We start from the raw sequence: 115,343 nt of genomic DNA on the forward strand, positions 1-115,343 counted from the left end.
TGAAAGAGATTGCACGATAGATTGTCCTGTATGAGCTGCAAGTTGAGCCGCCAACTGTACAAGCCGTTTGGTCCTTCGTACATCCCCTAATTTTGCGCGCTGAAAAATGCTCTGTGCCCAGAGTGATGGTTCACTTAAAAACATGGCATGTGGTATCTGAAACAAAAGGTCAGGATCAGATCAGGTTAATTAAAAATGGTTCAAAAAAATCCCCCGGGGCAAACCGAGGGATTTGTGTAGAAGAGACAGACGCTATGGCGGGGATTTTTATTACGCTGAAGAAAAGCTAAATAATGGGCTTAGGCATTACCCTTCACTTTCATATTCAGTGTCTTGGCAAAATCCAGCATACGCGTCAGTGGGATAAGCGCTTTAACTCTTAAGTCTTCATCCACAAAAATCTCATGGGTGGTTTTATCGCTGTCGGCGAGTGACGCTTCAATGGCCTGCAAACCGTTCATCGCCATCCAAGGACAGTGGGCACAGCTCTTACAGGTTGCGCCATTTCCGCCGGTTGGCGCTTCAATTAAAATTTTACCTGGCGCCGCCTGCTGCATTTTATAAAAAATGCCGCGATCGGTTGCCACGATAAAACGCTCATTTGGCATGGTCTGCGCTGCTTTAATCAGTTGACTGGTCGAGCCAACTGCATCGGCCATCGCCACCACACTGGCTGGCGACTCAGGATGCACAAGGATAGCTGCATCGGGGTAAACGCTTTTCATATCGCGCAGCGCGTTCGATTTAAACTCGTCGTGAACGATACAATCGCCCTGCCACATCAACATGTCGGCGCCCGTCTGCTTGGCAATATAGCTGCCTAAATGACGGTCTGGTCCCCAAATGATCTTTTTGCCTTCGCTGTCTAAGTGCTCAACGATTTCAAGGGCAATACTGGAGGTCACCACCCAATCGGCGCGCGCTTTAACCGCAGCCGAGGTATTGGCGTAAACCACCACAGTATGATCTGGGTGCGCGTCGCAGAAAGCGCTGAACTTATCAATCGGACAACCTAAATCCAATGAACAGGTCGCTTCAAGGGTCGGCATTAAAATGGTTTTTTCTGGGCTTAAAATCTTGGCGGTTTCGCCCATAAACTTGACCCCAGCAACGATTAAGGTTTTTGCTGGGTGATCGCGGCCAAAACGCGCCATTTCTAAGGAGTCTGAAACGCAGCCGCCAGTCTCTTCGGCAAGGGCTTGGATTTCAGGATCGGTATAATAGTGGGCAACCAGAACGGCATCTTTTTCAATGAGCAGTTGTTTGATACGCGCCTTGTAATCGGCTTTTTGCGCATCGGACAAAGGCACTGGTTTAGGCGGAAACGGGTAATCAATGGTTTCTATTGTTGGAGCAAATGGGCTGGGGGCTAACTGACTCATAACACATCCATCAGGATAACTACGTTCGGGAATTATACGTAATCGGGATCAAAAGATTAACCCATTTGTGCAAAGCAAATAAAAAAGGACGCTTTTAGCGTCCTTTTAGTGTCAGTTATTCGTGCCAGCGGCTTAGCGCATCGCTAATAACATCTCTTGAGGCTGTTCAAGATACTGTTTCCACAGATTACAGAAGCGAGCAATCGTACCGCCATCGATCACTCTATGGTCACCTGACCAGCTCACTTGCATGATTTGGCGAGCTTCGACTTCCCCTTTCGCGTTAAAGCGCGGTAGGGTTTGCAACTTACCTAAGGCCACAATCGCCACCTCAGGTTTGTTGATAATAGGCGTCGCCACTGTGCCACCTAAGGCGCCAATGTTAGAGATGGAAATCGTGCCGTCTTTCAGATCCGCTGGCGCCACGCGGCCGCTGCGGGCTGCTTGGGTCAGGCGGGTGATTTCTGCGGCCACTTCTAAAATGCTCTTATCCTGCACATCTTTGATGTTGGGCACCAAGAGACCGACTTTAGAATCCACCGCCATGCCGATATTGTGACGTGCCTTGTAAGTTAGTTCAGTGCAATCCGCATTCACTTGACTGTTCATCACAGGGAACTGACTTAACGCGAGCGACATTGACTTCATGAAGAAAGGCATCATGGTCAGCTTCACTTCATCTGACGAATACTTCACTTTCATGCTTTCACGCAGTGCAACTAAGTCTGTTAAATCAAACTCTTCACAATAGGTAAAGTGCGGAATGCTCGACACAGATTCCACCATCATGCGTGCCATCACAGCTTTTACGCCGCGAATAGGCTCAACCGTGTCAGCGCGTTGAGTCACTGTAGATGTTGGAACTTGGGTTTGAGATGCTTGAGTCGCTTGAACTGGCGCCTCTTTTACCTGAGCCACACTTGGAGCAGAAACATTGCTCGCGCCTTGTTGGAAGCGAGTGATGTCTTCCTTATACACACGGCCGTGCTTTCCTGTGCCAGGTACTTGGCTCAAATCGATATCTAACGACCGCGCCATGCGACGAACTGCGGGGCTGGCTAAGGCTTTACCTTGGCGAGCAGGCTCTGCATTCACAATCTGCGCTGCAGGTGCGGCATTGGCCACAGTATCTGTATTTATTGTCGCCGCAGGTGCAGAAGCCGTCTGTTCAACTTCAATGGCAAATAAAGGCGCATGTACTTTAGCTAGCTGACCTTTGCGATAATGCAGTTTGGCAATTTTACCCGCTTTAATGGCAGGAATTTGCACCAGCGCTTTATCTGTCATCACGTCGGCAATCGGTTGATCTTCCTCAACCCAATCACCTTCGCTCACTAACCATTCAACTAGCTCACATTCAACAATGCCTTCGCCGATATCCGGTAGTAAGAATTCTTCAATGCTGACAGATGAACTGGATGACGTGGTCGCGTTTGTTACTGCCACTGGCTCAGTCACTTTTGCAGTCGTCGCAGCAGGTTCAGCCGTAACAGATTCGCCTGCAATTTCAACGGCATAGAGCGGCGCATGCACTTTCGCAATATCGCCCTTGGCGTAATACAGCTTAGTGACTACGCCCGCAAAAGGCGCTGGGATTTGAACAAGTGCTTTGTCTGTCATCACATCGGCAATAGGTTGGTCTTCAACGACTGTGTCGCCTTCTTTGACCAGCCATTCAACCAACTCACACTCCACAACACCTTCGCCAATATCCGGCAAAATAAAATCTTTAATCATACCGGACTCCTAGAAGGTCACTGATGCTTTGATGGCTTCAAACGTTTTGAATGCATCTGGCATGTATTCTTTTTCATGAATGAGTGGGTACGGGGTATCTAAACCACAAACGCGGCTGATGGGCGACTCTAGATACAAGAAGCATTCTTGCTGAATCGTCGCCGCTATCTCACCAGCAAAGCCACCGGTTAATGGCGCTTCATGGTTGACCAGTAAACGTCCGGTCTTTTTGACTGAATCGGCAACAGTATCGATATCCCAGGGTGACAAGGTGCGTAAATCGATAACTTCACAGGAGATCCCTTCTTTAGCGGCCATATCGGCGGCTTTTTCAAGGATTTCCATTTGCGCGCCCCACGCCACTAAGGTGATGTCTTTACCTTCGCGAACCACTTCAGCCTTACCCAGTTCAATTTCATAATCGCCCGCTGGCACTTCGCCAACCGATGCACGATATAAACGCTTAGGCTCAAAGAAGATCACCGGATTTTTGTCACGGATTGACGCCAACAGCAGGCCTTTGGCTTGCTCAGGGTTGCGTGGCACAACGACTTTTAACCCCGGCGTCTGGGTAAAATAGGCTTCAGGTGATTGTGAGTGATAATGTCCGCCCGCAATACCGCCGCCATAGGGCGTACGGAACACTAATCCACCGACATCGAACTCATTACCGCTACGGTAACGGAACTTAGCCGACTCGTTGACGATTTGATCAAACGCCGGAAAGATATAATCGGCGAATTGAATTTCAGCCACAGCGGTCATGCCATTGGAGGCTAAACCATTGGCAAAACCGGCAATACCTTGCTCTGTCAGCGGCGTATTAAAGCAGCGATCGCGCCCGAATTTTTCTTGAAGACCGGAGGTGGCGCGAAATACCCCGCCAAAGTGGCCCACATCTTCACCAAAAACCACCATGCGTTCATCGGCTTGCATGGCAATCGACAAGGCCTCATTGACGGCCTGTAACATATTCATTTCAGCCACGGCTTATAGTCTCCCTGCACTTTTTGGATAGGCTTGCGGATATTTCTTGATATGTTCTTTAAGCTCGGCGAGTTGCTTTTTCAGCACTGGCGTCGGCTTGTCGTACACATCTTCAATAATTTCATCCAGCATAGGCACAGGAATTTTTTCAGCCACTTTTACCGCAGCCAATACTTCTTCACGATATTTCTCATGCAGTTTCACATCATCCGCTTCAGCCAACCAACCTTTGTTGATAAGCCATAATTTGAAGCGTTTAACCGGATCGTGTTGCTGCCACTTGGCTTCTTCATCTTTCGAGCGATAACCTGAGGGATCGTCTGAAGAAGAGTGCGCGCCGAGACGGTAAGTCATGGCTTCAATCAGCACAGGCGCATTATGCTCAATCGCATAGGCACGGGCTTGCTGGGTTGCCGCTAACACGGCCAACATGTCATTGCCGTCTACACGAATGGTGTGCATGCCATAACCCACACCGCGGCTGGCAATACCGTTTCCAGCAAACTGCTCTTCAGTGGGGGTAGAAATCGCGTAGCCATTGTTACGACAGAAGAAAATCACTGGGCATTTCAGTACCGCGGCCATGTTGAGGCCAGCATGAAAATCCCCTTCCGATGCAGCGCCTTCGCCAAAATAGCAAACCGCGACTTTGCGCTTACCTTGCATTTTTAAGCTGTAGCCCACACCAGTCGCCTGCGGGATTTGCGTGGCTAACGGTGACGAAATCGTTTGATAATGCAATGCCGCACTGCCGTAATGGATTGGCATTTGGCGACCTTTACCAAGATCTTTCTCGTTACTGAACATCTGATTCATAAACTGTTCAGTGGTAAAGCCGCGATAACGCAGCGCCGCATGCTCACGATATTGTGCGAGGATCACATCTTCTTGATCGAGTGCGGCCACACTGCCGACAATCGCCGCTTCTTCACCCGTACAGGTCATGTAGAAGCTGATGCGTCCTTGGCGCTGGGCACCAAGCATACGTTCATCAAGTACCCGAGTGAATACACAGGTATCGTAAATTTTAGTGGCTAAGGTTTCATCTATCACAGGCAAAACCGCGGTTTCATAAGTGGTGCCGTCGGCTTGTAGAATTCGAAGGATAGGAATGTGTAGCGATGCCTTATCCAAGAAGCCGACACGGTGCACTGTATCAGTGTTGAGTGTTGCTTTGCTCATATTGTGCTCTTGTTATCTCATTACGCATCAAAGCGTTTTGATGCGTCTGTTTATACGAATATGCCCGACGAACATTACGTTAACGTAAACTACCTATCAACCATTGGCATAGCTCAAACCACAAGTTATCCCTGCCACGCATGTATATATTGCTTTACAAGCCTAACGCACGTCCGCATTCACGGCAGGAATCAGGCAAATCACAGTGCGATTACCAATAGGCACTTTGGCATTAGGGAACACGACAGACTCAAACTCGTGCTCCACTTTAATTTCTTGCCCACCTTCCCGCGCTAAAACAAAGCCCTTCGGGAAAGATCTGAAGTTTTCGACATCCGTTGCGAAGGTAAATTCAAAATCATCGAAATGTTTATTGATAACGCGGCACACTTGGTACAAGTTGACCTTATCGGCATCAAATGCATCTAGCTCCAACGGCTTAGCGGTGATCAAGCGCATGAACATTTCATGGGTGGCGATAAAACGCGTCATGTCGTTCTGCCCCATGGGATACACTTTACCAAGCTCAATGGTAAAGGCATCAGCGCCGTAACGTTCAGAAGAAAAATAGCTGAAGGTCGTGGTCGGTTCGTGGTGGAAAAGTACTGTATCGACGCCGCTTGCGGCTAAAAACATAATTTGCTCGCCGCTAAAGGCGCGCCCTGGACGATAGGGATAGATAGCGAACTTTTCATGCTTCGAGGCGCGCATCGCCGTGTGCAAATCATAATGGATGCGCTGACGTCCATCGGCAACCGCAGTATAAAAACGATCGACATAGGCTTCGAGTTTTTTCGCGCGTACTCGCTCAGGGTTCACTAACCCTGGTGGATTGGAATGCTCACCACTAAATAGACGATTCATGTTTTCGTCAATAATCCGCGTGCCGTTATTAATCGCTAATGGGTTACCAATGAGAAATAAAGTGCGCTGCTTTGCGATGATCTTTTGCTGTAGAAGTTGTTTAATTAAGCTATTGCAGAGTTCAATGGGCGCGGTCTCGTTACCGTGAACACCGCAGGAAAGCACAATATCTTTTCCTTCATTCTGTATTGGTTCGAAAACAATAACACCGGTATCCCACACTTCCACTTGAGTATGATCGCCTAAGTTAAATGAAAATTCGCCATCGAACTGTTCAGGATGGGCTAAGGTGAGCGCTAAAAAATCCTTTGAATCTAACAGAGCTTGTAACACAGAATTCTCCTTATAATGATGTGTAACAGTATTGGCGCAATAGCATAAGTACAGGCAGTAATAACCACTTAAGCATTTATCTCACCGCGGTTAGTCTCACTCGCACCTAAAAAACGGCTTCAATACTAACACATGTTTTTAGTGCTGTTCTCAGACATTTATTGCCGTAGGACCCAGTTTTAAGCGGAATGACATTCAACTAAGCTGATTGTTAAATTCTTAGGACATTCCCTAAGAATTTCCCATGATAAATATTCCAGCTTGAGGCTTGCTTTTGCACTCAAGTTTTATCACAATTCTTAGCCATCTAGACTTCTATTGGATTTAATTATGGCGTTAGCAACCTTTGGTGCCGGCTGTTTCTGGGGCGTAGAGTATTTTTTTAGACAAGTGAACGGCGTATCGAATGCCACCTGCGGCTATATGGGCGGCAATAATGCGGCGACAACCTATGAAGAAGTCAAAAAAGGCAAAACGGGCCATGCCGAAGTGGTGCAAGTGGAATTTGACCCTGCCCTTGTCAGTTATGAAGACTTGCTCGATGTATTTTGGAAAAACCACAATCCAACGAGTCTGAACATGCAAGGCGGAGATATTGGCACTCAATATCGCAGCACCATTTTCTTCCACGACCGAGAGCAAAAAGCGGCCGCAGAAGCCTCAAAATTAGCTTTTGCCCGCTCGGGGCGTTGGGGATTACGCCATATCGTCACTGAAATTGTGCCATTGCAACAGTTCCATGTTGCTGAGGAATATCATCAAAATTACATCGATAAGAATAACTTACCGAGTTGTCATATCGAGTACTAAATACGGTCAAATCAGCATGAGATCAACTACTCACAGCTGAATTAGACACAAACAAAAACGCACTCAAATCTGAGTGCGTTTGTTTTTGATACTTTATAAACCTACTACTGCATTAAGCGTTTAGCGCCTTATCAATTAATGCCTGCGCATCTTTGATGATCTCAGCCAAATGCTGTTCACTGATAAAACTTTCGCCGTAGATTTTAAATAACGCTTCAGTGCCCGATGGACGCGCCGCAAACCACCCATTAGCTGTGGTAACTTTGATGCCGCCAATCGCCGCATTATTGCCTGGCGCATGGGTTAACACGTTTTCGATTGTCTCACCTGCAAGCACAGTGGCATTTAAGGTATCGGCATTGAGCAAAGCAAACTTGGCTTTGTTTTCAAGACTGATTGGGCTATCGATACGCTTATAGAAACTTTGGCCAAATTGTTTTACTAACTCTTGGTGACGCTGACCTGGGGTTTTACCTGTCACCGCAAGAATTTCTGCCGCAAGTAACCCTAGAATAAAACCGTCTTTATCCGTACACCAAGTAGAGCCATCACGGCGTAAAAATGCCGCGCCAGCACTCTCTTCACCGCCAAAGGCGATTGTGGCTTCGGCTAAACCGTCGACAAACCACTTAAAGCCCACTGGCACTTCGAGTAACGTTTTGCCGTGGAAAGCACAGATTTTATCGATAAGCGCACTCGATACTAAGGTTTTACCTATGGCTAAGGTATCGCTCCAATCTGGTCTGTGTGTCAGTAAATAATCAATAGCGACCGCAAGATAATGATTCGGATCCATCAAACCCGTACCAGGGCAAACTATGCCGTGACGGTCATAATCGGGATCATTACCAAGGCATAAATCAAAGGATTCTTTATGGGCGAGTAACCCGGCCATCGCGTAGGGAGATGAGCAATCCATGCGGATTTTGCCGTCTTTATCCAGCGGCATAAAGCTAAAGCTTGGATCAACCTTATCATTGACTAAGGTGATATCGAGCCCATAACGCGCGGCAATCGGTGCCCAATAGAAAATCCCTGAACCACCGAGCGGGTCAACGCCGATACGCAGCTTAGCGTTGGCAATCGCCTGCATGTCGATAACATTTTCTAAATCAGCCACATAGGGCGTGATCAAATCAATGGCGTTAACATAGCCTGATGCCAGCGCTTTGGCATACGCTAATTTTTGCACGCCAGCTAACGCTTGGCGCAAGTAATCATTGGCCCGCGATTCAATCCAAGCCGTGATATTACCTTCGGCCGGTCCACCATGGGGTGGATTGTACTTGATGCCACCGTCCTGAGGAGGATTATGGGAAGGCGTAATGATCAAACCATCGGACAATGCCGCACCCGTAATATTGGCTTCGCGATTGGCGCAAATCACCCCATGGGAAACCACTGGCGTTGGCGTAAATCCATCGTTCTGTTGGATTTTCACTGTGACTTTATTTGCCGCCAGCACTTCAATGGCCGATAAATAAGCGGCGTAGGATAACGCATGAGTGTCAATCCCGAGGATCAACGGCCCATTGATATTCACCGATTGGCGATAATCCACCACAGCTTGGGTAATCGCCCAAATGTGTTGTTGGTTAAAACTGCCATTGAAGGCGCAGCCTCTGTGCCCAGAAGTGCCAAAGGTGACGCGTTGTTGTACGTCATCCATATTTGGCGTGATGCTGTAATAATGGCTCATCAGTTTTGGAATATTGACCAGATCCGTCTGATTAGCGATTTGTCCTGCCCTTTGATGTATTGCCACCTATGGCTCTCCTGCACTCAATTACAATTAGAAAAAGTAGAAAAATGTCGTACTAACTTGGCTCACCCGCGGATTAAACGCGCTCGGCGATGCCCGCTGCGACTGTCGCATCACAACCAAATTGCACTAAAACTTCCGATAAAATAGTGCGTTTCTTGGCGGTATTGTTGTTACTCGTTACCCAGAAACCACTTGCACCAATTTCTTTTGGGTTAGCCGAAGCACTCGCTTCGAGCAGTTGCTCCTTAGAGCGAGCAAAATACAAACGATCGCGCCCTTGGATCTGCAGAATTTGTGAGAATTGCTCTGGGGCTAATTGATACAAACTTTCGAGCAAAAACAGAAAACGCCCTACTGCGCCTTTTTGCTGCGATAACTGATGTTCATCGACTAAGCGACTAAAATCATTCACTGCTGGCACTGTTTGCGCCGCGACGGGCTGAATAGGTTCAGCTTCAAGGCTCGGTTGGCTAATCGCCAAAGGCTGGGGTTGTTCGACCGCATCGACGGACAGGCCGAGTAATCGACGAAGAATGTCAGAGGCGCTCTCACCAATACGTTCTGTTTTGCTGGCAATATGACGATAGAGCTCTTCATCTACTTCGATATATTTCATAACCTTAATTATCCTTTGTTATTCGACAGGCTTAACCGAAAAAAGTGTACCACAGCGATCGGGGCAGATCATTGCGATCTGTTACCAGTGTATCTATCTCTATCAATCTGATAAAGCGCCATTATTCTAAAAGTGCGGGAAATAGCACAGCAAACTAGCAGTTAATCGACAATTGCCGAAAAAGCACACAAGTTACTGGCCGCCCCCACTATAGAAATGGCAACTGACTTGTCAAGCCAACGGCATTAAGGGCACAATTCGCGTCACGCTAAGCTAAAAATCTCCAACAGGAATCACCATGAACTTTGTTTCCACAGGCCAAGGACCCGCAGTGCTCTTGATCCACGGCTTGTTCGGTAATCTAGATAACCTCAAAGGTCTAGGGCAAGTATTAGAAAATCAGTATCAAGTTATTCGTGTCGATGTGCCCAATCATGGTTTAAGTGAGCATTGGGATCAAATGGACTACCCTCGCCTCGCCACTGCAATGATCAGCTTGCTCGACGAACTGGCTATTGAACGCGCCCATATTGTGGGTCACTCCATGGGCGGTAAAATCGCCATGGCGACGGCGTTAGCCTTTCCAGAGCGCATTATCAGCATGGTGGCAGCCGATATCGCCCCCGTCGCCTATGAGCCAAGACACGACACAGTGTTTGCGGCATTAGAAAGCCTGCCCTTAGAAGGCCATACCGACAGACGCTTTGCCCTAAACCACTTAATTGACAATGGTATTGACGAAGCAACGGCACAATTTTTACTCAAAAATCTACAACGCACTGATACTGGCTTTCGTTGGAAAATGAACTTAAGTGGCCTAAAGGCTTGTTATCCTAATATTATTGGCTGGCAAAATCAGACACTAAATCCAGTACAAAGCTATGCTGGACCAAGTCTGTTTATTCGCGGCGGCGACTCAAATTATGTCACTAGCGAGCACAGAAGCGCTATCATGGCGCAATTCCCCGCGGCACAGGCAAAAACACTTGAAGGATGTGGTCATTGGTTGCATGCGCAAAAACCCGTCATTTTTAACCGGATCGTGTCTGAATTTATTGACAAACATTCAATGTAAATCAGCAGCAAACTCGACCGAAAGCATATGGCAGCCGCCATCTTGTTGTGATATATTCGCGCCTCTTTTGGCCTTAGAACACTCTCAAGGACTAAGAAAGTATGTTATCTCAGTACATGGAACAAATTGAAACCATCGGCCTGAACCTGTTTTTTGCCTCGATATTTTTCTTTATCGGCATGGCCATCCACGATGTGCTTAAACAAGGTAACGTGCCAAAATTTGGTCGATTTATTGTTTGGTTAGTGTTATTTCTCGGCTGCGCCGGGTTTATTGTAAAAGGTATTATCCAGATCACTTGGGAAGGCTCAGGGATCGGTTAACAATAAGAACATGGCAAAAGAAGCGACAGACAGAACCACTATTGACCTTTTTGCCAACGAAAAGCGCCGGGGCCGACCACGTAGCAATCCTTTGTCCCGTAGCCAACAGCTTAAGGTCAACAAACGCAATCAAATCCAGCGCGATAAAGCCAACGGATTAAAGCGAATAGAGTTAAAGGTGTCACAAGATTTGTATGACGCCTTGAATGAGCAGGCATTGGCCAGTAACATCAGCCGTAGCCAGTTAATCGAATTAATTCTTCAGCAACAAGTTGAGTGCTGAACGAGTACCAGCAAGATTAACCTAATAAGTGAACTAGACATTAAAGGATAGACAATGGCAACTGTAGGTCTTTTTTTCGGTAGCGACACAGGTAACACCGAAGCTGTAGCCAAGATGATCCAGAAAAAACTGGGTAAAAAAATGGTTGAGGTGAAAGATATCGCCAAAAGTACCAAAGAACAGATTGCAGAGTATGACTTGCTGCTGTTCGGCATCCCGACCTGGTATTACGGTGAAGCGCAATGTGACTGGGATGATTTCTTCCCTGAATTAGAGCAAATTGATTTTACTGACAAACTTGTCGCTATTTTTGGTTGTGGTGATCAAGAAGACTACGCTGAGTACTTCCTTGATGCCATGGGCATGGTTGGCGATATTGTTCAGGCCCGTGGTGGCATCATCATCGGCCATTGGCCAACTGCAAGCTACAATTTTGAAGCCTCTAAAGGTCAAGTCGATGACGACCACTTTATTGGCTTAGGTATCGATGAAGATCGCCAGCCAGAGCTGACTGAAGAACGTGTTGATGCTTGGGTTAAGCAAATTTACGAAGAAATGTGTTTAGCTGAATTAGAAGATTAATTCTGTTAACCATTTGATTAAAGCGGCTTAACGCCGCTTTTTTTATGCATATATTTCTGACTAAGAATAACGACATACCACACTCATGACCAACACAGCCCGCTCTAATCACTGGGATATTTTTTGCACCGTCGTTGATAACTACGGCGATATTGGCGTCACTTGGCGTTTAGCCAAACAAATAGCCAATGAGTATCAGATCCCCGTTAATTTGTGGGTCGATGACCTCGCAAGCTTCTCGCATATCTTACCGACACTCGATCCACTAAAAGCCACTCAAACCTTCAATGGTGTGAATATTATTCATTGGAAAGAGCCTTTGCCTATAAAGTTTGTTGCAGGAGCTGTGCTCATCGAAGCCTTTGCCTGTGAATTACCCGAACAGGTAAAAGCGCAGCTGGTTTATTTACATCAGAACGCCCCAAAATCTGTACCTGTCTGGCTGAATTTAGAGTATTTAAGTGCTGAAGATTGGGTTGAAGGCTGCCATGGTTTGCCATCGTTACAAGCCAATGGTTTGAAGAAGTATTTCTACTTTCCCGGTTTTAGCGCCAAAACGGGTGGACTCATTTGCGAGCAAAAGTTGTTTACCGAGCGTGATGCTTGGCAAGCTGATACTGCCAATAAATTGCAGCTTTTTACTAATCTAGGTCTTAAGGACATTCAGGCACAAGACACTGTTATTAGCGTTTTTAGCTATGAGACCGAGGCGCTACCCGCATTATGTGAGTTATGGCAGCAATCAGTAGAAAAAATCCATGCGCTGATCCCCAAGGGGCGTAGCTTAAACAGTCTGACGCATTTACTGCCATGTGAAATTGCCGCTCTAGTGCCGGGTCAACAGATAAATCATGGCAATTTAACCCTGCATATTTTACCTATGACTGACCAACAGGGGTTTGATCGCCTGCTCTGGAGCTGTGATTTTAATATCGTGCGCGGTGAAGATTCCTTTTTACGTGCCCAATGGGCCGCAAAACCCTTCATTTGGCACATTTATCCCCAAGAAGATGATTATCACCTCGTAAAATTAGAAGCTTTTCTCAAACTTTACTGCGATAATCTGCCACCTAAAATTGCTTGTTATTGGTCTGAATTGAATCTCGCGTTCAACCAAGCACAGCAATCAGCCGTGAGCCTTAACTGGCAAAACCTTAATCCTGTTAATTTGCCCTTGTTACATCACCATGCTAAACAATGGCCAATTAATGCATTAAATGCTGCAGATCTCGCTACTCGACTAGTTCAGTTCGTTAAAAACAGCTAAGATACTGCGCGAAAACAGAAAAATCTAAATATAGGAAATAGTGTAATGAAAACTGCTCATGAAATCCGTCCTGGTAACGTGATCATGTTAGATGGCAGCCCATGGGTTGTGCAGAAAACTGAAACAACTCGTTCTGGCCGTAACGCTGCTATCGTTAAGTTAAAGTTGAAAAACTTACTGCTTAACTCTGGTACTGAAACGACTTTCAAAGGTGAAGATAAGTTAGAAGACATCATCCTAGATCGTCTTGACTGCACATATTCTTACTTTGCAGATCCTATGTTTGTATTCATGGATGCAGAATACAACCAATACGACGTAGAAGCTGAAAACCTAGGTGATGCAGCGGCTTATATCGTTGACGGTATGGAAGAAACTTGCCAAGTGACTTTCTATGATGGCAAAGCTATCTCTGTTGAAATGCCAACCACTATCGTCCGTGAAGTGATCTACACTGAGCCTTCAGCTCGTGGCGATACTTCAGGTAAAGTGATGAAGCCAGCGACTATCACTGGCGGTGGCACAGTAAGTGTTGCAGACTTCGTGAAAGTAGGCGACAAAATTGAAATCGACACTCGTACTGGTGAATTCAAGAAGCGCGTTTAATCGCCCTTCTCGTTTCCAGACGAAGAAAAGCCAGTGCTTGCACTGGCTTTTTTGTTGCTGTTTTTTAGTCACTCATTTTTAAGACTCTTGAGTCATTTAAGGGGTTAAAACTTTTATAAGTAATAATTCCCTTATTCATAAAAGCGTTAGCATTGCGGCCCTAAGAAACGTCGCTCCCAAGCCCCTATCTCACTCAAATAGCTTTGGAATTCAATTTCCTTCACCGATACAAAGCCAGTGACAAAATCGTCCCCGAGTAAGCGTCGTGCCGAATCACTTTGGCGCATTTGCGTTAACGCAGCTAAAAATGTCTGCGCGAGGTCATGGCTGCTCTCATAAGCGCTCCCAGTTTCTGGTGCACTTGGCGATAATTTTTCTTCCATTCCGGCAAGGCCCGCTGCCAAAGATGCGGCAATCATCAGGTACGGATTAGCATCGGCGCCCGCAATGCGATTCTCTACCCGTCTCGCTACTGGAGCACTTAATGGCACACGTAAGCCAGTGGTGCGATTATCAACGCCCCAACTTAAATTAATCGGCGCTTGACTGCCGGAAATGTAACGTCTAAATGAATTGATATTGGGTGCGAATAACAACATTAAATCAGGTAGATACTTTTGTAATCCGCCGATATAGTGGTGAAAACGGTCAGTGTCGCTACCATCAGCATGGCTGAAAATATTATTACCTTTATCATCGACGACACTTTGATGTAAATGCATAGAACTGCCGGGTTGACCCGCTATGGGTTTCGCCATAAAAATTGCATTCAAGCCATGTTTAATGGCGATTTCTTTCGCCGCGTATTTAAACATAAAGGCTTGATCCGCTAAGGCCAGCGGATCGCCATGCACTAAGTTAATTTCATATTGCGATAGCCCCATTTCATGGATCCAAGTATCGCCTTTAATCCCAATCGCATCGATAGCGGCATTAAACTCATCCCAAAATGGTGCGAGTTCATTGAGCATATTCATGCTAAACGCGGATTGACCATTTTCAGCTCGGCCACTTTTTGAAATGGGTGCCTGATACGGCACACTCGGATCGGTATTGGCCTCCGTAAGATAAAACTCAATCTCAGGGGCCACCACGGGCGTTAACCCAAGGGCTTGGTAACGGGCCAACACATTTTTTAACATAGAGCGCGGCGCAAATGGACATAAATTGCCATCCAGTAATACGCAGTCATGGATGGCAAATGCGCGCGGCACTGTGCTCCATGGGATCATCTTGAGGGTGCTGTAATCGGGGACGAGTAAAAGATCAGGATCAGCATCAGGGAAAACAGGATCGTAGGAATACTCACCGGTAATCGCTTGCATCGAAATCGCTTGGGCAATACGTAATTCAGCACCCTGAGCAAAACTTCGGGCTGGCATAAGCTTTCCCCTTGGATAGCCTGAAATATCAGGGAATAAACACTCGACATCACGTATTGTGCCGTGCTCGAAAAACGCAGTAAGAAGAGTTGAGTCCATTTGATTCGTTTGCCACTAATGTTGAAAATAATGCCCTGAAGGATGCAAAGTATAATCAGGCTTTGATTTGAAAAGCTACATGGCGATGATGAAATATGTAAAATATAAATGACAATTTCGTAAAATATAATTTGACATCAGTTGAAAATCTTCATTTTACAGTGTAATCGTGTTTATCCTAGTTCAAGCCTCATCACTCTTTATTCACCTTTTACTCACTCTAGCCGTCTAACCTAATTACGGCAGACATAAAAAAACCAGCCGTAGCTGGTTTCTTATATTAATCGTGACAGAAGTTATGCAATCACAATAAAGCCGATAAATGCTATTACTGCTGCGATAAGTGCATAAGGTAACTGAGTCACAGCATGGCTCACTAAGTTACAACCTGAGCCTTGGGCGGCCAATACGGTTGAATCTGAGTAGAAGCACGCTTGGCTACCAAATGATGATGCAGACAATAAGGCCCCAATGACTAATGGGATGTCCGCCCCAACCGCTTGCGCTAATGGCATCACGATAGGAATCGTCACGGCAAATATACCCCAGCTCGAACCTGTGGCAAACGCGAGTATAGCCATAGATAAAAACACTACCGCAGGCAGCAATTTAGGTGTCATAAATGGGCTTAATGACTCAATGACATACTGCGGCAGTAACAACTGATCGCACACATCCTTAAACACAAACGCCGCAATTACAGTGCTAATGGCCGGTAGCATGCTTTTAAAGCCATCGATCATTTGGTCCATCATCTCTGAAAATGGCATCAAGCGCTGCACTGCATAATAAGGAATCGTGATAACTAAGGTCGCCAGCAAGCCTTTCCACACGTCGATATCAAAGTACACGGTAAAGGCAACTAATAAACCAATGGGCACTAAAAAGTTATGCAGTTTGCCCTGATTATCGGCGTGCTTAAATTCCTCTTCTATGGCTTTAACTGCATATTCATCCGAAGTTTGCACTTGGTCGAAATCCACTTGCGCTTCCGCGGGTTCACCTTGGGCAGCGCGCAGCTGCGCAGTCTTCATTGGACCAATGGCGGGCACAATACCTAATGCGACAAGTAGCACCATAGCCACAGCTAACCAAGCATAAAGCATGTAAGGAATGGCTTGCATATAAACTGCAATGCCTTGACCTTCGGCTGCCACACCGTTATCCACCAGTAATCCACCAAAAAATACCGCCCAAGTCGATAATGGCACTAACACGCACACGGGCGCGGCGGTGGAGTCCACGACATAGGCGAGCATTTCACGGGACACTTTAAATTTATCCGTTACACGCTTCATGGTTTCACCCACGGTCAACGCATTGAGATAGTCATCGATAAAAATCACGATCCCAAGGATAAAAGTCATTAATAGGGAAGATTTAGGTCCTTTCGCCAATTTAAGTGCATTGCGGCCAAACGCTAATGCGCCGCCAGTTCGTACTAAAAGTGCGATGAGCGCGCCAAAACCACCACACACCAGAATCAACCAACCTATGGTTTCATCGGCCATAACCTTCAATGACACACTAGCAAAATTGTTTAAGACTTGACTGGGATCGAGTAACAGGAAACCGGTTACCGCACCTATGATCAAAGATAAAATAGGACGGCGTAACCAAATAGCTAACACCAATACCACCAAAGGTGGAATGAGACTTAACGCTGTCGGTTCAGACATGCACTTAGGTCCTCTAAATAAATCGCCTAAAAGGCAAATGGTTTTAGAATAACGTCTGAAATCAACACGATTTAGAACGTCAACACAGCTGCTTCATGATGACTAACCCTGAAGATAAAACCCGCGAATTGCTTGCTATCTAAGGTGCCTTGCCAAAAACATCGCGCAGAAAATAAAGCGCATCGAATATTGAGTCAACTATAAATTTAACTTGATAGAAAATAAATTTATTTCCCGCGAGACAATTTTAGATAACCGTATAATCTAGAAGACTTTTAACGCCATTGTAACTTAAACATTTATGATCTTCTTAGCTTAATAAGCATTCAATAAATATGCCTAATTATCACAAGATAAAATGCCGCGGCATAAGTTTACCTTATCAAAAACATCTGATTAAAAATCAACCATTAAGTATCAGCTAAAATACATTTTCTTCTGTCACGATTAATATGGCTAATATAGAGAAATCAAATATGAGTCAGCTAATGAAAACGCATTTTCATCTTTCGAAATGAAAAAACATAAACAAGATTCCTCTACCAACCCAATAGATAAACAATCTTAAAATCATGCCAATATCAGAACATAAAACTTGTTCAGATTTCTTTAATCGACTGTTAAAGCATATTTAACTGAGGGATATTTATAAAAAAAGCGCAATTCTGTGCTTATCCCCCCTTTCATCTGCAATGAAATTTCGTTATGGTGCGCTAACTTAAGCCAAAACTTTATGCATGTTCCGAGGTGTAAATGCGCCCTATCATCAAATCCAACAAGCTGGATACCGTTTGCTATGACATCCGCGGCCCAGTGCACAAGGAAGCCAGACGTTTAGAAGACGAGGGGCATCGAATCCTCAAACTCAACATTGGTAATCCGGCCCCCTTCGGTTTCGAAGCGCCTGAAGAAATTGTGCGCGATGTGATCCTCAATTTACCCAGTGCCCAAGGCTACTGTGAGTCAAAAGGATTATTCTCTGCCCGTAAGGCCATAGTGCAGCATTATCAAGCCCAAGGGATTTTTGGTGTCGATATTGAAGATATCTATATAGGTAACGGCGTTTCAGAACTCATTATGATGGCAATGCAAGGCTTGCTAAATACCGATGATGAGATCTTAATCCCCTCACCAGACTATCCCCTGTGGACAGCAGCGGCGAATCTCGCGGGCGGCAAGGCTGTGCATTATCGCTGCGATGAAGAAGCGGACTGGTTCCCCGATCTCAACGACATTAAAAGTAAAATTTCATCACGTACCCGCGGCATAGTGCTGATTAACCCGAACAACCCAACCGGAGCGGTATACAGCAGAGAATTACTGCTGCAAGTGGTTGAACTGTGTCGTCAACATGATCTGATCCTTTTTGCCGATGAAATTTACGATAAAATTTTATACGATGAAGCCAAGCATATTCCTGCTGCGGGTCTATCAGATGATATTTTAACTGTTACTTTTAACGGTTTATCAAAGGCTTATCGTGCAGCAGGATTTCGTGTTGGTTGGATGATGTTATCTGGCAATCTTAAGGCTGCTAAAAGTTACATCGAAGGCTTAGAGATGCTGTCCTCGATGCGCCTCTGTGCAAACGTGCCCAATCAACATGCGATTCAAACTGCGCTCGGCGGTTATCAGAGTATTAACGAGCTTATTTTGCCTAATGGCCGCCTCACAGTCCAAAGGGATGCCTGTTACGAATTACTTAACCAAATTCCAGGTGTGAGCGTTAAAAAACCAAAGGGCGCACTCTATGCCTTTCCGAAACTGGATATGAAGAAATTCAACCTAAGGGATGATGAGCGTTTAGTGCTGGATTTACTCAGAGAAAAGAAAATTCTGTTAGTGCACGGCACGGCCTTTAACTGGCCTGAGCCTGACCATTTACGAGTGGTTTTCTTGCCCTATAAAGAAGATCTGAAGAAAGCATTTACCGAGTTTGGGGCCTTCCTCGAAAACTATCGACAGTAAAATATCCCTTTAACGGTTTGAGACATAAAGCGATCCTAGCGGTCGCTTTATTTTTAGCTATTTCTTTAAATCCTCTACGCTCATACTCACGTGTCATCCAAGGCTGTGATAATCTAAGACTTCACTAGCGTCAATACTGCCTACTCACTCGTTTCATGTCTTCCATTGCAGCTTGTCGCCTTCCGATTTCACTCTTTAGCAGGAAAACTATGAGTCACTTATTTGCCCATTTAGCTCGAATGAAACTTATCCAACGCTGGCCTTTGATGTACAACGTTCGCACTGAAAATGTTCAAGAACACTCGCTACAAGTCGCCATGGTGGCCCATGCACTGGTGATCATCAGCAATAAAAAGTTCGGCACGACGCTTGATCCCCATCAAGCTACAAGTCTGGCGATTTTTCACGATGCCAGTGAAATCCTCACGGGTGACTTACCGACGCCGGTGAAATACTTCAACAAAGAAATCGAAGCCGAGTATAAAAAGATTGAGGCGATTGCCGAGCAGCGCATGCTGGATATGGTGCCTGAGGAATTTAAAGAAGATTATCGCAGTCTGTTCATCAGTGATTACGCCGATCCCATTTACAAGACCATAGTGAAATCCGCCGATACTCTGTGCGCTTACCTTAAATGTCTTGAAGAAAACCGCGCCGGCAACAGTGAATTCAATACCGCCCGTAAGCGTCTCGAAGATATGCTGGCGACAAATCCTGATCCCGCAGTACAGTATTTTATGAGCTGCTTTGTGCCCAGTTTCACCTTGAATTTAGACGAAATTAACAAGATGCTTTGATTTTCCACTCTCGCTAGGAATGCATATGACTTCAAGTGTTTGGCAAGAACGCCGTCATGGTGAAGATAAACAACGGCGTAACGATCACCGCAGCCCTTACCAAAGAGACAGGGCGCGTATTCTCCACTCGGCCGCCTTTCGCCGCCTGCAGGCCAAAACGCAAGTGCTCGGCGTTGGCATGAATGACTTCTATCGCACTCGATTAACCCACTCACTCGAAGTCTCGCAAATTGGCACTGGCATAGCAGCCCAGCTCAGACGCAAATATCCACAGCATAAGCAGCTGCTTTGCTCTATGAGCTTATTAGAGTCCTTATGTTTAGCCCACGATATTGGTCATCCTCCCTTCGGCCACGGCGGCGAAGTGGCATTGAATTACATGATGCGCGACCACGGCGGCTTTGAAGGCAATGGCCAAACTTTTCGAATTCTCTCTAAGCTTGAGCCCTACACATTAGATTTCGGGATGAACTTGTGTCGGCGTACCATGCTCGGGATTTTGAAATACCCCGCGCCGCACTCGAAGCTATTTGTCGCGGGCGAGCATAACGAAATCACCAACCATAGACAGCTCAAGCCGTCACAATGGCCGCCGGTTAAGGGCATTTTCGACGATGATAACGACATCTTCGCTTGGGTGCTTGAGCCGTTATCTGAGGCAGACCGCAGTCGTTTTACATCGACGCAGCAAGGATCACACCCCGCCCTGCACCACTATCCACATCTGCGCACTCAGTTTAAATCCTTCGATTGCTCGATTATGGAACTGGCAGATGATATCGCCTATGCGGTGCACGATCTCGAAGATGCGATCGTGATGGGTATAGTCACGGCATCCCAGTGGCATCAAGATGTTGCGCCGACACTGACCAACAGTGGCGATTCGTGGATACGACAAGAGCTTGCCGATATTGGCAATAAGCTGTTTTCCCATGAGCATCACCTACGTAAAGATGCCATAGGCACACTCGTTAATGGCTTTGTCACCGCTATTGTTATCTCAGAAGATGACGTGTTCGAAGAGCCATTATTGCGCTTTAATGCGACGTTAGAGCCAGAATTTGCCATTGCGCTCAATGTGCTCAAGCAACTGGTTTATAAATACGTGATCCGTAAACCTGAGATCCAAATGCTCGAATATAAGGGCCAGCAGATTGTGATGGGATTATTCGAAGCCTTCGCTTCCGATCCCGAGCGTTTACTGCCACTGAACACCCAAGAGCGCTGGCGTGAAAGTGAGCAACAAGGTTTAAACAGTCACAGAGTGTTGGCGGACTATATTTCGGGGATGACAGATGAGTTTGCAGGCAGACTGTATCAACAGCTATTTAGCCCAAAAGCCGGCTCAAATGTGGAACTGAGCAAGGAAATGTAGGCAAGCGATCATTTCGCAGCCCGGCTTTCTATAAAGCCAGACTGTTTGTAAATGCTCGTGTTACTGTAAAAACCCCGACTTTCTACAGAGTCAGCTATCACAGCCGTTCTTTATCAAAATGTGAAAGATAAAAGACAAAAAACCACCTCGCGGTGGTTTTTTATTTTGTCACTATTTCAAACTCGATTTATAAAGCGCCAATGGCATCTTTACAAAGTTGAGTGATACGATCCCAATCGCCGTGTTCCATTGCATCCGTTGGCGCAATCCAACTACCACCAATACAATCGACGTTTTTCAGCGCTAAATAATCTTTATAGCTGCTTGGCGTAATACCACCTGTTGGGCAGAAGCGAATATCCGCTAGCGGACCCGAGAAGGCTTTAAGAGCATCAACACCACCCGAAGCTTCAGCTGGGAAGAATTTAAAGTGGGTGTAACCGAGCGCCATCCCCGTCATCACTTCTGAAATGCTCGCAACCCCTGGAATTAAAGGGATTGGACCATGCATACCCGCTTTGAGCAGTTCAACCGTTGCACCTGGGGTAATAATAAACTGCGCACCAGCGGCAATCGCAAGATCAAGCTGAGCTTCATTTAAAATAGTACCCGCGCCCACTAAGGCCTCTGGCACTTCTTTGGCGATTTTAGTGATAGCTTCGAGTGCACAAGGCGTACGCAAAGTCACTTCTAACACGCTAATGCCGCCTGCAACCAGTGCTCGCGCTAATGGCACCGCATGTTCAATCTTGTTAATCACCATAACAGGAACAATAGGGCTGCGTTTAAAAATATCTTGTGGCTGTAGTGACCAGTTATTCTCAAGCATTGCGTTATTCTTCCTTTGTATTAATAAAGTTCATCGATGGCATTAGTACAACGCGCACCAGTTTCTGGACTACTTAGATTTGAACGTAGCGCACTAAATAACTCGCGGCCCATGCCATAACGTGAGCGATGTAAATCCACAATTCCCGCGGCTCTGGTGGCAAGTTCAGCTTCAGATACAAGCAAGCTCAGTTCGCCAGTTAACGCATCGACACGGATCAAGTCGCCATCTTGGACTTTGGCAATTAAACCGCCATCTAATGCTTCTGGCGTTAAATGAATGGCCGCAGGGACTTTACCCGACGCGCCAGACATACGACCGTCGGTCAGCAGCGCGACTTTAAAGCCTTTGTCCTGAAGCGTTCCCAATAATGGGGTTAACTTGTGCAGTTCTGGCATACCGTTAGCTTTCGGGCCTTGACCTTTAACCACCACAACACAATCTCTATCCAAAGCACCGGCTTGGAACAAGGCATCGAGTTTGTTTTGATCGTCAATCACCACAGCGGGCGCTTCAACGACACGATGTTGTTCTTGTACTGCTGACACTTTAATCACAGCGCGGCCTAAATTACCTTTGAGTAATTTCAAGCCACCGTTGCCTTGGAAAGGTGATGCGACTGACGTTAACACTTCAGTATCTAAGCTAGTCGTTGGACCATCGACCCAGCGCAGTTCACCGTCGAGCAACCTTGGCTCTTGGGTATAACGGCGTAAACCAAAGCCCGCAACGGTATTCACATCTTCATGCAATAAACCCGCATCGAGCAATTCTTTGATTAAGTACGCCATGCCACCGGCTGCATGGAAATGATTAATATCGGCGTGACCGTTTGGATACACGCGCGCCACTAATGGTACAGCATCGGATAATTCAGAAAAATCATCCCAGTTCACAATAATACCGGCAGCACGAGCCGCGGCGACTATGTGCATCGTCAAGTTAGTTGAACCGCCTGTCGCTAATAGCGCGACTATGCCGTTAACCACAGATTTTTCGCTGACCACTTCACCTATTGGGGTATATTGGGTGCCCATTTCGGTTAAACGACACACTTGCTTAGCTGCCATCTTATTTAACGCTTCGCGCAGTGGATCATCAGGATTCACAAATGACGAGCCAGGTAACTGCAGGCCCATCACTTCAAGCATCAACTGATTCGAGTTTGCCGTGCCGTAGAAAGTACAGGTTCCCGCACTGTGGTAAGACTGGGCTTCAGCTTCTAACAGTTGCGCGCGATCCACTTTACCTTGGGCAAATTGTTGACGGATACGGGCTTTTTCTTTGTTCGGGATACCTGATTTCATCGGCCCTGCCGGCACGAATAACATAGGTAAGTGACCAAAACTTAAGGCGCCGATAAGTAAACCTGGAACAATTTTATCGCAAATGCCGAGCAGTAAAGCGCCATCGAACATGTTGTGAGACAAACCCACAGCCGTTGCCATCGCAATCACTTCACGACTCAGTAAGCTCAATTCCATACCGGGTTGACCTTGAGTCACACCATCACACATGGCCGGAACACCGCCCGCCACTTGTGCAACACTGCCGACTTCCTGACAGGCTTTTTTAAGCAATTCAGGATATTTTTCATAGGGTTGGTGCGCAGATAACATATCGTTAAATGCCGTCACTATGCCGATGTTCGCTTTATTCAATTGACGCAATGCATTTTTGTCGTCTGGATTACAGGCGGCAAAACCATGGGCTAAGTTGCCACAGCTCAATGAGCTACGGTGTACACCATGGTTACGGGCATCATTCAATGCGGCGAGATAACCTTCACGTGACGCTTTGCTACGGGCAATAATTCTGTCGGTAACAGCTTGAACTACTGAGTGTATTTCTACTGAGTGCATAGTGACTCCTTAAGCGCTCCAGAACACATCAACGGGCGTTTTACGCTGCGCTAATACGGCTCTGATAGGCATAGCATGGACATCATCACTTTCTAACGCTTGACGATATACGGATAATTTCTGTTCCCCGACCAAGTGCAGATAAATTTGTCTGCTGTTCAGAATCGCACTCTTAGAGAGCGTAATTCTACCATGGGGCGCTGTGGTGGGGTTCGTCGCCACACACAGGGCTTGGGTTGTGAGCGCATGTTCAAGCTCAGCACTGCAGGGAAACCAAGAGCAGGTATGACCATCGTTACCCATGCCTAACACCACCACATCAAAAGGACGTGGGAAGTTAGACAAGGACTCGGCGGCCATATCGGCGCCCGCTTCTGCGGTCGAAAACATGTTTTTTAAACCGCGGAATTTGGCATTCGCCGCACGGTTTTGTAATAAATGTTCACGCACGAGACGCTCATTAGAAGCATCGGCGTCGGCTTCAACCCAGCGCTCATCGGCAAGCGTGATATAAACATCACTCCAATCGATGGATTTCATGCTCAATAGTTGAAATAACTTAAGCGGCGTCGAACCACCGGAAACCACTAAGCTGGCTTTTCCGCGGGCATCGACGGCTTCCTGCAACTGGCTCGCAATTCTATTCGCAAGCTGTTGTTCTAACGCACTTGGCGTATCGAAAGATTTGAATACGGTTTCTTTAATCATCAAAGTCTCCTACTCGTCCCACGAACGGCCATCTTTGGTGATCAAAGCAACTGACGCAACTGGACCCCAAGTACCCGCAGGATAAGGTTTTGGTTTTTCGTTGCTTTGTTCCCACGATTGGATAATGCCATCCACCCAAGTCCATGCCTGCTCGACTTCGTCGCGGCGCACGAACAGCGCTTGATTACCGAGCATAGCTTCGAGTAATAGACGCTCATAGGCATCGGCGATGCGTTCATTTTTAAAGGTATCGGAGAAGCTCAAATCGAGTTTAGTGGTTTGTAGACGTTGTTTTTGCTCCAAACCTGGCACTTTGTTCATCATCTGGATTTCAACCCCTTCATGGGGCTGCAGACGGATCGTCAGCTTGTTCGGTGGCAGATTACGGTAGCTTGAGCGATATAAGTTATGCGGTGGGTTTTTGAAATACACCACAATTTCAGAGCTCTTAAACGGCATACGTTTACCGCTACGTAAATAGAAAGGCACGCCCGCCCAACGCCAGTTGTCGATATCCACACGAATAGCCACGAAGGTTTCTGTGTGTGATTGAAGGTTGGCGCCTTCTTCTTCTAAATAACCCGGGACTGGGCTGCCCTTTAAGAAGCCTGCGCTGTACTGACCGCGTACGGTATTTTCATACACATTGTCTGAATTAATCGGACGCAGTGATTTAAGCACTTTAACTTTTTCATCACGGATGCTGTCAGCGTCTAAGTTAACAGGTGGGTCCATGGCAACGAGCGTTAACACTTGCAGCAAATGGTTTTGGATCATATCGCGCATCTGACCCGCTTTGTCGAAGTAACCCCAACGGCCTTCGATACCCACTTCTTCTGCGACTGTGATCTGGACGTGGTCAATCGTACGGTTGTCCCACTTAGAGGCAAATAAAGAGTTCGCAAAACGCAGGGCAATCAAGTTCTGTACGGTTTCTTTACCTAAGTAATGGTCGATACGGTAAACCTGACGTTCTTTGAAGTAAGCGGAAACTTGGTCATTGATGACGCGAGAAGAGTCTAAATCTGAGCCGATGGGCTTTTCGAGCACCACTCGTGAATCTGGGTGGATAAGATCTTGTTCATGCAAACAACGGCAAATGTCGCCGAATATTGCAGGTGGCGTAGCAAAGTAACTGACCATCACGCGCTCTTCTGGTTTGAGCAGATCATGGAAGGCACTGTAGCCCGCTGAATCGGTAAAGTTAGTGCCTATATAGTGGCAGCGGGACAGGAAACGTTGGAGAGTCTCTTCGCACAAAGGCTCTTTCACGAAGGTGTTTAATGCAAGCGTGACTAATTCGATAAACTCATCTTGAGTAAACTCGTCTTTCGCGACACCGATCACTTTCGTATCTTTATCGAGAAGTTCAGCTTTATCTAGCTGGTATAAAGAAGGTAACAACTTGCGTCGTGCCAAATCGCCTTTAGTACCAAAGAGTACGAAGTCACAAGCTTTGGCGCCTGATGTTGTTTTGCCCATTGCGTTACGATCTCCTTTGTATGTCGTGTCCCTTCATGTCGATGAAGAAATCCACACTTTTGTTGTAATATAACAACAGAATTTGTTAAATGCATCTATTTTTATAAATATTAACATTCTAGCTAACTAGTCACTTGCTGCATAAATCTGATATGCTTTTTGTGCTTAAATTACTGAAGGTAGTAAAGTCTTATTTCAAAATTGTACTGAAAAGTTACTACATAGAGTCTATTAGTGGGCCGCCAGTCTTGATCTGCTCCCACGAAATAAAAATAAATAAAATTACATTCTCAATTTAGCGGACATACGCGTATGAATACCCTAGAAAAGGTTCAAAAAAGCCTCACCCATTTTAGTAAATCAGAACGCAAAGTTGCAGAGGTGATCTTAGCATCACCACAGACAGCTATACATTCTAGCATCGCCACACTGGCTAAGATGGCAGATGTCAGTGAACCTACTGTGAATCGTTTCTGCCGCCGCTTAGATACTAAAGGTTTCCCTGATTTTAAGTTACATCTAGCGCAAAGTCTTGCGAACGGTACACCTTATGTGAGCCGCCACGTTGAAGAAGATGATTCAACTGAGTCTTACACGACAAAAATATTCGAATCTTCAATGGCTTCGCTCGATACCGCACGTCAAAGCCTAGACATTTCAGCCATTAATAAAGCCGTTGATATTCTCACTCAAGCTAAGACTATTTCCTTTTTTGGCCTAGGCGCATCCGCTTCAGTTGCCCATGACGCGCAAAATAAATTCTTCCGCTTTAATGTCCCTGTCATCTGTTTTGACGATGTTCTAATGCAACGCATGAGCTGTATCAACAGTAATGAGGGCGATGTGGTGGTATTGATTTCCCACACTGGCCGTACTAAGTCATTGATTGAAATCGCGCGTTTAGCGAGAGAAAATGGTGCAGCTGTGATTGGTATTACCGCCCGCAACTCGCCTTTGTCAATGGAATGTACACTGCCCGTGACAATGGAAGTGCCAGAAGATACTGACATGTATTTACCTATGGCCTCGCGTTTAGCCCAATTAGTCACTATAGATGTATTGGCAACGGGTTTTACCTTACGTAGAGGCCCACGTTTCCGCGATAATTTGAAACGAGTGAAAGAAGTGTTAAAAGAGTCTCGCATCAATAAAGATCCGATACTGTAACTCACTTCCTTTTCTAAAAATGGCTAGTGTTGATCCTTAACCTAGCCATTTATCGTGCAAATATCAGCGATACCTCACAATTTTCATACATAACTTTAGATCAATTTGATTGTAACTTTACTACAAAATTTGGAATTGCATGGTAATATAGTCCCAAGATTTTTTTTAACTTTAACGGAGTATCCTTATGTTCCGCAGAACCAAAATCGTCACCACTCTAGGTCCCGCTACCGATCGTGATGATAACCTACGCCGCATCATCGCGGCAGGTGCAAACGTTGTACGTCTTAATTTCTCCCACGGTTCCCCCGAAGATCATCTAAAACGAGCAACTCAAGCGCGCGAAATCGCTAAAGAGTTAGGCGTTCATGTGGCCATTCTTGGTGACTTACAAGGCCCTAAAATCCGCGTTTCTACTTTCAAAGACAATAAGAAAGTACAACTCGTATTAGGTCAAGCCTATGTACTTGATGCCGAGTTAGCCAAAGGTGAAGGCGACGAGACCCAAGTGGGTATCGATTACAAGCAATTGCCAGACGATGTGACTGTTGGTGATATCCTGATGTTAGATGATGGCCGTGTTCAATTACGCGTTGAGCGTGTTGAAGGCCGTAAAGTGCATACCACAGTGACTGTGGCAGGCCCTTTATCTAACAACAAAGGTATTAACAAACAAGGCGGCGGACTTTCTGCTGCTGCGCTGACCGAAAAAGACAAGGCTGACATTCTCACTGCAGCAATGATCCAAGTGGATTATTTAGCCGTGTCTTTCCCGCGCAGTGGTGCAGACTTGGACTATGCACGCGATCTTGCCCGTCAAGCAGGTTGTAATGCGTTGATCGTTGCTAAAGTTGAACGTGCTGAAGCGGTTGCGACCGATGCCGCGATGGATGATGTTATCTTAGCGTCTGACGTTGTTATGGTTGCCCGTGGTGACTTAGGTGTTGAAATTGGTGATGCTGCACTCGTTGCAGTGCAGAAGAAGTTAATCGCCCGTTCACGCCAACTGAATAAAGTCGTCATCACTGCCACCCAGATGATGGAATCGATGATTTCAAGCCCAATGCCAACCCGCGCCGAAGTGATGGACGTGGCGAACGCTGTGCTTGATGGTACCGATGCTGTGATGTTATCTGCTGAAACTGCTGCCGGTGACTTCCCAGAAGAAACCGTTAAGGCAATGGCAAACGTGTGTGTTGGCGCTGAATCTCACCCAAGTGTGATTGTGTCTAAGCATAGATTAGATGTGCGTTTCACTTCAGTTGAAGAAACCATTGCACTATCAACTATGTATGCAGCAAACCACCTAGAAGGCGTTAAGGCGATTATCGCTCTGACTGAATCGGGTGCAACACCACAGTTGATGTCTCGTATCAGTTCTTCACTGCCAATCCTGGGTTTATCACGTCACGCAACAACCTTAGCCAAAATGGCCTTGTACCGCGGCGTGTTGCCAATTTACTTCGATTCAACTATCCACCCAGCCGATGAGCTAGCGCAAAAAGCGTTAGAAGCATTAACTGCGGCTGGTTATTTGAATAGCGGTGATATGGTATTAATGACCAAAGGCGATGCAATGGAAACGATTGGCGGCACTAACACCTGTAAAGTGTTGATCGTAGCTTAGGTTGCTTAAGCTTCTTCTAACAACTCAAGCGCGTTAGAAAAAAGCCAATAAAAAACCACCTCATGAAGGTGGTTTTTTTATATTGACTGTTTTCTGTAAGTGCAGATTTCTGTTGGTGAAGATTTGTTGGTCTCTCATTTCAGAGGGAAATCCAAACGGCCTAAGCGGCTAGCTATCGAACTTAACACCGCTTAGACCAAACTGCACTAACATTAAACGCTAACATTAAACACTAGCAATCACTATAACGCTTCGAAATCATTCACATTAATTGCCGCTAAGCGCAGCTTATCAGCATGCTGTAACTTTTGTTCTTCGTCGGCAGTGATAACGCCAGTCTCGAGTGCTTTTGCAAACAAGACTAGATTCGGCACTTTTGCTGGCAACTCACCGGCACGCTGCGCTTTCTTCAGTTTTTTATAGATATCTTTACAGGCATATTGCGCGATAAATGCTTGCTCAACTTCAGCAATACCACCCTTATCCCCTTCAAATTCAGGACATAAGAAAGTAATACGTTCACGAGCAGGGCCAGGCTTCAACATACCGCTAACTAAATCGGTCGCCATTTTGTCGCTCGGTGCAGTGAAGTGATTACCCAGTGGAAAAATTAAGCCGCGCAGTAACCAGGCCACAGGACGGCTCGGGAAGTTACGAATCGTGTCTTCCAACGCTTTAGCCGCCAAGTGCAAACGATTGGCCATTACATAACGTACCGCAGGCAAATCGTCCTGTTGACGGCCATTATCTTCAAATAACTTCAAGGTCGCTGAGCCTAAATACAACTGGCTGAGCACATCACCCATACGTGCCGACAGCATTTCTTTACGTTTTAAATCGCCGCCCATGATCAGCATTGATAAATCTGTCATTAAGGCTAATGCAGACGAAATACGCGACATATCTTTATAGTACTGCTTAGTTTCACCGCTCACTGGCGCACTGCCAAAACGGCTACCGCTTAACGCGCTAAACAACGCACTGAAAGCATTACGCGTGGCATAACCCATGTGACCCATTAATAGCGCATCAAAACGCTCTAAGGCTTCATGTTGGTTTTCCATCGCTGCGGCTTCCATTTCGGCAAGTACGTAAGGATGGCAGCGAGTCGCACCTTGACCAAAAATCATCAATGAGCGGGTTAGAATATTCGCGCCTTCCACAGTGATCGAAATTGGATTCGACATATAAGGGTGGCCTAAATAGTTTTTAGGTCCTAATTGAATGCCCTTACCCGATTGAATATCCATGGCATCGTTCATCACAGAACGGCCTAATTCAGTCATGTGGTACTTAGCTATCGCGGTCACGACCGAAGGTTTGACTTTAAGATCGATACCCGTGGTTGTTAAACGGCGTGCGGCTTCTAACTGATAAGTGTTGGCAATAATACGCGCCAGCGCTTCTTGCACCCCTTCAAACTGACCAATTGCCATACCAAACTGGTGACGCACATAGCTGTAAGCCGTTGTCGTCTTCGTCGCCATGTGACCAGAAGCCGTTGCCAATGCTGGCAATGAAATACCGCGGCCCGCTGACAAACACTCAACCAGCATACGCCAGCCTTTACCTGCAAACTCAGGGCCACCGATAATCCAATCGAGCGGGATAAACACTTCTTTACCTTGAGTAGTACCGTTCATAAACGCCATACCCAGCGGATTATGACGACGACCAATCACCACACCAGGATGATCCGTTGGGATCAACGCACAGGTAATGCCTAAGTTTTTCTTATCGCCAAGCAGACCTTCAGGATCGCGCATTTGGAACGCTAACCCCAGAACTGTTGCTACAGGCGCCAGCGTGATATAACGCTTATCCCATGTTAGTTTAAGCCCAAGCATTTCTTCGCCGTTGAAAGTATCACGACACACAATACCGACATCGGGGATAGCGCCGGCATCGCTGCCCGCTTCTGGACCAGTTAACGCAAAACAAGGAATTTCATCGCCTTTAGCCAAAGCAGGTAACCAACGTTCTTTCTGCTCGCTCGTACCATAGTGGGTCAGCAACTCACCAGGACCTAAAGAGTTCGGCACCATCACAGTCACAGCGGCGCTTACGCTACGGCTGGCTAATTTGCTGACAATGGTCGAGTTTGCATAGGCAGAGAAAGCTTTACCACCAAATTTCTTCGGAATGATCAGTGCGAAGAAACCTTCTTTCTTAAAGTATTCCCACAGCTCCGGCGGTAAATCCTTGCGGTTATGCACTATGTCGAAATCATCGATCATCGTCAGTGCTGTCATTACTTGATTATCAATAAAGTCTTTTTCTTCAGCTGTCAGCGTCGGCTTACCGTAGCTGTGCAAGGTATTCCAGTTAGGATTTCCGCGAAATAACTCCCCTTCCCACCAGACATCACCGGCTTCCATCGCTTCGCGCTCGGTATCTGAAAGTGGCGGCAAGACCTTCTTGAAAAAACTAAAAACTGGGCGGGTAATAAACTGCATCCGGATATTTTTCACCGCAAACAACACGACAATGGCTATCAGGGCAAGAATTATAATCGTCAACATTATCAAGACCTTTTAATTAAGAAGAAACTGGGACTGATACGCCAGCCGCCATGTAGGGGATCACTTTACGGATCACGGCTTCGATGTCGTTATGCTCACCAAACTCAGCAGCAGCAATGTCATTTAGGGCATCAGCGGACGCCATAGTGAACACGATAGTGCCTAAGGTAAAGTGTAAGCGCCAAAACATTTCAGCGGGTGGAATATGTGGTGCACTGGCCGAAACGGCTTTAACAAAAGCATCCAGATGCTGGCCGTAATGGGTAGTGATAAACCAACGTAAATGCCCTTGGCTTTCGATATAGCCACGGCCTAAAAGCTGCAGGAAGATCGTGGTGCCTTCTGTACGTAGCGCGTTTAAATCCAATAAAGGATCGACCAAAGAAGACAGGATCTCTTCGAGTGTTGCTTGTGCTGGAGCGGCATTTAAACGGTGAATTTGGCTTGAAGCAGCAGGCATAAATACGTCTAAATAGCGGGCTAACACTGCACGGATCAGCTCTTTTTTAGAACCAAAGTGATAATTGACCGATGCTAAATTCACCTCAGCTTTGCTGGTAATGAGTCGCAAGGAAGTCTCAGAAAAGCCCCGTTCGGCGAACAGTTTTTCTGCGGCATCAAGTATTCTAGTTTTTGTATCGGATCGACTTGCCATTCCGTGACCTTGAATTAATTTAAAACACTCGTTTAAATTAAACATTGGCACCACGGATGTCAAACTAAAATTGGACAAATTCACCGCTTTCTAGTCTGTGATATAAGCGGTATGTCGTACATGTCCGAATAAGTGTTAAAAACAAGTCAATTAACCCTTGTGCAATAACCCTGTGGTTTAGGTAAACTGTGTAACACAAAAACAACAAGGACAACTAGACATGGTTATTTCATTGAATCGTCGCAGTAAAATCGCCCTCACAGTGGCACTCGCGCTGGGATTAACGGCCTGTAATGATGCACAAAGTAAAACAGACAAAACAGCTACAGTAGAAGCAGTTGTCATCAATACCGCCCCAGATAAAGCACAAGCCATTGCTTTTATTAACGATGCTGAAGCCAAGATGGCCGAATTATCGATTGAATCTAATCGCGCCGAGTGGATTTACAGCAACTTTATTACTGATGATACCGCGGCCCTGTCTGCCGCAGTCGGCGAAAAGGTCAGTGCCGCGTCGGTAAAATTTGCAACTGAGGCGGCTAAGTATGCCAATGTGCAACTCGATCCCGTAAATGCCCGCAAGCTCAATATACTGCGCAGTGCATTAGTGTTACCCGCGCCGCTCGATCCTGCGAAGAATACCGAGCTGGCGCAAATTAGTTCAGAATTAAATGGCTTGTACGGCAAAGGAAAATACTGTTTTGCCGACGGCAAGTGTATGACTCAGCCTGAGCTATCGAGCTTAATGGCCGAATCACGTGATCCCGTAAAATTACTGGAAGCGTGGAAAGGCTGGCGTGAAATAGCTAAACCCATGCGCCCCTTGTTTCAACGCGAAGTTGAACTGGCCAATGAAGGCGCAAAGGATCTCGGTTATGCCAACCTGTCTGAACTATGGCGCAGTCAATACGATATGAAGCCCGATGACTTTTCACAGGAACTCGACCGTCTTTGGGGCCAAGTTAAGCCACTTTATGAGTCCTTGCACTGCTACGTGCGGGGAGAATTGAATAAAGAGTACGGCGATACCGTCGCACCGACCACTGGCCCCATCCCTGCACACTTACTTGGCAACATGTGGGCCCAGCAATGGGGCAATGTGTATGATCTCGTCGCCCCTGACAATGCCGATCCGGGTTACGATGTCACTGAGTTACTGGCAAAGAAAGGCTATGACGAGCATAAAATGGTGAAACAAGCCGAAGGCTTCTTCACATCATTAGGGTTCGCACCATTGCCAGAAAGTTTTTGGGCGCGTTCTCTATTCGTACAACCAAAGGACCGTGATGTGGTTTGTCACGCTTCGGCGTGGGATCTCGATAATCTCGACGATATCCGCATTAAAATGTGTATCCAAAAAACTGCCGAAGATTTTAGCGTTATCCACCACGAACTTGGGCATAACTTCTATCAACGCGCTTATAAGCAACAACCCTTCCTATTTAAAAACAGCGCCAACGATGGTTTCCATGAAGCCATTGGTGACACGATTGCACTGTCGATTACGCCAAGCTATTTAAAGCAAATCGGCTTATTAGAAGAAGTACCTGATGCATCTAAGGATATCGGCCTCTTACTAAAACAAGCCTTAGACAAAATTGCTTTCTTGCCCTTTGGCCTGATGATAGATCAGTGGCGCTGGAAAGTGTTTAGCGGCGAAATCACGCCCGCCCAATATAACCAAGCTTGGTGGGATCTGAGGGAAAAATACCAAGGCGTCAAAGCACCGACTGAACGTAGTGAAGCAGATTTTGATCCGGGTGCTAAATACCATGTACCAGGCAATGTACCCTACACCCGTTACTTCCTAGCGCATATTTTGCAATTCCAATTCCATCAAGCGCTGTGTGAAACTGCAGGCGATAAAGGTCCGGCACACAGATGCAGTATTTATGGCAATCAAGCCGCGGGAGAGAAACTCAATAAGATGCTCGAGTTAGGCTTAAGTAAACCTTGGCCAGAAGCATTGAAAGAAGTCACCGGCAAAGAAACGATGGATGCAAAAGCGGTGCTCGATTACTTCGCCCCACTTAAAACATGGTTAGATGAGCAAAATACCACCGCAAACCGCCAGTGTGGTTGGTAAGGGTTCGTTAAATCATTACCCAATAACATAAAACAAAATGCCCAATAAAATTGGGCATTTTTATTCAATACTTATCTGTTTAATCTAACGCCATCCCATTCCTTTGCGATTGGCTTCACGGTTTTCAAGCTTAAGCTGTTCTGACTTAGTTAACATCACATAAAGTGCTCCAGCACCGCCCTGCTCGGTTTTCGCCGAATGATAGGCAAGCACCATGTCGAGTTGTGATAACCAATAGCACACAGCGGATTTGAGCAATCCCGCAAAGGGTTGACTCTGATAGCCTTTACCGTGGATCAACATGACACAGCGTTCACCATGTGCCTGCGCTGCCAGTAAATAGTTAAGGACGGCATCACGAGCTTGGTTTAACCGATAAGCATGCACATCAAGCTCCATCTTGATGCTGTATTGCCCCATTCGGAGTCGTTTAAAAACGCCGCCCTGTACCCCCTCACGCTTAAAGCTCACAATGTCATCTGGCGCTTGCTGTGGAAACGCTTTTAAATCCAGTGGCATACACGCTAGGAAGGCTTCCCGTTGTAAAGCATCGCGTCTGTGTATTTGCTCAGCCGTCAACGCTTTCGGTGCTAAATTTACCACTGGCATATCGCCTTTTAGTGGCACGACTCCAGCCATTTCCTCAAAAAACAGTGCTGATTCATCATCCAGCATGGCAAGCTCCTTTACTTCACACTCTTGTACAGAAACACACTTTGTAAACATTCAAGGCTTTAGTTCAGCGGGCGCCTCCATTATAGTGACGCCATGATTGCCAGATTAGAATAAAGTAATGAAATTTTTGCCGCTAGTCCTGATGTGCTTATTGTCACTACCAAGCTTAGCCAATCCAGCTAAAACTCATACAAAACCCACTGATGATCAATTGATCAACGCTAATTACCCTTTGTTTATTAGCGCTTTTAATCAATTGTCCCCTGAGGTGACCCGTGAGATTTACGCTGATGACGCTAGCTACTTATCTGAGAGTCAAAGTAAAGAAATTTACTATGGACGAGACAATATTGTCGCCATTTACAAGAAGTTTTTCGATAAAATCCACGCCAAAAAAGCCACTATTGACGTGGATTTCCGCATTACTAAACGCAAAATTATCGGTAATGGTGCAATAGATACAGGCTATTATTTGGTTCGATTTTACCCGGCACAAGAAACTGGCGAACCTGTGAGTGAATTTGCTGGCAAATTTGCTATTGGTACAGAAAAAGTCTCATCCACCCAATGGAAAGTGAGCTTAGATACCAATAACCGCGCAGAACCTAGCTATTATCTGAATGCGAAACCAGTGCCTAACTTGTATTATGGTCGCCAATTTCCGCCTTTACCTGCGGGTAAAAAATTACCCTAATGTTAATGCCGATTACGTTTAAATGGATTGTCTAACATCTAACGCATTTAGATATAAATAGAATAAATTCAAACAAATATAATTAAACTAAAGATTTAGCTAACATGACTACAACTAAGCAAGCCTGCCCCTGTGGCAGTGGGATAAGCTATCAAGATTGCTGTGGTCCACTGCATACGCATGTAGACTCTGGGCAAATCATTGCCCGTACTCCTGAACAACTTATGCGCTCACGCTACTGCGCATTTGTATTGAAAAATTTTGATTACATTTTAAAAACACATCACCCTGACCATCTAAATGGCCTTACTCTCACGAGCCTCAAGGCTGGTCCTCACCCACATTGGTTAGGATTAGATGTACAGAGCAGCACTGAAACACCAATCCACAATGCTCAAGCGGCAATAGCTGAACAACGACATGGCACAGTTACTTTTAAAGCTTGGTATAAGCTCGATGGTGAAATTGATGCTATCTATGAGCGATCCGAATTTATCTACCAAGAAAGTCGCTGGTATTACAGCCAAGGCCAGCAAATGACGGCTAAATTACCCGGTAGAAATGATCTCTGTATTTGCCATAGTGGCAAAAAATTCAAACAATGCTGCTTAAAATCTTAATAGGTATACAGTGCTGAACTGCACTGGAAAATTACGATGAAGGTTTATAGTGCTGATTGAACAAGTACAGAGATCAACAATAAAGGCAACCTAGATTACAAACCTAGGTTGCCTTTATTTTATCGTGAGCAGCACATTTGAAACAATTGTGACTTAGTGGGTTATATGTAACTTTAGTGGGTTATGGCCAAAGCGCTTTTAGCCGACAAGATAAATTGTGCAAACTCAGGCTCCCGTAATGCAGGACTATAGAGATAACCCTGTGCCTGATGGCAAAAACTTTTCGCTAAAAACGCTTCTTGCTCAAGGGTTTCAACCCCTTCTGCCGTCAAAGATATATTTAATGCATTCGCCATGGCGATAATGGCTGACACAATTTCGCGACTTTCACGGCTGACGGTAAGATCTGAAATAAACGAACGATCAATCTTAAGTTTACTGATCGGAAACTGCTTCAAATAACGCATAGAGCAGTAACCCGTCCCAAAATCGTCAATCGCGAGCCCTACGCCTAATTCCGCTAATTCTTGGCATAACAAGGTCGCGTGACGAATATCACCCATCAATTCAGTCTCAGTGATCTCTAAGATTAAAGTCTTAGGTTTCAAGCGATAACGCGTCAACAACTGCCACACTTGCTCAAATAAATTACCACTGAAGAACTGGCGGGCCGACACATTCACATGCATTGTCATATCTGCATTATGATGCTGCCATAGGTTTAACTGTCGACAAGCGGCCTCTAAAACCCAACTGCCGATAGAATTAATCATCCCCGACTGCTCTGCAATATCAATAAAGGAAGCTGGAAATAACACGCCTCTTTTAGGATGGTGCCAACGGATTAAGGCTTCGGCGCCAATATAGGTATTCTGCTCAAGATCCCTCAGTGGCTGATAATAAAGCTCAAACTGACGGCCACGGATCGCACTGTGTAAATCACGTTCTATCTGCGCATCCTCTTTAAATGCACTCAATAACGTGCTGTTAAATACTTGGATTGCAGTGCCTTTTTTCTTTTTAGCATACTGCACTGCAATATCGGCACAGGTTAATGGGGCAAACAAACTCGCCACAGAGGCAATATCAACCACAGCTAAAGCAGGCTTAGGTTCGACTTGCTCACGGCCGATTAAAATAGGCATAGCAAGATGTTGATACAGGCGAGTACTAAAATAATCGAGATCGTAAACCGCATTATCATCGGTCAACAGCACGGCAAATTCATCGCTGCCGACGCGGGCAATTTCGGTGGCCTTATTAATCTCAGAAAAATGTTTCAAACGGCGGGCAATTTCTATCAACAAGCTATCGCCATTTTCATGGCCATAGGTATCGTTAAAACGCTTAAATCCCACTAAATCAACTAATAACAACAGTCCCTTCGTGGTACGTTCAAGGACTCGATTAAAATGAGTACGGTTATGGAGTCCCGTTAATCCACAACGCCAAGCAAGCCGTTCAAGCTCTGACTTATAGTTATGCTCGTCGGTATTTTCTTCACACGAGACCAAGGCATAATGATTGCCGCGATCGGTAATGAACTGACTCAGCACGTATGTCAGCCAATAACGACTGCCATCGGCACGACTAAACTGCACTTCGCCTTTGGCAATTTCGCCCCTAAAGATTTGCGCTAGGGTTTGCTCGGCTAATTGGGCATGCTGCTTGAAAAAAGCCAACTCACGGATATTCGCGCCGATAATCTGTTCACGGGGCATGCCAGTGATTTCACTGTGCGCCTGATTCACATACTCGACTTTTTCAGTATGCAGATTAATTAACATACTGATTTGTCGCGATTGTTCAGTGGCACAGCGAAATAAACTCAAGCTTTCTTCTTTATCGTAGCTGTGTTTTGTCGCTAAGGTCAGGGCTAATTGGTCGGCCATCTGGCACGCGAGGTGAATTTCACTGTCATGCCAGTGGGGAGTCAATTGTGCCCGCTCGATGCAGAGCACACCTTCGAGATGGCCATTGATACGAATGGCGATGTCAAGACTCGAGTTGATTTGCCGCGGGATAAAATAGCACTCAGCCAATTCACTTAAACGTGGATCGGTCAGGGCATTGCCTGCATCGATATGGCGCAGAGTTTTGAGCTCGTGTACATACCGGGGACAATCTTGTAATAACTTAGGTCTATGAATGTCTTGCAACATCATAGAACCAAATTGTGCGACGAGTGATTGGGTTTGTTGATCAGATGAAAAAGTCCACACTGATACCAAAGAAACCGCTAAATTCTGGCACAACAACTCTGTGGTTAACTCTGCCGTCTTTGTGAAATCGCCCTGCTGTTTTGCAGTTGACTGTACCAAAGACTCCAATAAATGCTGATGCTGACGTCGCTTCACGCTGGTTCCCTACAAAACTTCGTGTTGGGCTAAAGGTCTTTGCTGTTAGCAAACTTACCTCAAAATGTGGAATTAAGCTGATTGAATTATTCTTATTTGGAGGCATATTACACTAACTGTTGTAAGCACAGCAACATGTGGCACAATTTATTACAATTTGGTTAACAATAGCAGCATTTTTAGGCAATTAGCGCGATTTCCGGATATCCATAACCGACTAAAAACTAAAGTGCTGCTTTAAAAATTACAGGCCGTTTTCCAATTGAAAAATCATTTTTTCCGCGCTGACATTGAAGGTCAGCAGTAAGTCGACGCCTTCAGTCTTAGTCACAAATTCAGTTTGCACTTCAGCAAATCGAGTTTGAGCGCGTGTTGCCATGCTTTCGGCATCCGCTTGAGCGCTATCGCCAACAAAATTTAACGTCAATAACGTATCGTGTTCATCAATAACGGCGCCGATATCGACAAAGCTGCCGCAATCGGTGCAAGTGTCATTCACTGTCGGGCTCTGTGCTTCTATTATGCCTTTCATCTGTATTCCTTAATGTATAGAGCGACTGATTAACGGCATAACTAAAATATGCTCGTTAAATTTTTAACGTGGTAAATTTTAACTCGATAGGTTAATACGAATTATAGGTAATTAAGCTTCAAGATAACTGGCTTTAGCTCACGCTTATTTATCGAAATGGATCAGATTGACTTGATGGGTACTGAAGACCACTTGCGGGAAGACGGCCTTAGGCTGAGGCGAGCAAAGGCACAAGATTACGTTGGATTGCCAATTGATCAGCAAAGTGCATAATCTCGACTTTGGGCGCGGTTAGTTGGCCCCTTTGCCTCAGCTGAGTGACATGGTCACAGTTACTTAACGCTTCTGCCATTGCGACTGACTCGCCGCCACGGATGACTAAGGCTTCCGGTCGCAATGCTTGTTGTAATTGAAACGCACGTGGACCTTGAGCCATAAAAATACTGCTGTTATCAACCACTGGTTCAGCAGACGATAAATCCGCCATTAAACTTTGCTGCGGTGGCAATTCGAACTGACGTTGTAATTTTTGCGCCATATCAAGTTCATTTTGCCATTGGAATTGTGCCATATCCCGAGCGTCAACCGACAGTAACGACAGCAACAGGGCGAATTCGCCCCGTCTGTCGTTTTCTATCGCTGCGTTTAAGCGGGTGCCAATTTGGGCTTCGTTGACTAAAGGAACATCAATTTGCATAAAAAAACATCGTCAAAACAATTCGTTGTTAGTTAATCGACCATTTGATACATAACTTTAGGAATATTTTTAAATTGGGTATTTACATGGAAAAGGTTTCTGACTACTATGGCGGCCGCAATTGAGGAGGGGTTCCCGAGTGGCCAAAGGGATCAGACTGTAAATCTGACGGCTCAGCCTTCGAAGGTTCGAATCCTTCTCCCTCCACCATTTGCACTGCAAGTTTTATCGTGTTGTTCGAAAATGATGTAGAGTTTTACAAAAGCGTTAAAGGTATTCGTGGAGGGGTTCCCGAGTGGCCAAAGGGATCAGACTGTAAATCTGACGGCTCAGCCTTCGAAGGTTCGAATCCTTCTCCCTCCACCATCTTTATCTCTAACGCAGATAATCATTTTCAAAGACTAAACATGGCCAATGTTTAGTTTTGTCTTGATAAACAAGTCTGTTATTGATGATGTTTTGAAAGACAATTTTAAAAGTCAGTTGTAAAGCTAAAAAGAAAGTTTGTGGAGGGGTTCCCGAGTGGCCAAAGGGATCAGACTGTAAATCTGACGGCTCAGCCTTCGAAGGTTCGAATCCTTCTCCCTCCACCATTTCTTTCACTCTCGCATATCCTTCTTGTTCCACTTCCGCTTAGTCTGTTCCAACTTAATCTGACTGTTCCAGCTTAATCTAATTAAATTCTTGGCATTTCTATATTAAGTAAACCTCTTGGTGAGCGACATTTGTTTTTGATTTCAATTACGTCGTGCTCTACTTTAAGCGAATGACTTCAAGCTCATCCAATAAAACCGCTTTGCCCGTCCCTGTGATATGCTCTGAAAATGATCTCTTTCGATGTGACTACTATGATTTCTAACACGATTCAACCACCAGTGGATTCTCACAGCGCTCACAGACTCTGCCCAACATGGGAAGCCCACGCGATAGGCAAGATTGAAGCGGATTTTCAGCGCAGCGCCGATACCCACTTGATTAAGCTTGAATTACCTATGCTCGATGGCATAGATATTTATCTTAAAGATGAAAGTACCCACCCGACAGGGAGTTTGAAGCATCGCCTCGCCCGCTCACTCTTCCTCTATGCCCTGTGTAACGGCTGGATTAAGCAAGGCACGCCAATTATCGAATCCTCATCGGGCAGTACGGCGATTTCTGAAGCCTACTTTGCCCGCTTACTCGGTTTACCTTTTATTGCCGTAATGCCCAAAAGCACGGCTAAAAAGAAGATTGAGCAGATCACTTTCTATGGCGGTCAATGTCATTTTGTCGATCATTCCAGTGAGATTTACGCAGAATCGGCGCGCCTTGCCGCAGAGCTTGGCGGCCATTATATGGATCAATTCACCTACGCCGAGCGTGCAACCGACTGGCGCGGTAATAACAACATAGCCAACTCTATCTTCAATCAGATGGAGCGCGAGCCACACACTATCCCGCGGTGGATAGTGATGAGCCCAGGCACTGGCGGCACATCGGCGACCATAGGCCGTTACATTCGCTATCAAAGGTTGGCGACACAACTTTGCGTAGTCGACCCGCAAAACTCCGTTTTTTTTGATTTCTATCAGAGCGGCGATGCCAGCTTAACTTGTTGCAATGGCAGTAAGATTGAAGGCATAGGTCGACCGAGAGTCGAGCCATCGTTTATTCCTGGTGTTGTCGATACTATGCTGCAAATTCCCGACGCCGCATCAGTGGCGACAATTCATTGGTTAGAACAATTGATTGGCCGTAAAACCGGCGCATCCACAGGAACCAACCTGTACGGCGCATTGCAACTTGCCGTACAAATGCAAGCGCGTGGAGAGCAAGGCTCAATAGTGACCCTCATTTGTGACTCGGGTGAGCGTTACCTTGATACTTATTACGATACAGATTGGATTGCAGCTAACATCGGCGATATTGCGCCCTATCAGCGCCAACTTGCAGCATTTAATCATTTCGGCCAGTTAAGTGAGCTTGATTAAGCAACTGTATTAAACACCTTATCTTAAGTCGATAGGTTTAGAATCCACAAAACATCCACCATAAAAAACGCCCCACAATTGTGAGGCGTTTTTTATGCTTTGCAGATTAGCATTAATCAATATTTAAATACTTATGGGTCTGGATCGATAAGCGCCAATTACGGGCGATACACACTTTCATCGCCAGTTCTGTCGCTCTAGGCTTTTGACTAATCGGCTGCAGGCAAATCGTTTTCGCTGAAATATCGATGTCATGCAGTAACTCATCAAGTTCATCGATGTGATTTTCAGTAGCGATAGGATGCTTAATCTCATTGGCGCGGTTCAGCGCCTGTGCTAATACCTGATAGCCCCCTTTCATGTTCACCTTGGGTGATACTGTCACCCAAGTGTCATCGGCACAGTTGATTTCGAAGGTGCCACTGGTTTCGATTTGAGTCGCAAAGCCTTGACTGTGCAAGGTCTCGGTTAATTCGCGTAAATCGTACATACAAGGCTCACCGCCGGTGATCACGATATGCCGCGCAGTAAAGCCTTTAGCGTGAAAAGCAGCAATAAGACTTTGCGCCGTATGATCAGCCCAGCGACCAATGGTGCCGTCCACGGTAATCACTTGCTCTGGCGACACCTTATTGGCTTCAAGCACATCCCATGTCTGTTTCGTATCGCACCAAGCACATCCCACGGGACAACCTTGTAGGCGGACAAATATGGCGGGCACTCCGGTAAAGACACCTTCACCTTGAATGGTTTCAAATACTTCGTTGACAGGGTAATTCATACTGACGTTCCACTTTTCTGGGGCGGCATTTATAGTGGATTTTAGCTTGAGCTGCAAGTTTTTGCGCCGAGAAAGCCTATTTCGACCCTATAGTCAGAGTTTGCAAGCCATAAGGCCTGAGTTACACTAACGCCCTATTTATACCTGTTCTACGGTGAAGTGAAATCCTTTATGTCAACGAGCTTAGTGTCAAAAACAGTGGTGTCCAAAGCAGTGGTGGTATTCAGTGGCGGACAAGACTCAACAACTTGCCTTATTCAAGCCCTAACCCAGTACGATGAAGTACATGGGATCACTTTTGACTACGGTCAACGCCACCGCGAAGAAATTGAAGTTGCCAAATCCTTAGCAAAACGTTTGAAGATCACCAGCCATAAAGTCATGGATGTCACCTTACTCAATGAGTTAGCTATTTCAGCCCTCACCCGTGATGCAATACCCGTTTCACACGAGTTGATGGAAAATGGCTTACCCAATACCTTCGTGCCCGGCCGTAATATTCTATTTTTAACGCTTGCAGGCATTTATGCCTATCAATTAGGAGCGCAAGCGATTATCACAGGCGTGTGTGAAACGGATTTTTCTGGCTACCCTGATTGTCGTAACTATTTTGTCAAAGCGATGGAATCCGCCTTAGTTCAAGGCATGGATAAACAACTAAAAATCATCACGCCTTTGATGTGGCTCAATAAGGCACAAACCTGGGCACTGGCGGATAAATATCAGCAACTTGATCTGGTTCGCCACCATACTCTCACCTGTTATAACGGCGTGATTGGCGATGGCTGTGGTGATTGCCCTGCCTGTCATCTTCGCAAACGTGGATTAGATGACTATCTACAGAATAAAGCGGCGGTCATGGCTGAGCTTGACGCCAGCGAGCCAAAAGCATGACACGCAGTCCCTATTGGGTCGCGCTGATGGTGAGTCTGATCTGTGCGGGTTTGTATGCCGCAGGCTTAGCAAGCCCCGCTGTCGATAACCTACTCGCCTATCGCCGCAGTGCAATTAGTGAAGGTGAATGGTGGCGATTAATCAGTGGAAATTTACTGCACACGAATCAATGGCATCTATTGATGAACCTTGCAGGGCTGTGGGTGGTGCTATTTTTGCACCATTTTCATTATCATCTCAAAGGCTTAAGTGCACTATTTTTCGTGTTATGTTTACTTGAAGGTATAGGCTTGTATTTAGGCTATCCGCAATTGCTTGGTTATGTCGGCTTAAGCGGTATGTTGCATGGTTTGTTCGCCTACGGCGCAGTGCAGGATATTGTCCGTAAGCTGCGCTCAGGCTATCTGCTGCTCGTTGGCGTTATCATCAAAGTCGGTTACGAACAGCTTTATGGTGCCAGCAGTGATGTCACCGCCATGATAGGTGCGCGCGTAGCAACCGAGGCGCATTTGGTCGGCTTAATCTGCGGGCTGATTTGCGCTTTAGCGGTGTTTATCAAGCTAAAAATGAGCCCATCAAAAGTCCCTGCTTAATCCAAGTCAAGATATTAAAAAGCCGTCGCAGCATGATTGCTGGACGGCTTTTTTAATGCTGAGCGTAAGAATAAATCTAGGCTTTGATCAACAGGTCCCGCAGGTGCTTGACTTCATCACGCATTGCCGCCGCTTGTTCAAACTCCAAGTTGCGCGCATGTTCATGCATCTTCTTCTCAAGCTGATCGATTTGATGGCTCAACTCTGCCGCATCGGCTTTATGATAATGGGACTTAGGCTCAGCCACTTTGCCATACACAGCTTTACTGTCGCGGCTATCGTCCACATCCATCACATCGGTGATCCGTTTAACGACGCCCTTAGGCGTAATACCGTGTTTTAAGTTGTGCGCCCGCTGACGTTCACGACGTCGGTCAGTTTCACCTATCGCTTTCTCCATCGAATTGGTGATGCGATCGGCATAGAGGATCACTTTACCATTGACGTTACGCGCCGCGCGGCCAATCGTTTGGATGAGCGAGCGTTCAGAGCGCAAGAAGCCCTCTTTATCGGCATCTAAAATACACACCAATGACACTTCAGGCATATCTAAGCCTTCGCGCAATAAGTTGATCCCAACCAACACATCAAACTTACCTAAACGCAGATCGCGGATGATCTCAACCCGTTCGACAGTGTCAATGTCCGAATGCAGATAACGCACTTTTACGCCATGTTCGTCGAGGTATTCGGTCAAATCCTCCGACATACGCTTAGTCAGCGTCGTCACTAACACCCGCTCATTGACGGCCACTCGCTTGGCGATTTCAGACAATAAATCGTCCACTTGGGTCCCAACAGGGCGCACTTCTAATTCAGGATCGAGTAATCCCGTTGGCCGCACGACCTGCTCAGCAATCTCGCCTTCGCTCTTTTCCAGCTCGTAGGCACTCGGTGTTGCCGACACATAGATAGTTTGCGGCATCAATTGCTCAAACTCTTCAAACTTGAGCGGCCGGTTATCCAAGGCGGACGGTAAGCGGAAACCGTATTCCACAAGTGTGGTTTTACGGGAACGGTCACCTTTGTACATAGCGCCGATTTGCGGCACAGTCACATGGGATTCATCGATAATTAATAAGCCGTCGGCAGGCAAATAGTCGAGCAAGGTTGGTGGCCCTTCCCCCGGTGCGCGGCCAGACAAATAGCGCGAGTAGTTTTCGATGCCAGAGCAGTAACCCAACTCCACCATCATTTCCACATCGTATTGCACCCGCTCATGGATACGCTGGGCTTCAATTAACTTGTTGTTATCGAGTAGATATTGTTTACGCTCACGCAGTTCTTCTTTAATAAACTCAGTGGCAGCGATGATCTTTTCCCGCGGCGTGACATAGTGTGTTTTTGGATAAACCGTCGTACGGGCGATACGTTTAATAATATGGCCCGTTAACGGGTCAAACTCACTTAAGCGTTCAATCTCATCGTCGAACAACTCGACTCGAATGGCATTACGCTCAGAATCGGCGGGGAAAATATCAATCACTTCACCGCGCACACGATAAGTACCACGTTGTAGCTCAATATCATTGCGCTTGTACTGCAATTCACTGAGACGAATTAAGATGTCACGCTGCCCCATCACATCGCCTTGGCGTAGATGCAGCAACATTTTTAAATAGGAATCGGGATCGCCCAAGCCATAAATGGCCGACACCGAAGCAATCAGCACCACATCTTTACGCTCTAACAGCGCCTTAGTGGCGGATAAACGCATCTGCTCAATGTGAGCATTAACCGAAGCGTCCTTTTCGATAAAGGTATTTGACGCAGGTACATAGGCTTCGGGCTGGTAGTAATCGTAGTAAGAAACGAAATACTCGACCGCATTATGGGGAAAGAACTCTTTCATCTCGCCATAAAGCTGCGCCGCCAAGGTTTTATTAGGCGCCATGATAATCGTGGGCCGACCTAACTTTTGGATCACATTGGCAATCGTGAAGGTTTTACCTGAGCCCGTCACCCCGAGTAAGGTTTGGCAAGCCAGACCCGCTTCGAGTCCATCGACTAATTTGGCAATCGCTGTAGGTTGGTCGCCTGCGGGGGCGAATTGCGATTCAAGCTGAAAAACAGATTCTGACACGCGCACATATCCTTTTAGTGAGTCGCCCCATTCTAATCAAGTCACCGACTAAGCTCCACAGTTATCCTTCCTGTCGTCATATCAATACGATCTAAAACCGCAAGATGACAATTTAAAGGAAGAAACATGAAACTTTTAAACTAAGGCGTTTTCAGCGTTTTTTGCTCACAAAACACCCGCAAACTAAGCAAAAATGCCAATTTAATACACAAGAAATCAATTTCGTTCGATTACAAAATTGCAACCTTGTTTTCACCCTCAACAAAAACCACTTGCTTTTAGTATGCAGTTGATAATGCTTAAATTTATTTTTGAACCCCAAAATAGTGCATTTTAAGTCCGCCGCCCATACCCCAAGGCTTTGGCGGCCATTTTTCAGGACAACTCACAGGGTTATCCACAGATTTTGTTGATAAGTCGAAATAACCTAGAAACCACGCGGGATTGGAGGCTGTCATGTGTCTTAACAACCGTCTCTCGGCATTTAGTAATTTAATTACATTTGATAAATGTTGCTACTTGTATCAATTTCACTAACTGTAATTAACGCGAGCTGTAGTAGCGCATCTAGTGCCACAACCAATAGTGAAGTGCATCACTTAATTTGAAAAACAGCTCACGCTAATTCGATAAAGCCTCAATTAACACCTCCATCAACAACAGCAAACTTGTTAAAACAGAAAAACAGACTTTAACGGCGAAAAGATAACCCACGTTTTCTATCGGCATAAAGAACTGAGTAAATTCACATTACCCCACCTGAGATCCTTTTTTGAGCGGTTTGAGCCTTAAGTACTCGACCAAGTACCGAAAACGGTGTCGATTATTTAGCGAATGATTTCAATTTCATAGAATCACCGCTTAAAAACGATGGACTCAATTATGGCTATATTGCGAATTGTTAAGTGGTTTTTCACGAAAAATGTCGAATTCTGCACCACGATGCACATTAGATGAGCACTTAACAGCATAATTACACTTTTTTTAGTAACTCGAGTTGACTCATCCAACAGAGCGTTTTACTATGCGCTCCGTTCTCAACGAGTCGCTACGATTGTGTGAAACGATTCCCCTGTAGTTCAGTCGGTAGAACGGCGGACTGTTAATCCGTATGTCACTGGTTCAAGTCCAGTCAGGGGAGCCACTTTAAGCACATGATAAAAATGAGTTAGAACAAGCAGTAAGATAAGTTGTAAACAATTCCCCTGTAGTTCAGTCGGTAGAACGGCGGACTGTTAATCCGTATGTCACTGGTTCAAGTCCAGTCAGGGGAGCCAATTACATTATCAAGCTGAAGCATTAAAATGATTCCCCTGTAGTTCAGTCGGTAGAACGGCGGACTGTTAATCCGTATGTCACTGGTTCAAGTCCAGTCAGGGGAGCCAATTTAAGCAAGCTAAAAAGTCGATAGTAATATCGCACCTCGATTCCCCTGTAGTTCAGTCGGTAGAACGGCGGACTGTTAATCCGTATGTCACTGGTTCAAGTCCAGTCAGGGGAGCCATTTAAAAAGTGTTATTTCTGTAAAGTCGATAGCAATATCGCACCCTCTACTCCCCTGTAGTTCAGTAGGTAGAACGGCGGACTGTTAATCCGTATGTCACTGGTTCAAGTCCAGTCAGGGGAGCCAATTTATTCTTCGTTTTGTTCCCGTGTCTTTGCCTCTTCTGGCTTCTAGTTACCCTATTCTTTTCCGTTTTGTTTTTAAGCAAATGCAGTTACACTGTTATCAGCTTATTAATAAAAATTTATGAGTGTCATCACACAGATAGCTGCAGTTAAATATTCTTGACTTAAACTTATCCTGTTTGAGCTCACCCAAAAAAATAGAGCGGATTTTTATGGCCATGTCAAAATCATATCCAATTTTTTTACTGCTTATTTTCTTAGGTCTTTTTGCTTGGGTATATCAAAGCGAAAATAGCCAATTACAAGTCCAACAACAGCAAGAACTGGATAGCTTTAAAACCAGTTTAACCCGCTACCAACAATGGCAAGGTGATGGCGCCGAACTCTTCAAAAAGCTTTCTGAAAATTACCCATTCCAATTTTTCCAATATATTGATGATACCGATGGCCAACGGAGTCATACAGAAGGTCGTTTAGACAGCCAACATCCTCATCCCTTAGCCCGTTTATTTTCTATCGAGCTCAGTCATACACAAAAATTGGCAACCGGTCGTTTACAAGTCAAACTCAGTGCAAACCAAGCGATTGAAACTTCGATTAGTCATACTCAAAAGCTCGGTGTCATGTTACTGGTGGCTTACCTTATCTTACTGTTAGTGTTTATTCTGTTAATGTCAAAACATAGGGCGGCGATACGTTATGCTGCTGATTATATTTCAAAAATACCTGAGTTAGGGTTTTCTGCTGTCGCATCATCAAAACTCACAGGTGAGCTCAACCCCATTGGAATATCCCTTGAAGAGTGTCGTCTTCAACTTAAAGCCCAAATCGATAAACTCAATCAAGAGAATGAAAAGCTGCATAAAGCGGCCTATCAAGACACAGTGACAGGTTTTGGTAGTCGCCAGCGCTTTACCCAAAAATTAGAAACCATAAGCAATCCCGATATTCCTCAATTGGGGCTGATGGCAATGGTTAAGGCCACAGAGCTTGCGCAAATTAATCAAAAACAAGGGCGAACTGCGGGGGATGATTATCTTTCAAGGGTGGCAAATTGTATCCGCAAAGCCTGTAGTAAGTATTCAGATGCAGAATGTTTCAGGGTATCGAGCGCTGATTTTGCCATCTTTATTCCTGATGTCATGCTGAAGGATGCGCCAAAATTTTTAGATCAATTAAAAATTTATCTCGATGAATATTTGCAGATGACAAAAGCGGAATCTGTCGCCCATATCGGTTTAGTTCCCTATCATCAAGGTACCGATGCGGTTAATTTACTGACGATTGCGGATACCGCAGTCAGCATAGCGCAGACCCTTGGGCCTAATAGCTATCATATCCAAGAAAAACTCAATGGTGACGAGCAGTTTGGTGATGATCGCTGGAAAATGGCGATCAATGATTTAGTCACTCGCCAAGCATTAAAATTCTACCAACAGCCAATTCAGCCGTGTCGTACCGATGTAGAGGTTTACCGTGAGTTGTTGGCGCGCTTTTACAATAGCGAAGGTAAGTTTTTACCGACCACCACAGTGATCGCTATGGTCGAACGTCACGGTATGAGTTCTGAATTAGATAAACTGGTGGTGATCAGTGCATTAAGAATGCTTAAGGAAAACCCGACCATTTCGGGTAACTTTGGCATCAATATCAGCGCATTTTCTGCGCATCAAGATATGTTTGTCGCTTGGCTAAAGGACATTTTAGGCAAGCAAAAATACATCGCCTCGCGCTTAGTATTTGAGATCAATGAGTCAGGTATGCAGTCTAACTTAGGGGCAAGCTATAAGTTCGTTCGCGAAATACATAGCGTTGGATCACGGGTGTCGATAGAGCGTTTTGGCATGAGCTTTACGTCCTTCAAATTCTTCAGTGAAGTGCGCCCAGACTACATAAAGCTTGATGGCAGCTACACATCGAACATTGATGAAGACAACAATAATAAGTTCTTCGTCCGTATGATGGTGGATGTTGCAAGACGGATAGGCATTCGGGTTATTGCGACCAGCGTCGAACGCCAAGAAGAAAAACTCACCCTCGAAAAACTCTTAGTTGATGGATTGCAAGGCTATTACATAGCACAGCCCCAAGCCATGGCGATTACAGATCAAATTTAATACTTTAACGGGTTAATTCGTCGCCAAAATTTACAGTAAAGATGGTTAACCCTGCATTCTATATGTTGTTTATGCAAACGGAAAAGTCGATAATACGGCCAAGATCCGTTTAGAAAAGTATTGAGATGACTGAATATCTCCTCTTGTTGATCAGTACAGTACTGGTCAACAATTTCGTTTTAGTGAAATTCTTAGGCTTGTGTCCTTTTATGGGGGTCTCCAGTAAACTGGAGTCCGCTATTGGCATGTCTATGGCGACCACTTTTGTGCTGACGTTAGCCTCGATTCTCAGTTACCTCGTCAACCAGTATCTATTATTACCCTTTGATCTGAGCTACCTGCGAACCATGAGCTTCATTTTAGTGATTGCGGTTGTGGTGCAATTTACTGAAATGGTGGTGCAAAAAACCAGTGCTGCACTGCATCGCGCTTTAGGGATTTACCTGCCGCTGATCACAACTAACTGTGCTGTGTTGGGTGTTGCCCTATTGAACGTTAACGAGAAGCACGATTTTATCCAATCGGCTATCTATGGCTTTGGTGCTGCGTTAGGCTTCTCATTAGTGTTAATTCTCTTCTCGGCGATGCGCGAACGTTTAGCAGCCGCAGATGTCCCCTTACCTTTCAAAGGCGGCGCCATAGCGATGATCACCGCAGGTCTTATGTCCCTCGCCTTTATGGGATTCACAGGATTGGTTAAGTAAGATGTCCGGAATTTTAATTGCAGTCATATTGTTGACCCTATTGGCATTAGTCTTTGGACTATTACTCGGTTTTGCCGCCGTTAAATTTAAGGTTGAAGGCAATCCGATTGTCGATGAACTCGAAGCGATTCTGCCACAAACACAATGTGGTCAATGTGGTTACCCTGGCTGTCGTCCTTATGCTGAAGCGATTGCCAACGGTGATAAAGTCAACAAATGCCCTCCCGGCGGTACTGCCACCATGGAAAAACTGGCGACCCTGATGGGCGTCGAGCCAGAGCCGCTGAATGCCGAAGCACAATCTCAAGTGAAAAAGGTCGCCTACATACGTGAAGACGAATGTATTGGTTGCACTAAGTGTATTCAAGCCTGCCCCGTGGATGCGATTATCGGTGCAGGTAAGCTTATGCATACTGTGCTGACAACCGATTGCACGGGTTGCGATCTCTGTGTTGAGCCTTGTCCCGTCGATTGTATTGATATGATCCCAGTCACCCAGAATCTTAAAAATTGGAACTGGCGCTTAAATGCCATCCCAGTGACTCTCATTCAAGAGATTCAGAACCAAGACCCACAGTTAGAAGAGGAAAAGCGGTGTTAACTTTATTAGATCAATTAGATAAAGGAACCCTTTGGCGCTCACCCGGTGGTATACATCCACCCGAAGTCAAATTCCTCTCGAACGCGGCGCCGATTAGCCAACTGCCCTTAGCCGATACGTACTTAGTGCCCATCCCTCAAGTCGGTGAAAACTGCACACTTGCGGTAAACATCGGCGATAGCGTACAAAAAGGCACACCGTTAACTCAAGGCACCTCTATTTGGCATTTACCTGTGCATGCGCCGACATCAGGCACTATCGTTGCCATTGAGCCAAGGGCTAGCAACCATGCTTCAGCATTGCCAGTTAACACTTGCGTTATCCAAGCCGATGGCAAAGACACTTGGTGTGAGCTGGTGCAAAATGAGCTTGATGACTTAAGCCATCAACAGATGATCGATAAGATCCGTGCTGCTGGCATTGCAGGCATGGGCGGGGCGGCGTTTCCAACTCATATTAAGCTTAATCCGGTCAGTGAAATTGATTTAGTCATCATCAACGGCGTCGAATGCGAACCTTATATCAGCGCCGATGACAGATTAATGCGCGAATACAGCCAAGATATCCTCGCCGGTATTGGCATTATTCATCGGTTATTAACGCCAAAACGCATTGTTATCGCCATTGAAGATAATAAGCCAGAAGCGGCCAAAGCCATGCAAGCTGCAGTCGTCCAATGTGGGCTCCCAGCGGATAGTATTCGGGTAACGGTCATTCCGACAAAATATCCTTCTGGTGGTGAAAAGCAGTTAATTCAAATCATTACTGGCCGCGAAGTGCCCTCGGGCGCTATTCCCGCCAAACTTGGTATCGTCGTGCATAACGTCGGCACTGCCTTTGCGATTCATCAAGCGGTTACCCAAGGTAAACCGCTGATTGAGCGTGTTGTGACTGTGACGGGCAAAAATGTCGGTAAACCGGGGAACTACTGGTTACCGATAGGCACACCTGTTGAGCATGTGCTGGCTGCGACGGAGTTCACGCCAGAGCCTGAACAAAAGGTGATTATTGGCGGGCCTATGATGGGCCATGCATTGGCAAATATCCAAGTGCCTATTTTAAAAGGTACTAACTGTATTCTGGTGCCAAGCAGCCAAGAAATAGGAACTACGCCAGAAGAAAAAGCCTGTATCCGCTGCGGCGAATGCGCCAATGCCTGCCCTGCACTCTTATTGCCACAGCAACTCTTTTGGCACGCCAAGGCCGAAGAATATGACAAAGCTGCCAGCTACAATCTAAAGGATTGTATTGAATGCGGTTGTTGTAGTTACGTCTGCCCGAGTGATATTCCCTTAGTCGAGTATTACCGCATTGCCAAATCTGCACTTAAACAAGCCGCCGATGAAAAGCAGCAAGCGGAGCGCGCTAAACAGCGTTTCGATGCCCGTTTAGCGCGTCTTGAAGAAGAAAAGCTTGCCCGTGAAGCTAAAGCCAAAGAAGCCGCAGAGCGCCGACAAGCGACTATGACTGGCACGGATAAAAATGCCGTCGCCGAAGCCATGGCACGGATCGCCGCGAAAAAAGCCGCAGCGGCACAATCAGCAACTGAAGAGTTGTCGACTGAAGAATCATCGAATCATCAATCAAACGTAACAAGCACTGATACGACAGACGCGCCCAAGGGTAAAGCTGCAGTTGCCGCAGCCATCGCCCGCGCTAAGGCGAAGAAAGCCGCCCAAGTGAATGCCAATGGTGCTGATACAAATGGTGCAGATACAAACAATGTGGTGAATGTTGATGCCAGTGATGAATCCTTCTTAGCAACAGATGCAATCGCGCAAGAAGCGACGTTATCTCAGAAGGACAAAGTCGCCGCGGCCATTGCTCGCGCCAAAGCTAAAAAGGCGGCTCAGCAAGCCGATACCGCGCCGCTTGAAACGGCTGAAACGGCTGACAGTACACCAGAAGCCAGCGCTGCCGATGATAAAAAGGCCAAAGTGGCTGCCGCAGTCGCGCGGGCAAAAGCCAAGAAAGCGGCGCAGCAAGCAGAAACCGCCGCTAGTGATATTGAAGTTAGCAATACTGACGTTAGCGTTAGTGATGTTAGCGTTAGTGACGTTAATGATTCAGAAGCGATTAAGAAAGCCAAAGTAGCCGCCGCGGTTGCCCGTGCTAAAGCGAAAAAAGCCGCGCAGCAAGTTGAGACAAATGCTGACAATGATTTAACTCAGACCGCGACTCCAGCAGTTGATTCCGCAGCTAGCGTTCAAGCAGATGTGAATGATGATACAGAAGCAGCCGCTACTGACGTTAACGACGCTGAAGCGATTAAAAAGGCCAAAGTGGCCGCCGCTGTTGCTCGTGCTAAAGCGAAGAAAATAGCTGCGGCATCAGCAGCTGAGTCTAAAACTGAGTCTGAAATAGAGTCCGTTGACGACATTCAAACTAAAGCTAACGTGGCATCGCCGTCGATAGCAGCACTTGACGCCGTCGCAGCTAAACCCGAAGCCGTTTTACCATCCGCAGAACAAATTACAGAACCCACTGAAACGGCAGCCTTATCAGGCGATGAGCTTAAAAAAGCACGGATTGCTGCGACCATCGCCAAGGCGAAAGCCAAAAAAGCGGCACTCGCTCAACAAACCGAAGCTTCGAGCGATTCAAATGTTGCTAATGATTAAGAACAGAATGATAAAAAGGGAACACAATGGCGTTTAAAATAGCCTCATCACCCCATGTCACACGTAATTTGCATACCTCAACTGTGATGCAAAGGGTGATTTTATGTTTACTGCCGGGCCTTGTGGTGCAATGCGCCTTTTTTGGCTGGGGCACGCTTGTTCAAGTGCTGCTTGCGATTATAGTTGCCCTAAGCTGTGAGGCTGCGGTGATGAAACTTCGCAATCGTAATATCAAAGCCAGCCTTAGCGATAACAGCGCCATGCTGACCGCAATCTTGATTGGTGTCGCCATTCCTCCCCTAGCACCTTGGTGGATGATAGTGATGGGCACCGCCTTTGCGATCGTTATCGTTAAGCACCTTTACGGCGGTTTAGGCCATAACCTGTTTAACCCTGCAATGGCGGCGTATGTATTGCTGTTAATCTCATTCCCAGTGCAAATGACCACTTGGATAGCACCGAGTACCGTTGCGCTGCATTCGCCTAGCCTAGCTGAGAGCTTGCAACTTATCTTCAACATTGGCGCCCACGTTAACTTGGAACAGTTTCGTTTAGGGATAGATGGCATCGCAATGGCGACGCCACTCGATACCCTTAAAACCGATTTATCCCTAGGATTAACCACCACAGAAAGCCTGACTAAAGCCATTTTTGATGGCAGCACAGGCGTAGGTTGGTTCTGGGTGAATTTGGCTTATCTGGCTGGCGGTTTAGTGTTACTTAAACTGAAAGCCATTCGTTGGCACATCAGTACTGGCGTGTTATTGGGGCTCTTTGTTGCATCGAGTATCGGTTTCTTACTGTCGCCCGATACCCAAGGCAGTCCCCTATTACATTTGTTTTCTGGCGCGACCATGTTAGCGGCATTTTTTATCGCAACCGATCCCGTCACAGCAGCAACAAGCCCCCGTGGTCGCATTATCTTCGGCGCGTTAATTGGTGTGTTGGTGTATATCATCCGCATTAAAGGCGGTTACCCTGACGCCTTTGCCTTTGCCGTGTTATTGGCTAACCTCTGCGCCCCCTTTATTGACTACTATGTGCGGCCACGCACCTATGGTCATTCAGCTAGCTAAGGCCATTTGGCGGACTACAGTCATGCTACAAGATAATGTCATTCTGCTGGCAACGAGAGCTTAAGGAAAAAGAGTTGAAAAATCCGATGATTAAAAATGGTTTTTTATTGGCGCTGTTTGCCTTGATTTGCACGGGTCTCGTCGCCGCGGTCAATCAACAAACCTTTGACAAGATTAAGCAGCAAGAACAACAGGAATTGATGCGAGTATTGCAACAATTAATCCCTGATGAAATACATGATAACGAGCTTACCGCTCAGTGTACCTTGCTATTAAACAAAGAAGCATTAGGCACGGATAGTCCAATGCCGGCCTATATTGCTACCCATGCAGGCAAGCCTGTCGCTATCGCCATGGAAGCCATCGCACCCGATGGCTATAGCGGTAATATCAAATTAATTGTTGGGATTAATATCCAAGGTGAAGTCTTAGGCGTACGTACCTTGTCCCACCAAGAAACCCCTGGGCTGGGTGACAAAATTGAACTACGTAAATCGAATTGGGTCACTCAGTTTGTTGGTAAAGTGTTGGGCTCTGCAGATGATAAGCAATGGTTAGTTAAAAAAGATGGCGGCGATTTTGACCAATTTACCGGTGCAACCATTACCCCGCGCGCTTATGTTAAAGCAGTCAAAAACGCGGTATGGTATTTCAGCACTAACCAAGCACAAATTTTCAGCCAGCCGCTAAATTGTGAGGCCAACCATGACTAATTATCGCGAAATTGCGTGGCAAGGACTGTGGAAAAACAACCCAGGCCTAGTGCAACTGTTAGGTTTATGTCCGCTACTTGCGGTTACTGCAACGATCACTAACGCCCTTGGCCTTGGTCTAGCCACTATGCTGGTGCTGATTGGCTCTAACATTTTGGTGTCACTGGTGCGCGACTATGTACCCAAAGAAATTCGTATTCCTGTGTTTGTGATGATCATCGCCGCGCTAGTTACCACAGTGCAACTGCTCATCAATGCCTATGCCTACGGCCTGTATTTATCCCTTGGGATCTTCCTGCCATTAATTGTGACGAATTGCATCATCATCGGCCGCGCCGAAGCCTTTGCCTCGCGCAATAATGCGTTTAGTGCCGCCTTCGATGGCTTAATGATGGGCCTTGGTTTTACTTTAGTGCTTACAGTGCTGGGCGCAACGCGGGAAATCTTAGGTCAAGGCACACTGTTTGATGGAGCGGATCAACTGCTCGGCCCATGGGCTAAATCGTTAACCATGCATCTATGGCAAGTCGATACCCCATTTCTCCTTGCTATGTTGCCACCCGGCGCATTTATCGTGATGGGATTATTGATTGCATTGAAAAATGTAATTGATAAAAAAGTCAAAGAACGCCAACCTCAAGTCGCCGCAGAGCCGAGTGTTACCCGCGCACGGATCACTAAGGTAGGTTAGGCTTTCAAGTAACGACAGGCATTATGGCGCTCGTGTTAACGCGTTTAATGTGTGCCTAGCACATGATTAGCGGCAAAACTCAAAGCATAAGAAAATCAGCGAACGTGGGTTGTAAACTCATCAATCATCATTAACAAGATAGTGATAATGAACGGTTGAGAGTTGACCCCCACCACAGCGCAGGAATCGTACATGAATCAAGAAAAACGTATCCAGATCCTCACTCGTCTTCGCGATAACAATCCCAAACCTGAAACCGAACTCAATTTTTCAAGTCCCTTCGAACTGCTAGTGGCAGTGACGTTATCGGCCCAAGCAACAGATGTGAGCGTCAACAAGGCAACAGACAAGCTCTTTCCTGTGGCAAACACAGCCCACAGCATTTATGCCCTTGGCGTAGAAGGTTTAAAGCAATACATAAAAACCATAGGCTTATATAACAACAAAGCCATCAATGTGATCAAAGCCTGTGAGATCTTGATTGAAAAGTACAATGGCGAAGTACCAGAAAACCGCGAAGCCCTAGAGTCTCTGCCCGGCGTTGGCCGCAAGACGGCTAACGTGGTACTAAACACTGCCTTTGGTTGGCCAACCATCGCCGTCGACACCCATATTTTCCGCCTCGCCAATCGCACTAAATTCGCGCCCGGCAAGAACGTAGTCGAAGTGGAAGAGAAAATGCTAAAAGTCGTGCCGGCAGAATTTAAAGTCGATGTGCACCACTGGTTTATCCTGCATGGCCGCTACACTTGCCTTGCGCGCAAACCCCGCTGTGGCAGCTGTATCATTGAAGACTTGTGTGAATTTAAAGAAAAAATATACCCTGAAGAATAAGCTTCGAATCAACTGAGTGGAGCAATTGACGTTTCAGTGTTGTTTTCACATTGATTAGACTGGATTTCAGACAAACAAAAAGCCGCAATAGCGGCTTTTTTGCTTAACTTGGAACTGGGTTAACTCAAACTTGTATTAGTCGTTAAAACATTGAAACAAAGAACGCACTGAAAAATAAAGCAATAACAACTGTGGTGCCTAAAGCCATTTTAAGTTCGGTGTTCATCATTCACTCTCCTAGTTGGTATGGCTACATTATTATCAACCCAGTGATAAAAACCCATGTTTGTCTCTGTGTTTTGTGAGCGATAGCCAATTTATCGGCAATTTTCTCTTCTAAATCCTGAAAATCCCTCTTACAGACATTCATTTCCCTATCCTAAGCTTTAATCTGGGTCAAGCGCTGTAAAAACAATGGCTGACATTTATCGAGGTCCATCTACGGATTTTTGGTATACTCCACCCCGTAATCTATTTAGAGAGAGGACCTATGTCGCAACTATTACATACTATGATCCGCGTCGGTAACTTAGAACGCAGTATTGCTTTTTATACTGAAGTGCTCGGCATGAAACTACTTCGCACCTCTGAAAATCCAGAGTACAAATATTCTTTAGCTTTCGTGGGTTACGGTGAAGAATCCACAGGCCAAGCCGTGGTTGAACTAACCTATAACTGGGGCACTGACAAATACGATTTAGGCACAGGCTTTGGCCACTTAGCAATTGGTGATGAAGATATCTACGCCCGTTGCGCTGCTATTGCCGCAGCCGGTGGCAAAGTGACTCGCGCCCCAGGTCCTGTCGCTGGTGGTACCACTGAGATTGCATTTGTTGAAGATCCAGACGGTTATAAAATTGAGTTTATTCAAATGAAATCAGCGACCCAAGGTTTAGGTTAAGTCCTGCCTACTGACCCCGAAAAAGTAGCTGAGCAAGACTATTTATTCAGCGAAAAATGCCGAATCTTCATTCGGCATTTTTGTTTTTATACTTTAGATCTCACGTTAGGCACAAAGAAACATAAATCAAGCCAGTGATTTACTGCTCGCGCCATACGTCTAAACCGACTTTATCGAAGCTTTATCTTGTGTCAGCTTACGCTCGGTTTTGTTCGCCACTTTACGGCTGAAATGACGTTTAAACCAAGGCGTGCGCCACAGCAGCAACACACTAAAACCTACGATATACAGACTCGGCTCGATGATTTCCGATTTTACCGACCAGTAAAAATGGATTGGCGCTAATATCGCGACTAAATACACCCCATTATGCAAGGCCTGCCAACGACGTCCCATCTTACGCATCAAGGCTTTAAACGAAGTTATCGCCAAAGCAGTGACGATAAGATAAGCCACAGCGCCGACTAAAATGTACGGCCGTTTTACCACTTCGCTAAACAGTAATTCCCAAGCAAACAACAGATCTAAACTAAAGAATGCCAGAATATGCAAGGTGGCATAGGCGAACACATATAACCCCACCAAGCGACGAGTCTGCATTAATAGCCCTTGCTTAGTCAGCTTGGCAATCGGTGAGATCAATAAGGTCGCCGCTAAGGCATTTAACGCGCCTATACCTGTGTAGTGAATAATGTGCTGCACGGGATCGCCGCCCGCACGGCCTAACACCACAGTGAGCATCAGGTAGGCGATGGGCACTAAACCCAGCAAATGAAATAACGCTTTTAGCCAAAACAAGTGCTTAGCGGTTAATCTCAACATAAGTCATCCCCGCTTAATGGCATATTTCCAAACAGCAAACCAAGCATCAATAGTTTTTCCTCAGATCCATACCGTCATAGAGTGAAGCCACAAACTCGCCGTAACCGTTGAACGGCTGGGTATCGATACGGGTTGCTGAGAATAGTCCGCCCTCGCCAATACGACGTTCACTGGCCTGTGACCAACGTGGATGATCCACCGCCGGATTCACGTTGGCATAGAATCCATACTCGTGTGAGGCAAGCTGATTCCAACTGGTGGGCGGCTGTTTATCCATCACGCGAATTCGCACTATCGATTTAATGCTCTTAAAGCCATATTTCCACGGCACCACTAAGCGAATGGGCGCGCCGTTCTGCGGTGGCAGGGTTTTACCGTACAAACCGACCGACATTAAGGTTAAATCGTTCATGGCTTCGGCTATCGTCAGGCCTTCAACATAGGGATAATGAATACCACCGCCCATTAATCGACTCTTCTGCCCCGGCATATGCTCGGGATCAAAAGCGGTTTCGAAGGCGACATACTTACCCTTGCTAGTTACACCCACTTTTTTCAATAATGCAGCCAGTGGGAACCCCACCCAAGGGATCACCATGGACCAAGCTTCAACGCAGCGCAGACGATAATTACGCTCCTCAAGCGGGAACATTTTAGTCAGATCATTAAAATCTAAAGTCATGGGCCGTTCGACTTCACCTTCGATACGCAGTTGCCAAGGATCGACTTTAAAACCTTGGGCATTATTGAAGGGATCTTGCTTGTCCGTACCAAACTCGTAAAAGTTATTGTGCTGCGTCACCTTCTCCAACGGGGTTAACACATCAGCATCACCGTATTGCTTATTGGTTTGAAAAGTCAGTGGCGTAGTGATAAATGAGGACTTAGGCTGATCGCCAAATAAATCGAACAATCCGGCCTGCACGTAACCTGGCACACTGGCGCCGATAGCACCAAGCCCCATGGCTTTCACAATCTGCCGGCGCGAGCGAAACACCGCTTCGGGCGTCACTTGGTTATCTTGCATGTGCCACTGCGCTTTTTTAAGAATACCTGGGGTAAAACGGGAATGTTTAGCCAATTGACACCTCTACCATCTAATGATTAACGCCACCGAGTCGCGATAAAAGCTTATCTGCCGCTCGTCTGTATCGCTCACTTCTATGCTCACTTTAATATAGACAGGTGAAAGCCAGAAAAACTTTCCACCCGTGAATAAATTCACCTTAAACGTATAAGACTTGCTCATTCAAGCATTAAGCGCAGATATAGTTGATTAAAGGGCTTGAAGCCTATTGGGCGGCATGCGAACCTAAGCGCCAAAGCTAAAGGAGTGCTATTGATCATGCCATTTTCTCAATCTTTTTCCGTCGCCGAAATCATCGGCCTTCTCGCCATTGCCTTCTTAGGCCTGTTGATCGGTGCCCTGCTCAACCAAAGACTCACCCGCCAACGTTGGCAACAACACAAAGACCAACTTGAACAAGAGATGCGTCAAGTGAATGAAGATGCTGAATTATCCTTAGCGCAACAGCAGATTTTGGTTGATGACAAAGAGGCGCAACTACGCCAATACCAGCAGCGCCTTGAGCTCAAAATTGAACAATTAGGTAAAGCCGAGGCCTTAGCCGAACGTGTACCCACCTTAGAGCAGCAATTAAATGACAGCCAGCGCCGTCAGTTAGAAATTCAATTGTCGCTGTCGAAATCCAATGCCATGCAGCAAACCATTCAAGCCAAGGCCGATGCCCAGCAAGAATCACTGCAGGATAAAATCGCCAGCCTAGAATCGGCAGAAGTGCGATTACAGACCCAATTTGAAAACCTCGCCAATCGAATCTTTGAAGAACGTAGTGAAAACTTTAAGCATCAAAATGCCAGTCAACTCGAAGGCGTGCTTGGACCATTGAAACAACAGCTTGAAGGATTCAGACAACAAATTCGTGAATCCTATACCCACGAACAGTCCGAGCGCAGCGCCCTTAAACATCAACTTGAGCACCTGCGAGATCTCAATCTGAAGATGAGCCAAGATGCAATTAACCTGACCAAAGCGCTTAAAGGTGATAACAAGCAGCAAGGTAACTGGGGTGAAGTGATCCTCGATCGCGTTCTGCAGGAAAGCGGCCTACGCGAAGGCCATGAGTACCATACCCAGCAAGATCTCAAGGATGACAATGGTAAGCGCTTTAAGCCGGATGTGATTGTGCATCTGCCAGAAAATAAAGACGTGGTCATCGATGCTAAGATGTCCTTGGTCAGTTATGAGCGTTACTTTAACAGTGAAGATCCTGCCCTGCGCCAACAGGCGATTAATGAGCATGTGATCTCGATTCGCAGCCACATTAAGGGCTTGAGTCAAAAGGATTATCAACATCTGCACGGGCTCAAGAGCCTCGATTATGTGTTGATGTTTATTCCTATTGAACCGGCGTTTTTACTGGCGTTAGAGCATGATCCTAGCCTAGTCAATTTTGCCCTTGAGCAGAATATCATGTTGGTGAGCCCGACGAATTTACTGGTGGCCCTGCGCACGATTAACAATATTTGGCGCTACGAATATCAAAACCAACATGCGCAAACCATAGCAAAACAAGCGGGTCGAATTTACGACAAGTTATGTGGTTATATTGAAGACATGGAAAAACTCGGCCGCGCCTTAGATAATGCGGAGAAAACCTATCACAGTGCAATGAACAAGCTGTCATCGGGCAAAGGCAATCTAGTGCGTCAAGCCCATTTAATGCAGCAGCTCGGGGTCGATACCAGCAAACAACTGGATAAAATGCTGCTAGAAAAAGCACTCAATGAAGCCCAAGACGATAACGACACTCAGGATGACGACGCTGAACTTAATCTATCGCATACCCGCGATCCTAAGGACACAGAACTCGAGCCTGTCGAGTGCAATGATAGATAACAAGAATTGAACACCCATTAATTACCTCAAATCGATACGGACATGTCGATTGATACCTTGATGCCCGGAGGCAAACGCTCCATGTGCAAAGCAGTTATAAATGTGGTTATATCCAGTGCAATATTGCTCGCAGGCGCATTGAATGCCCCTGCTGCACTTGCGTTAACATCAACGCAGAAAACCTTTCTTGAGGCCGAAAAAGCCCTGAAGAAGCAAGATTATGCAACCTATAAACCCCTACGGGCAAAACTAGGTAATTATCCGCTCGCGATTTATTTAGATCATGATATCGACATCGGTGCTCTTAATGCCTTACAGGGTTATGCAGCTAAAGCCTTGATTGAAAAATATGAAACCACACCCATGTACAATAGGTTACGGTCTAAATATTTAAACAATGCTGGTAGCCAAAAACGCTGGAATGATTATCTTGCGATCACCCCAGAAGCGCCTACAGACATCCGCCTGCAGTGTTATTACTATGAGGCGAAACTCGCCAAGGGCGATCTAAAAACGGCTTATGCGGCCGCACAATCACTTTGGGTATTTGGGGGGTCGCGCCCAAAGGAATGTGATCCTCTTTTCAACACATGGACCAAAGCCGGTAAACGCACTCAAGATGTCGTATGGGCGCGAATGATGCTGAGTTTCGAGGCTGGCGAAACGAGTTTACTGAGTTTTTTATCCCAAAAAATCACCACCCATAGTAACGAAGCTAAGCGTTTAGTCGCCGTCTATAAAGATCCTAATAGCCTGCGCCATACCGAAAAGTTTAAAGATAAAAATCCCATTGTCGGTGACATTGTTGCCGCAGGATTAAAACGCCTTGCCCGTAAGGATCTCGACCAAGCCATTAATTTGTATGAACGGTATCAAAAGGCTCATCGTTTTACCCCAGAACAAGCGCAGCAACTCGATAAATACCTTGTTCGCCGCATTTTAATTGAACAAGATGATAACTATAAAAACTATGTCGACAATGTGCTCACTGAGCTGAAAAATGACGACCTATTTGAGCGCCGTTTAAGATGGGCTATCCGCGATCACGACATGCGCAGTATTGCCCGTTACTTGAACCTACTCCAACCAGAAACCTTGGCAAAGGAACGTTGGCAATACTGGCTTTATCGCACCAATGCCAAAGAAGCGCCTGAAAGCGCCATAAAAGCGCTCGCGACAATCAGTAATGAACGTAATTTTTACGGTTTTGCTGCTGCGCAGTTCTTAAATAAACCGGTATCACTCAATCAAAGCCCTGAGCCTGTTGTTGATGCCAATAGCCAAAAGTTAACCGATGATATCGGTTTTGTCAGAGTACAAGAGTTAATGGCACTCGACCGTTATTTCGATGCTCGCTATGAATGGATGTCGCTACTAAAACGCAGTGACAATACGATGCGAGCACGCTATGGACGCTATGCCCATGAACAGGGCTGGTACGATTTTGGTGTTGAAGCCAGTATTCAAGGTAAGTTGTGGGATGATATTCCTCTACGCTTCCCTATGGCACACCAAGCCGGTTTTGAGCACGCCAGCAAAAAGCATAGGGTTAACATCGATGAGATCCGTGCGATTAGCCGCCGCGAAAGTGCATTCTATCTTTATGCGACCTCGGGTGTAGGTGCCCGTGGCCTAATGCAAATTATGCCCGCCACGGCCAAAGCTACCGCCAAAAAACACGGGGCCAGATATAGCGATCCAAAGGATCTCTACAGCGCAGAGCTTAACCTCAATCTTGGTAGCGCTTACTATGCCCAGCTGTTGAAAGAGTTTAACCAAAACCGCATCCTCGCCACGGCGGCCTATAACGCAGGTCCCTCTCGCGTGCGTCGCTGGTTATCAAACTCTGATGGCAAACTCGATGCCATGGGTTTTATCGAGGCCATTCCCTTTACTGAAACCCGTGAATATGTTCAAGCCGTCCTCAGCTATCGATTGATTTATGAGGCGCAAAAGCAAAAAGCACAGCCATTATTCAGCGAAGCTGAGCTTAAGTTTGCTTACTAACTCGTGACATGAAAAGGAACTCGATACTCAGCTGCATCGAGTTCCTACTTTTCAGCATACCCTAGGGTAACGCTCATGCTTTAACCACCAAAAATTCTAAATGATATTCTCTAAATTCAAATAATTAGCAAAGCGAATAATTATTCAGCAATCACGCCGTTTTATCAAAAACTTGTTTCCACTGAAGGGCGTTAAATGCGAATAATTAGTATTAAAGCATTAAGAATCCCATTACATCCATGATTAACCTTAGTTCGTTAACGCTTAGCTGCGAATACCAACCCTTTGTCAATCCTCATACTTTAGCCATCGACGGCTATGAAGCCTTAGCACGCTTTTACTTGCCTAATGGTGATGCGGTTGCACCTAATATTGTGTTCGAGCAATTGCATGAATCCACAGAAATACTCGCTGCAGTTGAATATCAAGCCAAGGCATTTCAACTCATCCATGCGCCGAGTCAGCAGCGAATTTTTATCAATGTTGATCCCCACGCCGTCGATGGACCACATACCGCCAAGCTCATTCGTTTGCTGTCCCACTATGAACGCGTCACGGTCGAGATCATCGAAAACACCTGCATTAACGATGCCCAGCTGGCCAGTCAATTATTCACTCAATTTAAACAAGCTAAGATACATGTGGCGCTGGATGATATTGGTGCGCCCCACTCCATGCTCAGTGTCGATCTGATGATGAATGTGGATTATCTTAAGTTTGACCGCCATTGGTTAACACACATAACACACCCCGAGGGAGTCCAATTATTAATTGCATTGGTCAACTTTGCCAAAAAGACCCACAAACAGTGCATTTTAGAAGGCATAGAAACTGAAGCTCACTTAGCCTTTGCGCGAGATATCGGTGTCGACTTTGTCCAAGGCTTTTTGTTTAAATCCTGGTTTATTCGCCCCACCAGCAGCCAAGCACTGTGCCTTACGTAAGATCAGGCTAAAACGGTTTACATTCGCGCCACCAGCCCACTCAAGACCAAACCTAATACTGTCGAGTAATTGATTTAGCACTAGAAATGCTACTGGATATACGGGCGATGATCCGCCATAGTGATAACGCACATCAGCTTGCAAATGCACCTTAAGCACACTTCCAAATGTATTAGGAGTCGCCCGTGGCACAATCTGGGATCAGCGAATTACTACAACAACTCGAACAAATATTGCTGGGCAAACCTAGGCAAATTCGTCTCGCTCTAGCCTGTATTCTCGCCCGTGGGCACCTGTTGATTGAAGACTTACCCGGCATTGGTAAAACCAGTATTTCCCATGGTATAGCCCAAAGCTTAGGTTTGAGCTATCAGCGGATCCAATTCACCAGTGACATGCTGCCTGCCGACATTCTCGGCGTATCGATTTTTGATAAACATCAAGCACAATTTATCTTTCATCCTGGACCGATTTTTAAGCAGATGATTTTGGCAGATGAAATTAATCGCGCCAGCCCTAAGACACAAAGTGCTTTACTCGAAGCGATGGCCGAACAACAAATTTCCGTCGATGGCATCACCCACAGATTGCCCAATCCTTTCTTTGTGATCGCGACTCAAAATCCCACCGATCAATCCGGTACATTTTCGCTACCAGAATCGCAGCTCGACAGGTTTATGATGCGTCTGTCTATTGGTTATCCAAGCCACGATGCTGAACTCGCTATGCTTAAGAGCAATCATAACCACTTAACCTTAGCTCAATTGCCCCAATGCCTGACACCGATGGCCTTAATGCAACTGCAAGAGCAGTGCGACAAAGTCAGCGCTTCCGATGCCTTACTCAATTATATTCTGGCCTTAGTGAGTTTTTCCCGTAGCCAAAGTGACAGCGTGGGGTTATCACCCCGTGCCACCAAAGCGCTATTACAAGCAGCTAAGGCATGGGCCTTTTTAGAAGGTCGACATTATTTAGTCCCTGAAGATGTACAAGCGGTATTTTGCTGCGTGGCTGAGCATAGACTCAGAACCAGTAGCCAATTACAGGGTGAAGCCTTATCCGAGCGAATTCTGGCGAGCGTTAACCCTATTATGTAGCAAGATACTGTAATGAGAAGATATCGCTAAAGTATGCATTTAACGCATTAAACCAAGGAAATGACTCAGAAGTGAAACGACTGATACTCCCGACTTTCATTCCGACGTTAGTCCCGATTTGGCAACGTTGGTTAGCAAGACGCTTGCCACCGAGTCCCGAAATAACCTTAAGCCATCGCAGCATTTTTATTCTGCCGAGTGGTTTTGGGTTAGTTTGGCTCGGTCTGGTTTTACTTTTATATCTATTCGGCACTAACTATCAAAATAACTTAGTCATTGGCCTCAGCATCTTACTCCTAAGCCTCTTTAATACCTGCATTCTCTACAGTTACAAAAATCTGGCTGGCTTACATTTACGGGCCACGACGCCGCCCGAAGTCTATGCGGGCGAAACCTTAACCTTTCCCGTCCTCATCAGCACGCACCATAGTGGCCATAACATCCAGCTTAACTATCCGCATAATCGCACTTATACGGTGCAGAACCTGGGTACAGATGAACAACAAGCGCTCGTGCCCTTCGAATATCATCAGCGGGGTCAAGTGTCACCGGGTCGGCTCAAAATTGAATCCTTCTATCCCTTAGGGCTTTGCCGCGCATGGTCGCATGTGGATTTAGCCATTAGTCACTTAGTCTTTGCCCAGCCGATTGAAGCGCCGCTGCAGCTTGAGTCTGATCATACTCAGTCTGAGCAAGATCCCCTGCTACTGGCGGGTAAACATGTGTCAGGCATCGATGAGTTTAAAGGACTTAAACCCCATGTGCTCGGCGAGTCCCTCAAACAAGTGGCGTGGAAACAGTGGGCGCAGGGTCGCGGCATGCTGACTAAAGAATTCCAGCAGCCCCAAGGTGATCCCGTCTGGTTAAGGCTCAGACCCGATGCTAAACGCCTCGAAACCCAATTGGGTCAGTTAAGCTGGCAAGTCAATAAACTCACACAACTCGAGCAGTATTTTGGCTTACATCTGCAAAACCCAATGGGAGACGATGTTCTGATCGCGCCCGCGATAGGCAATCACCATAGGATCGCCTGTCAAAAAGCCATTGCCTTATATCCACAATTAGCGCCTTCAACGGCGAAGCCCCCATATCAGTCATCAGCCGCTAATCAGCCACAAAAAACGAATCAAGCTCCCCGCAAGCAGCATCATATCCCTACTTCGAGGAAGCAAGTATGAAGTTAGCGGCCAATAGCACGACACCTCAAATCGGCGACAATATTAGCCGCCAGACACTTTTTTGGTTATTGATCACCAATATTGCGGTATTAAGCCCACTATTTGATAAAACCACGCCTTGGACTTTGGGCATTTGCGCTATCTGTTTGCTGTGGCGTGTGGGGATTTATGTCGGCAAAGTGGCAAAACCACCGCGTTTTTTGGTGACCAGTCTTGCGATCGGCGCCGCAACCACACTGGCACTCGTCTCAAAGGAAATAGGCTTACTCAATGCGCTAGTGAATCTGCTGCTGTTAGGTTATGCCTTAAAATACATTGAAATGCGTAATCAAAGGGATGTACGCGTTGTCGTCCTCGCGGGCTATTTTATTATCGCGCTGACCTTTATCGACCATCAATCCCTGCTTAATACCGCGCACTTGCTCGTGGTGACGTTGATCAATACCTGCGTGCTCGTGACTTTGTATCAAGATAAGCAATCCTTAAAACACACGGCTTGGATCGGTGGCAAATTTTTACTCCAGAGCCTTCCCCTCGCGCTGCTGTTATTTTTAGTATTACCGCGTCTTGCACCGCTCTGGTTAGTGCCCAACATGAAAGAAGCCCAAACGGGCTTGTCCGATAGTCTGGCGATTGGTGATATAGGTAAGCTTACCCGTTCGACTGAACTTGCCTTTAGGGCGAGTTTTACCAATGCAAAGCCCATTAATGCCGAGTTATATTGGCGTGCCCTCGTGATGGAGAACTATGATGGTGTCACTTGGCGCCAAGAAGCGGGGATTAAACAGTTGCAAAAAGATGCGCTGCTGTTTCCGCCCTCACGGCCCAGCCCAGCATTGATGGTCAATAATCCTGATCCCATGAGTGATCCCATGAGCAATAGTCCTGCTCCGATAAGCAGTGAAGATCAAGAGATCGCATTAAGTAAGCAAGATAAGCATAGTATTCGTTATCAAGTGATTGCTGAGCCGAGCCACCAGCCGTGGTTATTTGGTCTCGATGTGGCCTATAGCCAAGATGATAACGTGGTCAATATGCCCGACTATCGGCTGTTGGCGCTGCGCAATATCGATCAGCGAATGAGTTATCAAGTAGAGTCTTGGCCTAAGGCTAAGATGGATCTCAGGCTATCTGCGCGGCAAAGGCAGATTAACCTCGAACTACCGAGCCAAAGTAATCCACGCACTTTAACGTTAGCTGAGCAGTTTAAGACTCAGTATCCCGCGCCTAAGCCACGACTATGGGCCATGATGGGCCACTTTAATCGTGAGCCTTTTTTCTACACTCTCACGCCGCCTCCCCTTGGGCCGCAGCAAGTGGATGATTTCTTATTTGAAAACAAAGCCGGTTTTTGCGTGCACTATGCCGCAGCCTTCATTTTTATGGCGCGGGCCACAGGCTTACCCGCGCGTATGGTCACAGGCTATCAGGGCGGTGAATTTAATCCGCAAGCGGGTTACTACAGTGTGTATCAATATATGGCCCACGCATGGGCAGAAGTCTGGCTTGAAGATGAAGGTTGGGTGCGTTTCGACCCCACCGCTATGGTGGCGCCCAATCGTATCGAGCAAGGATTCGACGCCCAGTTTGATCCAGAGCAGAGTTACCTGCAGGAAAGCCCTTTTAGTAGCTTACGATTTAAATCCATGCCTTGGCTCAATGAGTTAAGACAACGTTTTGCCAGCATAGATTATTACTGGAGCGTGTGGGTACTGGGTTTTAACCAAGAGAAACAGAATCAAGTGCTCAGTGGCATTTTAGGCGATGTGACTCACACTAAAATCGCGGTATTTATGGGGCTCTGTATCAGCCTTATCGTGCTCTATATCGCCTACAGTGCGGGCTTATTACATTTTAGAGTTCAAGGCGATCCTATTAGCACTCGTTATCAACAGATCTGTAATCGTCTTGCACACCACGGCATTAAGCGCAAAGACAGTGATGGACCAAATCAATTTGCGCAGCAGATTATTGAGCAATACCAACACAGTACACCAAAGCTTTGCACGCTGTTCCAAACCTTGACACAAAGTTATGTGGCGCTGAAGTACCAAGATTTACCGGCTAAAGACTATCATGCGCATTTAACCGCATTTAAAGCGGCGGCGAAGCAACTCAACTGGTTATTGCTCAGAGCCAAAGTGAAAGATAAGTTCAATCTAGCCTAGCATTCGTCAACTGAGCTGTAACTGACGATACATCATCGGAGCAAGCACCAATAAACACCTAAAATTGCGGGTTAATTCCACAGAAGCTGCAATAGTGTTGAATCTTATAAATCAAACACATAGAATTGTTTTATTGTCACCATGCCGAGTTGCACATGCTAAAGTTAATCCAGTCCAATCAGATGGAAGTGCTCTGCGCCCATTTAGCCGCTTACCTGACCCAACCCCTTGCTTTTGCACGTCTACTGAGTAACGAGCATATTCTGGTACAGAGTCCCGGCATGTCGACTTGGCTACGCCTCGAAATCGCCAAACAGAATGGAATTGCTGCCGCACTGGAATTCCCGCTGCCATCGAGCTTTACCTGGCAGTTGTGCCATGACTTATTGCCCAATGTGCCTAAGGATAACGCCTTCACTAAGGCGGCAATGACGTGGAAGCTGATGCAACTCTTACCGCGCATGCTACAAAATGACGCCTTTGGGCCGTTGAGACACTATCTAAGTCATCAGCAATCCAGCACAAATGCCGCCGACGCGAGTGAACAGCACAACACCCGTGATATGACGGCTGACGATATTAAGCTATACCAACTCTGTGGCCGCATTGCCGATATCTTCGACCAATACTTAGTGTATCGCCCCGATTGGATTTTAGCGTGGGAGCAAAACGAGCAGCCCGACTCACTCACAAAGCCGCTGAATGAAGACCAACGCTGGCAACCCATTTTATGGCGCGCACTGATTGCCTTTAATCGTGATGAGCTTAATCAAAGCCATTACCACAGGGCCAACCTGCACAGTGACTTAATTGCAGCGCTGAATCATCCCGACACGTCACTCGCCAAATTGCCACAACGCTTATTTGTGTTTGGCATTTCCTCAATGGCGCCGCAAACCCTTGAAGTGCTTTACCATCTAGCAAGTCGTATCGATGTGATCGTACTAGGCTTAAGCCCGTGTCAGCACTATTGGGGCGACATTGTTGATCCCCGTAATCGGGCTCGCATGGCGGTGCAATATGCGGGTAAACGCCAATTAGCCGAGCTGTGGGAAGATAAACTCGAAGTAGGCAATCCGCTGCTTGCCAATAACGGCAAGATGGGCCGTGAATTACTCGATATGCTGCTTGAGCTCCCCGCCGAACACTGCGACTTTGGCGACGATGTGTATTGTGAACCCTGTGACGATCCCAACTCGCCACACAGTCATGCCAGCATGCTCCACGGCGTGCAATACGATATTTTAGAGATGCAAACCTTAGACAGAGTACTAGGGCCTGATGCCGAGCTGTACCAAAATGTCGAGAACAGACGCCTGCTTAAGCGCGACGATGAATCCATTCGAGTCAAGAGTTGTCACAGCCCACTGCGGGAAGTCGAAACACTGCACGATCACTTGCTTGAGTTACTCAGCAATAATGTCGACCTGACACCCAAAGACATAGTGGTCATGATGCCCGATGTCGCCGCCTACGCACCCTATATCGATGCCGTCTTCTCGGCGAAGCAAGGCCTGCATTACATTCCCTACGCCATTGCCGATCGCGGCGCAGCGCAGGAATCACCGCTCATCAATAGCTTTTTAAATTTACTTGGAATTAATCAGAGTCGTTTTGGTCTGACCGACATTTTGAGCATACTCGAAGTGCCCGCCATTTTGCGCCGTTTCCAGCTCGATGACGATGAATTGCAACTGATCCGCCGCTGGTTAGATGAAGCGGGCGTGCGCTGGGGCCGCGATGAACAAAGCCGCCTTAAACAAGGTGTGCCAGCGTTTGAGCAAAACTCGTGGGCCTTTGGTATTAAAAGGCTGATTTTAGGTTACGCCTTGAGTGACGATGCGCCGCTCTACCAAGACCATCTTGTCGTCACTGGCATCGAAGGCCAATCGGCGCAGGCGTTAGGTAAGCTACTCAATTTTATTGAAGTACTCGATGAAACGGCGCAAATACTCGCCCTGCCGCAAGTGGGCGCCCTGCGTTTAGCGGAATTAACTGAGCTACTAGATGCCTTCTACGACACCGATGAAGACGAACGCGAACAATTACAGGAAATCCGCGATGCCATTGCCGCCCTAGAGCAAGAGTTACTATCGGCGGGCAGGCCATTAGATACCTCACCGTTAGCTTTTTCTTTAGATATAAGCCCGTTAGCGCCGCTAGCCCAAGAGAACATAAGCGGACTTAGCCTCAGTATCGAAGTGCTGCAGCAGTGGTTTAATCAACGCTTAACCGAATCTCGGGTCGGCCAGCGTTATCTTGCGGGAAGCGTGAACTTTTGCACCTTGATGCCGATGCGCTCGATTCCTTTTAAGGTTGTGTGTTTACTCGGCATGAACGATGGGGTTTATCCTAGGGTTCAACATCCCGTCGGCTTTGATTTAATGGCGCATTTCGGTGCCCGTAAAGGCGATCGCTCCCGCCGCCTCGATGACAGATATTTGTTTTTAGAAGCCTTATTGTCGGCGCGGGAACAACTGTATATCAGCTATATTGGCCGCAGCGAACGGGATAACTCTGAGCGTATCGCCTCTATGCTCGTCTCTGAACTGATTGAATATTGTCAGCTGTGCTATCTGCCTGAAACGCTATTGTCTCAATCGCAAAAAACTTCAAGCCCCATAGACCCAGAGGATGCCGAAAAAGCCCTCTATAACGCGATTGTCAGCCACCAGCCACTGCAACCCTTCGATCCTAAGTTGTATCAAGCCTCAGTAAAAAATGATGGCGAAGATAGCTCAAACATAGATGGATCAAGCAGAACCCAAAATAACTCGGGCATAGGCCAAAGTTACAGCCTGCAATGGTGTCCGCCCAATACGGACACTGCGGGCACACATGCGGGCCGCTTTATCGGCGCGCAAACTCGCATCATGCTCGAAGCGGAGGAACAAGACTCAGTGCCAGATACAGAGGCACAGCCCGCTTCTGTGCACGAACAACAGCAAAGCAAGCAAGTGGATGTGTCTGCCCTGATCCGTTTCTTTCGAAATCCGGCGCAGTACTTCTTCAACCGAACGCTTAAAGTCGATCTCAGCCTTAATATTCAGGCCGATGATAATGACGAGCCCTTTAGCTTGAATGCCCTAGAGCGCTATATGTTACAGGCCAAGTTACTCGACGATGCCATAGGCCAAGGCCTAACTGAGCCCGATATTGAACTGATTAAACGCCTCAAAGCCAGTGGCACTTTGCCCATGCAGCCCTTCGATGATTTGCTACTGCGCCAATATCAGCATGATATTAAACCTTTGATTGGCAGAACCTTGTTCCTCAAGGGAGAACAAGCCAGCAGTCACGCCGATATTAAACTCGTGTTTGACTTGCCCATCACGGCGGGTAACTCCCAGCAAGTGTTACTGCAAGGCCGTATTGATGACATAAGTCCTAAGGGATTAGTCAATTACCGCCCTGGTAGCGCCCACGGCCGCGATGTGCTGAGGTTGTACCTTCGCCACCTGTGTTTAATGGCAATGGGCCACACACATGCAAGCTATCTACTCGACATGGGGCACTTCCACGCCTTGGCTCCAATCACTGCTGAGCGCGCCCATGTGTTACTGGCCGATTTGTTGGTGTTGTTTTACCAAGGCCAACAACACCCACTATGTTTTATGCCGCGCACGTCACTGGCCTACGTCAGCTGCGAGGGTGAGCACGATGAGCGTTTGCAGCAAGCGTTACCCGAATGGTTAGATGAGCAGAGTCAATTGGGTGAAGCTGCTTTTGGAGAAGGAAATGAGCCCCATTACCAGCGATTATTCAGCTTCCCGCGGGATTTCTCTGAGGATAGCTTTGGCGCATTAGCCGAGCGTATCTATCGCCCTATGGTGAGTTTATATCTCAAAGACACGCTGGCTCAGCTTGAGGAATTTGCGCTAAACGATGGCATGAGCCAAGGCCCTGCTAATGAACACGCGACTGACACACAAGCTCTCGCACCACATTTGAACCGCAATAGCGCACAGGGAGAGCAAGCATGAGTGAACAAATGCCGTTGAACACGCAAGCCTTACAGTCTGCACCACAAGCGCTTGATCCTCTCACTCTGCCCTTTGGCGGTAGTCGTCTTATTGAGGCCAGCGCTGGCACAGGTAAAACCTACACGATTTCAGGTCTTTACTTACGCTTATTGCTTGGTGATGGCATTCCTGCGCCGCTCACCTGCGAACAAATTCTCGTAGTCACCTTCACCAATGCGGCCACCGAAGAGTTAAGAGATCGTATTCGCCGGCGTATTCAAGTCGCCTTTAAGTGCTTCTTAGGGCTAACGATTGCCGATCCCTTTGTACAGGCGTTGTATGACAACACCCCAGAGAGTGAACGCGCCATTGCCTTGAGACGGTTCGATCTCGCCCTTAAATCCCTCGATGAAGCGGCGATTTTTACCATTCACGGTTTCTGTCAGCGAATTTTATCGGATCTCGCCTTTGAGTCTTCCTTACTGTTCGAATCGGACTTTACCTTGGACGACAGCGAATTTTTGCACCATGCCGTGCGGGATTTTTGGCGTGAGGCCTGTTATCCGCTGCCCGATTACTTAGCGCAAATCATTGCCAAAGAATTTGGCGAGCCCGATGGTTTAGTCAAACAGTTGCGACCGCTCCTTGGCGCCAGTCAAGCAAAGCCTCTGAAACCCGCGCTTAAGTTTGATGCCTTAGCCCTGTCACTACGCCAAAGTTTAGAGCGCTTTAAATTAGCTTGGCCAAGGGGACGCGATGGCTTATTGGCATTGCTACACAGTTTGCCACTCAACGGCACCCGCTTTGGCAAAGCAACGGATAAGTACCCCAAGCTCGCCGCCATGTTCGATGCATTAGATAACTGGCTCGCCTTCGGTCATGGGTTGCCGCCGCTGAAAGAGTTAGAAGCCTTATCGCTGTCTGAGTTAAAACTCAACAAGGGCGGCGTCATCCCAAGTGTGAGCGAAGCACCGCTGATGGATCATATGGAGCAACTCGCCACATTGATTGCCGCCATTAAACCAGCATTTTTATATAGCGCGAAACTCGGCATAAGCGAGCGATTTGCCCAGCAAAAACAACAAAAAAATGTGCTGACCCCAGATGACTTACTCACGACATTAGCGAGCGCGTTAAACGCCAATAATGAAACCTTGCCCAAAGCCGTGGCAACACGTTTTCCCGTCGCACTTATTGATGAATTCCAAGATACCGATCCGCTGCAATTTGCGATCTTCTCTGGCATCTACCAAGACCGTTACTCGTTTGAACAAAGCAAAAACGATACAGAAAATAAGCTTAGCCTGTTGATGATTGGCGATCCTAAGCAAGCCATTTATGCCTTTCGCGGTGCCGATATCCATACCTATATTGAGGCCCGTCATCATACGCAGGCCCACTATCATCTGGATACCAACTACCGCTCAAGCGCAAACATGGTCGCTGGGGTTAATCATCTGTTTAGCCAGCATCACGATCCGTTTATCAGTCAATCGATCCCCTTTGATAGCGTGAAAACGCCCAGCAGTGCTAAAGGGAAAATCCTCACTGAAAAAACCGCCAATCCTACCGCCTTAAGATTAAGACTCTTAAGCGAAAGCGCAGAAAACGGCCTCAACAAAACCACGGCAAGACACTTGCTCGCAGAAGACGCGGCGGCACAAATTACCCATTTACTGACAGATGCGGCCAATGGCGAATGCCACAGCCCTAAAGGGCCGTTGATCGCTAAAGACATCGCTATCCTAGTGCGGGATCGCAACGAAGCGGCAGTGATGAAAACCGCATTAAGTAAACGCCACATAGGCGCGGTGTTTTTAAGTCGCGACAGTGTGCTCGATACCCTTGAAGCGCGGGAAATGGCGTTAATTTTGCGATCTCTGGCGAACCCTAAAGATGAACGGGCACTGCGCAGCGCCCTAGCCACGGCATTATTAGGTTATAGCGCCGAGCAAATCCATGCCTTTAACCAAGATGAAGAGCACAGACAGCTATTATTAGAGCAGTTTTTTAACTTGCACCAAGTGTGGCAGAAACGCGGCATCATGCCCGCGCTACTCAGCCTTGCCAATAGCACTAAACTAATTGACCGTTTACTGCACACCGCCAGTGCAGAGGTAGATGCTCAAGAGCAAGATGCCACGAATGGCGAGCGCCGTTTAACGGATTTTCGCCACCTTGCCGAACTATTACAGCAAAAGGCCACCGAACTTGATGGTATGAGTGCCCTACTCAATTGGTATGAACAGCAACTGATTGATAACACGGGAACCGATGAACAGCAGCTGCGCCTCGAGAGCGAGCAGAATCTGGTGCAGATCGTTACTATCCATAAGAGTAAGGGCCTTGAGTATCCCGTGTGTTTTGTGCCCTTTGTCAGCCTAGCCCGTGATAATCGCCGCCGCCCGACGCCTATGCTGTACCACAGAACTAACGATGCAGGTGAGCAAGAGCTAGTATGGGATATCGAAGGCACGGATGAGGGTTGGGATCGCGCCAAACAAGAAACCTTGGCCGAAGACTTGCGCCTTTTGTATGTGGCGCTCACTCGCCCTGTGTATTTGTGTTACTTGTATATCGCCAATCACAGTCGTCAGCTTAAAAATGGCCTTAAAAGTCAGCTGCATGAAACCGCTATCGGCTATCTGCTCGGCATAGGCGACTCAGAATGTGACTTTGCCCGTATCTGCAATGCTGCGCAGCAGCTCGCTCAAGATGTGGAAGCCATAAGTCTTGATAAGGTGCCCGATGACATAGACGAGCGCCCATTGCCCTCAAGCCAAGACATAGCACAAATACTGAGCGCGAAAACCTTAACCCGCCAATACAGCACGCCGTGGCGAGTCGGCAGTTATTCAGGTCTCGTTAAAAATACCAGCCATGGTAAAGCCGCTCCGGGTGCCGACGATGAAATATTAGGTACGCTTGAATATACGGCTGCGCAAACACTCTCTATTCCTGATGAGGCAAGTCATGATCTGCAGGATGACATGCTCAATCGCTTTAACTTTGAGCGCGGCGCCAATGCCGGTAGCTTTATGCATTTAGTGTTAGAAGAGATTGATTTTACGCAGGCAGAAATCGACTTACCGCTGCAATTGCCTAAAGCCATGCTGCAATATGGTATCGCGCCCGAGTGGCAAACAGTATTACATACTTGGTATTTGGATGTGCTGCATACACCGCTCTGCGCGATACCGCACGCCTTAGAGTCGCAAGTCACGGGGCATGTAAGCGCCGTCAAACCTGCTCATCCAGATCTGTGCTTAGCCAAGTTATCGCCGCAGAATACCTTAGTCGAAATGGAGTTTTATTTACCCTTAAGCGAACTTAAAGATACTGAGCTCAATGCGCTACTGCAGCAGTTTGGCTATGAGTCGACACTTAAGTTTGATGATCTCAAGGGCATGCTCAAAGGCTTTATCGATTTAACCTTTGAATACCAAGGTCAATATTATATCGCCGACTATAAGTCGAATCATTTAGGCGACAACATCAATGCCTATCATCAGAGCGCGCTGCAAAGCGCAATAACCGATCACAGGTACGATTTGCAGTACATTCTCTATTCATTGGCGCTACACAGGTATTTGAGTTTACGCCTGCCAAGTTATGACTACGACAGCCACATAGGCGGTTGTTATTACTTGTTCTTACGGGGAATGTCGGCTCAATATCCCGGCTATGGTATTTATTACGACAAACCGCCGAAGGCACTTATTCTCGCGCTAGATTCACTTTTTAATGACAATTTATTTCACAGCAGATTGGCTCGTGCAATAGATACAGGAGTCACGGCATGATGCGCTCAACCCAAGGGCTAAATGCACATTCACTCACAGCAGCGAAATGGATAGATCATGGCGCAATTCAGCTTACAGCGCCGCTGCCAGAGCTGTTAAAACAGTGGGAGCAAGAACGACTGCTCACACCGCTCGATCGGCATTTCGCACTCGAAATGAGTCTCTTACATCCAAGCGACAGCCAACATCCCTTGTTTATTTTGCTGTGTGCGCTATTAAGCCAGCAATTATCTTCACAGCACAGCTGTCTAGTGCTCGCCCATATTGTGCCACTTAATCCCATGGCCGAACAAAATAGCCATTGTAAAATCACCTTAAGCCTCGAAGCACTCACTGAGACCTTACAAACCTTTGATGCCGTCGGCCAAGCGGGCAGTAACAAACCGCTTATTTTTGATAATGGCAGACTCTATTTACAACGTTATCATCAATTTGAAACCTCAGTGGCCGCTGCTTTAATTCGCTTGTCCGGAAGCGTATCTAAGCACTTATCTGAAGAAGCAAGCCACCAAGAGCAAACTCAAACTGCTAAGTTGAGGTCACTGCTAGATCAACTGTTCCCTGCCAATGTGCTCGCGCCCCATGCACTCACTACCAATGTACTAACTAACAGTGAAGACACAGCACCCATTGATTGGCAAAAGGTCGCCACGGCCACAGCGCTGGGTAAAAAACTGTCGGTGATCACTGGCGGCCCAGGGACGGGCAAAACCACTACTGTGACTAAGCTTTTGTTATTGCTACAAATGGAATCACAGCAGGAAATCCGTTTAGTCGCGCCAACGGGAAAAGCTGCGGCTCGCTTAAGCGAATCAATCAAAGCCTCAAAAGCGCGTCTGGCGAAGGAACTCAGCGCCCATGCTAATGTTATTGATGAAGCTCGCAATAGAAATAGCCAAGACTTTTTAACGGCTCTGAGACGTATTCCAGAGGAAGCTTCAACCTTACACAGACTGCTTGGGGTGATCCCCAATTCGCCGCACTTTCGCCACCATCAAGGTAATCCGCTTAGGCTCGACTTATTGATTGTCGACGAAGCCTCTATGGTCGATTTGCCCATGATGTATAAATTGCTGAGCGCATTGCCTGAGCACGCCAGTTTGATTTTACTCGGCGATCAAGACCAACTCGCTTCGGTTGAGGCTGGCGCTGTGCTCGCCGATATTTGTGCGGGCCTTAAAATACCAGTAGATCCCAATAACCTTGCTCAGAACAACATAGCGTCAAACAGCCCTGCTCTGTGGCAAATGCGCTATTCCAAGGAACAAGCCGAGCGTCTGAGTGCTTTAACGGGTTTTGAGTTAACGCCCTATATCAGCAATGCCCCTAAACTTGGCGATAGCTTATGTATGCTAATGCACAGCCACAGATTTAAAGGCGATGCAGGGATTGGACTGCTCGCCAGTGCCGTCAATCGTGCTGATCTTCAAGGTATTTTGCAGGTATGGCAACAGGGACCTGCAGAATTGAGCTGGTTAGAACACAGTATGATCGTAAGCCAAACCCAAGCCAAAGTAAGCGAGCCTGCTAATAATGTGGGACTCAATTTACTGCTGGAGCAAGCCTGCCAACAATATGGCACTTATCTCAGTGCCTTGAATAGCGATACGAGTAATAGTGATTTAAGCAAGCGTCCAAGCACAACTGACATCATTGAACGCTTTAACCAGTACCGTATTCTATGTGCTATGCGCTCGGGCGATTATGGGGTTGAAGGCATTAATCAGTATGTGACTCAAGCACTGACCAATGCCAAGCTGATTAAACCGCTACAGGAGTTTTATCTGGGTCGGCCCATTATCATCCAAAGCAATGACTATAACTTAGGCCTGTTTAACGGTGATATCGGATTGATTTTGCAGGATGAAGATAAACCCGAACGTTTAATGGCGCACTTTATCAAGGCCGATGGCAGCCTGTTAAAAGTCTTGCCAGCCCGTTTGCCCAGCCATGAAACCTGTTATGCCATGACAGTACACAAAAGCCAAGGCAGCGAATTTAGCCGTGTGGCCTTAGTATTGCCGCCGAGCCCCAGCCTAGCCCAATGGCAACTGCTGACCAAAGAATTGGTCTACACCGCCATCACCCGCGCTAAAGTCCACTTTACCTGCTTAGGCACCCAGCACGTATTCGAGCGGGCCAGTAGCCAAGCAACCCAACGCGCATCGGGTCTTGCCGACCGCCTTTGGGGGTGAATGAAGCTTTGTGGTCAATGGGGAACACTTTAGGAACTACATTTTAAGATATGATTTTTAGATTTACTCTAACCATGAAACTAAGGATTTAAACATTGATTAAAAAGGACATTATTACACTTAAGGATCTACAAGCCGTTATTGCCTTGTTTGACGCCATAGCACCAGATGCCGCTTTACCTAAGCGTTATTATGAAAAAACCCGCTATATCAAGTGGTCAGAATTTAAAGACATGCAGATATACGCACTCGACTTTGAGCCCTATTTAACGATTAGCCAGCGTTGTAATATGACGTATTTTGGCATACATCAAAGTACGCGACGTTTATACCTAGCACACTGTAATGATGCTGGCCACGCACCGCGCTGGGAAGCGAGACCAGTGGCCTTAGCACAACTGATGGATGTAGAGTTAATGGTGAATTTACATAAAAATCATGCCTATAACTTAGGGCTAAACATCTGTTTTGATCTGAACTATTTACTCTGAGCTTTGGTATTAATGTACAAATTCGGATGACTGAATATCGGTTATAGGCCAGACATTATCAGTTGCTAAAATCAATTTGAAATTATCAATGTCACCTGCAACGTTTTTCCGGTACCCGAAGGCACAAGGACAACGGATCTGTTTATGCTCGCTCGAGCCAAGAATTAGCCGTTTGGTTCGCTCAAAACTAAGCTGTAGCGAAAGGATGTTTTGGTAAACCCGATACTTTCATAGTATTGCTGTGTGGCAATGCGCTGCATCGATGTAGTGAGTTCGAGTAACTGGCAATTCTCTTGCTTTCCCCTCTCTTTCGCAAAGGCAATCAACTGAGAGCCAACGCCCTGACCCCGCATGTCGGCATCCACCACAATTGCGGTTATACGACAGATACGACTCAAGGCGGGGAAATAATCAAAGAACATTAAGGCCATCACAGCGACAACTTGCAGGTCACCCTGCGCATTATGTTGCTCATACACCAGTAATTCATCACTGCGGCGCAGAGAATCATGCTGATATTGGCTTAACGTCTGGGCTAAAGCGGCATGGGACAAAGAATAACCGAGTTGCTCAAGTAATACCTGCACACTATCTGTATCCTGTAAGCGGGCTAACCGAATGTTTTTATTCACCATGAGATACCATGCTGTAATCTGCCTAAAGTCAATGTCACTCGTACTGGGTTGCACAGTTTAGATGACGGTGACGAAGCAATAGTCCAACGACATTGCCATCTCACGCCACAAAAATCAAAATAAACCCGACAAAGGCACAACCCCATATTTGCAATGCGATGTAATGCGTTAAAATTCACCACTTAATAGCCATCAGTCAGCAAAACCTTGCACTCATAGGGGCAAGAAAACTAAGATGACAGCGGCTGTACTATAGGATGATATTCGTATTGCCACAGGCCGATGTCATCCGATTTTGCTCACTTTGAGGAATCACTCACAATGTCTAAGATCAACCTGCTTTTGCTGTGCGGCGGCGGAAGTGCCGAACACGATATTTCACTCATGTCGGCCAATTATTTTGAAACCTCATTGGCAAAATCCGAACAGTTTTGTGTATTGCGTGTCGAACTGGATAAATTTGGTCAATACCGCACCGCTGCGGGTGATGATTGTGAACTGACCAATAGCCGCGAAATTCGCTTCCGCGATGAGAGCAAAGCCCCATGGCCGGTCGATTACGTCATTCCCTGCATTCATGGCTATCCCGGCGAAACAGGTGACATTCAATCCTATTTTAACCTGATCCAACTGCCCTATTTCGGCTGTGAATCCGAAGCGAGCAGTAACTGCTTTAATAAGATCACCGCTAAAATGTGGTTCTCGGCCTTAGGTATTCCGAATACTCCGTATATTTTCCTAAACCAATTCGACGATGCAGCAATAGAGCAAACCCAAGCCGCATTAGCACTATGGGGATCCATCTTCGTCAAAGCGGCCTCCCAGGGTTCCTCTGTTGGTTGTTATAAAGTCGATGACAGCGATAAAGTCGCTGGCGTGCTTAAAGATGCTTTCGGCTATGCGCCCTATGTTATCGTTGAAAAAACCATTAAAGCCCGTGAGTTAGAAGTCGCAGTATACGAATACAACGGTGAAGTGGTGGCGACAGTACCAGGTGAAATCATCTGTGATACCAACACCTTCTACACCTTCGATGAGAAATACGCCAAAAACAGTAAAGCACGCACCGATGTGGTGGCACAGCATGTGTCAGCTGAGATCAGTGAACAAATCCGCGCCTATGCAATCAAAGCATTTAAAGGTATGAAATTGCGTCACCTGTCGCGCATCGACTTTTTCTTAACCGCGAATAATGAAATTTTACTAAATGAAATCAATACCTTCCCAGGTTCTACGCCGATTTCTATGTTCCCCAAAATGCTGCAAAATCACGGTCATGATTTTACTGAATACTTGAGTCTAGTGATTAACAGCCAGATAACCGCTAAATCTTAGCGCTCGCCACCTGACTCAATGTGAACGCAGAGACTCAGTGCAGCACCTGTTTTCAGTAATAAAAAGAGCGCCTCGGCGCTCTTTTTATTTATTATGTTTCAATGTGTTATATTTAAAACTTGAATTATTACCTTACATCTAAACCCAATATTAAAATCAGACTGTCACTGATTAAGCCGCCCTCACATCTAGGTCAAACGTCAAAACCCTTATGCAGCTCAGCTTGCTTTGCCAACAGGGCAAAGAATGCAGCTTTGGGCATAGGCTTATAAAATAAATAGCCTTGAATTTCTTGAATATGATTCGCCATTACAAATTTAAGCTGGGACTCTGTTTCTACCCCTTCTGCCGTCACAGTTAACTCTAACGCATGGCTTAAACGCACTATGGCCTCCACCAACGCTTCGTGACGTTTGCCTTCATCTAATCTGTCGATAAAGCTCTTATCGATTTTAATTTGATCGATAGGAAAATTAGCTAAATAAGATAGAGATGAGTAACCCGTCCCGAAATCATCTAAGGAAATTTTAATCCCTTTAACTCGCAAACCATTAAGTACATCAATAAGATACGTATGCTGCTTCATCAGCAAAGATTCAGTGATCTCAAGGGTTAATCTGTCATAGGGGAAATCAGTCACCTCAAGTTGCTCGGTAATCGCAGCAAAGGATTCCACAAAGGCATCTTGTAGTTCATGGGACCAAAACTCAAAAGTCGAGACATTCACCGATAACTTAATGGACCAATTTCGCTCCTGCATCTCTAAAATAGTCTGCATAGCACCAAGGCGAACATCTCGACCAATATCAACGATTAAACCACTGTTCTCAGCGATAGGAATAAATTCATCGGGTGGAATAAACGTTCCCTCATGCTGCCAGCGCAGCAGCACTTCAGCACGGACAATCAGGCCAGTGGTCGCATTGACTATAGGTTGGTAATAAAGCTCGAAGGTATGCTGATCTAATGCCTGCTTAAGCTGATTATGAAGGCTAGCAACACGCTCGGCATTTAGCTGCATTTGTTCAGTAAAAAAATGATATCGATTGCGACCATTTGCCTTAGAAATATACATGGCCTGATCGGCACAATTTAACAACTGTTCAAGATCGAGGGCATCTTCAGGAAAACGTGCAATCCCTATACTTACCGAGCTATAAACGCCTTTTCCATCGGCTAGCACATAATGTTTTGCCACATTTTTGTTAATTGTATCTGCAATTTGTACCAATTCTTTCTGGTTAACAACCCCAGGTAATAGCAAGGCAAACTCATCCCCTCCTAAGCGTGCAAACACCATAGTGTCATCGACACACTCGCTGATCTGTTTAACCACTTGCACTAACAGTGCATCACCTTTGTCATGGCCATGGGTGTCGTTGACTTGCTTAAAGTTATCTAAATCCATCAACATAAAACTAAAGCCGGGTGTCAAACTATCGGAGGTAATTAACGCTTGGATCTGCTTAAATAACGCATTGCGGTTAGCAAGTCCGGTAAGAGAGTCATTATTGGCCTGATACTTAATCAGCTGCGCCGCTTTCTTACGTTCACTAATGTCTGAAAATAGCCATGCAAAACAGGGTTGCTGACCATTGGACTCTCGGAAGGTCGTGACGATAAGGTCAAGATAAAACTCCTCGCCATTTCCCCTAAGCCCCACCAACTCACCCTGCCACATTCTGTCCTGAGCTAAATGCTCAAATAACCCCACTAATTCATTAGATTGGGATGATGCTAAAAAAATCTTAGGGTGAAAGTTAGCGATATCAGTATCTTGAGGAATAACTATATGTCTGAAAGCGGGATTAGCATAGAGAACTGCATCGTCAGAATTGGAAATAACCAGAGCAAGGGGTAACCGGTCAAAAATTTTCACAGCTAAATGTTGAAATTCCATTGCACGACTGCGTTCAATGGCTAAACTCGCCAGTCTTGCCGCCTCTGAAATGAGTTCTAAATCCTGCTCTGTTGGGGACTTTGTCGTATCATAATACATGGCAAATGTGCCTAGCACTTTACCATGAGTATCTTTGATAGGTTCTGACCAGCAAGATTTAAGACCTGCACGTAATGGTAGTTCTTTATAATTAACCCAGTAAGGATGTTGAGCGATATCTTCAACGATAACACGCTGCGCATAATAGGCCGCCGTGCCACAAGAACCCACATTGGGGCCAATTTCGACACCATTAATGGCTTGATTGTAACTGTCGGGTAAATTGGGGGCGGCACCTAATAACAGACGTTTACCGTCAGCACTGAGCAGTAACACAGACCCTCTAGTTCCTACTTTTTGAGCTTCGATTTTTAAGACTAAGGCGTGTAAGATTTCATGTAGCGGTGCGCCATTGAGCAGCATAGAAAGAATACTGCTATAACAAGCTATGCTGACATTGTGGGCGAGTTTAACGTCTGCATGATCGAGCAGATCTGGAAGGTTAACGCCGTACGCCATAATTTCCTTAAGAGCAAAGTTGCAATATAAATACTGATTAACAATGTTAAATATTTATAACTTATAAGAAATTCTAGGCACTAATGTTAATTAAGTAAACCCTTTACCTGCGCGGTAAAAGGTTTACTTTAGTCTAAAAAGCAATGCTTTATTCTTGAATACGTTCAAGTTTGGCAAGGTAAAAGCCATCAAAGCCGCTATCGGCTGGGCTGATACTTTCATCCTCAATCAGGCGAAAGTTGGGGTTCTCGGCTAAAAACGCATCCACTTGACCGCGGTTCTCGCAAGGGAAGATAGAACAAGTCGCATAGACGACTATGCCACCGACTTTGACCATGCGGCTGTAACTGCTCAAAATGTGTTTTTGCAGTTCCATTAACACGGGTAAACGCTCTACGGTATCACGCCATTTTGCATCGGGATTACGCTTTAATACACCCAAACCAGAGCAAGGCACATCAAGCAATACCCTATCGGCACTGAGCTTTAAGCGTTTAATGGTTTTACTGCTGGCGATAACACGGGTTTCGACATTGTGTGCCCCATTACGACGGGCACGCTCTTTGAGTTTGTCAAGTTTCCATTGCTCCACATCCATGGCCAACAAGCGTCCTTTACCCTGCATTTGCGCAGCTATGTGTAAGGTTTTACCGCCCGCACCCGCGCAAGCATCAATCACTTTCATGCCTGGCTTGGCATCAAGCGCCGCAGCTACGCGCTGAGAGCCCGCATCCTGCTGCTCGAATAAGCCATCTTTAAAGCTTTGTGTACGGAACAAGGCTGAATCGGAGGTCACTTCAAGGGCGGAATCAACCCCATCAACACAGAGCGTGCTCACAAACTCGGCAGCAAGCTTAGCGGCCAGTTCATCACGAGTCACCTTAAGGCCGTTAGCGCGTAAAAAACGTTTCGGCGCAGTACTTAACGCGGCGCGCTCTTTTTCCCAAGACTCACCTAGTTGCTCACGGCCCATAACATCGAGCCACTCAGGGCAACCGTCCCACAACACAGGCTTAGTTTTCGCTTGCTCGATACGCTCAGCTAAACGCACCTCATCAACTTGCAGCGAATATTGCATTTTAGGCAGTTCAAGCCCATGAAATAAATGCCAGGCATTAAGCAATTTAGAGCCAAAACGCTCCATCTCATCTGGACTAATTTCCGCCAGATAACAATATAAATTTAAACGACGTAGGATATCACCCGTCGTTAATGCGATACGCGCCTGCTCGGCGGGTACCAATTGCAACCCAGAAAAATGCTGAGAATAGGCCCGATCTAAGGGTTTTCCTTGGCTCAGCACCATAGTTAAGATACTGATCACTAATTCGTTCGAGCTGGCAGAAAGCGGAGAATTCAACATTTAAAAGGTCACCATGAATGATAAAACCGGAGGATCATAGGAGGTCAGGCCTTAATACGCAAGCGCGCTGGCGCCGAGTTAAGGTTAAAGCCATAAAAAAAAGCGATCCTAAGATCGCTTTTTTGCCACAGTCAGTTTAACCCATTACATTTTTGAGCCTTTAGCCCCGTAGAACAGGATAAAACCATAACAAATCACGGGCAGAATAAAGGCGAGCTGAACGCCAAGATTATCCGCTAACATGCCTTGGAATAAAGGCAAAATCGCGCCGCCCACAATCGCCAAACACAGAATGCCACTGCCCTGTGAAGTGTGTGGACCTAAATCACGAAGCGCTAAGCTGAAGATCGTTGGGAACATAATCGAGTTAAATAATCCCACCCCAAGGATTGCCCACATGGCAATGCTGCCACTGGTTGTCATCGCTGCAACCACAAGTAGCGCCGCCATAAAAGCATTAAATGCAAGCACTGAGCCTGCTGGTACTTTTTGCATCACCACAGAGCCAATGAAACGTCCCACCATAGCGCCACCCCAATAATAGGCGATGTAATGGGCGGCTTCAGCTTCTGGCATACCCGCTATATGGCTTTCACCTAAGAAGCTAACTAAAAAGCTACCGATAGACACTTCTGCGCCGACATACACGAAAATACCCACAGCGCCGAGCACTAAGTGCTTGCTTTGTAAGGCACTGGTTTTACCTAGATGGGTCTGAACTTCACCTTGAACACTTTCATCATGCTCACGGATCACAGGTAAATCTAACTTCGCAAAAATCAGCGCTAAAATTGCCAAGGCGCCAGAAAGTAACAGGTATGGCAGTTTAACCACTTCTGCTTCAGCGCTCGCTTGGGCTAAATCGCCTAATACTGAACTGGCAACAGAAAGAATTAACATAGCACCAAAAAACGGTGCAACCGTTGTGCCTAAGGCGTTGAACGCTTGCGTTAAGTTCAAACGACTCGACGCAGTTTCGCGACTGCCTAAGGCATTGACATAAGGATTGGCTGCCACTTGCAGGATTGTGATGCCTGATGCCAAAACAAATAATGCACCGAGGAACAAGTTGTAAGTAGCGAGGGCCGCCGCAGGATAAAACAGCGCACAACCAATACTTGCAATCACGAGACCAGTAACAATTCCCTTTTGATAACCCAGCTTTTTCACTAAGTTACCCGCAGGGATTGAGACTAGAAAATAAGCACCGAAGAAACAAAACTGGATCAACATAGCTTGAGTATAATTCAGTGAAAACACCGCTTTAAGATGCGGGATCAGAATATCGTTCAAGCAAGTGATGAAACCCCACATAAAAAACAGTGAAGTCAATGAGATCAAGGCAAAACGATAACTGCCCGACCCATTTTCGCCAGTGCTGCTCGTGTAGCTACCGGTATTAATTGATGACGCCATAGTTATTCTCTCTGTATGTTTTTATTATCAGGAACTAATTAAGGTTACATTCCCCATGGTGCCCGTGGGCGGGTTTATATCAAACTGTGGGCTTGGGATCCCGTATCTATAACACTTCAACCGAATAAAAATGAATCATTTTCACTTTAACACTGCATAAAAGCTGGTAAATGCCGAAAACTTCAGCTGATTGTGTTCTATTTGTGCGGTTTTAAGGCCATGTCCCGTCAGCGACTCACTGAGTTCAAATGCAGAGAAATCAAACTCGACCTCGGTATCACCTAAATTGAATCCCACAAACACTTTGATATCGCCTAAGGTGCGAACAAAGGCCAAAATGGGCTCCTTTGTATCAACAAATTTAATATCACCTTCAACTAACACTGGGTGTAACTTACGCCAAGCCAGAAAACGTCGATAACCATTGAGCATAGAATCAGCATCAGATTCTTGTACATCCACAGCTAACGCTTGGTGCGCAGGTGGAATTGGCAGCCAAGGAGAAACATCACTAAAACCACTAAAGTCAGCGCCTTGCTGCCACGGCATTGGCGTACGGCAACCATCACGCCCCTTAAACATAGGCCAAAATGTTTTGCCAAAAGGATCTTGCAGCTCATGGTATTCAATTGGCGCCTCAGTTAGACCGAGTTCTTCACCTTGATAACTACATATACTGCCGCGCAGCGAACTTAGCATGGCATTGAGCATTTTGACCATGTCTGAATTCTGCTTACCTTGCCCCCAACGACTCGCTACGCGCTGCACATCATGATTACCGATAGCCCAACATGGCCAGCCATCACCTATGCTCGCTTCCAAAGCCTCTACGGTTTGGCGAATATAAGCGGCGCTGTAATCGTCGGTTAATAGCTCAAAACTATAGGCCATATGTAGGCGATCTTCGCCCTTAGTGTAGGCAGCCATTACAGCCAAAGAATCTTCGGCCGAGACTTCGCCTAAGGTCACCGCTCCTGGATAGCGATTGATGAGCTTTCGTAAATCTTCAATAAAAGCGATGGTTTGCGGACGGTCATTATTGTAGTAATGGTATTGATAAGCGTAAGGGTTATCTTCACTGAAACCACGGCCCTGACGTTTATCCTTAGGCTTTGGCGGATTATCCCTGAGCAGTTCATCGTGATAACAGAAGGTAATGGCATCTAAGCGGAAGCCATCTACCCCCTTTTTAAGCCAAAATTCAACGTTATCCAGCACAGCTTGGCGCACTTCGGGATGATGGAAATTAATATCGGGCTGACTACGCAGGAAGTTATGTAAATAGTATTGCTGTCTGCGCGGTTCCCACTCCCAAGCACAACCGCCAAAAATCGCGAGCCAGTTGTTAGGCGCTGTACCGTCTTCCTTAGGATCGGCCCACACATACCAATCCGCCTTGGGATTCGAACGGTTCTCGCGGCTCTCAATAAACCACGCATGTTGGTCCGAGGTATGACTTAATACTTGATCAATAATGACCTTAATACCTAAACCGTGGGCTTTTTCAATCAATTCATCGAAATCATGCATAGTGCCAAAAAGAGGGTCAACTTCGCGGTAATCACTGATGTCGTAGCCAAAATCTGCCATAGGAGATTTAAAGAAAGGTGAAATCCAGATGGCATCGACATTGAGACTCGCAATGTAATCCAGCTTTATGATAATGCCGCGTAAATCCCCGACGCCGTCACCATTAGTATCTAAAAGGCTACGCGGATAAATTTGGTAAATCACTGCACCACGCCACCACGTTAACTCACTCATTGTTGCCCCTTTTATCATTATTCTACAGCGAACTTTCCCTGACACACTCAAGCAAACAGTTATCGTTTTGTTACTGCAGAGTAAAGTCATCGCGGCTTCTTTTGTGTTACCGAGCATACGTGAAGAGGGAAATAAGGTTCAATACACCTGCATACGTATGCAGAAGATGCAGCCAATAGTCACATGGCATCACAATGAAATTTACTTTTTAGTAACAGTCACTTGATTACAAAATAAAATCATTTTATTCCCTGAGTTCACCCTCTATCACAGTCTATTCTTAACTCTGCTAGGTATTGAATACGTATGCACTCTGTTGTTCAGCTAAGAAACTCGGGAGTAGTATCTTCACCGTTGCATAACAATTTGGTCATAAACGCAGCACTTATGCAGTCAATTAAGCGCCCATATACCAAAAAAAGGCCGCAAAAATAACGCGGTGATAACGATAAAACGCTCTACAAAGCGATAAAGCGACTCCAAGGGGAAGAGAGATATGATGCGATTTAAACCCAGTTTGCTAACCTTAGCGCTCATCGCCGCAGGTGCCAGTATGCACTCCTATGCGGCAGATGAAGTGACTACAGATAAGGAAGCAAAAGAAGCTGCTATTGAGGTTATTGAAGTTAAAGGCTTTAGAACCAGTGTCATCAAATCACTAAATGATAAACGCTTTGGAGATACCGTCTCTGAATCGATTTCAGCAGATGATCTTGGCGCCCTTCCCGATCAGTCAATCGCTGATGCACTGACTCGCTTACCAGGCGTGACCGCTGTGCGCACTGGTGGACAAGCAAGCGGCCTCAATATTCGAGGTCTTGATGGTGATTTCGTCTTTGCAACGCTTAATGGACACGAACAAGTGACAACGGGCGGTAAACGCGCGATTGAGTTTGACCAATATCCATCCGAATTAATTAGTCAAGCCGCCGTCTATAAAACACCAAAAGCCTCGCTGATTGAAGGAGGCGTCGCCGGTACGGTAGAATTAAAAACCGCAGATCCCTTAAAAAGCGACAAAGACCAATCATTTAATATCAATGCTCGCGGCAGTTTTAATGACAGAGCGGATGAGATTTCCGATGCCGATCAATATGGCAACCGTCTTAGCTTTGCATATCAAGGCAAATTCCTTGAAGATACACTCGGTGTGGCGCTAGGCTATGCCCATTTGTACCAACCTTATGTTGCCAGTCAATTCATTGGTTTACGTTTCAACGACGATAAAAAAGATGTCAATGGCGACGGTGCTGCCGAATCAATCAGTGAAGGTTTTGAGTTACAGCAAAAAGGCGGTGATGATACACGTGATGGTTATATGGCTGCTATCCATTGGCAACCAACAGACAATCTCAGTGTAAAAAGTGATTTATTCCATTCAAAATTCACTTCCGAAAACTTTGCCCGAGGCTTTCGCGTTAAGTCATTAAAAAACGGTACTATTAGTGATGCGGTTGTCGAAAATGGTTCTATGACAGGCGGAACGGTATCAACTGATGGTACTGATAACTTTGCCGTTTTTGTTATCAATGATAACGACTCAAAATATTCAGAACTGACATCAGGCTCAGTCAATATTGAGTGGAATAATGGCGGCGCATTAACTGTCGCAGGTGATGTGAGCTATTCAAAAGCCGATGGTGAGTTCGTCAACGGCGGCACTCGTGCCGTTTTATATGATGATATAGGTAATGAAGTACGCTCAGCCGAATCAATTAATTATCAACTACATGGTTTAAGCCCTGCCGATGTCAGCTTTTCAAACGACTATACCAATACCGCGACCTTGGGTTTAAAAGAAGTGGGTATGTGGCCATACGATCAACAAAATGATCTTGTCGCCTACAAGTTAGACTTTAACTATGTGCTGGACTCATCCTTCCTGAGTTCTGTCGATTTCGGCGCACGCTACTCAAAACGTGAATTCAACGCCCAGCGCTCTCAAGCAGGCTACGGCTTCGAATTTGACACTAACCCCGCCAATCAACCAGTGTTGGTGTTAAATGATGACATGACAAATATAGTCAATTTCGGTGGTGAACTTTCAGGCTACCCCAGCTTCCTATCGATCGATTTCGACAAGGCTGTGGAGCTGGTCAACAATCAATTGGCAGCGACGGGTCAAGGCCCATTTAATCCGACGGCTAACTGGTCGGATAACTGGACCATGATCCAAAGCGGTGCCGTTAATGAAGATATACTGGCAGGATATGTACAGGGCAATCTAGAGTTTGATCTGGGTGATGTCAAAGTAACAGGTAACCTAGGGCTGCGAGTGGTTCACACGGATCAGAACAGCACAGGTCTGCAACAAATCGGCTTCGGTTTGGGCGAGCCTATCGCGGACGAAAAGGGTGTTATCAGCACTGACTATATCCGCAATGAAATCGGTCAGACCTACACAGACTACTTACCATCACTCAACCTCAACTTCCACTTGACGTCAAATGATCAACTGCGTTTCGCCGCAGCCTCTGTGATGGCTCGTCCTCCGATCAATAAGCTGAAATCAGGACGAGGCAACTGGTATTCCGACGAAAACAAAGGCTATAAGACATACAATGCCTGGGGTAACACCAGCCCTTTGCTTGATCCTTTCTATGCCGATCAATTCGATCTGTCTTACGAGCATTATTTCGAAGACAGTGAAGGCGCCGTGGTGATAGCTCTGTTCTATAAAGACATCAAGTCTTTCATCAACGATTTCACTATCACTGAATTTGATTTTGAATCTGAAGGTTTTATTGTCCCAGATACAGTAGTTGATAATGGCGTCACTTATCCTGTTAATAAAAATTTGGGTCAATATCAAACTGCAATCAACAACGACAATGGCGGCTACATTCGTGGTGTTGAGTTAGGTTATACCCAAATATTTGATTTCTTGCCCTCGCCACTCAGCGGTCTTGGCTTCACTGGCAGCTACTCGTATTCAGACAGTGAAGTGGAATTTACCACAGATTTAAGTGGTTCAAACTTAACCATTCCATTACCAGGTTTATCAGAAAGCGTACTCAACACCACCTTGTTCTATACTCTGGATGGTTTCGATACTCGCGTAAGCATGAGATATCGTAGCAGCTATGTTTCAGAACAAGTGGCAGTTGAATCACAACTCGCCTTCTTCGATGCCGAAACGATTGTGGATTATCAAGCTTCATACGCTCTGGAAAATGGACTTAAGTTCTTATTCCAAATTAATAACTTAACTGATGAACCGAACAAAACCTATTTTGGTGAGGAACATCAGACAGGAACAATCCAATACTTCGGTAGACAGTACTTCCTAGGGTTAAGTTACTCTTTATAAGCTACCCAGAATAAAGCCTGCTTCAATTAAGAAGCAGGCTTTTGCTTATGCAGATTTCAGTATTTCTAACATTCATCATGCCAGCACGTTTTACTTATTTCTCTTTAAAAGGCTTACATTATGATCCGTCAAAACCTAATGATAGCGCTTTATTTATGCTTGGTTTGCTCTTCATCTAATACGGCCTATGCAAACACCTTTAAGCAAGATATATCGACGGACGTTAAGCTTGAACCCGCGTTTTGGTGGGCGGGGATGCAGAACCCTGAGTTACAGCTGATGCTGTATAGCCGCGAACTTCCAAGCTTACCGCAGCAGATTAAGCTTGATATCCAAGGAAAAGGCATCACACTTAAAAGCCTTGAGCACACTGATAACCCTCACTATTTGTTTATCAATTTAGATCTGAGTCAAGCTGCGCCGCAAACCTTTGAACTAGTGATTTCCAGCACTGACTCTGCTTCAAAAGCCAATAAACCTCTTTATCGCCTGCCCTATACGTTGCAAGGGCGCGCTAAAGGTAGCCGTGAACGCCAAGGATTTAGCAATAAGGATGTGATTTACCTTATCACGCCGGACCGATTCGCCAATGGCGACACCAGTAATGACAGTCAGGCCGATATGTTAGAGCAAGTTGCGGCTAACTATCCAAGTAATCCTAGCAACCCCAACTATCCCGATGCTCGCCATGGCGGCGATATAGCAGGGATCAGCCAGCACTTAGCGTATCTGGCAAAGCTCGGGGTGACTCAGTTATGGATCAATCCGCTGCTTGAGAATAATCAAGCCCAGTATTCATACCACGGTTACTCAATTACCAATTTATACCGCGTCGATCCCCGCTTTGGCAGCAACGAAGATTATAAAGCCTTAGTCGCTAAGGCTAACAAGCTTGGCCTTGGGGTGATTAAAGATGTTGTGGTGAATCATATCGGCTCTAACCATTGGTGGCTCAACGATTTACCTAGCCAAGACTGGCTGAACGATGCCACAAAAACGCAGCTACATAATCGCAAATCCAAGCCTGACTTGATGCAGTCTGCCGATACTAAATCCAGTGCTATTAAATCCAGCGTTACCAGCCCCCGTTTCACCAGCCATAGGCGCACGACAGTGCAAGATCCCTACGCGGCAGCGCAAGATCATATTGATTTTGTCGACGGCTGGTTTACCGACACTATGCCAGATCTAAATCAAAGCAATCCAAAACTGGCAACCTATCTTATCCAAAACAGTATTTGGTGGGTCGAGTACGCAGGACTTTCGGGGATACGTGAAGATACTTACTCCTACGCCGACAAAGGGTTTCTCGCTAAATGGTCTAAGGCCGTAATGGCTGAGTACCCAAATTTTAATATTGTTGGCGAAGAATGGACCGCAAACCCCATCACAGTGTCCTATTGGCAAAAGGGCAAAATCAATGCCGATGGCTATACCTCAGATTTACCCAGTTTGATGGACTTCCCGCTATATGAAAAATTGATTGCCAGCCTTAATGAGCCAGAGGCGTGGGACACAGGCTTTATCACACTTTACGAGATGTTAGCCAACGATGTTGTGTATGCCTCACCCAGTCAGCTAGTGTTATTTGAAGGCAATCACGACACCAATCGGATTTTCAGTTTAGTGAAAGAAAATATAGACTTATACAAGATGGCCCTCACCTATGTGCTGACCGCCAAACGCATTCCACAGCTGTTCTACGGCACTGAAGTCTTGATGACCAGCCCAACCGAAGGTCGTCACGATGGTGTTGTGCGCAGTGATTTCCCCGGCGGCTTTGCCAACAGTGCCATTAACGCCTTTACGGGCAAAGGACTGAGTGAACCTCAACAACAAGCGCAGCAATTTGTCCGTACGCTACTGAATTACCGTAAACAATCCCTTGCGCTGCAATCGGGCGATCTACTGCACTTTGTGCCGCAGGATGGCATCTATGTGCAATTTCGTTGCTTATTGAATGACCCATTATCAGCTGACCTAAATGCTAAAGAGCTTAAGTCACTAACTCAACACGATTCTCAAACCCAACACAACGCCTGTACTCAGCCCTCGGCCGACAAAGTCATGGTGATTTACAATAAAAATGACAAAGCAGTCACGCTAGATGTAAACCGCTTTGCCAGTGTACTTGGCGATAACCGCGCCGCTACAGATATCATCAGTGGCAACACAGTTTCACTCAATCAAGCGCTAGCATTACCCCATGCAGGTGTCACTATCCTTGAGCTTAAAGCAAGACCGCAGCTAAATACTGGCTTATCTAGCCGTCAAACCTCTAATCATATGAGTTACTCAGCTAGCGATTTAACTCAGGCTCAAACAACTCACCCAATCAAAAACTCAACCCTAAAAGGAATTCAGTCTTGAGCTTTTTATCGCCTATCTATTCCCGAGTGATTCAGTGCCCCCAAGAGGCTAAATTTCCCATAGTGGCTTTACTTATAACCAAAGCAGCAAAAACCCAGCAGCGCCGACAGTCATCACTCAGCTTATGTTTAAACGCTCTATTCAGCGCCTCTTTATTAACTGCCTCGCTTTTTAGCTTCTCGATCAATGCAAATACATCAACGCAGACGCTTGATAATGAGTTACTACCAAAGTCTGAGAGTGAGGTTATGACGCTTAAACCTGTGGTGTATCAAATCTTTACTCGCCTTTATGGCAATAAAAATCCAACCAACAAACCTTGGGGCACGATTGCCGACAATGGCGTCGGCAAATTTAATGATATCGACGATGTTGCACTCAATAGCATCAAGGACCTAGGCGTTACCCATGTGTGGTACACGGGCGTTCCCCACCATGCATTGATTGGTGATTACAGCGCGATTGGCGTGAGTACTGATGATCCCGATGTGGTCAAAGGACGCGCGGGCTCACCCTACGCAGTCAAAGATTACTACAACGTCAACCCAGATCTGGCGGTCAATCCCGCCAACCGTTTAGTCGAGTTCGAAGCGCTCATTGCCCGTACCCATCACCACGGCTTAAAAGTGATTATCGATATCGTGCCAAACCATGTGGCGCGCCATTATCAATCCGTGAGTAAACCCCAAGGCGTGCGCGATTTTGGCGAAGATGATGATACCAGTCTGGTGTACGCCAAAAACAACAACTTCTATTACGTTGTTGATAAAGTTGATGTTTATAATGGCTCGGAGGGGGCAAAGGGACAAGCGCATGCGTTTGAGGTACCAAGCTTACCCGCAGAGCTTAAACCGCTGGGCGGAGAAACTCACCCCTTAAGTGACGGCAAATTCAACGAATTTCCCGCAAAATGGACTGGCAATGGCTCACGCTTAGCCAAGCCCGATGCCAATGATTGGTACGAGACCGTTAAAATCAATTACGGCGTACGCCCCGATGGCACCTATGACTTCCCTCGCCTGCCAGCCAATTTCGCCACTTTAACGCAGGCACAGCATTACGCTTTTTGGCAACAACACTTAGCCGAGCTCCCAAGCTCTTGGATTAAATTCAATCAGATTGCCCAGTATTGGCTAGCGAAAGGTGTCGATGGGTTTCGCTATGATATGGCCGAAATGGTGCCAGTGGAGTTTTGGAGTTATCTCAATAGTCAGATAAAACACACAAATCCCGATGCCTTTATCTTGGCCGAGGTCTATAACCCTAACTTGTACCGAGATTATATCCAACTTGGCAAAATGGATTATCTGTACGATAAGGTTGACCTTTACGACACGCTCAAAGCCGTGATGGCGGGTAAAATCAGCACAGCTAATATCGCGGCAGAACAGGAAAAAGTGCAGGATATTGAATCTCACATGCTGCACTTTTTAGAAAACCACGACGAGCAACGTATTGGTAATGCAGCATTTTTAGCATCGCCACATACAAATAAGCCCACGGCAACCCAAGCCGTGAATCCACACTATGCCCTACCCGCTATGGTAGTGTCGGCAACGATAGGCACTTCACCGACGTTAGTGTATTTTGGCCAAGAAGTGGGAGAAGCCGCCATCGACAACCCAGGATTTGGTCATGCATCACGCACCAGTATTTTTGACTATGTTGGCGTCCCAGCCCATCAGCGCTGGATGAACAATGGCAAGTTTGATGGTGGACAATCAACCCTAAAGGAAGTCACTTTGCGGACTTATTATCAAAAATTACTGAACCTAAGCACAGGTAAAAATGTACCTGCGCTCTTAGGAGAGTATTACTCGCTCGATGCCGCCAACCGCAGCGCACAAACCGCCACAATGGATACTCATGGCAGTGCAACGGGTTATGATGACAGCACTTTTGCCTTTGTGCGCTTTGAGGAAGATACGACCAATAAAACGAGCCAAAAACTGATTATTGTGAATAACTTTAATCAAACTCAAGCAAAGCCATTATCCCTTAAGCTACCAAAGCCACTTATCGACCAATGGCAATTAACGGATGGTACCTATTCACTTAAGGATTTGCTGGAAGACAATAAAGCACAGTTGGTTGTCAAACTAGGTGAAGGACAAGTTCAGATGCAACTTGCACCGCTGTCTTCAGCCATATTCGAGCTGGAAGATTAAACGAGCAAAAAGCCTAGGTGAGCTAAAAAGTGAAATCGACCGATAGCGTCACGCTAAACTGTGACGCTATCTTTTTTTAACCGTTATACTCTCAAACCTTTCTATCTTATTTGATCAACCATTAAAAATCACAAAGGAAAGCAATGTTACTCGGCATTCACCATGCAGCGATTATTTGCAGCGACTATCAAAAGTCCAAACACTTTTATGTAACCATTCTTGGCCTTACCGTGCTTGCAGAGCATTTCCGAGAGGCACGTAAGTCCTATAAACTTGATTTACAACTGGCCGATAAGAGTCAAATTGAGTTATTTTCATTCGATAATCCACCCAAACGACCAAGCTATCCCGAAGCCTGTGGACTTAGGCATCTCGCCTTTCGCGTAGCATCAATTGAAACCGCCATCGAACATCTTCATAGCCATCACATTACCGTTGAACCCGTCCGCATTGACGAATACACAGGCAGAAAATTCACCTTCTTTAGCGATCCCGACGGCTTACCCTTAGAGTTATATGAGCTATAGCACGAGTAAAATAAGGCAACATCGCAGCAATAAGATGAATAAAGCTTAATTACGCTACGGGATAGTCAGCATTAGACTCAATAAAACGACGCAGCCGTTTAACCAATAGTTTAAGTAATCGATTGACCAGTTTGACGCTGTGATAAGGTCAAAGCCTACCTAGGCTAACCATTTAGGAACTCAAGATGTTTGATAATCCAGCATTATTACTATGGAGTTTAGTCTTTAGCCTCTTTGGTCTTGGCTTTTTCACCTATGGCAAACGCCAAGTTGCACCCATCCCTTTAGTCGTTGGCCTCACCCTGATGATTTATCCCTATTTTGTCACCTATCTCGCGTTACTTATCGCTATCGGCATCGCCCTGATCGCACTGCCCTATTTTGTAAGGATATGATTTGGGGTTTATAGAAATGTTTACGGACAGAAGCTACAAAATAAATGGTGAGGCTAATACAACTTCGTATACCTCTACACTCATACCACAATAGGTTGATACAAAATCTCAGGCACCCCACGCTTCTTAAGAAAATATTGCGCCGTCTTTGTTATTTTTTCAGTATGAGAAACTGTTTTCACCTGATAATAACCGCTTAAAATTCGCTTAGTCAGCATGACCGCGAAATCATAATGTTCCTGTTGATAAGGTTCTATTACCTCATTTGTTGGAATTAATTCATTTAGCTCATTCATTTCTAACCAATCCATCGCTTCAGCAAGCCAAAATAGCTTTATGGCAATGGCTAACTCGCATAATGGATGATCCGCAATTGCAATAGGAATCTCATTACCATCATCCCAATTATAATGGTCCAATAAGGCATACAATTCATGTGCTGACGAGATAGTTTTTACAAGGTTTACCGCCTCTTCAACATCCTCGATTTCATAAACAATTCTATCAATAATGTCTGTCATTATATTTAAGTCCTTAATGTTTCAATCAGCCCATTTAACATAGGGTAAAGGAGTGATAAGAACTTAATACAAAGCCCGAAATAGGAATGGCCAAAAGATGAAACTCCTTTTCGTTCACCTCACCCCTGATAAATGAGTTCAACTATTCTCGGCAGATGGTAAAACGGCCGAGTGACAAAATTCCCAATAGTGAAAGGATTAATAGGGATAAACTGCCACCGCCGCTGTAACCTTGTTTATGTTCAATGGTGGCAACGTGCTCTTCCTTAACCCGAGTTTTAAAACGGGCAAGCTCGTCATCTAAATTGACTATCATGTCGTTCACCGCAAGATCAAAACCCTCGTAGGATTTCTCTCTTAGGGTTGTCGTCACGCCAACAGCGGTTGAACTTTCAGTTAACTGATTAATACCTGGCGCCCTAAATAACATCTTCTGGCTACGCATATCGAAAACGGCTGTATCAACAAAGGTTTGAATCGCATTTTCATTGCCGGGGATTAAATACATGCCCACGATAGTCCAATAAAGGATGGCGGATTTGTTCTCGTGGCTTTGCATCAATTGATCGTAAGAAACCAATGCCATAACATCAACATCATGCAGGCGAGCAACCTGCTGCAAGGTTTCAAAACCTTTACCATTTTTAAGATAGGTACTTGGGATCACTTCGATACGATCAATATAGTCATATTTGACAAAGGATTTTTTAACCTTATCAAGTAAGGCCATCTGAGTTCGGCTATCAATTGCATCGGCTTGCCAATGGGACGAAGGCAAGAAAGCGATGCCGACGGTAATAGGTAAACGCAGCACAGGTAAGGATGGCTGCTGGGCTTGGCGACTCTTCTCATCAGGGTATAAATATTCGACTAAGCTACTCGATACCGCATTTTTCTCCGTGGTATTACCGTTAAAAAATGCACTACAACCGCTCAGTGAAAGCATTGCGAATGAGGCTATGCCACAGGCTATTACCTTATGTTTCATTTGTTTCCCTACCGTATCCATACACTTGCTGTTAATGATGAAAACTGAACCTACAATAATACCAATCACATTAAATATCTAATCAGTTCAGAGCCTCACAGGCATCTCAATCCAAGGCGCATTGACGAAGAAATGGTCATTCCCTTTTAAGCCAATGCAACACCGGAGTGGGATGCCTGTGTGGCTCCCGAAGGGCGGGTTTCAACGTGCTTTATACTGCGTTTAAGGCTTTCGACAGAGCACCACTATGCCTTCAAGCCTTCGCCTTGTCTAAAGCGCGTTGAACTCCCGCTGAATGAACAGATATTTAATACGATTGGTATAATGCAGATTTTGGGTTACCTTATCCATTCATCAGAGTAAAAACAAGCTGTTATGTTCACATATCACAGCATTAATCTTCCTTGATTAGATTTTAAATACAAAAAAGCCGCACTATAAATGCGGCTAATCAATAGGTACAACCATTCTCTAAAATACAACTTAAGTCAAAAGTTAAGCGTATTTACGCACTTTTTTAAGGGCGATTTGTTGTTTTAGCATGGATAAATGTTCGATAAATACTTTGCCATGCAAATGGTCGATTTCGTGCTGCAACACTATGGCTAAAAACTCATCGGTCTCGATTTCGATAGCCTTGCCCGTTCTGTCTAAGGCTGTCACTTTAACCTTTTCAAAACGTGACACTTTAGCGCGATAACCTGGGATAGACAGACAACCTTCTTCACCGACGAATTCACCTGACTTTTCAACAATCTCAGGGTTAATCAGCACTAAAGGCTGGTCGCGACCGTCAGATAAATCGATCACGATAATTGCATCTGTACTGCCGACTTGAGTTGCCGCTAAACCGATACCATCGTCCGTGTGATACATGGTTTCGATTAAATCATCGATAAATCCCTGAACAGCTTCAATATCTTTTACAGGTTGCGCTTTACGTTTAAGGCGCTCATCGGGAATAGTTAGAATATCGAGTACAGCCATGCCAGTTATCTTCTCTCATCGAGTCAAAAAAATTGGCGCTATTATGGACTATTTGACCATTTACACAATATTTAAGCTAAAAACAGTTTAAATATTTTGTTAGTAATCGAGCTAGCCGATAAAAATATCGAGAAGTGCTTAATCCTTTAAATACCAAATACCCTCACATCTTCCGCTAAGCCACGCTTTACCGTTACACTAGCGTGAACTCATCAAGCAAAAGTTTTTGAGCGTGATTCTTTGTGAGTCATACCAATTGTATTAAATATCTGTTCATTCAGCGGGAATTCAACGCGCTTTAGACAAGGCGAAGGCTTGAAGGCATAGTGGTGCTCTGTCGAAAGCCTTAAACGCAGTATAAGCGTTTTGAAACCCGCCCTTTGGGAGCCTCACAGGTATCCCCACTCCGGTGTTGCATTGACTTAAAAGAGAATAACCATTTCTGCGTCAATGCGCCTGGGATTTAAATACCTGTGAGGCTTTGAACTGATTAGATATTTAATGTGATTGGTATCAATACCATTAAGCTGAGGGTTAACAATTCAATGGCATCGTTTCCTAAAGAAAAATCACCACTGTATCAATATCTTGAACAAGATAAACAGAGTGTAGCGAGAAAACAGCCCCAAGCAGTGGATATGTCTCCTATGGCGAAAATCTGGCATATCGTCGCTATGATCCCGCAGGGTAAAGTCAGCAGCTATGGCAAAATAGCCGATTATGCAGGATTACCGGGACGAGCGCGTTATGTGTCAAAAGCGCTGAAAGCAGCTCCCGAACATTTGTCACTCCCTTGGCATAGGGTACTCAATAGTCAAGGCAAAATATCCTTCGAGAAAAATTCAACCTTCTTTCAAGAACAGATGGAATTATTAAGAATTGAAGGGATAACAGTGAACTGCGGCAAAATTAGTTTGTCTGAATACGAGTGGCGCCCGGATCTGGTGACTTTAGTCATGGCAATGCCATTTTAGTTTAATATATTGATCCATAAACTATTTACATCTCTATTTACAGAAACGTCGTCCTCGGCTATAACCTGCTTACAGTCGATCCGATAATTGATTTATGCTCAACTGATTGACCCAGAACTGTGTAAGTAAGCATGCTACTCGACACTTTTTTATCAACCACTACCGACCGTTCTGTAGTGATACAAGGTGAAAACCTGCGACCCAAGGAGCATTCTTTGCGTACCATTCCCACATTATTAGTGAGTTTTACCGTCCTCACTCAAAGTATGTTTGCCATGGCAGCGCCAACGCCGCTAACACCGCAGACGGCCGAATACCAAGTCAACTATGGAGACATTGAATTAGGAAAAGCCAAATACACGCTACCCAATGCCGAAGATGGCGTGTTTAAGTATCGTTTTGATAGCGATCTCAGCCTGTTATTGTTAACCGATGTGCGTCACATCTTGAGTGAATTTACTCAAAATGACGCGCAGCTCAGTCCTTTGCGTTACTTACAACAACGCCAAGGTGTCGGGCCTAATTACACGGAGCAAACCGCATTCGCCAAAGCTCAAGGCTTTATTCATACACGTTACAAAGATGAAAAAGGCAAGTTTCCCTATGATGATAAAATCTTTGATCCTCTTATGGTGCAGTTGCAATTTAGGCTAGATATGATGGCGGGCAAAGAAGTGCTCGACTATAAGATGGTCAAGGACAACGAAGTCGATGAATACAAGTTTCATGTGATCGGTAAAGAACGAATGAACATCGACAGCGGCAGTTACGACACAGTCAAAATTGAAGTCGTGCGTGACAATAAAAAGCGTCAAACCTTCTTCTGGATGGCGCCTGACTTAGCATATTTGCCCGTGCGGTTAACACATTTTGAAAAAGGCAGTAAGCAGCTCGATATTAAGTTGCTGAAGTATCACTTCGATGAAGTGCCGAACCAAGAAACCATACCTGCAGACATTGCAGAGAAACCGCTAGTGCCTAAACTGCTCGGCACGACTGAAGGTTAATCGGTAAGGCATTGAGTTAAGATGTAAGGCATTGAGTTAAGATGTAAGGCATTGAGTTAAGATGTAAGGCATTGAGTTAAGATGTAAGGCATTGAGTTAAGATGTAAGGCATTGAGTTAAGATGTAAGGCATTGAGTTAAGATGTATGAACTTAACCTAATGATACAAAGCCTTAGTATAAAAGTACTGGACTAAAGCCAAACTAATATCGAATAAAACCCAACCGAACTATACCTAACTGAACTATATCTAAATCTAACTGAACTTAGGGCCTACCTCTAAGTTCGGTTTCGGTTAATGTTCATCGCTAATGGTTCATCACTCATCACTGATTGCTAGAAGATGTGTCAGATACTGACTCGAACTTTTTAATAAAGTGACCTGAACAAAACAAAATCAACCGTAAATCCGCTCGCCCTCATTATTTCGCTCAACGGCATAGCATCAGAGATCGATTAACAGCTCACCCAATCTAAACAGCTTCCAGTTACCCGGCTGCATAACGCGCCACTGTTCATTCTCGGTCAATGGGCGAGTCGCAATCACAGTCACCACATCATGGGCGGTAGTTTCCTTATCAAAATCAATCACCACATCGGTATCGATAAGTTTCGCTTTACCAAACGGCGCGCGGCGAGTGATGTAACATAAGTTATTACTGCAATAGCTCATTAAATGCTCGCCATCGCTCAATATCATGTTGAACACACCTAACGCACGGATTTGCTCGGCCAATGTTGCGACGTAATGGAACACAGCCAACATATCTTCAGGTTTAGTACCGCCAAACTTCTGGGCGACTTGTTCCAAAATCCAGCAGAAAGCAAGTTCGCTATCGGTATCGCCTACGGGTTGATAGCGCGAGACATGAAACTTGGGCAGATAATCCGTCAATTGACCATTATGGGCATAGGTCCAATAACGTCCCCATAATTCGCGGGTAAAAGGATGAGTATTCTCTAAAGACACACAGCCGCGATTCGCTTGGCGAATATGGCTTATCACCACTTCACTTTTAATCGGGTAGGATTTGATCAATTTTGCAATATGCGATTCGCTACTCGGGCAAGCATCTTTAAAAGTACGGCTACCTTTCCCCTCGTAAAAAGTAATACCCCAGCCGTCCACGTGGGGACCAGTTACACCACCACGTTGTGCTAATCCCGTAAAACTAAACACAATATCGGTTGGCACATTGGCGCTCATCGCCAGTAACTCGCACATATTTCTCGCCTATCATCAATCAAAAAAACTACTTGTTGGCATTGTAACTAGTTGATGACATTTGTGGAATGATCAAAGCTGACAAATAATTTAAACAATTGTTTGAAAAATACTTGTATTAAAATTCTCTTAGGTTTAACTTTTATGCGACACAGGTCTGACCACAAACTATAATTGTGATCGCAATCAATAAAACACTCTATGACCTGTGGTTGGCACTCGGTCATATTTAAGGAGAATTACAGTGACTACCCTACTTTGGATCATCGCCATGATCTTAGTGCTAGGAGCCCTAGCTTACCTTCGGGTATCTTTGCTCACTGCCACTATTACAGCCGCTGTTGTGATGACAGCAGGATGGACACTCGATGTTGTCGGCCCTATCTCTTGGATCGTTTTCCTCGTGATCGCGCTGCCGTTTAATATCAGTGCATTTAGACAAAATGTGATCAGTCGTCCACTGATGAAGGTATATCGCGGCATCATGCCGGAAATGTCTTCAACAGAGAAAGAAGCGATTGAAGCCGGCACCACTTGGTGGGAAGCGGATCTGTTTGCGGGTAACCCGAACTGGAAAAAACTCCATAACTACCCAGTTGCGCGTTTAAGTGCAGACGAACAGGCCTTCCTCGATGGCCCTGTTGAAGAAGTGTGCCGCATGGTGAATCAACACCAAGTGTCACATCAACTTGCCGATCTGCCTGCCGACGTATGGCAATATCTGAAAGATCACGGTTTCTTCGCCATGATCATTAAGAAAAAATACGGCGGTTTAGAATATTCAGCTTATGCCCAATCTCGCGTGTTACAAAAACTGGCGGGCTTAAGTAGTGAATTGGCTTCAACTGTTGGCGTACCTAACTCTTTAGGCCCTGGGGAGCTGCTGCAACATTACGGTACGCCAGAGCAACAAAACCATTATTTACCGCGTTTAGCCAAAGGGTTAGAAGTCCCTTGTTTCGCACTGACCAGCCCAGAAGCCGGTAGCGATGCAGGCTCGATTCCTGACTTTGGTATTGTGTGTAAAGGCCAATGGGAAGGTGAAGAAGTTCTGGGTATGAAACTGACCTGGAACAAGCGTTACATCACTTTAGCGCCTGTCGCGACAGTATTAGGCTTAGCCTTCAAACTGCGCGATCCAGAACATCTACTTGGTGATAAAGAAGAACTCGGCATCACCTGTGCTTTGATCCCTACCGATGTGGAAGGAGTAGAAACGGGTCGTCGTCACTTCCCGCTCAACTGCATGTTCCAAAACGGTCCGACTCGCGGCAACGAAGTATTCGTGCCATTAAGCTTCATCATTGGCGGCCCGAAAATGGCTGGTCAAGGCTGGCGCATGCTGGTGGAATGTTTGTCAGTGGGCCGTGGTATCACACTGCCATCAAACTCAGCTGGCGGCGTGAAAACCGCAGCGCTGGCAACAGGGGCTTATGCTCGCATTCGTCGTCAGTTCAAATTGCCTATCGGTAAGCTTGAAGGTATCGAAGAGCCAATGGCACGCATCGGCGGTAACGCTTATCTGATGGATGCGGTAACCACGTTGACCACTACAGGTATCGACTTAGGTGAAAAACCGTCGGTTATCTCTGCGATTGTAAAATATCACCTGACAGACAGAATGCAGAAATGCGTTATCGATGCCATGGATATTCACGGCGGTAAAGGCGTGTGTCTTGGCCCCAATAACTATTTAGGCCGTGGCTACCAAGCTGCGCCTATCGCAATTACTGTTGAAGGTGCAAACATCCTTACCCGTTCTATGATCATCTACGGCCAAGGCGCAATTCGTTGCCATCCGTATGTACTCGCAGAAATGGAGTCAGCGTTTGATACTGAATCGGGTCAAGGTTTAGCTAACTTCGATGCAGCTATTTTTGGTCACATTGGTTTCGCGACCAGTAACTTCATCCGTAGCTTCTGGTTAGGTCTGACATCAAGCCGTTTCTCTAACGCGCCTTATTCAGATAAAACCAAGCGTTATTATCAACAGATGAACCGTTTCAGTGCCAACCTTGCCCTGCTCTCTGACTTAGCCATGGCAACCTTGGGCGGCAACCTTAAACGTAAAGAACGTATCTCTGCCCGTTTAGGTGACTTACTGAGCCAACTGTATCTGGCATCAGCCACGCTGAAACGCTATGAAGATGAAGGCCGTCAAACCGACGACTTGCCATTAGTACAATGGGCAGTTGAAGATGCGCTATACAAGCTACAAGCTTCTTTAGACGATTTACTGGATAACTTCCCTATGGGCCTTGGCGGCGCATTACGTGTGGTGATGTTCCCATTCGGTCGTCCACTGAAACGCCCAAGCGATGTGTTAGATCATAAAGTCGCTAAGATCATGCAAACACCGTGTGAAAGCCGTAACCGTTTAGGTAAAGGCCAGTTCTGGACTAATTCTGAGCACAATGCTGTGGGGATCCAAGAACAAACACTACTCGACATCATCGCGTCTGAACCGCTGCACGACAAAGTCTGTAAAGCGAGCGGTAAACGTCTACCATTTATGTGGTTAGATAAAGTTGCCGCAGAAGGTAAAGCCTTAGGTGTGTTAAGCGATGCCGAAGTGCAATTACTGGAAAGAGCGGAAATTGGTCGTATGAAATCAATCAACGTTGATGACTTTGACCCAGCAGAACTGCGCCCAGAAGTGGTTTCAAACACTTCACAGGAACGTGCTGCGTAATCCACTCAGTAAGATTTAAACCACAAAAAGGAGGCTAATTAGCCTCCTTTTTTAATGCCTATAACCAATCACACGACTCAAGTCATTAGGCAGCATTAAACGCAATAGCAGCCTAGGTTAATTCTTTACTAAGGTCTCATCTACAGCTTGTAGTGCATCAGCGGTATTATCTTCAGTAGCAACATCAGCTTGAGCCGTTTCAAGCTTTAATCGCTCGGCCTCCTCTTCCGCTTTTACCTTTGCTAAAGCAGATTCTGCTGCTTTTTCTTGGGCTTCCCGCTCTGCAATCGCTTGCTGCACTTTGGCTTCTTCTAAAGCTTCAATTGGCAATAGACTGATTAGCTCAATACAATTCGGAAATACGGTATCATTACCCGAAACAACGACGACCTTACCTTCTTTCGTCAGGTAAACCAGTGGTATTGCCGTCTCACCGTAACGTTTACGAAAATGTTCAAAGCTGAAGTTTTCGGTTAAATTCGTTACTTTAAGTTGAGCGCCTTTCGCCATTAGGCTGGCTATCTTGGCATACGACACTGCATCACCAAACAAACATAAACGTTGCTTATAACTTTCAGAGAGCTGGTGGCGTGCACTGCCTACTTCGGTATTATTAAGACCAAAAACTTTTTTAGCACCAAAAAAGTCTTGGAAATGAAAGCTCACTAACGGGTTTAACTGTCGGTAAGGTGAAATAATCAACACACGGCCAATTCCAGTTAAATCCATATAATTTTCAGCATGTTCCGAAACAGGATTACCAAAATACACTGGAATATTATCCATACGCGCAAGCCTAATATTGTCCCAGTTATTATCAGCCAGTAGCACTTTGACATCTTTGGCTTTTAAAATTTTCGCTAACTCTCTGGAAAATTTAGAGGCACCAAAGATCAATAAACCTTGGGCAGAATCGGCTTTAACCCCAAGAAATCGTGCCCAACGTCCCGCCGTTAAACTTTGGACCACCACAGTGCCGATAATAATTAAGAACACTAAGGGCACAATTGCATCTGCGCCCTGCACATTGTTGGCTTCTAACTTGATTGCAAATAAAGAAGATACCGCCGCGGCCACAATACCTCGAGGGGCAATCCAGCATAAAAACCACTTATCCGCTTTCGACAGAGATGTGCCGATACCAGAAACCCAAATACTCAGCGGTCGTGCCAATAACATGGTCACCGCTAAAACACCCAGTCCACCCCAACCTAAGCCGAGCATGGCGTTAGAATCTAATCGCGCCGCCAGTAAAATAAACAGTGCAGAAATCAACAGTACGGTTAATGTTTCTTTAAATTCAAGGATTTCAGCAATATCCACACCACGCATATTCGCAAGCCAAATGCCCATAACCGTCACAGTCAATAAGCCCGATTCTTCTTGTAATAGGTTCGAGCCGACAAAGATACCCAGCATTAAGGTCAAAACGGCGGTATTACGCAGATAGTGTGGCAATAGGTTGTGTCTTAAGATTTGTCCCGTTAGATAACCCGCTACTGCGCCAAGTCCTAATCCGAGGGACAACATAGAGCCTAAGGCATAGAGCACATGCGTCGTTTGATCGCTGGCAACAGTTATGTATTCAAAGACTAACACTGCGAGCAGCGCGCCTATTGGGTCAATCACTATACCTTCCCAACGCAAAATACTCGCCAGCTGGGATTTAGGACGCACACTTCTGAGCATTGGCACGATAACCGTAGGCCCAGTCACTACCACTAGCGCCCCAAAGAGCAATGCAATTTCCCAACTAAAATCCAATAAATAAAAGGTGGCCGTACTGATACAGGCCCAAGTGATCACGGTACCGATAGTCACAAGATGCGTCACCATACGACCATGATCTTTGATTTCTTTGAAGTTAAGAGTCAAAGCCCCTTCAAATAAAATCACGGCGACCCCGAGGGAAATAATCGGAAAAAGCAAATCACCAAAAATCGCATCAGGATTGAGGAATCCAAGCCCAGGGCCTAAAGTGAGCCCACATAGCAACAAGGGTAAAATCGCTGGTAACCGAAGTTTCCAGCCAAGCCATTGACAAAATAACGATAGCACTCCAATTAGCGCTAGCATGCCAGTAATGTGTTCAACCATATAAATCCTTTAGATAACTGAGCTAAATACTAATGAGCTTAGCTTTAATGACGCAGATGACAACAGCATGAACAGTAAGCTGAAATTATCTATTCGATATATCCACTGTTAAATATGATTCTTCCCTCATCACCTATGGAGAAAAAATCAAGAAAACGGAGCAATCTAGCGACATCAAGTAAAATAAGCTGTAGTACAAATCCGAAAACATCAGATTTACCTTAAATAGGGATTTAAACTTAAAATAGAAAAACAAAAAAGCCTTATCTTTCGACAAGGCTTTAATCATTTGATGAAGCGAAGACATTGATCAGCGATACACGCTAGTGACTTTCGATAATACACTAGCTCAAAATTTTATCGTTATTAGGTTGCAAATAAGCAAATTCCTAACAACTAAAATGCGTGTGGGCTCTACTCACTTGATAGACACAACCACACTTATACATATTTACCGAATCCAAATAATAACGCAGGGGATAAATCCCCTGCTTAACACCATTAATCACTACGGCTACCGTAGTAATCGTGCAGTTCGTTTTCCCATTCAACATCTTTCATATTGGGCCAATGGCCTTTGTCAAAGCCCGGCGCCGTTTTGAGTCGCTCTAATGATATGTCCATGACAAAACATTTTTGCTCATGATTAAGTGTCAGCATCTTCCAAGGCACTGCAAACAGCTTTTCTCCAAAACCAAAATAAGTACTGAACGACAGTACCGCATACCCGACGTGGCCCGTTTCCACTTCAAGCATAATTTCTTTGATATCCCCTAAGGTTTCACCAGAATTATTAACAACATTATTGCCGATCAGTGTTTCAGCGCCCATCAGATATGGGCCGGGTCCTTGTGCCAATGATGGAGAAGCGAACTGTGGATTGTTGTAAATACCGTAAACATCGCGATCATGATAATTCATTTTGTTGACCTCTTTATTAGCGCAGCCCATGAAACTGGACAACGGAATAAGTGAAATACCAAACGTTGGTTTCGAATTGAACATGTCCGTCATCGGACATAAGTTAGAGTATGCATCTCTACAATCACTCGCTCTGTTCGGCATACCGCTTATCAGTTAATGCGAATATAAACACATCGACTCGTCAGAACCCTGTAAGTGCGCCACCGTACCGACATCCCATTTACTACGGCACAGACTCATGTTACCCAGTGCAAAATTGCCCCGGTATCAGGAAGATTAGCCATGTCAATTGCGACTATTTTATTGATTATTTTAATTTTGTTATTTCTCGGCATGCTCCCCACTTGGCCCCATAGCCGAAACTGGGGTTATCGTCCTGGTGGACTTATAGGCATAGTGCTACTGGTGCTGATTATATTGCTGTTAACGGGACGCGTTAGCTAATGCCCCCATTTTTACTCTTTATCAAAAAGGATAATCTGATGAGAACAATTAAAATGTTAAGTATCTTCCTGCTGGCTCTAGGCTTAGTCGCCGTGGCCAGTTGCAGTTCTGCATACAACAAAGAAGGTACTGGCGAGTATTTAGACGACAGTGTGGTCACCACCAAAGTGAAAGCTGCCATTTTAGGTGATAAAAACTTAAGTGTGGCCGAGATTAATGTTGAAACCTTTAAAGGCGTGGTCCAGCTCAGCGGGTTTGTTAAATCGCGTGAAGATATCAATACTGCGGTAAAACTAACAAGCAAAGTCCCCGGCGTTATTTCAGTCAAAAACGATATGCAACTAAAATCTGGCGCACCTTCACCGCAACTAAAAAACTAGTCATTTAATATCCATCATTCCGCAGCCCCGTTCTGATGCTGCGGCCCTTCTTTTTGCAGCAGATTTTCTGGTGCCAAGTCAATGCCACCACAGGTTGAACCGCTATGCCCACTCAACACCAAGACACATTAGCCCCACAAATTCAGAACCGATTAATCCGTCATCTGCCAGTGGTGGAACAAGCGGATTTATTATCGCAAGCTGAGTTAGTCCAACTTAACTTTGCCGACTTACTGTGCAAGCCTGGCGAGTCATATCAATATGTCTATTTTCCCTTAACGGCTTTTATTTCTTTGATTGCTAAACTCCCCAAACATCCGGCATTGGAAATGGGTTTGATTGGTTACGAAGGTATGCTTGGAGCGACGACTTTGCTGGGCACTCGGCAAGTGCCTTCCGAGGCGATCATCCAAGGTTCTGGTCAAGCTTGGCGGCTCCCCATTGAAACCTTTGAAGGCTTACTCGCTCAAAATACCAATCTGAAGCAAATAGTAGAGACTTATCTATACACCTTGTTATGCCAATTATCACAAAATGCAGTCTGTGCCCATTTTCACTCCATTGAGTCTCGGCTAGCACGTTGGTTGCTAATGAGTCACGACCGAATTCAGACTGATGAGTTATATCTAACCCATCAATTTTTAGCCGACATGCAGGGTGTTAGGCGAAGCAGTATTACCGAGGCCGCAGGCAATTTACAGACCCGCGGCAGCATTTCATATAATCGTGGGCGATTACATATTCTTGATCGACAAGTTCTACTTGCCCGTTGCTGCAGTTGCTATCACTCAATGCGCACTTAAGTGCATATTGTCCACTCAACGATTCAAAAAACCTGCCATTATGTTCGCTACCGTACATAGCATAGGTGTTTCTCGCTGTAACCTGAGTTAGCGACATCACCAAACAAGGACACGCTATCATAATGGACACACTAAAACTGAAATCTGTATCAGAGCGACCGCCACCGGAAACTCACTTCCCGCCAGAATCCAATCGGTTGTTATGTGAATTGCCAGAAGAAGTCAAACAACGTATTTTCCCGCATCTGGAACTGGTTCCATTAGAACTCGGACAAGTAGTCTGTGAAGCAGGCTCAAAGCAGCGTTATGTGTATTTCCCGCTGGACTCGATTATTTCGTTGCTATATGTGATGGAAAATGGGGCATCCGCTGAAATTGCCGTCGTTGGAAATGATGGTATGGTCGGCGTTGCCCTGTTTATGGGAGGAGAAAGCACCACGAGTCGCGCTGTAGTGCAAAGTGCTGGCGTTGCCTATCGCTTGTTTGGTCAGCGGCTTAAAGACGAATTTAACCGTCATGGCGCCCTGCTCCACCTGTTACTGCGTTACAGTCAGGTGCGACTGACCCAAATGGCCCAGACCGCGGTTTGCAATCGCCACCATAGTATTGAACAGCAACTGTGTCGTTGGTTACTGCTTTCGATAGATAGGCTGCCCGATGATCGCGTGTTAATGACACAAGAATTGATTGCCAATATGCTCGGCGTACGCCGTGAAGGTGTCACCGATGCGGCAGGCAAACTGCAGCGCATGGGAATTATCAATTACAGTCGTGGGAATATTGAAGTGGTCGATCGCGCGTTACTAGAACAAACCTGTTGTGAATGTTACACGGTCGTTAGACAGGAATCAGAACGGCTGATGCCACCTCAACAAGCGCAGCAAACATAAACGTACTGTGCACATAACGGATGGCTAGACCACTCGTACAACAGCCATTCTATCGTTATCCCATATGCCACTTCAGTACTAAACCCACACTGGTACTGCAGAGCATAAACAAAACAGGCAGTCATCAACCCTACACGCCAACATGGCGCAAACTGATGCTGCCTAATATCCGAAATATTACCTTTATAATCAATGCATTATTACTGATTGCATCGACCCGCCCAGCAAACAAAAAACGTGCCGAGCGGCCAATATTGCCATCACTAATCCCATGCGCGCTAACGCACAGACGTTCAATATTTTGCAGGTCATGCTGAATGTACGGTTCATGCACTCTTGCACTACACCGGGTTACTTGAGGTTTATATGAAAAAATTCACAGAACAACATAAATCCGTCGATAACGATGCACAGAATTCCGACACCAACAAAGCCAATCCTCCCGTCGTAGCCCGCAACCGTCAGATGATCAAAACCACAGTTGCGGATAAAGCTAAACAAGACGTGGATACCAGTAAAAGCACACAAAATAAGCGAGGTTGAAGAACTTAAATCAAACAACAAGGAAGGTAACTGGACTGAAAAAGAGCCAAATCATCACTCGTTAGACTAGGACGTGACGAACAAACAGGGAAAAGTTTCATTGATTAAGTGCAAAAACTAAACCTTGCAGTAACACACTGCGTTTAGCTCAAGCCGATGCAATCCTTACTGTGTCGGCCCTCTTTAACTCAGAGGAGTAGATCATGAATTTCCGTGGCGTCAAATTACTCACTCATACCAACTGGCTCAAAAATGGGGCTATTCACCAGCATATTGACTGTGCATGGTGGAATAACAAACCTAAAGACCACACTCGGGGCACTGTTTCCGAGAAAGGAATTTCAAATGAACATCAATAAAAATCAACAACCACAGCAATATTCAATCGGTCTGCAGCGAGCCAAACACTTCTTATTAGCAGGTTGTATTGCAACAGCGCTCGTGGGCTGCAGTTCAACGCCATTGACTAAGACCGCAGAAATGGAACGGGCTGAACACACCATTGCCCGCGCAGAGCAAGCAAGAGTCGGCCAATATGCCTCAAATGAACTGGCACAGGCCAGACTTAAACTTCAATCTGCAAGCAGCGCATTACTCAATATGGACACTGTCAGCGCCGATCGTTACGCCATAGAGGCGAGCCTTGAGGCCGAATTGGCCCAAGCTCGCGCTGAGGTTGGCACAAGCCAATAGCGTCAATAATGAAATGAAAAACAATATCAGCATTCTGCAGCAAGAAATGTTGCGCCGTTCAGGAGGAATTCAGTAATGAAAAAACCTATCGTTTCATCGGGTCTGCCTTTACGTTTTAGCCGTCATCTACTGGCATATAGCCTACTCCTAACCACTGTAGCAGCTTGTAGCAGTACGCCCCAAATAGCTGAAGGCATCGGTGATATCCGTACAGAACTTAATAAACTGCAAGCGAATAATGAACTGGCAATTTTAGCCCCTGCTGCCATTAAACAAGCTGAAGAAGCCGTTCGCGCTGCTGAACAACCGGTAAAAGATGAGCAACAATCACAGCACCTAGTGTTTGTTGCTGATAAGAAAGTCAATATTGCCTTAGCTCAAGCGCAGAGCCGCTTTGCCGAAGATCAACACAAAGTCCTCGCTAAAAACGCGATGACGCCAGATTGGATGCTCGCACCACAGAGGCCAATCAAGCTCATCAAGATGCGCGCCTAGCCCGTGCTGATGCTGCAGATGCGCGTCAGGAAACGACCGAACTGCAAGCCCAGCTCACATTGCTGAATGCCCGTCAGTCAGAACGTGGTTGGGTCGTAACCTTAGGTGATGTTTTATTTGATACTGCCAAAGCGGATCTTAAGTCATCGACCAGTCAACATCTAACCAACCTAGCGAACTTTCTGAACAAGTATCCCGCGCGTGGTGCCATGATTGAAGGGTATACAGATAGTGTAGGCAGTGAACAATACAATCTGGGTTTATCGCAGCAAAGAGCTGATAGTGTTAGCCATTTTTTACAAGGAAAAGGGATCCAATCCAATCGGCTCAGTAGCCTAGGTAAAGGTGAAAGCTCACCTGTTGCCAATAATGAGTCCGCCAGTGGCCGCCAGCAAAACCGTCGGGTTGAAGTCATCCTCACCGACACCGCACAGGCTCCACAGTAGCGATCACTTAATCATATTAAGATTTCAGCGTGATCCTTGCTGACATTTGAATCGAGTCTCATCGCTAATAAGATGAACAGCGCAGAAATTAAGGAGATCAGTAAAAAGCAAAAAGCCCCATCTTTCGATGGGGCTTTTGCAATTTGGCGGAGCGGACGGGACTCGAACCCGCGACCCCCGGCGTGACAGGCCGGTATTCTAACCAACTGAACTACCGCTCCAAATTCTTCCTTATCCAAGTATCTTACGGGCATCAAACCCGCTAACTCCAGCGTGACAGGCCGCCGATGTTAAAACAGAACGATAATTCAACACACTTATCAATGCTCTGCTTAAGATGCGAAGAATAATACGGTTGAGCCCTGCAGGCGTCAACCGTTTTTTACTTCGATTTATCATTTGATTAAAAAAAAGCCAAATCAATTGCAGACCTTGATTTATATCCCAAATATCGCTGCAACGTTCCAGTTCAAAGTCATAAATCAAACATATTAAGCAACGCTTGGCTAACGGTCTTTATCTGCCTCATCTGGCATAGTGAGATCGATTTCATCTAATGAAGGCGCTGCGGGTGAATTTGCAGATGCTTCATTCAATAAACGTAACTCCGCGGCAGCTAAGGCCTGCGCCAAACTTTGGCGCTTACGCCACACAATTAATCCCACCACGCCTAAGACTAACAAGATAGCGTTGACTGTAATGATCCAGAACATTGCATCTTTCTTCGCAAGCTCTTCTTCCTCTGCCGCTTTTTGTGCAGCAACAGCAGCCAACTCTTCGGCACTTGGTGGTGGTTCTGGTGGTTCAATTAAGTTAAAGAAAAGCTCAGGTAAATCCAGCACGATTTCACGACCAGTGACAGTCGTCGTCGCCACAAAACCTTTAATTCGATAACTACCAAACTCTGTCACTGTGGGTAAATCTAATTCAGAGTCAGGCTCAATGAGACCATTAACAACCAAAGGCAGTTGCAAGCCAGCAGGGCCGACTAACTCAAAGGAAAAATGTGTCTCAGCCAGCTGCAACACTGTCTTATCCACGTGTAACATGACTTTCCATTGCCCTGTTAGCGGATCGTCAGGGGTAATAACTTCTAGATTAATTGGCCGAGGTGACAATTTAAACGGGAATGAAACCTGCCGTTCAAACACATTATTACGTGCCTGCACGACAAACTCATAATCACCCCAAGGCTGCTTTATATTGATATTGCTGGTAAATACACCATCGTCGGGTTTTTCATCGTAATCTTCACCATTGTCTTTATAGGAACCAACAATAATGTCACCCGCGGCAAAGTTTTCATCGCCCGCCTTATGTTTACTCACAAAATGTGCCGTCCATTCGACTAAATAATCTAACCCAGGCATACGCACACGCTGCTCGTCACCCATTAGCTGCGCGACAATTTTAACTTGTTCACCTTGGAAGATTGGCTGCGGTAAAGGCTGGACTTCGATTTCGAGTTTAGAGAGCTTCTTAAGGGTTGAACCTGAGACAACCTTGCCCACCAACTGCCAAGGTCCGGGCTGTGGTGACTCAATGTAAATAATATCGCCCGTTATACCATCAACCCACTTAACGGTTGCTGGATGACGATTGGCATACCATTTACTGCCATCGGGTAACACTATGACCACGGGCGCAGAGCCATATTCACGCTCCACTAATAAGGTCATGTTATCGACCATATGATCAATACGAAAACGGTTTTTAAGCTCGGAAGCCGTCTCCAATCCTACAATCGGTGCTGCCTTAGGTGGCTTGACGACTTTTTTAGCGGGATCTAGGTCAGCGGCCAATACACTCGCCACACTAAATAACAGCATAGTGGCAAGCAGGCAAAAAGCTAAAATGGGTTTATGGCGCGACATCGGCATAGTAATTCTTCTATCCTCTCCAGAGGCATTTACCTGATTTTGCGACTAAATCAAGGCGTTGTTCATGCATTGTCAGTTCATCGGCCGATGCGCCAATCACTTTAAGATTAAGTGATTGTGGATCAAAACGTTGAATCCCCCCCGCTTCCTGCCCCGCTTCTTCGTTAGACAAATTAAACTTTGTCTGTCCGCCA

General features: G+C 45.9%; 93 protein-coding genes and 9 tRNA genes (1 of these 102 running past the window's edge). 63 read left to right on the top strand and 39 right to left on the bottom strand.

Annotation, left to right across the window (positions count from 1 at the left end; all coding sequences use genetic code 11):
- The 6 genes from L5M38_RS03865 to astE all read right to left on the bottom strand — a co-directional run.
- Positions 1–144: transposase (locus L5M38_RS03865; RefSeq protein ID WP_263140584.1), on the bottom strand; the 144-nt coding region annotated here is incomplete at its 3' end.
- A 155-nt stretch (positions 145–299) separates the two neighbouring features.
- Positions 300–1,382 (bottom strand): quinolinate synthase NadA, encoded by a 1,083-nt coding sequence (gene nadA, locus L5M38_RS03870; RefSeq protein WP_028759980.1) that lies wholly within the window; start codon positions 1,380–1,382, stop codon positions 300–302.
- A 132-nt stretch (positions 1,383–1,514) separates the two neighbouring features.
- A complete protein-coding gene (locus tag L5M38_RS03875) occupies positions 1,515–3,119 on the bottom strand; it encodes a dihydrolipoyllysine-residue acetyltransferase (protein WP_168825257.1) in 1,605 nt (534 codons plus the stop codon).
- 9 nt (positions 3,120–3,128) lie between these two features.
- Positions 3,129–4,106: an alpha-ketoacid dehydrogenase subunit beta gene (locus tag L5M38_RS03880; RefSeq protein ID WP_012089197.1), complete on the bottom strand. Its 978-nt coding sequence runs from the start codon at positions 4,104–4,106 to the stop codon at positions 3,129–3,131.
- Between the two features lie 3 nt (positions 4,107–4,109).
- Positions 4,110–5,288, bottom strand: a complete 1,179-nt coding sequence (locus tag L5M38_RS03885) for a thiamine pyrophosphate-dependent dehydrogenase E1 component subunit alpha (protein ID WP_113939702.1) — start codon at positions 5,286–5,288, stop codon at positions 4,110–4,112.
- Between the two features lie 162 nt (positions 5,289–5,450).
- Complete coding sequence (gene astE, locus L5M38_RS03890) at positions 5,451–6,485, bottom strand: succinylglutamate desuccinylase (protein ID WP_028759984.1); 1,035 nt, start codon at positions 6,483–6,485, stop codon at positions 5,451–5,453.
- 330 nt (positions 6,486–6,815) lie between these two features.
- Here astE and msrA point away from each other — a divergent pair, with 330 nt between their 5' ends.
- Complete coding sequence (msrA, locus tag L5M38_RS03895; protein ID WP_028759985.1) at positions 6,816–7,295, top strand: peptide-methionine (S)-S-oxide reductase MsrA; 480 nt, start codon at positions 6,816–6,818, stop codon at positions 7,293–7,295.
- Between the two features lie 112 nt (positions 7,296–7,407).
- Here the strand turns inward: msrA and pgm are convergent, their stop codons facing one another.
- A complete protein-coding gene (gene pgm / locus L5M38_RS03900) occupies positions 7,408–9,060 on the bottom strand; it encodes a phosphoglucomutase (alpha-D-glucose-1,6-bisphosphate-dependent) (RefSeq protein WP_263166242.1) in 1,653 nt (550 codons plus the stop codon).
- Between the two features lie 73 nt (positions 9,061–9,133).
- A complete protein-coding gene (gene seqA / locus L5M38_RS03905) occupies positions 9,134–9,676 on the bottom strand; it encodes a replication initiation negative regulator SeqA (RefSeq protein ID WP_219250445.1) in 543 nt (180 codons plus the stop codon).
- Positions 9,677–9,974: 298 nt separating this feature from the next.
- On the opposite strand from seqA, the gene L5M38_RS03910 reads away from it, so the two are divergent.
- The 6 genes from L5M38_RS03910 to efp all read left to right on the top strand — a co-directional run bounded on the left by L5M38_RS03910 (position 9,975) and on the right by efp (position 13,812).
- Positions 9,975–10,751, top strand: a complete 777-nt coding sequence (locus L5M38_RS03910) for an alpha/beta fold hydrolase (protein WP_173496693.1) — start codon at positions 9,975–9,977, stop codon at positions 10,749–10,751.
- A gap of 101 nt (positions 10,752–10,852) precedes the next feature.
- Positions 10,853–11,074 (top strand): DUF2788 domain-containing protein, encoded by a 222-nt coding sequence (locus L5M38_RS03915; RefSeq protein ID WP_006081578.1) that lies wholly within the window; start codon positions 10,853–10,855, stop codon positions 11,072–11,074.
- Positions 11,075–11,084: 10 nt separating this feature from the next.
- Positions 11,085–11,357, top strand: coding sequence for a LexA regulated protein (gene ybfE / locus L5M38_RS03920; RefSeq protein WP_006081577.1), 273 nt, complete (start codon positions 11,085–11,087; stop codon positions 11,355–11,357).
- A 54-nt stretch (positions 11,358–11,411) separates the two neighbouring features.
- Entirely contained in the window at positions 11,412–11,939 is a 528-nt protein-coding gene (gene fldA, locus L5M38_RS03925; protein WP_006081576.1) for a flavodoxin FldA, read from the top strand.
- Positions 11,940–12,024: 85 nt separating this feature from the next.
- A complete protein-coding gene (earP, locus tag L5M38_RS03930) occupies positions 12,025–13,206 on the top strand; it encodes an elongation factor P maturation arginine rhamnosyltransferase EarP (RefSeq protein ID WP_263166245.1) in 1,182 nt (393 codons plus the stop codon).
- Positions 13,207–13,251: 45 nt separating this feature from the next.
- A complete protein-coding gene (gene efp / locus L5M38_RS03935; RefSeq protein ID WP_105252465.1) occupies positions 13,252–13,812 on the top strand; it encodes an elongation factor P in 561 nt (186 codons plus the stop codon).
- A gap of 146 nt (positions 13,813–13,958) precedes the next feature.
- Here the strand turns inward: efp and L5M38_RS03940 are convergent, their stop codons facing one another.
- Positions 13,959–15,293: a glutamine synthetase family protein gene (locus tag L5M38_RS03940; RefSeq protein ID WP_168825244.1), complete on the bottom strand. Its 1,335-nt coding sequence runs from the start codon at positions 15,291–15,293 to the stop codon at positions 13,959–13,961.
- Between the two features lie 296 nt (positions 15,294–15,589).
- Positions 15,590–16,972 carry a Na+/H+ antiporter NhaC family protein gene (locus L5M38_RS03945; RefSeq protein WP_113939692.1) on the bottom strand — a complete coding sequence of 461 codons (1,383 nt, stop codon included), beginning with the start codon at positions 16,970–16,972 and terminating at the stop codon, positions 15,590–15,592.
- A gap of 753 nt (positions 16,973–17,725) precedes the next feature.
- On the opposite strand from L5M38_RS03945, the gene L5M38_RS03950 reads away from it, so the two are divergent.
- The 3 genes from L5M38_RS03950 to L5M38_RS03960 all read left to right on the top strand — a co-directional run bounded on the left by L5M38_RS03950 (position 17,726) and on the right by L5M38_RS03960 (position 21,112).
- Positions 17,726–18,940: a pyridoxal phosphate-dependent aminotransferase gene (locus L5M38_RS03950; RefSeq protein WP_105252462.1), complete on the top strand. Its 1,215-nt coding sequence runs from the start codon at positions 17,726–17,728 to the stop codon at positions 18,938–18,940.
- A 209-nt stretch (positions 18,941–19,149) separates the two neighbouring features.
- A complete protein-coding gene (yfbR, locus tag L5M38_RS03955) occupies positions 19,150–19,737 on the top strand; it encodes a 5'-deoxynucleotidase (protein ID WP_115334657.1) in 588 nt (195 codons plus the stop codon).
- Between the two features lie 25 nt (positions 19,738–19,762).
- Positions 19,763–21,112 (top strand): anti-phage deoxyguanosine triphosphatase, encoded by a 1,350-nt coding sequence (locus L5M38_RS03960; protein ID WP_071939812.1) that lies wholly within the window; start codon positions 19,763–19,765, stop codon positions 21,110–21,112.
- Positions 21,113–21,299: 187 nt separating this feature from the next.
- Here the strand turns inward: L5M38_RS03960 and L5M38_RS03965 are convergent, their stop codons facing one another.
- Genes L5M38_RS03965 through zwf form a run of 4 tightly spaced genes read right to left on the bottom strand, consistent with a single transcriptional unit; the run spans position 21,300 to position 25,993 of the window.
- Positions 21,300–21,941: a bifunctional 4-hydroxy-2-oxoglutarate aldolase/2-dehydro-3-deoxy-phosphogluconate aldolase gene (locus L5M38_RS03965; RefSeq protein ID WP_028759995.1), complete on the bottom strand. Its 642-nt coding sequence runs from the start codon at positions 21,939–21,941 to the stop codon at positions 21,300–21,302.
- 20 nt (positions 21,942–21,961) lie between these two features.
- Entirely contained in the window at positions 21,962–23,788 is a 1,827-nt protein-coding gene (gene edd, locus L5M38_RS03970) for a phosphogluconate dehydratase (RefSeq protein ID WP_198573512.1), read from the bottom strand.
- Between the two features lie 24 nt (positions 23,789–23,812).
- The gene (gene pgl, locus L5M38_RS03975) at positions 23,813–24,511 is read right to left on the bottom strand and encodes a 6-phosphogluconolactonase (RefSeq protein WP_263145701.1); all 699 of its coding nucleotides are present in this window, start codon (positions 24,509–24,511) and stop codon (positions 23,813–23,815) included.
- A 9-nt stretch (positions 24,512–24,520) separates the two neighbouring features.
- Complete coding sequence (zwf, locus tag L5M38_RS03980) at positions 24,521–25,993, bottom strand: glucose-6-phosphate dehydrogenase (protein ID WP_028759998.1); 1,473 nt, start codon at positions 25,991–25,993, stop codon at positions 24,521–24,523.
- Positions 25,994–26,305: 312 nt separating this feature from the next.
- On the opposite strand from zwf, the gene L5M38_RS03985 reads away from it, so the two are divergent.
- Positions 26,306–27,160: a MurR/RpiR family transcriptional regulator gene (locus tag L5M38_RS03985; protein WP_006081563.1), complete on the top strand. Its 855-nt coding sequence runs from the start codon at positions 26,306–26,308 to the stop codon at positions 27,158–27,160.
- A gap of 187 nt (positions 27,161–27,347) precedes the next feature.
- Entirely contained in the window at positions 27,348–28,787 is a 1,440-nt protein-coding gene (gene pyk, locus L5M38_RS03990; protein WP_105252459.1) for a pyruvate kinase, read from the top strand.
- Positions 28,788–29,029: 242 nt separating this feature from the next.
- On the opposite strand, the gene L5M38_RS03995 is transcribed toward pyk, so the two are convergent.
- Positions 29,030–31,309 (bottom strand): acyl-CoA dehydrogenase, encoded by a 2,280-nt coding sequence (locus L5M38_RS03995; protein ID WP_168825236.1) that lies wholly within the window; start codon positions 31,307–31,309, stop codon positions 29,030–29,032.
- A 16-nt stretch (positions 31,310–31,325) separates the two neighbouring features.
- Positions 31,326–31,964 (bottom strand): TetR/AcrR family transcriptional regulator, encoded by a 639-nt coding sequence (locus L5M38_RS04000; RefSeq protein WP_028760001.1) that lies wholly within the window; start codon positions 31,962–31,964, stop codon positions 31,326–31,328.
- 220 nt (positions 31,965–32,184) lie between these two features.
- Here L5M38_RS04000 and L5M38_RS04005 point away from each other — a divergent pair, with 220 nt between their 5' ends.
- Entirely contained in the window at positions 32,185–34,050 is a 1,866-nt protein-coding gene (locus tag L5M38_RS04005) for a M2 family metallopeptidase (protein ID WP_263178417.1), read from the top strand.
- Between the two features lie 84 nt (positions 34,051–34,134).
- Here the strand turns inward: L5M38_RS04005 and smrA are convergent, their stop codons facing one another.
- Positions 34,135–34,725 (bottom strand): DNA endonuclease SmrA, encoded by a 591-nt coding sequence (gene smrA, locus L5M38_RS04010; RefSeq protein ID WP_198573474.1) that lies wholly within the window; start codon positions 34,723–34,725, stop codon positions 34,135–34,137.
- A gap of 118 nt (positions 34,726–34,843) precedes the next feature.
- On the opposite strand from smrA, the gene L5M38_RS04015 reads away from it, so the two are divergent.
- Positions 34,844–35,419, top strand: a complete 576-nt coding sequence (locus L5M38_RS04015) for a nuclear transport factor 2 family protein (RefSeq protein ID WP_263178418.1) — start codon at positions 34,844–34,846, stop codon at positions 35,417–35,419.
- A gap of 104 nt (positions 35,420–35,523) precedes the next feature.
- Positions 35,524–36,039 (top strand): YchJ family protein, encoded by a 516-nt coding sequence (locus tag L5M38_RS04020; RefSeq protein WP_263178420.1) that lies wholly within the window; start codon positions 35,524–35,526, stop codon positions 36,037–36,039.
- 173 nt (positions 36,040–36,212) lie between these two features.
- Here the strand turns inward: L5M38_RS04020 and L5M38_RS04025 are convergent, their stop codons facing one another.
- The 3 genes from L5M38_RS04025 to L5M38_RS04035 form a co-directional block, all read right to left on the bottom strand.
- Positions 36,213–38,396, bottom strand: a complete 2,184-nt coding sequence (locus L5M38_RS04025; protein ID WP_263178421.1) for a putative bifunctional diguanylate cyclase/phosphodiesterase — start codon at positions 38,394–38,396, stop codon at positions 36,213–36,215.
- Positions 38,397–38,640: 244 nt separating this feature from the next.
- On the bottom strand, positions 38,641–38,928 hold the full coding sequence (locus L5M38_RS04030; RefSeq protein ID WP_113939682.1) for a DUF406 family protein: 288 nt from the start codon (positions 38,926–38,928) through the stop codon (positions 38,641–38,643).
- A gap of 208 nt (positions 38,929–39,136) precedes the next feature.
- On the bottom strand, positions 39,137–39,625 hold the full coding sequence (locus tag L5M38_RS04035) for a VC2046/SO_2500 family protein (protein WP_131524165.1): 489 nt from the start codon (positions 39,623–39,625) through the stop codon (positions 39,137–39,139).
- A 125-nt stretch (positions 39,626–39,750) separates the two neighbouring features.
- On the opposite strand from L5M38_RS04035, the gene L5M38_RS04040 reads away from it, so the two are divergent.
- From L5M38_RS04040 to L5M38_RS04055, 4 genes are all read left to right on the top strand, one after another.
- A tRNA-Tyr gene (locus tag L5M38_RS04040) sits at positions 39,751–39,835 on the top strand.
- A 71-nt stretch (positions 39,836–39,906) separates the two neighbouring features.
- Positions 39,907–39,991: transfer RNA gene (locus L5M38_RS04045), tRNA-Tyr, on the top strand.
- Positions 39,992–40,133: 142 nt separating this feature from the next.
- Positions 40,134–40,218, top strand: a tRNA-Tyr gene (locus L5M38_RS04050).
- Positions 40,219–40,449: 231 nt separating this feature from the next.
- Positions 40,450–41,595, top strand: a complete 1,146-nt coding sequence (locus tag L5M38_RS04055; RefSeq protein WP_263178423.1) for a PLP-dependent cysteine synthase family protein — start codon at positions 40,450–40,452, stop codon at positions 41,593–41,595.
- A gap of 112 nt (positions 41,596–41,707) precedes the next feature.
- Here the strand turns inward: L5M38_RS04055 and queE are convergent, their stop codons facing one another.
- A complete protein-coding gene (gene queE, locus L5M38_RS04060) occupies positions 41,708–42,376 on the bottom strand; it encodes a 7-carboxy-7-deazaguanine synthase QueE (RefSeq protein WP_131524163.1) in 669 nt (222 codons plus the stop codon).
- A gap of 171 nt (positions 42,377–42,547) precedes the next feature.
- On the opposite strand from queE, the gene queC reads away from it, so the two are divergent.
- Together queC and rrtA are read left to right on the top strand one after the other, a co-directional pair.
- The gene (gene queC, locus L5M38_RS04065) at positions 42,548–43,270 is read left to right on the top strand and encodes a 7-cyano-7-deazaguanine synthase QueC (protein WP_263166257.1); all 723 of its coding nucleotides are present in this window, start codon (positions 42,548–42,550) and stop codon (positions 43,268–43,270) included.
- Positions 43,267–43,863: a rhombosortase gene (gene rrtA / locus L5M38_RS04070; protein ID WP_263166259.1), complete on the top strand. Its 597-nt coding sequence runs from the start codon at positions 43,267–43,269 to the stop codon at positions 43,861–43,863. The genes queC and rrtA overlap by 4 nt, the downstream gene beginning before the upstream one ends.
- Before the next feature lie 76 nt (positions 43,864–43,939).
- Here the strand turns inward: rrtA and uvrB are convergent, their stop codons facing one another.
- Positions 43,940–45,946, bottom strand: a complete 2,007-nt coding sequence (gene uvrB / locus L5M38_RS04075; protein WP_173496685.1) for an excinuclease ABC subunit UvrB — start codon at positions 45,944–45,946, stop codon at positions 43,940–43,942.
- 305 nt (positions 45,947–46,251) lie between these two features.
- A complete protein-coding gene (locus L5M38_RS04080; RefSeq protein ID WP_158497640.1) occupies positions 46,252–46,404 on the bottom strand; it encodes a hypothetical protein in 153 nt (50 codons plus the stop codon).
- A gap of 610 nt (positions 46,405–47,014) precedes the next feature.
- Between L5M38_RS04080 and L5M38_RS04085 the strand changes: the two genes are divergently transcribed.
- The 14 genes from L5M38_RS04085 to gloA all read left to right on the top strand — a co-directional run bounded on the left by L5M38_RS04085 (position 47,015) and on the right by gloA (position 57,833).
- Positions 47,015–47,090, top strand: a tRNA-Asn gene (locus L5M38_RS04085).
- A gap of 57 nt (positions 47,091–47,147) precedes the next feature.
- Positions 47,148–47,223: transfer RNA gene (locus L5M38_RS04090), tRNA-Asn, on the top strand.
- A 32-nt stretch (positions 47,224–47,255) separates the two neighbouring features.
- Positions 47,256–47,331: transfer RNA gene (locus L5M38_RS04095), tRNA-Asn, on the top strand.
- 43 nt (positions 47,332–47,374) lie between these two features.
- Positions 47,375–47,450 (top strand) — tRNA-Asn (locus L5M38_RS04100).
- Between the two features lie 50 nt (positions 47,451–47,500).
- Positions 47,501–47,576: transfer RNA gene (locus L5M38_RS04105), tRNA-Asn, on the top strand.
- 211 nt (positions 47,577–47,787) lie between these two features.
- A complete protein-coding gene (locus L5M38_RS04110; protein WP_263178424.1) occupies positions 47,788–49,692 on the top strand; it encodes a GGDEF domain-containing protein in 1,905 nt (634 codons plus the stop codon).
- A 125-nt stretch (positions 49,693–49,817) separates the two neighbouring features.
- On the top strand, positions 49,818–50,396 hold the full coding sequence (gene rsxA / locus L5M38_RS04115; protein WP_006081543.1) for an electron transport complex subunit RsxA: 579 nt from the start codon (positions 49,818–49,820) through the stop codon (positions 50,394–50,396).
- 1 nt (position 50,397) lies between these two features.
- The gene (gene rsxB / locus L5M38_RS04120; protein WP_063884360.1) at positions 50,398–50,997 is read left to right on the top strand and encodes an electron transport complex subunit RsxB; all 600 of its coding nucleotides are present in this window, start codon (positions 50,398–50,400) and stop codon (positions 50,995–50,997) included.
- Entirely contained in the window at positions 50,991–53,618 is a 2,628-nt protein-coding gene (gene rsxC / locus L5M38_RS04125) for an electron transport complex subunit RsxC (RefSeq protein ID WP_263178425.1), read from the top strand. The genes rsxB and rsxC overlap by 7 nt, the downstream gene beginning before the upstream one ends.
- A gap of 26 nt (positions 53,619–53,644) precedes the next feature.
- Positions 53,645–54,694, top strand: a complete 1,050-nt coding sequence (gene rsxD, locus L5M38_RS04130; RefSeq protein WP_028760017.1) for an electron transport complex subunit RsxD — start codon at positions 53,645–53,647, stop codon at positions 54,692–54,694.
- Between the two features lie 74 nt (positions 54,695–54,768).
- Entirely contained in the window at positions 54,769–55,407 is a 639-nt protein-coding gene (rsxG, locus tag L5M38_RS04135) for an electron transport complex subunit RsxG (RefSeq protein WP_105252444.1), read from the top strand.
- Complete coding sequence (locus L5M38_RS04140; RefSeq protein WP_028760019.1) at positions 55,400–56,098, top strand: electron transport complex subunit E; 699 nt, start codon at positions 55,400–55,402, stop codon at positions 56,096–56,098. Before rsxG ends, L5M38_RS04140 begins: the two co-directional genes overlap by 8 nt.
- 192 nt (positions 56,099–56,290) lie before the next feature.
- Entirely contained in the window at positions 56,291–56,932 is a 642-nt protein-coding gene (gene nth / locus L5M38_RS04145; RefSeq protein ID WP_168825144.1) for an endonuclease III, read from the top strand.
- 490 nt (positions 56,933–57,422) lie between these two features.
- On the top strand, positions 57,423–57,833 hold the full coding sequence (gene gloA, locus L5M38_RS04150) for a lactoylglutathione lyase (protein ID WP_006087315.1): 411 nt from the start codon (positions 57,423–57,425) through the stop codon (positions 57,831–57,833).
- Positions 57,834–57,992: 159 nt separating this feature from the next.
- On the opposite strand, the gene msrQ is transcribed toward gloA, so the two are convergent.
- Together msrQ and msrP are read right to left on the bottom strand one after the other, a co-directional pair.
- Entirely contained in the window at positions 57,993–58,655 is a 663-nt protein-coding gene (msrQ, locus tag L5M38_RS04155; protein ID WP_263178426.1) for a protein-methionine-sulfoxide reductase heme-binding subunit MsrQ, read from the bottom strand.
- 46 nt (positions 58,656–58,701) lie between these two features.
- The gene (gene msrP, locus L5M38_RS04160; RefSeq protein ID WP_263178427.1) at positions 58,702–59,736 is read right to left on the bottom strand and encodes a protein-methionine-sulfoxide reductase catalytic subunit MsrP; all 1,035 of its coding nucleotides are present in this window, start codon (positions 59,734–59,736) and stop codon (positions 58,702–58,704) included.
- Positions 59,737–60,000: 264 nt separating this feature from the next.
- Here msrP and rmuC point away from each other — a divergent pair, with 264 nt between their 5' ends.
- The 10 genes from rmuC to L5M38_RS04210 all read left to right on the top strand — a co-directional run bounded on the left by rmuC (position 60,001) and on the right by L5M38_RS04210 (position 79,420).
- Positions 60,001–61,575 carry a DNA recombination protein RmuC gene (gene rmuC, locus L5M38_RS04165; RefSeq protein ID WP_263178428.1) on the top strand — a complete coding sequence of 525 codons (1,575 nt, stop codon included), beginning with the start codon at positions 60,001–60,003 and terminating at the stop codon, positions 61,573–61,575.
- An 81-nt stretch (positions 61,576–61,656) separates the two neighbouring features.
- Positions 61,657–63,582 carry a transglycosylase SLT domain-containing protein gene (locus L5M38_RS04170; RefSeq protein ID WP_263166269.1) on the top strand — a complete coding sequence of 642 codons (1,926 nt, stop codon included), beginning with the start codon at positions 61,657–61,659 and terminating at the stop codon, positions 63,580–63,582.
- Between the two features lie 239 nt (positions 63,583–63,821).
- Positions 63,822–64,526 carry an EAL domain-containing protein gene (locus L5M38_RS04175; RefSeq protein WP_212600564.1) on the top strand — a complete coding sequence of 235 codons (705 nt, stop codon included), beginning with the start codon at positions 63,822–63,824 and terminating at the stop codon, positions 64,524–64,526.
- 185 nt (positions 64,527–64,711) lie between these two features.
- Positions 64,712–65,623 carry an AAA family ATPase gene (locus L5M38_RS04180; RefSeq protein ID WP_263178429.1) on the top strand — a complete coding sequence of 304 codons (912 nt, stop codon included), beginning with the start codon at positions 64,712–64,714 and terminating at the stop codon, positions 65,621–65,623.
- A 71-nt stretch (positions 65,624–65,694) separates the two neighbouring features.
- Positions 65,695–66,801, top strand: coding sequence for a DUF58 domain-containing protein (locus L5M38_RS04185; protein ID WP_263166273.1), 1,107 nt, complete (start codon positions 65,695–65,697; stop codon positions 66,799–66,801).
- Entirely contained in the window at positions 66,798–68,969 is a 2,172-nt protein-coding gene (locus L5M38_RS04190) for a DUF3488 and DUF4129 domain-containing transglutaminase family protein (RefSeq protein ID WP_263178430.1), read from the top strand. The genes L5M38_RS04185 and L5M38_RS04190 overlap by 4 nt, the downstream gene beginning before the upstream one ends.
- Before the next feature lie 155 nt (positions 68,970–69,124).
- On the top strand, positions 69,125–72,952 hold the full coding sequence (recC, locus tag L5M38_RS04195) for an exodeoxyribonuclease V subunit gamma (RefSeq protein ID WP_263178432.1): 3,828 nt from the start codon (positions 69,125–69,127) through the stop codon (positions 72,950–72,952).
- Positions 72,949–76,734: an exodeoxyribonuclease V subunit beta gene (recB, locus tag L5M38_RS04200; protein ID WP_263166279.1), complete on the top strand. Its 3,786-nt coding sequence runs from the start codon at positions 72,949–72,951 to the stop codon at positions 76,732–76,734. The genes recC and recB overlap by 4 nt, the downstream gene beginning before the upstream one ends.
- Positions 76,731–78,929, top strand: a complete 2,199-nt coding sequence (gene recD, locus L5M38_RS04205) for an exodeoxyribonuclease V subunit alpha (RefSeq protein ID WP_263178433.1) — start codon at positions 76,731–76,733, stop codon at positions 78,927–78,929. The genes recB and recD overlap by 4 nt, the downstream gene beginning before the upstream one ends.
- A gap of 95 nt (positions 78,930–79,024) precedes the next feature.
- Positions 79,025–79,420 carry a hypothetical protein gene (locus tag L5M38_RS04210; RefSeq protein WP_263145770.1) on the top strand — a complete coding sequence of 132 codons (396 nt, stop codon included), beginning with the start codon at positions 79,025–79,027 and terminating at the stop codon, positions 79,418–79,420.
- 164 nt (positions 79,421–79,584) lie between these two features.
- Here the strand turns inward: L5M38_RS04210 and L5M38_RS04215 are convergent, their stop codons facing one another.
- Positions 79,585–80,055: a GNAT family N-acetyltransferase gene (locus L5M38_RS04215; protein ID WP_263166283.1), complete on the bottom strand. Its 471-nt coding sequence runs from the start codon at positions 80,053–80,055 to the stop codon at positions 79,585–79,587.
- A 321-nt stretch (positions 80,056–80,376) separates the two neighbouring features.
- Between L5M38_RS04215 and L5M38_RS04220 the strand changes: the two genes are divergently transcribed.
- Positions 80,377–81,390: a D-alanine--D-alanine ligase gene (locus L5M38_RS04220; RefSeq protein WP_263166286.1), complete on the top strand. Its 1,014-nt coding sequence runs from the start codon at positions 80,377–80,379 to the stop codon at positions 81,388–81,390.
- 193 nt (positions 81,391–81,583) lie between these two features.
- Here the strand turns inward: L5M38_RS04220 and L5M38_RS04225 are convergent, their stop codons facing one another.
- The 4 genes from L5M38_RS04225 to L5M38_RS04240 form a co-directional block, all read right to left on the bottom strand.
- Entirely contained in the window at positions 81,584–83,848 is a 2,265-nt protein-coding gene (locus tag L5M38_RS04225) for a GGDEF and EAL domain-containing protein (RefSeq protein WP_263178434.1), read from the bottom strand.
- 148 nt (positions 83,849–83,996) lie between these two features.
- Positions 83,997–85,211: an RsmB/NOP family class I SAM-dependent RNA methyltransferase gene (locus L5M38_RS04230; protein WP_131524969.1), complete on the bottom strand. Its 1,215-nt coding sequence runs from the start codon at positions 85,209–85,211 to the stop codon at positions 83,997–83,999.
- Positions 85,212–85,355: 144 nt separating this feature from the next.
- The gene (locus L5M38_RS04235) at positions 85,356–86,627 is read right to left on the bottom strand and encodes a sugar MFS transporter (protein ID WP_263178435.1); all 1,272 of its coding nucleotides are present in this window, start codon (positions 86,625–86,627) and stop codon (positions 85,356–85,358) included.
- A gap of 141 nt (positions 86,628–86,768) precedes the next feature.
- Complete coding sequence (locus L5M38_RS04240; protein ID WP_263166291.1) at positions 86,769–88,391, bottom strand: alpha-glucosidase; 1,623 nt, start codon at positions 88,389–88,391, stop codon at positions 86,769–86,771.
- Positions 88,392–88,887: 496 nt separating this feature from the next.
- On the opposite strand from L5M38_RS04240, the gene L5M38_RS04245 reads away from it, so the two are divergent.
- The 5 genes from L5M38_RS04245 (at position 88,888) to L5M38_RS04265 (ending at position 97,161) form a co-directional block, all read left to right on the top strand.
- Positions 88,888–91,701: a TonB-dependent receptor gene (locus tag L5M38_RS04245; RefSeq protein ID WP_263166293.1), complete on the top strand. Its 2,814-nt coding sequence runs from the start codon at positions 88,888–88,890 to the stop codon at positions 91,699–91,701.
- 120 nt (positions 91,702–91,821) lie between these two features.
- The gene (locus L5M38_RS04250) at positions 91,822–94,071 is read left to right on the top strand and encodes a glycoside hydrolase family 13 protein (RefSeq protein WP_263166295.1); all 2,250 of its coding nucleotides are present in this window, start codon (positions 91,822–91,824) and stop codon (positions 94,069–94,071) included.
- Complete coding sequence (locus L5M38_RS04255) at positions 94,068–96,239, top strand: alpha-amylase family protein (protein ID WP_263166297.1); 2,172 nt, start codon at positions 94,068–94,070, stop codon at positions 96,237–96,239. The genes L5M38_RS04250 and L5M38_RS04255 overlap by 4 nt, the downstream gene beginning before the upstream one ends.
- A 143-nt stretch (positions 96,240–96,382) precedes the next feature.
- On the top strand, positions 96,383–96,766 hold the full coding sequence (locus L5M38_RS04260) for a VOC family protein (protein WP_113939623.1): 384 nt from the start codon (positions 96,383–96,385) through the stop codon (positions 96,764–96,766).
- 185 nt (positions 96,767–96,951) lie between these two features.
- Positions 96,952–97,161: a hypothetical protein gene (locus L5M38_RS04265; RefSeq protein WP_263166299.1), complete on the top strand. Its 210-nt coding sequence runs from the start codon at positions 96,952–96,954 to the stop codon at positions 97,159–97,161.
- Positions 97,162–97,241: 80 nt separating this feature from the next.
- Here the strand turns inward: L5M38_RS04265 and L5M38_RS04270 are convergent, their stop codons facing one another.
- Both L5M38_RS04270 and rhlP read right to left on the bottom strand, forming a co-directional pair.
- Positions 97,242–97,682: a DUF4274 domain-containing protein gene (locus tag L5M38_RS04270; protein WP_263166302.1), complete on the bottom strand. Its 441-nt coding sequence runs from the start codon at positions 97,680–97,682 to the stop codon at positions 97,242–97,244.
- 142 nt (positions 97,683–97,824) lie between these two features.
- On the bottom strand, positions 97,825–98,670 hold the full coding sequence (rhlP, locus tag L5M38_RS04275) for a rhombotarget lipoprotein (protein WP_263166304.1): 846 nt from the start codon (positions 98,668–98,670) through the stop codon (positions 97,825–97,827).
- Positions 98,671–98,850: 180 nt separating this feature from the next.
- On the opposite strand from rhlP, the gene L5M38_RS04280 reads away from it, so the two are divergent.
- Positions 98,851–99,033: a hypothetical protein gene (locus tag L5M38_RS04280; RefSeq protein WP_168825101.1), complete on the top strand. Its 183-nt coding sequence runs from the start codon at positions 98,851–98,853 to the stop codon at positions 99,031–99,033.
- Positions 99,034–99,165: 132 nt separating this feature from the next.
- On the opposite strand, the gene def is transcribed toward L5M38_RS04280, so the two are convergent.
- Positions 99,166–99,657 (bottom strand): peptide deformylase, encoded by a 492-nt coding sequence (def, locus tag L5M38_RS04285; protein WP_011789520.1) that lies wholly within the window; start codon positions 99,655–99,657, stop codon positions 99,166–99,168.
- 545 nt (positions 99,658–100,202) lie between these two features.
- Here def and L5M38_RS04290 point away from each other — a divergent pair.
- Both L5M38_RS04290 and L5M38_RS04295 read left to right on the top strand, forming a co-directional pair.
- Positions 100,203–100,631, top strand: a complete 429-nt coding sequence (locus L5M38_RS04290; RefSeq protein WP_113939618.1) for an MGMT family protein — start codon at positions 100,203–100,205, stop codon at positions 100,629–100,631.
- Between the two features lie 215 nt (positions 100,632–100,846).
- Positions 100,847–101,638, top strand: coding sequence for a DUF3108 domain-containing protein (locus tag L5M38_RS04295; protein WP_263166307.1), 792 nt, complete (start codon positions 100,847–100,849; stop codon positions 101,636–101,638).
- A 444-nt stretch (positions 101,639–102,082) separates the two neighbouring features.
- On the opposite strand, the gene L5M38_RS04300 is transcribed toward L5M38_RS04295, so the two are convergent.
- Entirely contained in the window at positions 102,083–102,862 is a 780-nt protein-coding gene (locus L5M38_RS04300) for a class II glutamine amidotransferase (protein WP_113939616.1), read from the bottom strand.
- 244 nt (positions 102,863–103,106) lie between these two features.
- Here L5M38_RS04300 and fadE point away from each other — a divergent pair, with 244 nt between their 5' ends.
- Positions 103,107–105,554: an acyl-CoA dehydrogenase FadE gene (gene fadE / locus L5M38_RS04305; protein WP_263166309.1), complete on the top strand. Its 2,448-nt coding sequence runs from the start codon at positions 103,107–103,109 to the stop codon at positions 105,552–105,554.
- A 117-nt stretch (positions 105,555–105,671) separates the two neighbouring features.
- Here fadE and L5M38_RS04310 read toward each other — a convergent pair whose 3' ends face one another.
- Together L5M38_RS04310 and L5M38_RS04315 are read right to left on the bottom strand one after the other, a co-directional pair.
- Complete coding sequence (locus L5M38_RS04310; protein ID WP_263166310.1) at positions 105,672–107,651, bottom strand: cation:proton antiporter; 1,980 nt, start codon at positions 107,649–107,651, stop codon at positions 105,672–105,674.
- Positions 107,652–108,152: 501 nt separating this feature from the next.
- On the bottom strand, positions 108,153–108,572 hold the full coding sequence (locus tag L5M38_RS04315; protein WP_263178436.1) for a PRC-barrel domain-containing protein: 420 nt from the start codon (positions 108,570–108,572) through the stop codon (positions 108,153–108,155).
- Between the two features lie 285 nt (positions 108,573–108,857).
- Between L5M38_RS04315 and L5M38_RS04320 the strand changes: the two genes are divergently transcribed.
- The 8 genes from L5M38_RS04320 to L5M38_RS04355 all read left to right on the top strand — a co-directional run bounded on the left by L5M38_RS04320 (position 108,858) and on the right by L5M38_RS04355 (position 113,269).
- The gene (locus L5M38_RS04320) at positions 108,858–109,019 is read left to right on the top strand and encodes a DUF3309 family protein (RefSeq protein ID WP_081729035.1); all 162 of its coding nucleotides are present in this window, start codon (positions 108,858–108,860) and stop codon (positions 109,017–109,019) included.
- 38 nt (positions 109,020–109,057) lie between these two features.
- Positions 109,058–109,399, top strand: a complete 342-nt coding sequence (locus L5M38_RS04325; RefSeq protein WP_028760077.1) for a BON domain-containing protein — start codon at positions 109,058–109,060, stop codon at positions 109,397–109,399.
- A 104-nt stretch (positions 109,400–109,503) separates the two neighbouring features.
- The gene (locus L5M38_RS04330) at positions 109,504–110,202 is read left to right on the top strand and encodes a Crp/Fnr family transcriptional regulator (protein ID WP_263166314.1); all 699 of its coding nucleotides are present in this window, start codon (positions 109,504–109,506) and stop codon (positions 110,200–110,202) included.
- Positions 110,203–110,324: 122 nt separating this feature from the next.
- Complete coding sequence (locus L5M38_RS04335; RefSeq protein ID WP_263166315.1) at positions 110,325–111,092, top strand: Crp/Fnr family transcriptional regulator; 768 nt, start codon at positions 110,325–110,327, stop codon at positions 111,090–111,092.
- A 366-nt stretch (positions 111,093–111,458) separates the two neighbouring features.
- Positions 111,459–111,635, top strand: coding sequence for a hypothetical protein (locus tag L5M38_RS04340; protein ID WP_263166319.1), 177 nt, complete (start codon positions 111,459–111,461; stop codon positions 111,633–111,635).
- A gap of 345 nt (positions 111,636–111,980) precedes the next feature.
- Positions 111,981–112,328, top strand: a complete 348-nt coding sequence (locus tag L5M38_RS04345; protein ID WP_263166320.1) for a DUF4398 domain-containing protein — start codon at positions 111,981–111,983, stop codon at positions 112,326–112,328.
- A gap of 75 nt (positions 112,329–112,403) precedes the next feature.
- Entirely contained in the window at positions 112,404–112,823 is a 420-nt protein-coding gene (locus tag L5M38_RS04350; protein ID WP_263166323.1) for a hypothetical protein, read from the top strand.
- Entirely contained in the window at positions 112,772–113,269 is a 498-nt protein-coding gene (locus L5M38_RS04355; RefSeq protein ID WP_263166324.1) for an OmpA family protein, read from the top strand. Before L5M38_RS04350 ends, L5M38_RS04355 begins: the two co-directional genes overlap by 52 nt.
- A 144-nt stretch (positions 113,270–113,413) precedes the next feature.
- Here L5M38_RS04355 and L5M38_RS04360 read toward each other — a convergent pair.
- From L5M38_RS04360 to dnaQ, 3 genes are all read right to left on the bottom strand, one after another.
- Positions 113,414–113,490, bottom strand: a tRNA-Asp gene (locus tag L5M38_RS04360).
- A 285-nt stretch (positions 113,491–113,775) separates the two neighbouring features.
- Complete coding sequence (locus L5M38_RS04365) at positions 113,776–115,149, bottom strand: TIGR03503 family protein (RefSeq protein WP_263166326.1); 1,374 nt, start codon at positions 115,147–115,149, stop codon at positions 113,776–113,778.
- Positions 115,150–115,159: 10 nt separating this feature from the next.
- Positions 115,160–115,343: the end of a DNA polymerase III subunit epsilon gene (gene dnaQ / locus L5M38_RS04370; protein WP_198573302.1), read on the bottom strand. The gene runs 545 nt beyond the window's last position; only the last 184 of its 729 coding nucleotides appear in the window; its start codon lies off the right edge, out of view; its stop codon occupies positions 115,160–115,162.

The sequence above is a fragment of the Shewanella sp. SM101 genome (assembly GCF_025654465.1).
Taxonomy (GTDB): Bacteria; Pseudomonadota; Gammaproteobacteria; order Enterobacterales; family Shewanellaceae; genus Shewanella; species Shewanella oncorhynchi.

What these genes read in the sequence shown, in the direction of transcription:
- rsxD (WP_028760017.1), top strand. Translation starts at nt 53,645, where the DNA reads ATGGCGTTTAAAATAGCCTCATCACCCCATGTCACACGTAATTTGCAT.
- zwf (WP_028759998.1), bottom strand. Translation starts at nt 25,993, where the DNA reads ATGGGCAAAACAACATCAGGCGCCAAAGCTTGTGACTTCGTACTCTTT.
- L5M38_RS04250 (WP_263166295.1), top strand. Translation starts at nt 91,822, where the DNA reads ATGATCCGTCAAAACCTAATGATAGCGCTTTATTTATGCTTGGTTTGC.
- L5M38_RS04000 (WP_028760001.1), bottom strand. Translation starts at nt 31,964, where the DNA reads ATGGCAAGTCGATCCGATACAAAAACTAGAATACTTGATGCCGCAGAA.
- seqA (WP_219250445.1), bottom strand. Translation starts at nt 9,676, where the DNA reads ATGAAATATATCGAAGTAGATGAAGAGCTCTATCGTCATATTGCCAGC.
- nth (WP_168825144.1), top strand. Translation starts at nt 56,291, where the DNA reads ATGAATCAAGAAAAACGTATCCAGATCCTCACTCGTCTTCGCGATAAC.
- L5M38_RS04260 (WP_113939623.1), top strand. Translation starts at nt 96,383, where the DNA reads ATGTTACTCGGCATTCACCATGCAGCGATTATTTGCAGCGACTATCAA.
- L5M38_RS04240 (WP_263166291.1), bottom strand. Translation starts at nt 88,391, where the DNA reads ATGAGTGAGTTAACGTGGTGGCGTGGTGCAGTGATTTACCAAATTTAT.
- L5M38_RS04005 (WP_263178417.1), top strand. Translation starts at nt 32,185, where the DNA reads ATGGTTATTTCATTGAATCGTCGCAGTAAAATCGCCCTCACAGTGGCA.
- L5M38_RS03875 (WP_168825257.1), bottom strand. Translation starts at nt 3,119, where the DNA reads ATGATTAAAGATTTTATTTTGCCGGATATTGGCGAAGGTGTTGTGGAG.
- L5M38_RS03885 (WP_113939702.1), bottom strand. Translation starts at nt 5,288, where the DNA reads ATGAGCAAAGCAACACTCAACACTGATACAGTGCACCGTGTCGGCTTC.
- rsxB (WP_063884360.1), top strand. Translation starts at nt 50,398, where the DNA reads ATGTCCGGAATTTTAATTGCAGTCATATTGTTGACCCTATTGGCATTA.
- recD (WP_263178433.1), top strand. Translation starts at nt 76,731, where the DNA reads ATGATGCGCTCAACCCAAGGGCTAAATGCACATTCACTCACAGCAGCG.
- L5M38_RS04270 (WP_263166302.1), bottom strand. Translation starts at nt 97,682, where the DNA reads ATGACAGACATTATTGATAGAATTGTTTATGAAATCGAGGATGTTGAA.
- yfbR (WP_115334657.1), top strand. Translation starts at nt 19,150, where the DNA reads ATGAGTCACTTATTTGCCCATTTAGCTCGAATGAAACTTATCCAACGC.
- L5M38_RS03945 (WP_113939692.1), bottom strand. Translation starts at nt 16,972, where the DNA reads ATGTCTGAACCGACAGCGTTAAGTCTCATTCCACCTTTGGTGGTATTG.
- smrA (WP_198573474.1), bottom strand. Translation starts at nt 34,725, where the DNA reads ATGCTGGATGATGAATCAGCACTGTTTTTTGAGGAAATGGCTGGAGTC.
- L5M38_RS04170 (WP_263166269.1), top strand. Translation starts at nt 61,657, where the DNA reads ATGTGCAAAGCAGTTATAAATGTGGTTATATCCAGTGCAATATTGCTC.
- rsxA (WP_006081543.1), top strand. Translation starts at nt 49,818, where the DNA reads ATGACTGAATATCTCCTCTTGTTGATCAGTACAGTACTGGTCAACAAT.
- L5M38_RS04350 (WP_263166323.1), top strand. Translation starts at nt 112,404, where the DNA reads ATGAAAAAACCTATCGTTTCATCGGGTCTGCCTTTACGTTTTAGCCGT.
- gloA (WP_006087315.1), top strand. Translation starts at nt 57,423, where the DNA reads ATGTCGCAACTATTACATACTATGATCCGCGTCGGTAACTTAGAACGC.
- L5M38_RS03960 (WP_071939812.1), top strand. Translation starts at nt 19,763, where the DNA reads ATGACTTCAAGTGTTTGGCAAGAACGCCGTCATGGTGAAGATAAACAA.
- earP (WP_263166245.1), top strand. Translation starts at nt 12,025, where the DNA reads ATGACCAACACAGCCCGCTCTAATCACTGGGATATTTTTTGCACCGTC.
- rmuC (WP_263178428.1), top strand. Translation starts at nt 60,001, where the DNA reads ATGCCATTTTCTCAATCTTTTTCCGTCGCCGAAATCATCGGCCTTCTC.
- msrQ (WP_263178426.1), bottom strand. Translation starts at nt 58,655, where the DNA reads ATGTTGAGATTAACCGCTAAGCACTTGTTTTGGCTAAAAGCGTTATTT.
- L5M38_RS03985 (WP_006081563.1), top strand. Translation starts at nt 26,306, where the DNA reads ATGAATACCCTAGAAAAGGTTCAAAAAAGCCTCACCCATTTTAGTAAA.
- L5M38_RS04220 (WP_263166286.1), top strand. Translation starts at nt 80,377, where the DNA reads ATGTCTAAGATCAACCTGCTTTTGCTGTGCGGCGGCGGAAGTGCCGAA.
- L5M38_RS04015 (WP_263178418.1), top strand. Translation starts at nt 34,844, where the DNA reads ATGAAATTTTTGCCGCTAGTCCTGATGTGCTTATTGTCACTACCAAGC.
- queE (WP_131524163.1), bottom strand. Translation starts at nt 42,376, where the DNA reads ATGAATTACCCTGTCAACGAAGTATTTGAAACCATTCAAGGTGAAGGT.
- L5M38_RS04325 (WP_028760077.1), top strand. Translation starts at nt 109,058, where the DNA reads ATGAGAACAATTAAAATGTTAAGTATCTTCCTGCTGGCTCTAGGCTTA.
- fldA (WP_006081576.1), top strand. Translation starts at nt 11,412, where the DNA reads ATGGCAACTGTAGGTCTTTTTTTCGGTAGCGACACAGGTAACACCGAA.
- L5M38_RS04245 (WP_263166293.1), top strand. Translation starts at nt 88,888, where the DNA reads ATGATGCGATTTAAACCCAGTTTGCTAACCTTAGCGCTCATCGCCGCA.
- def (WP_011789520.1), bottom strand. Translation starts at nt 99,657, where the DNA reads ATGGCTGTACTCGATATTCTAACTATTCCCGATGAGCGCCTTAAACGT.
- L5M38_RS04265 (WP_263166299.1), top strand. Translation starts at nt 96,952, where the DNA reads ATGTTTGATAATCCAGCATTATTACTATGGAGTTTAGTCTTTAGCCTC.
- pgl (WP_263145701.1), bottom strand. Translation starts at nt 24,511, where the DNA reads ATGATTAAAGAAACCGTATTCAAATCTTTCGATACGCCAAGTGCGTTA.
- queC (WP_263166257.1), top strand. Translation starts at nt 42,548, where the DNA reads ATGTCAACGAGCTTAGTGTCAAAAACAGTGGTGTCCAAAGCAGTGGTG.
- L5M38_RS03965 (WP_028759995.1), bottom strand. Translation starts at nt 21,941, where the DNA reads ATGCTTGAGAATAACTGGTCACTACAGCCACAAGATATTTTTAAACGC.
- L5M38_RS03950 (WP_105252462.1), top strand. Translation starts at nt 17,726, where the DNA reads ATGCGCCCTATCATCAAATCCAACAAGCTGGATACCGTTTGCTATGAC.
- L5M38_RS03915 (WP_006081578.1), top strand. Translation starts at nt 10,853, where the DNA reads ATGTTATCTCAGTACATGGAACAAATTGAAACCATCGGCCTGAACCTG.
- L5M38_RS04330 (WP_263166314.1), top strand. Translation starts at nt 109,504, where the DNA reads ATGCCCACTCAACACCAAGACACATTAGCCCCACAAATTCAGAACCGA.
- L5M38_RS04175 (WP_212600564.1), top strand. Translation starts at nt 63,822, where the DNA reads ATGATTAACCTTAGTTCGTTAACGCTTAGCTGCGAATACCAACCCTTT.
- L5M38_RS04110 (WP_263178424.1), top strand. Translation starts at nt 47,788, where the DNA reads ATGGCCATGTCAAAATCATATCCAATTTTTTTACTGCTTATTTTCTTA.
- recB (WP_263166279.1), top strand. Translation starts at nt 72,949, where the DNA reads ATGAGTGAACAAATGCCGTTGAACACGCAAGCCTTACAGTCTGCACCA.
- L5M38_RS04055 (WP_263178423.1), top strand. Translation starts at nt 40,450, where the DNA reads ATGATCTCTTTCGATGTGACTACTATGATTTCTAACACGATTCAACCA.
- L5M38_RS04320 (WP_081729035.1), top strand. Translation starts at nt 108,858, where the DNA reads ATGTCAATTGCGACTATTTTATTGATTATTTTAATTTTGTTATTTCTC.
- ybfE (WP_006081577.1), top strand. Translation starts at nt 11,085, where the DNA reads ATGGCAAAAGAAGCGACAGACAGAACCACTATTGACCTTTTTGCCAAC.
- L5M38_RS04035 (WP_131524165.1), bottom strand. Translation starts at nt 39,625, where the DNA reads ATGCAAATTGATGTTCCTTTAGTCAACGAAGCCCAAATTGGCACCCGC.
- L5M38_RS04235 (WP_263178435.1), bottom strand. Translation starts at nt 86,627, where the DNA reads ATGGCGTCATCAATTAATACCGGTAGCTACACGAGCAGCACTGGCGAA.
- L5M38_RS04230 (WP_131524969.1), bottom strand. Translation starts at nt 85,211, where the DNA reads ATGTTGAATTCTCCGCTTTCTGCCAGCTCGAACGAATTAGTGATCAGT.
- L5M38_RS04290 (WP_113939618.1), top strand. Translation starts at nt 100,203, where the DNA reads ATGGCATCGTTTCCTAAAGAAAAATCACCACTGTATCAATATCTTGAA.
- recC (WP_263178432.1), top strand. Translation starts at nt 69,125, where the DNA reads ATGCTAAAGTTAATCCAGTCCAATCAGATGGAAGTGCTCTGCGCCCAT.
- L5M38_RS04215 (WP_263166283.1), bottom strand. Translation starts at nt 80,055, where the DNA reads ATGGTGAATAAAAACATTCGGTTAGCCCGCTTACAGGATACAGATAGT.
- msrA (WP_028759985.1), top strand. Translation starts at nt 6,816, where the DNA reads ATGGCGTTAGCAACCTTTGGTGCCGGCTGTTTCTGGGGCGTAGAGTAT.
- L5M38_RS04030 (WP_113939682.1), bottom strand. Translation starts at nt 38,928, where the DNA reads ATGAAAGGCATAATAGAAGCACAGAGCCCGACAGTGAATGACACTTGC.
- L5M38_RS04300 (WP_113939616.1), bottom strand. Translation starts at nt 102,862, where the DNA reads ATGTGCGAGTTACTGGCGATGAGCGCCAATGTGCCAACCGATATTGTG.
- pyk (WP_105252459.1), top strand. Translation starts at nt 27,348, where the DNA reads ATGTTCCGCAGAACCAAAATCGTCACCACTCTAGGTCCCGCTACCGAT.
- L5M38_RS04080 (WP_158497640.1), bottom strand. Translation starts at nt 46,404, where the DNA reads ATGACAGCCTCCAATCCCGCGTGGTTTCTAGGTTATTTCGACTTATCA.
- L5M38_RS04190 (WP_263178430.1), top strand. Translation starts at nt 66,798, where the DNA reads ATGAAGTTAGCGGCCAATAGCACGACACCTCAAATCGGCGACAATATT.
- rhlP (WP_263166304.1), bottom strand. Translation starts at nt 98,670, where the DNA reads ATGAAACATAAGGTAATAGCCTGTGGCATAGCCTCATTCGCAATGCTT.
- L5M38_RS04310 (WP_263166310.1), bottom strand. Translation starts at nt 107,651, where the DNA reads ATGGTTGAACACATTACTGGCATGCTAGCGCTAATTGGAGTGCTATCG.
- L5M38_RS04140 (WP_028760019.1), top strand. Translation starts at nt 55,400, where the DNA reads ATGACTAATTATCGCGAAATTGCGTGGCAAGGACTGTGGAAAAACAAC.
- L5M38_RS03910 (WP_173496693.1), top strand. Translation starts at nt 9,975, where the DNA reads ATGAACTTTGTTTCCACAGGCCAAGGACCCGCAGTGCTCTTGATCCAC.
- L5M38_RS04225 (WP_263178434.1), bottom strand. Translation starts at nt 83,848, where the DNA reads ATGGCGTACGGCGTTAACCTTCCAGATCTGCTCGATCATGCAGACGTT.
- L5M38_RS04365 (WP_263166326.1), bottom strand. Translation starts at nt 115,149, where the DNA reads ATGCCGATGTCGCGCCATAAACCCATTTTAGCTTTTTGCCTGCTTGCC.
- L5M38_RS04020 (WP_263178420.1), top strand. Translation starts at nt 35,524, where the DNA reads ATGACTACAACTAAGCAAGCCTGCCCCTGTGGCAGTGGGATAAGCTAT.
- L5M38_RS03940 (WP_168825244.1), bottom strand. Translation starts at nt 15,293, where the DNA reads ATGGACTCAACTCTTCTTACTGCGTTTTTCGAGCACGGCACAATACGT.
- nadA (WP_028759980.1), bottom strand. Translation starts at nt 1,382, where the DNA reads ATGAGTCAGTTAGCCCCCAGCCCATTTGCTCCAACAATAGAAACCATT.
- L5M38_RS04315 (WP_263178436.1), bottom strand. Translation starts at nt 108,572, where the DNA reads ATGAATTATCATGATCGCGATGTTTACGGTATTTACAACAATCCACAG.
- L5M38_RS04345 (WP_263166320.1), top strand. Translation starts at nt 111,981, where the DNA reads ATGAACATCAATAAAAATCAACAACCACAGCAATATTCAATCGGTCTG.
- L5M38_RS03995 (WP_168825236.1), bottom strand. Translation starts at nt 31,309, where the DNA reads ATGTTGACGATTATAATTCTTGCCCTGATAGCCATTGTCGTGTTGTTT.
- rrtA (WP_263166259.1), top strand. Translation starts at nt 43,267, where the DNA reads ATGACACGCAGTCCCTATTGGGTCGCGCTGATGGTGAGTCTGATCTGT.
- L5M38_RS04335 (WP_263166315.1), top strand. Translation starts at nt 110,325, where the DNA reads ATGGACACACTAAAACTGAAATCTGTATCAGAGCGACCGCCACCGGAA.
- L5M38_RS04340 (WP_263166319.1), top strand. Translation starts at nt 111,459, where the DNA reads ATGAAAAAATTCACAGAACAACATAAATCCGTCGATAACGATGCACAG.
- efp (WP_105252465.1), top strand. Translation starts at nt 13,252, where the DNA reads ATGAAAACTGCTCATGAAATCCGTCCTGGTAACGTGATCATGTTAGAT.